Genomic DNA, 115343 nt, shown 5'->3' with positions numbered 1-115343 from the left:
AGCAGATAATGTTACGGCATGGTTAGTTCCAGGTTCTCACGTAGTGGAAGCCCAGATTAAAGAAGAAGGACTTTTGGATATTCTTACCGAAGCTGGTTTTGTATTACGTCAACCTGGTTGTTCCGCTTGTTTAGCAATGAATGACGACAAAGTTCCTGCGGGAAAATATGCTGTAAGTACGTCAAACAGAAACTTTGAAGGTCGTCAAGGTCCAGGTTCAAGAACATTATTGGCAAGTCCAATTATGGCTGCCGCTGCTGCAGTAACAGGAGTATTGACAGACCCAAGAGATTTGATGTAATTCAATCGCCATAACAATTTCAAATAGAAAAATAAAAAGTTTAGTGTTTCAAGATTCATTTTCCTTTAACAGAAAATCCGAAATCAAAAATCACTAATCATAAATCATAAATCAAATGGCATACGATAAATTTAATATCCTTACCAGTAGTGCAGTGCCACTACCAATAGAAAATGTGGATACCGATCAAATCATTCCTGCGCGTTTCTTGAAAGCAACTGAACGTGTTGGTTTTGGTGATAACCTTTTCCGTGATTGGAGATACAACGGAGATAATACTCCAAAAGCAGATTTCGTGCTAAATGACACAACTTACAGTGGAAAAATATTAGTAGGCGGAAAAAACTTTGGTTCAGGTTCTTCTAGAGAACATGCGGCTTGGGCAGTTTACGACTACGGCTTTCGTGCGGTTGTTTCAAGTTTTTTTGCCGATATTTTTAAAGGAAATTGCTTAAATATTGGTGTTTTACCAGTACAAGTGAGTCCTGAATTTGCTGAAACTATTTTCAATGCTATCGAAGCTGATCCAAAAACAGAATTAGAAATTAATCTTCCGGAACAAACCATTACGCTGAAAGCGACGGGTCAAAAAGAATCCTTTACTATCTCCGGGTACAAAAAAGACAATATGATTAATGGTTTCGATGATATTGATTATTTGCAAAACATCAAAGAAGAAATTGTTGGGTTTGCCAATAAGCTTCCTTACTAAAACTATTCTTAAAAATACACAGTTATTGAAGCTTGTCTTTTTAAGGCATAATTCAATAACTGTTTTTACTGTTTTATAAAAACAGGATTCCGATTCATAAAATCGAAACTGTTCTAGCATCAAATTTAAAATGAAAAAAAGAAAGATTGAAATAATGGATACGACACTTCGTGATGGTGAACAAACCTCAGGAGTATCATTTTCTGCTGCAGAAAAACTAACCATTGCCCAATTATTGTTGGAAGAATTAAATATTGATAGAATTGAAATTGCCTCGGCAAGAGTGAGCGAAGGAGAATTTCAGGGAGTAAAAGGCATTATGTCTTGGGCATCAGAAAAAGGATATAGTAACCGAATTGAAGTTTTAACTTTTGTCGACGGGGGGCTATCCATTGAATGGATGAAAAATACGGGTGGAAAAGTGCAGAATTTATTGACTAAAGGATCTTTGAATCATTTGACGCATCAGTTAAAAAAAACACCCGAACAACATTTTTCTGAAATTGCACAAACAATAGCTTTAGCCAAAGAAAACAACATAGAAACGAATGTCTATTTAGAAGATTGGAGTAATGGAATGCGTAATTCACCTGAATATGTATTCCAATATCTCGATTTTTTAACCAAACAGCCTGTAAAAAGAATATTATTACCGGATACTTTAGGGGTTCTTATACCAACAGAAACATTTGCATTTATATCAGCAATAACTAGTAAATACCCAGATATTCATTTTGACTTTCACGCCCACAATGATTATGATTTAAGCATTGCTAATGTGATGGAAGCTGTAAAAGCTGGTATCCATGGGCTTCATGTTACAGTGAACGGAATGGGAGAACGTGCTGGAAATGCACCTTTAGAAAGTACTGTTGCCGTAATAAATGACTTTTTACCGGAAATAGAAATCAGCGTAAAAGAATCTTCCTTATATTCTGTTAGCAAGTTGGTAGAGACTTTCACCGGATATAGAATCCCGGCTAATAAACCTATTGTCGGAGACAACGTATTTACACAAACAGCTGGTATTCATGCAGATGGCGACAACAAAAATAATTTATATTTTAATGATTTGCTTCCCGAGCGTTTTGGGAGAAAAAGAAAATATGCCCTTGGAAAAACATCTGGAAAAGCTAATATTGAAAAAAACCTTCAAGAATTAGGTCTTCAATTAAACCCTGAGGATTTAAAGTTAGTCACCCAAAGGATTATCGAATTAGGTGACAAAAAAGAAACCGTTACCAAAGAAGATTTGCCCTACATTATTTCTGATGTTTTGGACAGCCAAACCTATCAGGAAAAAATTATTGTTGAGTCATATATATTATCTCATGCAAAAGGCATGCGTCCATCAACTACTTTATCTTTAAAAATAGATGGTGAAATCATTGAAGAGCACGCACAAGGTGACGGACAATTTGATGCTTTTATGAATGCATTGGCAAAAATATACAAAAGCAAAAATTTAGAATTACCTAAATTAATCGATTACGCTGTACGAATCCCTCCGGGAAGTAGTTCTGATGCTTTATGTGAAACCATAATTACATGGATTAACAAAGGAAAAGAATTCAAAACAAGAGGATTAGACTCGGATCAAACAGTAGCTGCCATTATCGCAACACAAAAAATGCTAAATGTAATCCCCTCCCCTCCCGAAGCTTCGGGACTCCCCGAAGGGGAGGGAGACAAAACTGAAAAAGGGAAATAAAAAATTTATTATAAAAGAAACAAATAGTCAGAAACCCAACCCTTCAATATCCAGGCTCCCCCTCCTTTGGAGGGGGCCGGGGGGAGGAAAACACAATTAATATGAAATTTAATATCGCCCTTTTAGCCGGAGACGGAATTGGACCAGAGGTAATTAATGAAGCTGTAAAAGTTTCTGATGCTATTGCAAAAAAATTTAACCACGAAATCACTTGGACACCAGCTTTAACCGGAGCTTGTGCAATTGATGCCGTTGGAGTTCCTTATCCAGATGAAACACATGAAATATGTATGGCAGCTGATGCCGTTTTGTTTGGAGCTATCGGACATCCAAAATACGATAACGACCCAAAAGCAACCGTAAGGCCAGAGCAAGGATTATTATTGATGCGTAAAAAATTAGGCTTATTTGCCAATGTGCGACCTACGTTTACTTTCCCTTCTTTGATTGACAATTCGCCTTTGAAAAGAGAACGGATTGAAGGAACTGACTTGATTTTCCTAAGAGAACTTACTGGAGGAATTTACTTTGGAGAAAAAGGAAGAAAAGACGATGGCGAAACAGCTTATGACACATGCACTTACACCCGATCTGAAGTAAAGCGTTTAGCTAAAAAAGGTTTCGAACTTGCAATGACTCGTTCAAAAAAACTATGTTGTGTTGACAAAGCTAATGTATTGGAAACTTCCCGTTTGTGGAGAGAAACCGTACAAGAAATGGAAAAAGAGTATCCCGAAGTAACAGTAAGTTATGAATTTGTAGATGCTGTAGCGATGCGTTTAGTTCAATGGCCAAACTCTTACGATGTCTTGATTACTGAAAATTTATTTGGAGATATATTAACGGACGAAGCATCTGTTATATCAGGTTCTATGGGATTGATGCCATCTGCATCTGTAGGTGAACACACTTCATTGTACGAACCAATTCACGGATCGTATCCACAAGCGACAGGTTTAGATATTGCCAATCCATTAGCGACAGTATTATCTGCAGCAATGATGTTTGAAGATGCATTTGGATTAAAAGAAGAAGCAGAAGCTATTAGAACGGTGGTTAACAAATCATTGGAACAAGGAATTGTAACCGAGGATTTAGCTTCTAAAGACTCAAAAGCATACAAAACTAGTGAAGTGGGTGACTGGTTAGTTGCTAATCTTTAAATTTTAAAAATTTTGTTTAAAAATTGAGTAATAGCTAAAATTACAACCTGAAAAAACAACACTCACATTTAGCTATTACTCAGCTTTAAACAAAATAATAAACAACAAAAAAGGTGTCAATAAATTGACACCTTTTTTTATAGCTAGAAAAAAATATTAATATCCTCCTCTGTTTCCACCACCACGGTTTTCTCCACCACGGCTGTTTCCACCACCATAACCACCGCGTGAATCTCCACCACGACTGTTATTGTTAAAACTTCTTCTTTCGCCTTCTGGTTTTGGCTCAGATTTGTTTACAACGATTGCACGTCCTTGAACAGTTGCACCGTTCAATTCATCAATTGCTTTTTGAGCTTCATCATCATTTGGCATCTCAACAAAACCAAATCCTTTACTTCTTCCAGTAAATTTATCAGTAATAATTTTAACTGAATCAACTGCTCCGTAAGCCTCGAAAGACTCTCTTAAATCTGCTTCCTCAATACTGAATGGAAGACTTCCAACAAAAATATTCATATGTACTTATTTAAATAATAGAACAAATGTACATCTATTTTTTTCTAATACACTATATATTAGCTTATTTATGATTTTTATTTTTTTAAATGAAGATAAAAAATACTTAAAAGTAACATCCAGTACATTTTCAAGATTAAACTTTACCGTAATTCACTGAACAGATTACCTTACAGGCACTTTATAAAAAACACCTTGCTGAAAATTTACAACGTCACCTGCTAAAGGATTTTTGTAAGTGTTTTCTACATTAAATTTAAATGTGCCGCTAACCGTATTATTCGCAGCATCATATTCAGTTATTACAATTTGACCATCTCCAATACCAAAACCTGTAGAAAATGTTATTAATCCGCTAGGGTCGGACAACACATAAGTCGCAGTTCTGGAAGTACTAGTTCCTAAAAAATAACTTTTTTCAATATAAGAATCCAATTTAATGGTCAAAGTCTCGTTTCCGGTATACGCTTCAATAACCAAAGAACCGTTTGCAGCTTTAGTTGCCTTAGTCTCTATAGCCCTCCAAAAGACATTGTCTTTCATCCCTTGTAAAGAAGGATTATTGAATCGAACATCTTCTTGACACGAGATAAATGCGAAGACAACACTAATAATTAAGAGAAGTTTTTTCATAATAGATGTCATTAATCTACACAAAAGTAAATCATTTTAGATAGAAAATTTAAAAACAAAAACAAAAAACACACTCCTTTTTCTTCTAACCTATTATACCTCATTAAAACACCAACCTGATTTGTATTTATCAATAAAAAATGTATCTTTGCACCCTTAATTAATAGAGGTCGAGTACCTCAAAATTTAATCACAAGATTATGTCAGTAAAAATTAGATTACAAAGACACGGTAAAAAAGGAAAACCTTTTTACTGGGTTGTAGCAGCAGATGCTCGCTCAAAAAGAGATGGTAAATACTTAGAGAAAATCGGTACTTACAATCCAAACACAAACCCAGCAACTATCGATTTAAACATTGATAGCGCAGTAAAATGGTTGCACAATGGTGCTCAACCAACTGATACTGCTAGAGCAATTCTTTCTTACAAAGGAGCTTTATTGAAACATCACCTTGATGGTGGTATTCGTAAAGGAGCTTTAACTCAAGAACAAGCTGATGCAAAATTAGCAACTTGGTTAGAAGAAAAAACAGGAACAGTTGATGCTAAAAAAGAAGGTTTGACAAAAGCACAAGCTGATGTTAAAGCTAAAGCTTTCAAAGCAGAACAAGATGTAAACGCAAAACGTTTAGCTGCAGCTGCACAAGCTGAAGCAGATGCTATTGCTGCTGCAACTCCTGCTGTAGAAGAAGAAGTTGCTGAAGTTGAAGCTGAAGAAACTCCTGCTGCAGAAGAAAATAACGAAACAACTGAAGCATAATTTTACAAGGCGAAAATGCGTAAAGAAGATTGTTTCTACTTAGGTAAAATCGCTAAAAAATTTAGTTTCAAAGGGGAAGTTCTTGCCTATTTAGATACGGACGAACCTGAGTTATACGAAAACTTGGAATCAGTGTTTGTTGAATGCAACAAACACTTGGTTCCTTTTTTTATTGAAAATAGCTCCCTTCACAAAAACGATTTCCTTAGAATTCGTTTTGAAGACATGAATACCGAAGAAGATGCCGATGCTATTATAGGTAACGCCATTTATCTTCCTCTAAAAATGTTACCAAAACTTACCGGTAACAAATTCTACTTTCACGAAGTTATTGGTTTTGAAGTAGAAGACAAACGTCTAGGTGTTGTCGGGAAAATTCAATCCATAAATGACACTACCGCTCAGCCTCTTTTTGAAGTGCTAAATGGTGACGTTGAAATCCTTATCCCAATGATAGATCATTTCCTTGTAAAAATTGACCGTGAAAACAAGAAAGTTATCATGGATTTACCAGAAGGGCTTATTGAGATGTACCTTTAAGGTTAATTTGATTAATCGTTTATTTGGTTATTTGTTAAAAATCTAAAATCTTCATGTCTAAATTCCAATTCAAACAATTCTCCATTGAACAAGATCGTTGTGCCATGAAAATTGGAACAGATGGCGTATTGCTTGGTGCTTGGGCGCCAATAGAAAATCATCCTTTTAGCATTTTGGATATCGGTGCAGGAACCGGTGTTATTGCTTTGATGCTAGCACAAAGAACCAATGCAGAACAAATTGACGCTCTGGAAATCGACGAAGAAGCCTACGAACAATCCGTAGATAATTTCGAAAACTCCCCTTGGAGCGACCGTTTATTTTGTTTTCATGCCGGCTTGGACGAATTCATCGAAGAACCAGAAGACGAATACGATCTAATTGTATCGAATCCTCCTTTTTATACTGATGATTTTAAATCTGCAACGGAACAAAGAGATCTAGCTCGTTTTGCTGATGCGATGCCTTTTGAAGATTTGATTGAAGCGGCTGACTTGTTACTTTCGGAAAATGGAATATTCGCAGCAATCATTCCTTTCAAAGAAGAAGAAAATTTCTTGGCTCTAGCCAAAGAATATGAATTATATCCTTTAAAAATTACTAGGGTAAAAGGAACTCCAACTACTGAAACCAAACGCAGTTTATTGGCTTTAAGCCGAAATATAAAAGTTGATTTCCTTATTGATGAATTGATTATCGAAACCGCCAGACATATTTATACGCCCGAATACACTTCATTGACCAAAGATTTTTATTTGAAAATGTAAATTACATCACACTGATTGTGAATTTGATTTTTTTAAAACTATTCTTGAACTTTACGACTAAAAGCATTTTCTCATTAAAACAGCACTTTTTATTAAAATTAAAAAATATAACATTTTTTAATGCTTTTGTTATATTTCTTTATGTAAATTTGTTCTTTAAAAAATCCTCATCATGAAACCAGATTTATTTCAAGCTCCAGATTATTACAACCTTGACGATTTATTAACAGAAGAACACAAACTAGTGCGTGATTCTGCTCGTGCATGGGTAAAACGTGAAGTGTCTCCTATTATAGAAGAATACGCTCAAAAAGCGGAATTCCCAAAACAAATTATAAAAGGTTTGGGTGAAATTGGCGGATTTGGCCCTTACATTCCTGAGGAATATGGAGGAGCTGGTCTTGATCAAATATCTTATGGTTTAATCATGCAAGAAATTGAGCGTGGAGATTCTGGTGTACGTTCTACATCTTCTGTGCAATCTTCTTTGGTGATGTATCCAATTTGGAAATACGGGAACGAAGAACAACGCATGAAATATTTACCAAAACTGGCTACTGGCGAGTTTATGGGATGTTTCGGATTAACGGAACCTAACTACGGTTCTGATCCGGGAAGTATGATTACCAACTTTAAAGATATGGGCGACCATTACTTATTGAATGGTGCAAAGATGTGGATTTCAAATGCTCCGTTTGCAGATATCGCTATTGTTTGGGCAAAAAATGAAGAAGGACGAATTCACGGTTTAATCGTAGAACGCGGAATGGAAGGTTTTACAACTCCGGAAACACATAATAAATGGTCGCTTCGCGCGTCTTCAACTGGAGAGTTGATATTTGACAATGTTAAAGTGCCAAAAGAAAATTTATTACCGAACAAATCTGGATTGGGAGCGCCGCTAGGCTGTCTTGATTCAGCACGTTATGGTATTGCCTGGGGTGCTATTGGTGCTGCAATGGATTGTTATGACACCGCATTACGTTATGCCAAAGAAAGAATTCAATTTGACAAACCTATTGCAGGAACTCAATTACAACAGAAAAAATTAGCCGAAATGATTACCGAAATTACCAAAGCGCAATTGTTGACTTGGCGATTAGGAGTTTTAAGAAATGAAGGAAAAGCTACAACAGCTCAAATCTCTATGGCTAAAAGAAACAATGTAGATATGGCTATTCATATTGCTCGTGAAGCCAGACAAATGCTTGGAGGAATGGGAATTACTGGAGAATATTCGATTATGCGTCACATGATGAATTTAGAATCTGTGATTACTTACGAAGGAACTCACGATATTCACTTGCTAATTACAGGTATGGATATCACTGGAATTCCCGCATTTAAATAGTAATAAACAACTATTAAAGTATTTATAAAATTGATAGTAAAAGCTTCTTGGAAACAAGAAGCTTTTTTATATTTACATCAAAAAATACCACTATGAATATTGAAGCAATTAACAAGACGATTCAGCCCCAAAAAGAATCATTGTTACAACATTCCTTATATAAAAAAGTACAAACAATTGAGGATTTACATACTTTTTTAGAAAACCACGTTTTTGCAGTTTGGGATTTCATGTCTCTGTTAAAAGCATTACAAGCTAAATTAACCTGCACAACTACTCCCTGGTTTGCTACTGAAAACCCAGAAACAAGATATTTAATTAACGAAATTGTTTTGGCTGAAGAGACTGATCTAACTATGGACGGCCGCCATCAGAGTCATTACGAAATGTATATTGAAGCCATGAAAGCTTGTGGTGCCAATACTAATGGGATTGAACATTTTTTAGCTGGAGTCCACTCTCTTAACAATGTGTTTGTTGCCATTAAAAAAAGCAATTTACACCCAAACATTAAGGCCTTTTTAGACTTTACTTTCCGAGTAATTGACGAAGGAAAAACACACGAAATTGCAGCTGCATTTACTTTTGGCAGAGAAGATTTGATTCCAAGTATGTTTACTGCAATCTTGAAGAATTTTCAAGAAAACTTTCCGGAAACTGATTTAAGCAAATTAATTTATTACTTCGAAAGACATATCGAATTAGATGCTGACGAGCACGGTCCCATGGCGATGAAAATGATAACGGAACTTTGCGGAACTGACGCACAAAAATGGTCTGACGTAGAAGAAGTATCTATTTTAGCTTTAGAAAAAAGAATAGGCCTTTGGGATGCAATCGAAGAAACAATTATGATGAATGTTGAATTGGCATAAAACCGATACTACCAAATAAACGTAACTATTATTTAGAGATGACTCTTTCCAAATTTCAAAATAATGAAAAAAAAATTTCAAATAATAGTTGCGTTCCTTTTATTACTTTGTATTGCAAGTTGTAGCAGCGAAAATCCAATTCCTAAAACGACCTCTGCACCATCAGTTACAAATCCTACACCCCTAACCGTTCCACAAACACAAAATCAAACCTTTAGCTATTTAGCACTTGGTGACAGTTACACCATTGGTCAAAGTGTATGTGAAACCTGTAGATTTCCCGAACAACTAAAGAAAAACCTCAGTAATTTAAATCCAAATAATGCCTATCCACTAAAGCTTATAGCGCAAACGGGCTGGACCACCACCAACTTAATTTCGGCTATTGATTTGCAAAATCCAGCATCAGATTATGATTTGGTTACCTTATTAATTGGTGTAAACAATCAATATCAAAACAAGCCCTTTTCGGTATACGAGAAAGAGTTTCCTGAATTACTAACTAAAGCTATTGCTTTCGCAAAAGGTGATAAGGCGAATGTCATTGTGGTTTCTATTCCAGATTATGCCTATACGCCTTTTGGCCAAGGATCAGGAAATCAATCGCGGATTTCTATGGAAATTGATAAGTACAATGCTTTTGCCAAAAAATATTGCACAGATAACAATATTGAGTTTATAAACATTACCGATATCACCATACAAGGTTTAACGAATACTAATCTTGTAGCCCAAGATGGATTGCATCCTTCGGAACTAGCGTATTATCTATTTGTAGAACGGATTTTACCAAAAGCCGCTACAGCAATCCAAAAATAAAAGAACATTCCAATTATTAAAGAAGTATTCTTGCAATTACCCTTTTATACTGGTTTTTATATATCTTTATTTTTTTAAAATAAACAAATGTCTTCCCAAGAACGATTAACAAAAGCCTATAAAGAAGCTAAAAGAATTCCTTTTGATGATCAATCAAAGTTTATTCTATTTAGCGACTGCCACCGGAGCGACAATAGTTTTGCTGATGATTTTGCAAACAATAGAAACGTCTATTTTCATGCACTGAACCAGTATTACAATGATGGTTTTGAATATTGTGAGTTGGGTGACGGCGATGAATTATGGGAAAACATTTTCTTTAAAACCATTTTTGAAGCGCACAAAAACGTTTATCTTTTATTAAAGAAATTTCATGACTCCAACAGATACCATAAAATTTGGGGAAATCATGATATGGTTTTTCGGAATAAAGATCACGCAGAAAAAACCCTTTCAACATATATAAATAGCCAAAACGACCGAATCGAACCTTTATTTACCGGTATAAAATGTCACGAAGCCATAGTTTTAGTCCATCAGGAAACTAAACAAGAACTCTTTTTGACTCATGGACATCAAGCTGATTTCATGAATTATGTAGGCTGGAAAATCAATCGATTTATGGTTGCTGTATTATGGAAACCACTACAAATATGGGGAATCTCTGACCCAACAAGCCCTGCCAAAAATTATGTAGAACGCATAAAAGTTGAACTGCGTATAAAAAAATGGATTGAAAACAACGATAGAAAAATTACTATTGTAGGACATACGCACAGACCTAGTTTTTCGTATCCAAGTCAAAACTCAACACCTTATTTTAATGACGGAAGCTGCGTACACCCACGAAGCATTACCGGTATAGAGATTGCAAACGGAACCCTAACATTAATAAAATGGTACATTGACACCAGGGATAACGGTATTTTACAAATTGTAAGAGAAGTGCTTGATGGCCCCACTAATCTAAAAGATTACAAATAAAAAAAGCGTTCACCAAGATGAACGCTTTACTTTAATTTTCCGGAGCCAATTCCAGTTCTAATCCTTCGAGGCTTTCGGTGATCGGGATTTGACAACCCAATCGGCTGTTAGATTTTACGTAGAACGCTTCTGAGAGCATTGCTTCTTCATCATCGCCCATTTCTGGCAAGGGCACATCATTTAGCACATAACATTGGCAAGAAGCACACATGGCCATCCCGCCACAAGTTCCTTCTACAGGTAGTTCATAGGCTTTACATAATTCCATGATGTTCATGGCCATATCTGTGGGAGCCTGTAATTCATGCACTACTCCTTCTCTGTCTTTAATTTTTATTAATACATCCATAAATCAGTTGTAAATTATAAGTTATGAGTTGTGGGTTGTGGTTTTTTACGCGTGAGGGATAATAGCCAGCTACCGAAGTAGCGCGGATAGCCTGACCGTTTTAAGAAAAAAGGCATATACCCATTGTATTGAATAGCCTTTTTTCTTAAAAGGGACACGCCCTAAACATTTATAGGATATTTACAACAGTTTCTATTTGGGGAGCAAACTTTTTGATAGTGGTTTCTACACCTGCTCTCAATGTCATTTGGTTTACACTGCAACTGGTACATGCTCCTTCGAGACGCACTTTTACGTGTTTGTCGTCTTCGATGGAAATCAATGTGATGTCACCGCCATCAGAGTTCAAAAAAGGTCTGATTTCTTCCAGTGCTTTTTGAACTTCAATTGTTAATTCTTCTGTTGTCATTTTCTTTATTTAAAGATTGAAAGATTAGAAAATTGAAAGATTAAAAATCATTCAACGATTCTAATTTCTATTTTTTTACTGCTGAACAACCGGCCATAGTTGTAATTTTTACGGCTTCAGTAGCAGGTAAATTTTCATTTCTGCTTACTACTTCCTGTACGACATTTCTCGTAATTTCTTCAAAAACAGTTTCGATAATTGAACCTGTTTGCATCGCTGCAGGACGACCGTAATCTCCGGCTTCACGGATTGATTGTACAATTGGCACTTCTCCAAGGAATGGAACGTCTAAATCTTCTGCAAGATTTCTAGCTCCTTCTTTTCCAAAGATGTAATATTTATTTTCAGGTAATTCTTCGGGTGTGAAGTACGCCATGTTTTCAATAATTCCCAATACAGGGACATTTATTGCCTCAGACATGAACATGGAAACTCCTTTTTTAGCATCGGCCAAAGCTACTGCTTGCGGCGTGCTTACAATCACAACACCGGTAATAGGTAATGATTGCACGATTGAAAGGTGAATATCACCCGTTCCTGGTGGCAAATCGACTAACATGAAATCTAATTCTCCCCAATCTGCATCAAAAATCATTTGGTTTAATGCTTTAGAAGCCATTGGTCCTCTCCAGATTACCGCTTGACTTGGCGCCGTAAAAAACCCTATCGAAAGAATTTTTACTTCGTAACTTTCAACCGGTTTCATTTTTGATTTCCCATCAACCAGTATAGAAATTGGTTTTTCGCTTTCTACATCGAACATGATTGGCATTGATGGTCCGTAAATATCGGCATCAAGGATTCCTACTGAGAAACCCATTTTGGCCAATGATACTGCTAAATTTGCAGTTACAGTAGATTTTCCTACTCCTCCTTTACCAGAGGCAACTCCGATAATATTTTTTATTCCCGGTATTGATTTTCCTTTGATTTCTGGTTTGTCCGGAACCTCAACTTTACTATTGATTTTGATTTTAGCATCTGGAGACACTAATTCAAGAATTGTTTTTTTGATATCGTCTTCAGCACGTTTTTTAATGTGCATTGCCGGTGTGTGTAATACTAAATCTACTACTACCTCATCGCCAAAAGTAACTACATTAGCTATAGCACCACTCTCCACCATGTTTTTTCCTTCTCCAGCTATAGTAATCGTTTCTAAAGCTTTAAGAATTTCTTTTCTATCTAATTTCATTTTTAGTTAACTGTTTTCTATTGGCGTTTTACCGCCAGAATATTATCTTTATTTAAACTGATTTCAGATTGCAAAGATACTGTGAAAAGTTCTTATTATAAAGGTTTTGTATTGCATTTATTGATATGGGGATTGCTGGTGGTTATTAGCTGCTTTAACTATTACAATTTTCCAACAACACCTTATAGGCACTACCGGCATTGTCTTTTTGGTTAAATAAAAAAAACACCTTATTTAAATCTAAAAAACCCAAATTTATAATCTAAATTTATAAGAAAAAATTATGGGATTAAGTTTTCATTACAAGGGAGCACTTAAAAACCCGATTCTTTTAAAAAAAATGATCGAAGAGGTCGCTGACATTTCACAGGTACACCAATGGAAATTTCATGTCTTTGAAGAAGCTTTTCCAAACCAGACTTTTACACTTGATTCGTGCAATGACTCCGTTTATGGAATTTGTTTTAGCCCTCCCAATTGCGAGGTTGTTTGTTTGACTTTTACGTGTAGCGGAAAAATGTGTACTTTCTATAATTTTGAATCTTCAAAAGCTTCCTCGAATGAGTTAACCGAGAATTATTTGTCTGTAAAAACACAATTTGCCGGCCCTGAAATTCACAAACAACTAATCAACATCTTTGATTATTTAAACAAAAGATATTTTGAAAATTTTGATCTTACCGATGAAGGAAATTATTGGGAAACAAAAAACGACCAACTACTCGAGGATACATTTGAGAAATACACCAATTTAATAAATGGATTTGATAGTTTACTGGACAACATTCCGATTGGAGCACATGAAACCGTCGAAGAATATTTAATCCGAATCGCTGAAATAACTCATAAAAACAACAAAGGAAATAGGAATGACAATAAAGATTTGCAATGACTACTGAAAGCCGCGACTGATTACTGCTGCCTAACCTCCGGTTGCCAAAAGTGTTTCTCGAAATCCATTATCTGATTATCAACCACAACAATTCCCTCATTTTCCAGTAATTGCTGCATAAGGTTTGTTCCGTCAAAATGAAGTTTTCCGGTAAGCAACCCTTTTCTGTTCACAACCCGATGTGCCGGAACATCTTCCATATTATGGGAAGCGTTCATTGCCCACCCAACCATTCGTGCGGAACGGGCTGTTCCTAAAGCTTTGGCAATTGCACCATAAGAAGTGACTTTTCCGTAAGGAATTTGTCTGGCGATGGCATATACTCTTTCGAAAAAATTATCTTCGGACATGAATTTGAATCTAATAAAAAATGGTGACTATGATACTATCCTGAGCTTTAGAACTTCTAAATGCTTAGGTAATGTTTTATGATGTTGATCAAGGTTACAACTGCTATCAATCCAGTTATACTGCCAATAATGGTATTCATATTTCGCATCATATAATCCGCTTTGTTTTGTATTTTTCCGAAAAAAGTGATGTAGCAGTAGAAAACCAAAAAAGCTCCAAGCACAACCCCATTCACAAAAATAAAAACGAAAGAGGTATCGAAAGAAAACAAATTATACGAGGATAAGGTAATGCTTACCAAAACATAATAGGGAATAGGGAAGAAATTAAGTGCAGAAAGTAACATTCCAAGAAAAAAACGAGAACTTTTACTCTGCTTCTTTATTTTTCCTTTTATCTTCTTTGGTTTTTTGGCTATCAAAAGGAAATAAACGGTTAAGCCTGAGAAAACAACGCAACCAATTTCGCGCAATAAAAGAACCAAATCAGGGCGGTCATCAATAAATCTGGCAAAAAGTATTGCTAGATAGGCTTGAAAAAATATTATAATAATCGCCCCAAAAACAAACCATAATGCACTTTTTTTTCCTTCTTTCAAGTTCACTTTTGCCGCCGTCATATTGAGTAACCCCGGCGGAGTAATCCCTATAAAAGCGGTTATAAAACCGGAAACTAAAGATATAAGTAGATTCATAGGCTAGGTATCAGCATTCAAAAAAGAAAAACAATTCCAGTAAAACCGTACAACTATTCTTTAATTTTGAATCGAATATACGTAATTGCTTTGTTAACTTCCAAATATTGTTTTTCGTAAAAGGTCTGAAAAGCAGTTACTTCCTCTGGACTTCCTTCATTTACATAAACATTATGGTTAGCATACAAAACCTCGTGCCCTTCGCCATGAAGCAATCCAAGTGTATAACCATGCATGAATTCGCTGTCGGTTTTAAGGTTTACGACACCCTCTTTTTTAAGTACTTTTTTATACAATTGCAAAAACTCAGAATTGGTCATTCTGTGTTTTGTTCTTTTGTATTTTATTTGCGGATCTGGAAAAGTAATCCAAATTTCATCTACTTCATTTTCAGCAAAAATATGATTGATTAATTCGATTTGAGTTCGAATAAAGGCTACATTATGCAAACCTGTTTCAACAGCTGTTTTAGCACCGCGCCAAAAACGCGCTCCTTTGATATCAATCCCAACAAAATTTTTATTAGGATATCTTTCAGCAAGACCCACGGAATATTCTCCTTTTCCACACCCTAATTCCAACACCAATGGATTATCATTTTTGAAAAATTCAGCATTCCATTTCCCTTTAAGTGGAAATAAATCACCTACTACTTCTTCTCTTGTTGGTTGAAAAACGTTTTCGAATGTTTCGTTTTCCTTGAATCTCTTTAATTTATTTTTACTTCCCACTCTTTTACAAATATTTCGGCAAATTTAGGGAATTATATAAGACCGAAAGCGGATGCGAAGAAAAATTAAGCAAGACCTTTTTACTTGTGCATTTTTTTCAAAAGAGCTTCTTCTATTGGTGTTTTTATTTTCACCACTTCGTTTGTATTATCATTGGGAATAGTCATTGACAAAACATAGTGTTTTATTTTCCATTCATTTCCAATTTTCACCAAAACCCCAGAACCTCTGCATAATTTCATTTGAGTATTTAACAACTCATCAAACCAAGCCATTTCTCCCGTTTTATCAAAATAAATATGACGGTCTACTGCTGTAAAATTCCACGCTTTTCCTTTATCAAAAAAGGGTTTTGCCCAAACTTGAAAGTCCGTTTTATTCCAATTTTCTGTTGCATCAGTACCAATAAAAATTGCATCATCAGTCATTAAATTAAAATAATCATTAAAATTAGCTTCTGCTGCAGCTTTGTGCCAGGAATCTAGCGTGGTATTGATACTTTCTTTTGAAATTGTTTGATTCTCCATCATGCTTTTGCAACCTGATAAAGTGAGAACGACAAGAACAGCCAGTAATTTTTTCATGTGATTTAGGTATTTATTCATGGTTTTTATTCCATCTGATTTTTATTTTTCCATCAACGTCAACTGCTAATAAATGCAGTACAATTCCCTTATTTCGATTTTCAGCTCTTTCAAATTTATTCGTAATGAACTCATCCTTTTTTGGATTTCTCAGCGGAATGGTCATCGCTAAATTTGTTCCTCTGTTAAACGAATATACGCCGTTTACATCTAAATTTAAAACGTTGGAACTCACTTTCAAATCATTTACATCCACTAAATCGCCATTGATTTTAAAGTTTCCTGACAAATCCCTAAACACAATATTATTGACGTCTCTAAAAGGAAAAGCGAATTTTGCAATATTTGTGATCGGTTCAAAATTTACCAACGCGCCCTGACTCACATCAAATTTAGCAGCACCGAAAAGTGAATTTGTTTTTAATTGCCCTCCGGAAAGCAGCGTTCCTTTAAGCGATGCCGAAGCCGTTAAAAATCCATTTATGTTTTTGGGTTTAAAGGATTGAATCCCAAAATTATTCAGCGAAGTCAAGAAACGGGCAATATCTACCCGATTAATTTTTGCATTGGATTCCAGAAGGAAGTTATCTCCATTTGGAACCAATTCCCCATCAAAAGAAATAGTCCCACCGGAACTTTTCACCAAACCATTTTTTACCATTAATTTGTTGTTCAGCAATAAAATAGTGGCTTTGGCATTAGTCGCCTCTACTTTACTGTAAACCATTTTATCCGCTTTCAGATTTAACACCATCTGGCTTTTTTCAATAACGGAATACAATTCCTCCGAAAAATCATCTTTTTTATTCTTGGTTTTTGGAGCTTTTTTACCGGAACTGGTAAAAACACCCACAAACTGTTTCACATCCAGAAAGGGCGCATAAATATCCCAATTAACGATCATTTTTTCAGGATTTTCATAATACAAAGTCAGGAAATTATCGATTTTGCCTTCCATAAAAACCGTATTGCGACGGTCTTTAAAGTTAATTTTTTTAATCAGTAATGCTTGCTCGGTAAAATCAAGCTGAATGTCAGTTTTTACGAAAGTCAAATTCCGTGGACCATAATTTATCGTTGCATTTTTAACGGTTACATTTCCCGTAAACAAAGGTTTTTGTATTTTTAAATCCAAAATATCAAATTTGAAATCCAAATTCACTTTGGCCTGACCATCAGAAAAATGCATTAAATCTTTGTTGATTATTTCATTCAATTGGGAAACGGGAAAATCCGATCTAAAACTTCCTGCCGCCTTAGTTTTTTCAAAATTGGAAATAATTCCGATTGGGATTGTAAAAGGTATCGTTTTATATTTCCCGGAAAGATTCGTCAACGTAATCGTGGAATTTACATCATTACAGCCAGCGCCTTTTTTATATTGGTTGGTAAAACTGGCATCAAAACTACAGTCAGAAATTATTCCGTCCGGAATCTTGAGTTCATTATTTTTTATTTTTGTGGTCACCACAATTTCCGGATCGCCAGTTTCACTCATATCCCCAACAATGGTACAACCCACATTTATTGGCTTTTTCAAGTCAAATTGATTAATTCGGCGACTAATATTAGCGCTTAACAATGCCGAAGCGTCTTTCCATAAAATATTGGTCTTAATGGCAATGTCAAAAGGAGACTTGTTTTTGTCCAAACTAAAATGCGCGTTAATGTCGAAGAGCTCCTCTCCTATTTCGAGATTCTTTGTTGCGACACTGATCTGGTTTTTGGGTTTCGAAAAGTCAACTATCAAAACACCTTCAACGATTTTATTCTTTATGAAACTTCCTCTTTTGGTGTTGAAAGCCATGTTTTTGGCAAGCGTTTTCAAATATAATTTTGTGCGCCAATTATCATCGTCGAAATCTATTTTACTTCGTAAAGCCAGAACATCAAAATCAAATAACTTATTCCCCATTTGATTTTCGGAAATGAAATGCACTTGGTCTAAAATGATTTCATTGATGGAAGAAGTGGTAGAACTTTTCGATTTTTTGTTTTTTGGCTTAGGCCTAAAGATATTCGTATTTACAATTCCGTTTTTTCCTTTAAACAAATGCAAAGCGGCATTTTGAATTTCAATTTTGTCTATATTAATCTCATTAGAAAGCAACCCCAAAACATTGACGCGAACTTCTATTTGTTCAGCCTTGAGCAAGGTACGTTTATGGAATGACCACAAACTATCCTTTAATTCCACTTGGCTTAACGCCAAAGTCATATTGGGAAAACCCTTTAAAAACTTATAATTAATATCGCTAATATTGACTGTCCCGGAAATACTTTCGTTGATCTTAGCATTAATTTGGGTTACAATTTCTGTTTTGTGGTTTTTAAAATAAACAGATAAAACAGCCGAAGCTATTAACAAAAGCGCCACTATTCCCAGAAATAAAAAACCAATTCTTTTGATTATTTTTCTAAAATTTACGGTTTTAAAATAGGTTTTTGTGCTCTGCCAAAATTGATTCATGCGTATTCTTTTACGATTTAAAATAAAGGTAGCTAAAAACATCAGGTTATGGTACTAATAATACAAAAACTGGTTTGACTACTGGTTTTTTAGAGCACAAACTATCTTTTGCATTCCTGGTAATTCCTCCCGATTGAGTCGAGTTTTTAGACAGCAATTTTGTTGATTGCTATAAATTAATTCGAGTAAAATAGTAGGAATTGGGTTTTATTTTTTGATCTAGAACACTAATAAAACAGCGCGAACCCTTACAATCAGTATCATCTGCGATTTCCATTTTACTGTTGCCAACACGGTAGCACCGACGTATTTTCTATTTAAAATTATTCTTGTTTTTATGCTATACTAACAAAAGCGAGCAGCAGGAAGAATTTTACATATTTACTGCTATTTATTTCATAATTTTTGGATTTACATTATTTGATTAGATAAAAAATTTCAAATTCCTCAATAAATACAAAATATAAAATATTGACATACAAATACTTACATATAAAATATTTTTGAAGTACCTATAAAAAGTAAAGACAAAACGGAAAGCTCAAAAAATCGCACTTTTCAAAACTGATATTTCAATACTTGATTTGACGTATTTTTGTAGCACTCTAAATAAATTATTACGCTTTAAAGCCTAACCTATGAGAAAGTTACAATTCCCAATTATAATTATTGTTATGACATTTTTGTTCATAACTGTTTCCTGTAAAAAGCAGGACAAAAAAGAAGCAGAAGCAACTAAAGTTTCCCTTGAAACTCCTTTTGACAGTACCTTGGTAAAAACATTTTTTGTTAATCATCCAAAACTGCAAAAATACCAAGGCGATGTGGAGAAACTGTATCGCAAACATCAATTTCATTATGTTTGGTATGATGATAACGGAATTAATGATTTCGGTAATCTACTATATGACAAACTTAATAATCTGGAAGAAGAAGGCGTTCAAGTTGATGTTCCTTATAAAAACAAACTAGCCGATATTTACGAAGATGCGGATAACGACCAGAAACCAGATATTGATGCAGAATTGCTAAGTTCTTCTCTGTACTTTTTTTATGCTGACAAAGTATATCATGGAATACCTGCTAGTAAAACGACGGATCTTGGATGGTATCTTCCGAGAAAAAAACAATCGTATGTAAGTTATTTGGATTCGCTTTTAATTGAACCTAATTTGATCAATAAAGACGAAAAAGGGGTATTAAGCCAATATTATCTTCTTAAAGACGCTTTGCAAAACTACCGTGACATAGAGAAAAAAGGAGGATGGAAAACCATTGCCATAGATCCAAATGTAAAGTCGTATAAACCTGGAGACAATTCTAAAACAATAGCACAAATCAGACAGCGTTTATTTGTTACCGGAGATATTTCAAGAGATTCTAAAAGCACGGTTTATGACGATGCATTAGCTGACGGAATTTTGAAATACAAATTGAGAAGTGGCAACACTACCGATAAAATTATTTTGCCGGCACACATTAAAGACATGAATGTTTCTGTTGCGCAGCGCATAAAAACAATTACGGTCAACATGGAACGTTGTCGATGGATTTCCAATGACATCACAAAATCACCAGAATTCATAGTTGTAAATATTCCTGCTTATGAGCTAACTTATTTCAACAATGGAAAACCGGAGTTGCGTTCTAAAGTCGTAGTTGGAAAAGCCTTAAACAAAACGGTAGTTTTCAGTGCTGTAATGAAATTTATTGCCTTTAGTCCGTATTGGAATGTACCAACGAGTATTTTGAAAAAAGAGATACTTCCCGCGATTGAAGAAAACGAAAACTATTTAGCCGAACACAATATGGAATGGAATGGCAAAGATGTGAGACAAAAACCAGGAGGAGATAATTCTTTGGGTAAAGTGAAATTTTTGTTTCCAAATTCCAATAATATTTATTTGCACGATACGCCTTCAAAAAGCTTATTCAATAGTGAAGACAGGGCATTTAGCCATGGTTGCATCCGAGTTGCGAAACCAAAAGAACTAGCCAATATCATTTTGAAAAATGATCCAAACTGGACTCCGGAAAAGATTGATGCCGCAATGAACAGCGATACAGAAACCATGTATACATTAAAAAACAAAATCCCGGTTTATATTGGTTATTTTACCTCTTGGGTAGATGATAAAGGAATGATTCATTTCTATGAAGATATCTACAATAGAGACGAACGATTAGCTTCCTTGATATTTGCGAAATAATCATTCGATTCAATCAGTATAAAATAAGTATTCCACAAAAAAATGACATTATCTTTTTTAAGAGATAATGTCATTTTTTTTATGTCTTCCAAAAACGGATTCTTTAGTGTGCTTTCATTTTATCAAAAGTGGTTCCCAAAACTTTTTTCATCTTTTCTAACGAACCTTGAAAAGCTTTCTCCGTTGTATCAGCATGATTAGTGACTACTATAGGCTGCATATTTACGGCACGAACTTCTATAAGACATCGTTTGTCATTAATACCCGTTTTATCGCTATTTTCATCTCCCAGATGCACTTCAAGACGCGTGATTTTATCTTCAAAACGAGCCAGTACTTTTTCTAATTCGCTAGAAAAATAGGCTTCTAATCGTTCGTGTCCTTCAATATTTTTGTCTGTGTTGATTTGAATTTTCATATTTATTTTATGTTTAGTATTGATTCTCAAATTTAACCATCGTGCGGTAAAAACAATAATAATTAGTAAAACCTTGTGAAAACAAAAAGCCTATTTATAGCATAAATCTTAATAATCAGGCAATGGCAGCTCCTATTCATTTATTAATATATTCATAAAAGAGACAAACAATTAGGGTTATACGTTATCCTGAGAAAATATTTTTTTTACCTTTAGGTATATAATTGTACTATGAGAAAATATTTTTTATCCATCGTAGTAATTGTATGTGGAGTGTCAGTTACTACAATTTACCGTAACCGAAATGAGAATTTAACGGCTAAAGTATTTTCTATTGCCAAAAATATTCAGGAGTACACTTTTGGAAAACCCGAAATCACCGTCAACAAGGCCATAATCACTGACTTTTTTAAGAAATATCCCGAGATAAAAAAATACCAATATGATGTTACTGCTGTATACAAAAAACGGAATTACAAATCCATTTGGTACGAGGACAACCGAATAATTGATTTGGCCAGTATGTTATATGCCAAAGTAAATCAACTTGAAGAAGATGGTATTGACTCTAAATTTCCCTGTCAAGATAAAATTGAGGGAATATTCGACACAAAATCTTTAACAGCGAATCCCTCCGAAACCGATACTGAACTACTGCTGTCGTCTATGTACGTGTTTTACGCTAAAAAGGTATATTTCGGTATTGACAGCGAAAAAATCAGGGAAATTGGATGGTTTTTACCAAGGAAAAATCTCTCTTACGATGATCTCCTGGATTCAATGTTGGCTGATCCCAGTTTATTGAATCAGAACAATAAAAACATGTTTGGACAATATTACAAACTGCGTGACTTTTTAAAAACATACCGAGAAATTGAAAAAAAAGGCACTTGGAATCACATAGCCACCGATACTGCTGTAAAAATGTATAAACCCAATGATAGCTCAAAAACTATTGGACAAATCAGACAACGGCTTACGGTTACTGGAGATTTACAACAGGATTCTAAAAGTAATGTGTACGATAATGAATTAATGGCCGGCGTATTGAAATACAAAAAACGAAATGGCTATCAACCCAATTATCTCATTACCAATTGGCAAGTGCAACGAATGAATTTACCAATCCAGAAATACATTCAAGCGATTGCCGTAAACATGGAACGTTGCCGATGGATCGATCCTGAGTTGGCAAATTCCAATGAGGCCATCTTTATAAATATTCCTGCTTTTCAGCTACTTTATACCAAAAATGGTAAGAGAGAACTAGAATCCAGTTTATTGGTAGGCAAAAACATTTCTGAAACGGCAGTTTTTAGCAGTTATCTCACTTATATCGTTTTTAGTCCGTATTGGAATATTCCCCAAAGTATTGTTGAAAACGAATTATCATTGGCACTTTTTGGAGACAAAGACTATTTAGCTAAACATAATATGGAAGCCAGCAATGGGAAAGTGAGACAAAGACCCGGAGGAAAAAACCCGATGGGACTGGTAAAATTCATGTTTCCGAATCCAAATGATATTTATTTGCACGATACGCCATCCAAAAGTTTATTCGAATTCAATTATCGCGCTTTAAGCCACGGCTGCATCAATATGGACAAAGGTAAAGAATTAGCCCAATTGTTATTAAAAGATGATCCAGAATGGCCCGTAGAGCGTATAACTGATGCCATGAAAGGAGAGAAAGAAACGACTTATATGCTAAAAAATAAGATTCCCATTTACATAGGCTATTTTACCACTTGGGTAGACGACAAAGGAGATATTCATTTTTATGAGGATATTTACGATAAAGATGAAAAATTAGCTTCATTAATAGCTGAGGAATAAGTTTTAATGGGATGTCTATCCAAAATCATGCAAATCAACCTCTATTTAACGTCAATAATCTAGTTTACAGTATATTAAATTTTTTACATTTGTTTTTAATTATCTTTAATATCCTAAAAATTTAAAGATAAATACTATGAAACTCAAACTCTCCTTTTTTAGAATTCTTTTCTTATTATTATGTTGTATTCTGATTTTTGGTGCATTCACTAGAATTAAGTCAGACAAAAAATTAATATCTGGATTATCGCTCAAAAACATGGACACCTCGGTAAGGCCTGGTGACAATTTTGATGCCTATGTGAATGGTACTTGGGTCAAAAACACTAAGATACCGGCAGACAAACCCTCCTATGGTATTGGCTACATTGTACATGACAAATCACAGGAAGATGTAAAAGCCATCATCGAGAATGCAGCCAAAGGCGGTTTTGCCGATGGTTCCAATGAACAAAAAATTGGAGACTTTTATAGTACTTTTATGGATACTATAACCAGAGACCGATTAGGAATTGCGCCGCTGCTTCCGGAATTCAATAAAATTGACGCCATTTCCAATTATTCTGATCTGGCGAAATATTTTGGTTACGCTAATAAATCAGGGACAAACACCCCATTTGCAATCGGAGTTGTTGCAGATTTTAAAGATCCAACCAAATACATGCTTTATACCTGGCAAAGTGGTCTTGGACTGCCGGACAGAGAATACTATTTTCTTGAAGATACCAAATCTAAAGAAATACGCAAAAAATATGTAACCCACATCCAAAACATGTTGCAACTTGGAGGGGTAGCAAATCCCGCTGAACTCGCCCCAAAAATTATGGCTTTAGAAACTACTTTAGCTTCGCAACATATGAAAAAAGAGCAAACGCGCGATATGGTAAAGCTTTACAACAAGTATGAGATCAAAAATTTAAAGCAACTCATGCCTGATTTTGACTGGAGTTCCATGCTGAATAATGCGGGGATTATCAAGCAGCAAAACATTGTACTAACACAAATAGAATACATAAAATCGCTCAATACCATTATAAAAACCACACCATTGGACACTTGGAAAGGGTACCTAAAATGGAGTGCTGTTCATTCATCATCAATGTCTTTGAGTACAACTTTAGAGAATGAAAACTTCAATTTTTACGGGAAAACATTAGCGGGAATAGAGATACAAAAACCTTTATGGCGCAGAGGAGTAGAAAAGGTAAATGATAACCTTGGCGAGATTATTGGTAAAGTGTATGTTGAAAAACACTTCTCACCGGAAGCTAAAGGACAAGTAACAATCTTAGTTAAAAATCTTCTTAAGGCCTATGGCGAAAGCATTAAGCAATTAGATTGGATGAGTCCCGAAACCAAAAAACAAGCATTGGATAAATTATCTAAATTCACCATAAAAATTGGTTATCCGGATAAATGGAGAGATTATTCTACATTAAAAGTCGTAAAAGGAGACCTGTATGGAAACCTTCAAAAATCTACTGCCTTTGAATACAACAGACAAATAAATAAACTCGGAAAAGCTGTTGATCGCTCAGAATGGGGAATGACACCTCAAACCGTAAATGCATATTACAATCCCTTTTTAAACGAAATTGTATTTCCGGCTGCTATTTTGCAACCTCCTTTCTTTGATCCAAACGCAGAAGACGCCGTAAATTATGGTGGAATTGGCGCGGTAATAGGGCATGAAATTGGACATGGATTTGATGATATTGGAAGCACATTTGATGGTAATGGAGTCCTGCGCAACTGGTGGACAGCAAAAGATTTAGCAGCTTTCAAACAAAAAACGGGAGCATTAGTTACCCAATATAATGGTTTTAAAGTATTTCCTGACCTCAATGTAAATGGAGAATTTACGCAAGGGGAAAACATTGGTGACTTAGGAGGACTATCCATCGCTATAAAAGCGTACAAAATGAGTCTGAATGGTAAAAAATCGACCATTTTGGATGGTTTTACTGGAGAACAACGCATTTTCCTTGGCTGGGGTCAAAGCTGGCTAAATAAAAGTCGCGAGGAGGCTTTACGAAGCCAAGTGGCAAGCAACGAGCATTCGCCTTCAAAATTCAGGGTAAACGGCGTTGTACGTAATATTCCAGAATTCTACACGGCTTTCAATATAAAACCGACGGATTCGTTATACCTCGCTCCAGAGAAAAGAGTTAAAATCTGGTAAGCAAAATATCTAAAAAGAAGTTTTTTTAATTTCTTAAAAAGTTAAACACCAATTTCACTAATTTTCACGAATCAATTTGTGCAAATTCGTGAAATTCGTGTTTAGCAATCTACCCAATATTTGTATCCACACAGTTGCACTTTAAAGTCGAATTTTCAATTAAAAAATTGCAATTCAGCATTTTAGATTCTACTTTATCGTTTCATACCTTCTAAGCAATCGGCATTTTTTGTATATTTATGGTTGAAAGAAATAAAATCTGTTGACATGAAACGCATACTTGTCCTATTCTTTTTGTGCATTCCTTCCTATTTAGTATTGGCGCATTCCTATATCCTTAAAGCAAGTAAAACTGAATCTAAGTCTGCTGCTATTTCCTCTATTTACAAAAAGACAACTCCTTTCTTGAATGAACCTTTTGACAGCACATTAGTTACTCCTTTTTTTGCAAAATACCCAAAACTAAAATACTTGAAACCCGAAGTAGTCAAACTATACCGGAAACATAATTACCAATTTCTTTGGTATGACAGAGATGGTATGAATGAGTTTGCTGATTTATTGTACAGCAAAATCAATAATTTAGATCAGGAAGGACTGAAAATCCGTGTTCCATACAAGGATAAAATACAAACCATTTTTCAGGATGACGACAACAGGAAAGAATTTAACCTAGAGGTAGAACTGCTGATGTCCTCGTTGTATTTTTTCTATTTCAATAGAGTTTATAAGGGAGTAGAAATAGAGAAAACACAAGAATTGGGCTGGTATCTTCCCCGAAAAAAACAATCCTACGTCAATCGGTTAGACTCCTTGCTACAAGATCCCAGTTTAATCAACAAACGGGACAAAGATCTTTTGGGACAATATTATTTGTTGAAAGAAGCCTTACAAAAATATAGAAATATAGAAAATCAAGGAGTCTGGAGTCCCATTGTTTGGCCCAAAAAAATGAAATCGCTGAAACCCGGAGATACGGCTGATGTAATTTTGCAAATCAGAAACCGCCTTTATCTTACCGGTGATCTGAATGCTGACTCTAAAAAAAATTGGTACGACAACGAGCTTTTGGTCGGGGTGCTTCATTACAAGGAACGAAATGCTTTTACGGCTGATCCCGTACTACTACCCAAACACATCAAGGACATGAATATTTCGGTCAATGAGCGCATAAAGGCAATCATGACTAATATGGAACGCTGCCGTTGGATTTCTCCAAGTTTGACAAAAACACAGCAGTATATCATGGTCAATATTCCTTCCTTCAATCTTACCTATTTTAAAAACGGAAAACCCGCTCTGGAATCTAAAGTCGTTGTGGGCAAGTCACTTAATAGAACCGTGGTTTTTAGCGGCCAAATGAGTGAAATAATATTCAGTCCGTACTGGAATGTCCCTTCGAGTATTTTAAGAAAAGAGATTTTGCCGGCTATAGCCAAAAATGGAAACTATTTGGTGCAACACGATATGGAATGGGTTGGCAATAAAGTGCGACAGCGACCCGGCCCAGAAAACTCCCTTGGATTAGTTAAGTTCGTTTTCCCAAATTCCTTTTCCATTTATATGCATGATACGCCTGCAAAAACCTTGTTTGAAGAAGAACAAAGGGCTTTTAGTCATGGATGCGTTCGGGTGGGGCGCGCCAGAGATTTGGCCGTTGCCATTTTGAAAGACGACAAAAACTGGACTCCCGAAAAAATAGATGCCGCCATGAACCGAGGTGTAGAAAAGACCTATACCCTTAAAACTAAAATCCCGGTTTATATTGGCTATTTTACCGCTTGGGTCGATCGTGACGGAACAATTCATTTTTACAATGACATCTACGGCCATGATGGACGACTCTCTGAATTGTTGTTGACTGATTGATTTTAAGGAATGGTATTATCCAACGGACATTTTCGCAGATTCTTTCCAAAGATAATTTGGCATTGGCTCACTAAGTTCCCATTTAATACTCATAGGTTTTGAACCTTCTGTATCTTTAAAAATTCCTTCTCCAATAAAAACATAACCAAGTGTGTTTCCATTTTCGTCTTTTCCTTTTTCTCTCACAAAAAGTAATATTGTTTTATTTTGCTCTATATGATTTATATATGATAATCCTTTACTGGTTTTAGGTCCATAGGCATTATGAGATTGCCAATGAAATAAAGTTTCACTTATGGCATAATCATCATACATTGTTGTTGGAGAAAAATTCTCTTCTGATTTAATTAAATTAATAAAAAGGATTTCTGTGTTTAGCTTAACATTAAAGGCTGCTCCTTCTCTATTAGATGATTTTTTTTCAAAAGTACTGTCTCTAAAAGCTACCAATATTTGATCTCTTGTATAACGAGCATGTAACTTTAATGGTTGTTCGTAAGGCAATTCAATGTCGATTTCTTTAAAACCAATTTTATCAATTAATATCTCTAGAACTTCTATTATTTCATTAACGAGAATTTGATTTTTCCCTATTTGATTTATACTTTTTTCTAAAGAATCAAAACCTCCCGCACTTTGCCATACATCGTAATGCAACATCAACAACATGGCTTTTTGATTTTCATTGAAATCATTAATTCTAATATTAAAACCTTGTTTTGCAATCTTTAAAATGAAATTGAAATAACTCGTAGAATTGGTTGATAACCATTTATTACTAATAGCTGAATATATTTGCTTTTCATTTATGTTTTCAAAATCTTCAATTACTCCAGCTCTTTGACATAATCTTGACCAACTATCTTTTTTGTAAATAGTTTCAATTGAAATATGGTTTAACGCTATGAAATTATTTAATGTTAAAGGTAAATTAGTTTGATGTTGGAAATTTATAATTTTGGTTATTAGTTGATTTACATTTAAAGATGTCGCTTTTTTTATGTTCTCAAGAATAGTTTCTTTCGTCTTTTTCTCTAAAACTATGGAGCATCCCAATGGCAAATGCGGAAAATCATCTTCAATTTCTTTTTGTACCGAAGTTGTTGTTTTTCCAATTAACGCTCTAAACTTACTTTCAAAATCATATTCAGGTCTTGAATTTCCAACAAAATCTAAAACTGTTAAACAGTCTTTTCCTTCTGATAAGCGCAATCCACGTCCTAATTGTTGAAGAAAAACTGTCAAACTTTCTGTCGGTCTCAAAAACAAAACTGTATCAATTTCAGGAATATCAACACCTTCATTAAAAATATCAACAACAAATAAATAATTGAATTCTTTTTTCTTGAATTGTTCTCTAATTCGATCTCGCTCACTAGAATTTTTTGCCGTTAAACATTCTGCTTTTAATCCTGCTAAATTAAATTTTTCAGCCATAAAAGAGGCGTGTTCAATTGTCACACAAAATCCAATTGCTCGAACATCGTTTATATCATTTGTATATTTATTCAGGTTAGAAATTATTTCACCGACACGAACATTATTTTTAGTATATAAACTTGTCAATTCACTTGCTACATACTTTCCTTTCTCCCATTTTACATTGGTTAAATCTATACTATCAGTAATACCGAAATATTGAAAAGGACTTAATAATTTTTTATTTAATGCTTCTGGAAGTCTAATTTCAGCAGCTATACGATTACAGAAATCTTCTAATATGTTTTCATTATCCATTCTTTCAGGAGTTGCTGTCAATCCTAAAAGCACTTTTGGTCTAAAATAATTTATTATTGGTCTATAAGAAGAGGCCGAAATATGATGCACTTCATCAACAATTATAAAATCATAATATTCGGGAGTTAGAGTAATATCTTTTAATCTGTTATTTAAAGTTTGAACCGAAGCAAAAACATATTCATTAGAACTTGGTTCCATTCCATCAACCCATAAATCTCCAAAATTATTATCTTTTAAAACTCCTTGAAACGTGGCTTTTGCTTGTTGCAAAATTTCTTTTCTATGAGCCAAAAAAAGCAACTTTGATGATTTATTATTACTTCTAAAATTTTTATAATCAAATGCAGAAATAACTGTTTTTCCAGTTCCTGTAGCGGCAACTAAAAGATTCCTATATCTATTATGAACCGATCTTTCAACTTCTACCTTTTCAAGTATTTCATTTTGATAATGAAAAGGTTTTATATCAAAATACGATGTTGTAAAAGTATATTCCTTTGAAAACTTCCCTTGTTTTAAAGCTTCGACTAATTTTACAGAATGAATATTTTGATCATATAATTCAAATTCTGAATTTTGCCAGTATGCCTCGAATGTTTTCTTGAATTTATCAATAATATGCCCTACTTCTTTGGTTGTTACTTTTAAATTCCATTCTAAACCATCAGTTAAAGCAGAACGCGAAAAATTAGAGGAACCAATATACGCTGTATGAAAACCCGTATTTCTTTGAAACAAATAAGCTTTTGCATGTAATCTTTCATTACCTGTATTGTAGGAAACTTTCACCTCTGTATTTTCTAAAGAAGCTAAAAACTCTACCGCTTTAGCATCTGTTGCTCCAATGTAAGTAGTTGTAATTACTCTTAATTTCCCGCCTCTTTCTGTAAATTCTCTTAATTCACGCTCAAGAATTCGAATTCCTTTCCATTTGATAAAAGAAACTAATAAATCAATTCTATCTGAAGATAAAATCTCTTTTCTCAATTCGCTTTCAAGAGTTGCCCCTGAATTTCCACCTGTAAAAAGTTCACTGTGAATCAATCTTGTGTAAGGAGTAATTTCTTTTAAATGTAAATCCAAATCAGTGAAATGAGCATCCACTTTTGTAAAAACAGCTTTTAGAATTTCACCTTCCGTTTCTATTAGATCATCCTCAAACTCTTCTTTTCTTAACTCTTCTTTCAGAAATAAAATAATCTTATTAGCAATCTCTATTTGTGTTTCTACAACATCATCTCCCTTAATTAAAGTAAATGCATGTTTAATTGTTTTACCGATATGTTGCGATAATAATTGAGCGGCTTCAGCTTTGTCTATCGAAGTTTTCTTAACCTGAAAAGTATCTTTATCTAATTCGTTTATTTTATAGTTGATTAGCTTAGTAACTAATTCTTCATACAATCCTTGGTTCATAATTCAAGTTTTAAAAATTCTTCAACGATTGTCAAATCTGCTTCTGCCCAATCAAGACTTAACAATTCTTTTCTTTGTAATAATTTGTAATCTCTATGTTCAGTCAATTTAATTTCACCAAGAATATGTTTCGCTATAAAAGGAATTAAATTAATTTTAAAATTTCCATAATCATAAATGCTGTTTGACAATTTTCTTAGAACTTCAATTTCAATATTTATCTCTTCTTTTATTTCTCTTTTAATACAATCTATTTCACTTTCATTTTCTTCTAGCTTCCCTCCTGGAAATTCCCATTTTAATGGTAATTTCATTTTTTCACTACGTTGAGTAACTAAAATTTTATTTTCAATCACAATAATAGCACAAGTAACGTTTATAATGTTTGACATTTTTATGAATAATTATAAAGAGTAATATTTATTTTGTACGAAAGATAGTAAGATTTTATGGTTTCTGTACTCAATTTCATATTGCCTTTTAATTAATAAAAACTAACATTTATAAAAAAACGCTACTCTTTCGCAAACTAAAAATATTTTTAACCTTCAGTTAATTCCCTATTAATTGATTTCGAAATCTATTTCAAAATTTGAATCATGGAACTCCCCTTCAAGTGCTTCTAAAGAATATTTATGATTTTCATCAAAAATTATTTTTTCATTAATATCGAAGTAATAATAATACTTCCCTTTTTTGTAAATTAACCACGTACTAGTCAAAACTCATCTTCTTTTAGTGATTTCAAATCCACAAGTTTCCTTTTCATTAAGTTGTAGACCAATTTCTTCTATAGTCATAATTTTAAAAATTTAAATTAAATAAATCTATTTGCATTTTTATTTTCACAGAACGGCTTATTAGTCAGTTAAACTAAATATCCGATATCCAAAATTATAATTAATTAAACAATTGACCCGCCTACAATTGACCTCATTAATTTTTAGTTTTCAACTTGATTATATTTCTCCAAAAAACGCCGTTAGGTGTTTGATATTGGTAGAAATCACGAATCGATCACCAAGAATAAGTCCCGTAGGGACGGGACCTATAATCCCTACGGGATATTATTGTACGTATGTAATAATTTTCTACCAACATTGAATCCCATACGGGATAAAAAAATAAGTTGATTTTAGCTATTTATAATCGAATTCTGTTTTCGTTTTATTCCACAAAAAAACGCTACTCTTTCGAATAGCGTTTTTTTGAATTCTTGTTGGTTTATATTCGTGTTGTGATTGCTTCGTTCCTCGCAATGACAATCGTCCGAGGAATCTGATGCCCTAGCCCTGATAGCAGTGGAAATCCTTTTTCTAAACGCTGTCAGGGTTCAAAACCCTGACAGCGTTGAAAAAGATTGCAACGGATAGCAGGAAATAGCTCCTGAAAATAAATCTTATTCAGCTAACTTTTGCAATTCGGTTACGCCCATATTGTACAAGGTAAATGCCTGTATATCTACGTTTTCCTGAATGGTTGCCGCCACGGATTTTCCTGCGCCGTGTCCTGCATTGATGTCAATACGGATTAAAGTAGGATTAGGTCCGGTTTGTTTTTCCTATAATTCGGCAGCAAATTTGAAACTGTGTGCCGGCACTACTCTATCATCGTGATCGCCCGTTGTGACCATCGTGGCCGGATATTGGGTTCCTTGTTTTACATTATTCACCGGAGAATACCCCTTGATGTAGGCAAACATTTCCTTGCTGTCCTGTGACGTTCCGTAATCATACGACCAACCCGCTCCCGAAGTAAAGGTGTGGTAGCGCAACATATCCATCACTCCCACGGCCGGCAAGGCGACTTTCATCAAATCCGGGCGTTGCGTCATGGTTGCTCCCACTAGCAATCCGCCGTTTGAACCACCGCGAACGGCCAGAAAACTGGAAGAAGTATACTTTTGGGCAATAAGATATTCAGCCGCTGCGATGAAATCATCAAACACATTTTGCTTTTGCATTTTGGTTCCTGCATCGTGCCATTTTTTCCCGTACTCGCCACCACCACGCAAATTAGGAACGGCATAAACGCCTCCGTTTTCCATCCAAACGGCATTGGCAATACTGAAACTTGGCGTCAAGCTTACGTTGAAACCGCCATAACCATATAGCATTGTTGGATTTTTACCGTCCAGTTTCAGTCCTTTTTTATAGGTGATCATCATTGGGATTTTGGTTCCGTCTTTGGAAGTGTAAAAAACCTGTTTAGAAACGTAGTCTTCGCTTTTGAAATCTACTTTTGGTTTTTCATATACCGCCGATTTCCCGGATTTTGGTTCGAATGAATAAATAGTTCCCGGGCTGACATAATTAGTAAAAGAATAATAAAGGGTTTTTTCTTTTTTCTTTCCGCCAAAACCTCCTGCAGTTCCCAGCGCTGGCAACTGTATCTCGCGAATCATTTTTCCTGAATAATCATATTGTTTCACCACCGAAACGGCATCTTTCATATAATTAGCAAAAATGTAACCGCCACCAGTTGTTGGTGATAAAACATTCTCCGTTTCCGGGATGAAATCTTTCCAGTTTTCAGGTTTTGGGTTCTTGACATCCACCGTTACGATACGTTTGTTGGGCGCATTTAAGTCGGTTTCTATGAATAATTTTGTGCCTTCGTTATCGATGATGCTGTTGTCGCTCTTGAAGTTGTCTACTATACTCACAATAGGACTGTTGGCCGTGGTCAGGTCTTGGATATACAATTCGTTTCCGTAAGTCGAAGTCGAAGCGGTGATCACCAAATAATGATTGTCCTCTGTCACGCCTCCTCCCACATAGCGTCGTTTTTGGTCTGCGCCAAAGATGATTTGGTCTTGCTTTTGCGGTGTTCCTAACTTGTGGAAATAGAGTTTGTGTTGGTCCGTTTTAGCCGACAATTCACTTCCTTTTGGTTTGTCATAACTGGAATAGTAGAATCCTTCGTTTCCTTTCCAGGATACACCGCTGAATTTTACATCGACAATCGTGTCTTCGATTATTTTTTGGGTGATGGCATCCATGATAATCACTTTTCTCCAGTCGCTTCCGCCTTCTGAAATGGCATACGCAACTTTAGAACCATCTTTGGAAAAATCCAATCCGCCAAGCGAAGTGGTACCGTCTTTAGAAAAAGTATTGGGATCCAAGAAAATTGTTTCGGTTCCTTTGGCGTCTTTTCTATACAACACCGACTGGTTTTGCAAACCGTTGTTTTTGTAGTAATAGGTAAAATTTCCCTCGATGAAAGGAGCGCCTATTTTCTCGTAATTCCACAGTTTTTCCATTCTTGCTTTTAACACATCACGAAACGGAATCTGGGCTAAATAATCATAGGTTACTTTGTTTTGGGCTTTTACCCACGCGCCAGTTTCGGCAGATTTATCGTCTTCGAGCCAGCGGTACGGATCGGGAACTTTGGTGTCAAAATATAGATCAACGGTTTCGCCTTTATGGGTAACTGGGTATTTCATTGTAGTTGTTTTTTGGTTTTGGCCAAAACTTGTCATTGCGGCAGATAAAGCCATTAATAAAAAAGTGTTTTTCATTATTGTGGTTTTAGGTTGTAACAAAAATAGCAAAATAGTTAGTGTTCCTTATGTGAGGAATTCTTAAAAAAGAGTTAGTCGCGCGAAAGGTATTTTTATTACAGTTGTGACAACTTATTGCGAATTATACATTTTGGACATGCTGAGAAATAATAAACATATAAGTCATGTAAGTTTTTTTAAGTTCAAAAATAATTGAGGTGTGCAACAAAAAAATAATAAACCATATAAGGCATTTAAGGTCATATAAGTTTAAAAATAAATTGCACCAATTGGAATATAATTCTCAATTGACCTTATGTACTTAAATTTCAAAAAATAATAAACCAAATAAGATTTATAATAAACAGCACTAAAGCGCGAACATAATTCTTATATGACCTTAAATGCCTTATATGTTAAAAAAATAAGTGACCTATAAGTCGTAAAAGTTTAAAACGAAAACGCTACTCTTTCGAATAGCGTTTTATCATTTTTATGCTTTCGCAAAAGTGCTACAAATTAAAGTTCACCCCAAAAACTATGTTTCTTCCTATGTTAGGAATTCCATCATTCTTCAAACGGGAAAGATGCGCAATATAGCTTTTGTCCAATAAATTATTCCCGTTCAAATTAATATCGAAAGCCGTTTTACCGAATTTTACTTTTCCTCCAAAACCTAAGTTTACCAATATGTATTCATTCGATTTTGTTTCAAAACCACTCACATTATTTTGATTGAAAGTAGAGGAGAAATTCAAAGTGGCGAATCCATCTTCTAACCAATTTTTGATTTTAAATTCGGTTCTAATTGTGTTGTTCCAATTGTTAGCCGGAATCAAAGGCAGAAAATCTCCGTTCTGTTTCTTGCCGGTTACCGTTTCAAAACTGGTTTCAAAATGCAACCAATCCAATGGATGCGGGTGAAAATGCAGTCCTATTTCTCCACCGTACAATTTGGCATTATTCTGAATATAATCAAAAACAGCATTTTCATCAATCATTTCTCCTGTTGGTGAAGTGTAGATATAATTGTTGATGTGATTATAAAATCCATTGGCAAAAAATTCAAAATGGCTGTTTTTATATTCCAAATTCACATCGGTTTGTACGTTTTGCTCGGTTTTCAGGTCACTGTTTCCTCTTTCATAACGATTGGTTCCTTCGTGAACTCCATTGGAAGTTAATTCGGCTAAATTTGGCGCTCTAAACCCGGAAGCCACATTCAAACGCAATGTTAAATCCTCGGCCAGATTGGTTTTGTAACCTAAGGAAGCATTGAAACTGTCGAATGATTTATCAACAGCTTTAAAATATCCTTCCTCACCTGCAGTTCCGTGTTCTTGTGTGGTGATTTGTCTGTTATCGAAACGCAATCCACCTTGTAAAACATTCGATCCCCACTCATAATTTGCGGTTCCAAAAACACCAAAATCATTGGTTGTAGCATCCGGAATCAAATATTCTTCTCCAGAATTGGTGTTGGTTTGGTGCATTCCCTGAATTCCAAATATAGATTCGACTTTGCCTATTTTTGGCAAATGGTATTTCGCATCATAATTGAATGTTTTGAGTTTCATGTGTAAGCCAGCTACATTGCTGTCTACAAATTCACTTCGGTCATTGGCGATATAACCCAAATCAACATCCAGTTTCGATTTTTCGAAAAAGAAAACATTATTTAAACTCAACAAATGATTGAAAACGCCTTGTCTTGGATATCCTGTTTCTTTACTTGTCGTTTGGTCTGCAATGCCCTCTTCCGGGATTCCTAAATCGAGTTTGTTGTAATTGTAACGCAATACACTTGAGAACTTCGCATTGCTGTAGCCAATTCCTGTTTTGAAATCGGTTTCATTGTAACGGGTATTCGTTACTCGGTCGCCATTAGCAATTTTGTAATCGGAATGTGTATTGTAACTTCCTCGAGCAAGGAATTTCCAGTTATCAGTAGATGTTTTCAACCCCAAAGACGAATTACTACCCAAAGTATTTGAGAATAATTTTTGATTGAAATTAGCTTTGAAGGTATTGGCATCAGCAAATTTTTCGGGATTAAAATACAAAACGCCACCCAAAGCATCTGACCCATATAATAACGAAGCCGGTCCTTTGATAACCTCAACACTTTCAATTCCGGAATCGTTTAACCCCAACCCATGTTCATCACCAAACTGCTGGTTTTCCATTCGGACACCTTGTGAATATACTAAAACCCGATTCCCACTTAATCCACGAATTACTGGTTTCCCTATGGAAGTTCCGGTAGAAACCTGTGAAACTCCGGGAATAGTTGCCAGTCCTTCGATTAAGGTGGCGGTTCCTTTTCGTTGTAATTCTTTAATACTTTCATGCTCCACCTTCATCACATTTTGTGATTGTATTTTATTGAATGCAGTAGAAACGATTACCTCGTCCATTTGGAATATCGTTTCTTCGAGAATTACATCGAGTGTGTTTTCTTTTTGTAAACTGTTTATGGTTTTATTTTGTGTTCCAAATCCAACGAATGTAAAAGTCAATTTTAAGTTTCCATTAGGCAGATTAGTAAATGTGTATTTTCCGTTTTCATCCGTTGCAGTTCCTTTGTGCAATTCTGATGCATAGACCGAAACACCTTTTATGGGTTGATTATTTTTATCTGTTACTATTCCAGAAAGTGTGTTTTGCGCTTGAAGCATCGCCGAAAACCCCAAAAATAGGGTTATAATAAAATATTTCATTGAAAATGATTGTATTGTTCCTAGCCACATTCTTCTCTAAAATAAAGGAAGATGAGTCTGGAATTATTTAGTAAATAAAATAGAAATGATAGCTGTTGAAATAAATCAACAGAAGCTGAAACAATTCAGCTTAAGCTATTTACAGGGGGTCCGCGAAGGGAATACAAACTTCCGGAATACGAAAGAACCGTTTCCTCAGCACTAATAAAATAAGGTATTTCTCTATAAGTAGAATATAATTGATAGGAAAATTCTTTTGGGGAAATATAGCTGCCAAAAGTAAAATCACAAACATAACAATGATCAAAATTGTGATGCTGATGCGTTATCTCTTTCTGGGCGACATTGTATTTATGATGGCATTGCTTTTGGGAAAGTTGCTGCTCTAAATGGGTATAGGTATGAAAAGACTGAAACAGTATTGAGAACAATACCGCTACCGCCAAAGAAAGACTTATTATGAGCTTATTCTTTTTCATCCTCGTCAAAGGTATAAAACAATTTAAAAAAGTAACAACCTTTTTTTTACCATATAAGACATTTAAGGTAATATAAGTTTTTACAAACTAAAATCAAGAGCTTTTCTTAATTGAACTTACATCCCTTATATGTTTTAAAATTCAAGTTACAAAAGACACAAAAAGAAAACCATTTGTTCCGACAAATTACAGTGTCAAAAACAAATGGTTCTTAAAATTGAACTAAAATTAATTGTTATACCAATTTTGCTGCAATCAAATATTCAGCAATTTGTATCGTGTTTGTCGCTGCTCCTTTTCTCAAGTTATCCGCAACAATCCACATGTTCAATGTATTTGGCTGGCTTTCGTCACGACGAATTCTACCTACAAAAACATCGTCTTTTCCTTGCGCATACATTGGCATTGGATACATGTAAGTATCATTGTTGTCCTGAACTACAACCCCATCCGTATGATGTAAAATATTTTGAATATCCGAAACTTCGAAATCTTTGGTAAACTCAACATTTACCGCTTCACTGTGACCACCAACAATAGGCACACGAACAGCAGTTGCCGTCACAGCAATTGTTTTATCGCCCAAAATCTTTTGAGTTTCACGAACTAATTTCATCTCTTCTTTAGTGTAACCATTGTCTTCAAAAGAATCACATTGTGGAATTGCATTTCTATGAATTGGGTATTTATACGCCATTTCACCTTGGATTCCTGCATATTCATTTTCCAATTGTTGCACCGCTTTTACTCCTGTTCCAGTAATGGATTGATAGGTAGAAACAATGACACGTTTGATATTGTATTTTTTATGTAAAGGAGCTAAAACCAAAACCATTTGAATTGTAGAACAGTTTGGATTAGCAATAATTTTATCTTCTTTTGTCAATTCGCCAGCATTGATTTCCGGTACGATTAATTTTTTGGTTGGATCCATTCTCCAAGCCGATGAATTATCGATAACTGTTGTTCCTGCTGCTGCAAATTTTGGAGCCCATTCCAGCGAAGTTTCGCCACCTGCAGAAAACAAAGCAATATCAGCTTTCATATCTACTGCCGTTTGCAATCCTACCACCGCATATTTTTTTCCTTTGAATTCGATTTCTTTCCCAACTGATCTTTCAGAAGCTACAGGGATTAATTCTGTAACAGGAAAATTTCTTTCTGCTAATACTTTCAACATTACTTCGCCAACCATTCCAGTAGCGCCTACAACTGCTATTCTCATAGTATATTTTTATTATTTGGACAATCAATTTGAATTGCAAAAGTAAGTAATATTGAAATCAAAACAAGCGTGTTCACAAAAAATAACAAATTGTTATAATTATAACAACCTATGTATTTAGACTTGTAAGATCTGTGATTTGTCATTTTTAAACACAAAGAAAAACCGCCTCAATTAAGAAGCGGTTTAGTTAGAATATATAGTATAGCGGTATTATTTTTTTAATAAATCTCTAATTTGAGTAAGCAATTCCTCCTGAGTTGGACCCGCAGGTGCAGCAACGACAACCTCCTCCTTTTTCTTAGCTTTTTCAGCAGCTCTTAAAATAACAAAAATAAAGAAGGCTATAATAACGAAGTTAATGATTGCCTGAACTAAATTACCATAAGTAATTACAGCGGCTCCGGCTTTTTTTGCTGCAGCTAAATCAACATAACTATTGCCATCTAAAGTAACAAATTTTTGTGTAAAATCTATTCCACCTGTTATTAGTCCTACAATTGGCATGATAACATCATCGACCGCAGAACCTACGATTTTACCAAACGCAGCACCAATAACTACTGCAGTTGCCAAACTCAATACATCACCTTTCATTAAAGATGCTTTAAAATCGCCGAAAAATCCCATAATACATTAATTTAAGTTAAACTTGTTTTTACATCACGAACATAGTTAAAATTTTAACAAATCCATAAAAAATTTAATAAATTTTTAACTATTCTCTATAAAACACACGTTTTACCCGTTGAGATACACTTGTAAGAATTTCGTACGGTATTGTATTCAGTTTTTCAGCCAGATAATTTACGGTTGGATTTTCACCAAAAATAACTACGGTATCCCCTTCATTGCAAGCAACACCAGTAATATCTATCATCAACATGTCCATACAAACACTACCTATTATGGATGCTTTTTTATCTTTTATCGCAATATACCCGTTTCCATTCCCCCATGCTCTTGAAATACCATCAGCATAACCTATAGGAATCGTGGCGACTTTGGTTGGTTTTTCAGCAACAAATCGCCTACCATATCCCACACTATCCCCTGCAGGGATTGTACGTATTTGTGATATAATTGATTTTAAAGTTCCAACATTTTCCAGGTATTTTTGTTCTTCCGCATCATTTGAAATACCATAAAGACCAATTCCTAAACGAACCATATCAAATTGAGAAGCGGGAAAATTACTAATCCCTGAAGTATTTAAAATATGCCGAATGGGTTTTATTTGTAGTTCCACCATCAATTTTGAAGACAGTTTCTCAAATAAATTAATTTGTGATTCCGCAAAATCTTTATGGTTTTCATCATCACTTGTCGCCATGTGCGAAAGGATACTTTTTATCTCAACTGTTTTATTACCCCTTAATGTCTCAATCAAATCATCAATCGTATTGGCTTCAAAACCCAAACGATGCATCCCAGTATCAAGTTTGATGTGAATGGGAAAATTCTTCAATTTTTTTTGTTCTGCAATTTTAAGAAAGGCACGAAGCCCCTTTAAACTGTAAATTTCAGGTTCTAATTGATGTTGAATGATTGCAGAAAAGCTTGTGCTCTCCGGATTCAGCACCATAATAGGCAATTGAATTCCCAGATTTTTTAAAGAGATTCCTTCATCGGCGAAAGCGACACCCAAATAATCCACTTTGTGATGCTCCAGCAATTTAGCAATTTCAAATCCACCATTCCCATAACCAAAAGCCTTGACCATTACCATCATTTTGGTTGCTGGTTTCAACTTTGATTTAAAGAAATTTAAATTATGGCTTATCGCATTCAGGTTAATTTCAAGTACCGTCTCATGTGTCTTCTCTTCTAGTAAGGAAACAATTTCTTCAAATTGAAAAGTTCTGGCCCCTTTTATCAAAATAGTTTCATTGCTGAAGATTAAATCGTCAAAATCAGCAATGAAATCGGCTGTGTTTTTATAAGTAATGCAGTTTGTGAATTTATCTTTAAATGCCGAAATAGTTTCTCCAATACCTATTACGCGACTTATTCTGTTCGAAATAATAAGCTCTGCCACCTTCGAATACAATTCCTCATTCGACAAACCACTTTGAAAAATATCCGATAATATCACCGTTTTCTTTTGATATTGCTTTTGACTTTCGAGAAAATCCAATGCTATTTTTAGAGATTGAAAATCCGAACTATAACTGTCGTCTACTACACTGCAATTATTAATTCCGTTTTTGACTTTCAAACGCATTTCAACAGGATACAATAATTTCATTCTGTTTTGAATCGTAGTTACATCGTATTTGAAATACAACAAAACCATCAAACATGAGATTGCATTTTCGACAGAAGCCGCATCCTGAAAAGGAATTTGTATTTCAAAACTTTCCTCAACATGACGAATATGTAAAATTGTTTGATCTAATACAGGACTTTTAGTAATAAAAACATCAGCTGTTGAATCTTTGAAACTCCAGGAAAAAAGGCGTCTATTTTCGTACCTAAACAAATTAGCATCAACAATCTCACTCTTTTGATAAATAAGCACTTCCGAATCCTTGAACAACAGGAGTTTCTCACTTATCTTTTCGCCTAAGCTTCCAAAGCCTTCATCGTGCGCAGACCCTATATTTGTTAAGATTCCAATTGTTGGTTTAATGATTTTTTCCAGTTTTCCCATTTCTGAACCAGTCGAAATTCCCGCTTCAAAAATTCCAAGATTGTGTTGCTCATTTATAGCAAGCACTGATAATGGAACACCCACTTGTGAGTTGTAACTTTTAGGACTTCGTATGGCATTATAATCCGGACTAAGCAGAAAATTAAGCCATTCCTTCACAATTGTTTTACCGTTACTTCCGGTTAATCCAATCACTGGAAAATCAAAAAGACTGCGATAAAAGCTTGCAAATTGTTGTAAAGCCTCTAAAGTATTTTCGACAATCAGAAAATTAGCTTTTCCTGCACAATCGACAGGAATATGGGTAACCACAAAATTTTGTACTCCTTTTTCAATTAAATTTTCAATATATAAATGCGCATCATTATTAGCTCCGACCAATGCGAAGAATAAAGTCTGCGAACCATTTTGCAAAGAGCGACTATCAATAGAAACAGCGTCTATTGTTTTAATTTTATTACTATCTACAAATACAGCCTGCATTTGTGAAATTATATTTTGAATTTTTAGAATCATTAATTTAAAAAGCGAATGAAGCTCATTTAAGGATTTATACAAATTACCCCAAAAAAGAAACCAATAGTTTATTCCCCAATTATTTAATCAGTAACAATTATTGTTCTTTATGGTTCATCAAAAATAACACTTCTTTTGCCAATGAATACTTTGAAAACTGATAAATTATAATCAATTTACAATTATTAAGCACCAATTGGAATTATTTAAAAGTCTTTACAAAAAGTTAACTAACTCAAAAATAGAGCTTGCCTTTACAAAATTATTTATATTTGTTGACACCAATCAACATCACAACTCTTGAAAAAAATCCTCCCTATATTTTCTTATATTTTTCATCCGATATTCATCCCGGCAATGGCCACCCTGTTTTATCTTTTTTTCAACACCACTATATTTGGAACCGAAGAAAAATTATTTGTGTTTTTTCAAGTGACGATTATCACAGTAATTATTCCGCTACTATTTTTTCTAATATTAAGAGCTGTTGGTAAAATTGATTCTATTATGGTTGCTGAAGTAACGCAACGCAAAATACCATTGATTCTTCAATGTTTTTTAATCATTATATTGGTTCGAAAAAGCATTACTATACAACGATATCCTGAATTGCATTTCTTCTTCTTAGGAGCGTTGCTTAGTACTATTTTGGCTCTTTTATCATTATTTGGCAATATAAAAGCAAGTTTGCATATGATGGCAATAAGCGCACTGACCGTATTTGTAATTGCAATAAGCCTACATTTTCAATTTCAGAATACTTTTATCATTGCATTTTTAATACTCGCAAATGGCCTTGTTGCATCCTCTCGTATAGAAATGAACGCACATACTAACAAAGAATTAGTTATAGGGTTTATTTTAGGAAGTATTCCGCAGTTACTTTTATTATTTTTATGGCTATAATATATAAAAGATTATTCCAATATTTAAGGACTTCATAGCAATGGGCTGCCCTTCAATTTTAGCCGATTTAAATAAAGAATTCAAACCATAATAGGCATATACATTTATTGTATTATAACCCGTTGAAATATACGCTCCATAAAGAAGCTTATTAAAATCATTATTATTGGTTACAATGATTTTTCCCTGAGCATCTTCAAAAATGGATCTGTCAAGAATTAAATAACTCAACTTGAAGCCACCGTAAATCCTCCAAAACTTATGGCTTTCATAAGTCGATGTTCTCCATCTAAATTCTAGAGGTACCTCAACTAAAAGTTGTGAAAATTTATTTTTATTAAAACTGGTATCTGGATCAATAATCGAATAAGATGGCGCTTGATCTGATTTATAAACCGCCAGATTCTGATTATAATTATTATACGACAGCCCAATTCCAGCAGCTATTGCATGCGTTCTATTTTTGTTCGTAGGCATATCCCTTAAAAATCCAAGTGAAAATCCAGTAGACAATTTGCTTTGAGACAAACCGTCGGGTTTATTTGTTAAGGTATTATATGTAAATCCAAAATAGAATTGGTCCTCCCTGTACAATGAATCGATTTTTACTTTTGAAGCACCTTCTAAAGTTGTTATTTCCTGAGAAAAAACATTGAAAATATTTAGAAGAATAAAACAACTTACAAATAATATTGCGTTGCTATTTTTGTTTAACGATTGCTTCATGTGAGTCTTAAAATATATTTTTCGATTAAACTATTGTTTATCGTTGCACAAATATAAGATTTTGACACGTACCCGAAGCGTATTCCTGCGAAAAAACGCAGTTCCGAATTTCATTAAACTCTTTAAAATTCTGACTTATAATCAAATCAAAAAGTTATAAAAAACAACATCAACATTAAAGCAATCATTGACAAACTTGCGGTAGTAAAAAGAAATGCACCCATATACAAAAACATCCCTTCTTTTTTATTTTCTGTTTCCATCTTTTAAGTTTTTTAAATTTCTAAATTTCAGCCTTTTTTTAATAATTTATCAAACACTCGGTTTTTATGGGTTCTTCACTTAATTGTTTGAAGAATTTTCCAAATAATAATTTCGCTACAGTATGATTTTTAATCCTTACTTAAAATTACAAAACTGACGTTTATACTACAAATATAATCGATAAAATACACAAATATTTATTTTTAGTATTTATTATCTTACATAATTCACATATTTTGTTTAATTTTTAATACCACCAAAATCGTTTCAATGTAATAAGCACAGTCAAAACCAACACCACAGCAAAAAAGACGATAGTATGAATAAATTATTATTGCTCGAAAACAAAAATCAAGAAGACTAAAGAAAGCCATAGGTCCAAAAACTTACTTATCAGTGATGGGTTTCTGAAAAGAGAATGGAATCAACTGAACACATACAAATAGCTGTTATACATTCAAATAGGGCTAATTTCCGTCAACCCTCGAAGGACGCCTCACAAAGAAAATACTGCATGGAATTTCACGCCTGACCTTTTTTGCCTTATACGCTCAGACAAATAAAAAAGTTTGTAAAGCTATAAAACAAAAAATGCTTCCCTTTCAGGAAGCATTAATTTCTCAGCAGAGAGGATGGGATTCGAACCCACGATGCAGTTACCCACATACTAGCTTTCCAGGCTAGCTCCTTCAACCACTCGGACACCTCTCTATTTATTTGGTCTGCAAAGAACACGAAAAAAAATGAGTTAGAAAAGTAAAATCTAATTATTATACCATTTCTCCTCGTAAAGATGTTTCGAAAATCTTTTTGAAATCATTCGACGCAATTTTTTGACCCAGCAAATACATTAATTTCGTGATTGCTGCTTCAGTGGTAATGTCTTTTCCAGAAATAACACCAATTTCTTTCATAGAAGTACTTGTTTCATATTGACCCATACTCACACTTCCGGCGGAACATTGCGTAACATTAATGACATGCAGGCCTTTATTAATGGCTTCTTTCAAAAGGTTGATAAACCAATCTTCTGTAGGAGCGTTTCCGGCTCCATAAGTCTCTAAAATGACTCCTTTAAGATTCGGAATATCAAAAATGGCAGCCAAAACAACTTCGCTAATTCCCGGAAACATTTTAATAATAGCCACATTGTTATCTAACGCCTTATGCACTTTCAAATGTAAATCAGTTTTTAAAGGCAAAAACAATTCTGAATTCAGTGTTAGATGCACGCCAGACTCTACTAAATGAGGATAATTTGGTGATGTGAATGCGTTGAAATGTTCCGCATTTATCTTTGTGGTTCTATTCCCTCTGTATAATTTATATTCAAAGTACAGACCTACTTCACTAATAACTGGTTTTCCATTTTCACGCAAAGAAGCAATTTGAATAGCAGTTATCAGATTCTCTTTTGCATCAGTACGTAAATCGCCAATAGGCAATTGGGATCCGGTAAAAATAACTGGTTTAGACAAATTTTCCAGCATAAAGCTTAAAGCAGATGCTGAATAAGACATCGTATCAGATCCATGTAATACTACAAACCCATCAAATGAAGTATAATTATCAGCAATGATTATTGCAATATTTGCCCATTTTTCAGGATTCATATTGGACGAATCAATAGGATTCTCAAAAGAAATAGTTTCTATCTCACAGTCCAATTGTTTCAATTCCGGAATTCTTTGCAACAACTTACTGAAATTAAAAGCCCTAAGCGCACCGGTCTCAAAATCTTTTTTCATACCAATAGTCCCACCGGTATAAATCAAAAGTATTTTGGATTTAGACAACATCATGATATTTTAATGTATTCACAACGGGATTAGCATACATGGCAAGAAAACCTTCCAACGCAACTGGATTATCATGATCAATTCTCATTTCTAATCGGCGCTCAAAAAGTAATTTCTCGCTCTCCGTATATAAGTGCGAATAGGTATTGGATTTATTCACTATATCGTAAGCGATGAAATTTGTAGGCCATAATTTATAATTACTCAATATTGCATCGTCAATAACTTGAGCTAAAGCTTGTATCTGCTTGTTAGTGTTGTCATTTTCAGCTGTGATTTTATCAATTTCAGTATCTAAAACTTTACCTACATGAATATGAATTCTCTTTTTTTGTCCCATAGCACCACTAAGAATGGTCATGAAATCCTCATTTTTTTCCTTAATATAAATTTCGTTGTTGGCTTCTGCCATCAATTGAGGCATTTTCAACGCATCAGTAGGGTCATATTCATATGAAATAGATACTGGAACTATTTTTATTTTTTTGAAATAATCCATCAAATTCTTCTCGTCAGAACCCATCCCTAACATTTTTAAAACGCCTGGATTAGTCACATCATTTCCATCTTTTGTTCTTCCTTCTCGCTGTGCAATCCAAACGGAACGATTTTCATGAAGTAATAAATTCCCAATATATTCTGCTAGTAATTTGGAGCTTTGGAGCATTTCTCTAGGAGTCAGACCTCGTAATACCAGAAAATTACGATTCAGTTTCGCTAACGTACTTAAAAAAGCCTTTTTAACTAAATTATCTCCAATTGCCGAAGCCGTCATTCCTAAACCATGCTCAAATAATGCTGTATTCAATAAGGTTGTATCCAAAAGAATATCTCGATGATTCGAAATAAACAAATAGGAAGTATTTTTTTCCAAATTTTCAAAACCAGAAGTCGTCAAACCCTCAGAGCTTTTCTCTAATACTTTTTGAACGGAATGATAGATGAAATTACATTGAAAATCACGTATAGAATGCGTTTTCTTGAGTTGTTCTTTCCAAACTTCGTCTTCCACATCAGGGAAAGTAAAGTTCATTAATGCCTTCATCATCGGATGATGTATCACATTGTGAAGAGCCTCGTTTACTTCGGAATCGTAAAATGGCCGAATAGCGTCAAATTTTTGCATTTTGGTTCTCAATTTTTGTGTGGGCAAATGAACAAAAAAAATATTAAAATAATGTAACTTCTTCTTTAAATACCAAAAATAGCTTTAGAATTCTCAGTTGTTACCCTCGCAATTTCATTTGCCGAAAGACTATAAATCATAGCCAATTTATCTACGACATTAATTAAATAACTACTCTCATTGCGCTTTCCGCGAAAGGGAATTGGGGCCAAATAAGGAGAATCCGTTTCCAGAACGATGTGTTTTAAATCTATTTGATGTAAGAATTGATCAATTTTTCCATTTTTGAATGTTACAACGCCACCTATACCAAGCTTCATATTATAGGAAATCGCTTTTAAGGCTTGTTCGTAAGTCCCTGTAAAGCAATGAAAAATCCCAAAGAGATCATCCGATTTCTCATCTTCCAAAATATTAAATATTTCATCGAAAGCTTCTCGACAATGAATGACAATAGGTAATTTATAGTGTTTTGCCAATCGTATTTGAGTTCTGAAAGCAATTTGCTGTTCTTGCAAATGGGTTTTATCCCAATACAAATCAATCCCAATTTCACCTATCGCATAGAATTTTCTTTTCTTCAATTCATTTTCCACATGCTGTAATTCTTCCAGATAATTCTCTTTTACGTAGGTTGGGTGTAAACCCATCATCAAGAAAACATTGTCAGGATAATTTTCCTCTAATTCGTACATCGCTTTCGTACATGTTGAATCTATAGCGGGAATAAAGAACCGTGAAACTCCAACATTTATAGCACGTTGTATCATTTCGCTACGGTCTTGATCGAATTCCTCGCTGTAAAGGTGCGTATGCGTGTCGGTAATTATTATGGTTGTTTCCAAGTGTAAAGTTTAAGGATACAAATTTACAAGATTAAAACTAGTCGAAAAAGTTGTTTCATAAAGATTCTCAAAGAAAAATAGGATTCTCAAACTTCCTTCAAAAATTCATAAAAACTCCATGTATCTTTGTGCAACACAAATTAAAATTCTGAAATAAATTCAGCATAAATGAAAAACCTCCACGATATTCTTAAAAAAGAAAATTATAAAAAAGTAAAATTCAAAATTACCAAAACACAACATCTTCTAATAAAAGCTAAAATCAATGGAGTCATGGGGAACTTTATCCTCGACACGGGAGCTTCAAACAGTTGTGTAGGATTTGAAAGTGTTGACCTGTTTTTATTGGAAGCAAAAAAATCAAAGACGAAAGCTTCCGGTGCCGGAGCAAACGGAATGTTTACGCAACTTGCTACAAGAAATCAACTGCAACTTGGCTCGTGGAAAAATTTGGATTTTAATCTCATTATTTTTGATTTATCTCACGTAAACGAAGCATTAATACAGCACAAATCAAAACCTGTACACGGAATCATTGGTGCCGATGTGTTAATGAAAGGAAGAGCGATTGTAGATTACTTTAATCATTATTTGTATTTAATGAAATGAAAAATAAGTACAAAAAAAAGAGAGCATTAGATATCTAATACTCTCCAATTCTACTACAAACCCAACTAACTTATTCTTTGATAATTTTACTACTATTTACTTTTCCATCAATATTTGTTTTTACGATATACACTCCTTTTTGAAGTTCATTCGTTTGCAAAATAGTTGAATTGCTTTTTGGGCTTTTTACCAAAACCTCTTGACCCAAAAGATTATAAACAGATACTTTTTCAATTGTACTATTTGCCTCAATTGTTAAATAATTAGTAACCGGATTAGGATACATTCTAACTTTTGCTGTTTCAAAATTGGCAACACTTAAATTTGTAGCCACTTTGCTGAAAAAGACATTGTCAATATAAACGGTTCCTGCCGGCGCTCCCGAAAATACTAATTGAGCAATATGTCCTCTAGTGGTCAAACCTGTAAACTCAGACAATGGAATGTCGTAACTATTCCAACCTGATAATGTTGGCGTACGTGTAACTTCAAATTCTACGTCATCACCTCCTTGATAAACTCCATTTGCACCAAAATCAACTAGTTTAATTCTAAAAGTTGTTAAATCTGGTGTCCATACATCAATATGAAAATACAACATTGGCGTCGCGTCTATTGTACCAGTAACATCCACTCCAAAATAATTCAAATTATCATATTTTTTAGTATCATTCCCTGCAACTTGCAACTCAGTTAAATTACTACCTGCTGACCAATCCGTTCTCCAAGTTGTAATAGGAACATTGGTATACGCATTACTAAATAACGAAATAACATTTGATTGAGCCGTTGGTGGTGTAGGAGCAGCCACTGTAGGAGCAGTCGCAACAACAACTGCAGCAGTTTTATTAAAATAGACATTGTCAATATAGACAGTTCCTGCTGGTGCTCCTGAAAACACTAATTGAGCAATATGTCCTCTAGTCGTCAATCCTGTAAACTCAGACAATGGAATGTCGTAACTATTCCAACCTGATAATGTCGGCGTACGTGTAACTTCAAATTCCGTATCATCACCCCCTTGATAAACTCCATTTGCACCAAAATCAACTAGTTTAATTCTGAAAGCAGTTAAATCTGGTGTCCATACATCAATATGAAAATACAACATTGGCGTCGCGTCTATTGTACCGGTAACATCCACTCCAAAATAATTCAAATTGTCATATTTTTTAGTATCATTCCCTGCAACTTGCAACTCCGTTAAATTACTGCCAGCTGACCAATCCGTTCTCCAAGTTGTAATAGGAACATTAGTATACGCATTACTAAACAAAGATATAACATCTGCTACTGGTTTCGTAGGCGTTGGAGCAGCAACCGTTGGGACAGTCGCAACAACAACTGCAGCAGTTTTATTAAAATAAACATTGTCAATATAGACAGTTCCTGCTGGTGCTCCTGAAAACACTAATTGGGCAATATGTCCTCTAGTAGTCAAACCTGTAAACTCAGACAATGGAATGTCGTAACTATTCCAACCTGATAATGTCGGCGTACGCGTAACCTCAAATTCCTTATCATCACCCCCTTTATAAACTCCATTTGCACCAAAATCAACTAGTTTAATTCTGAAAGCTGTTAAATCTGGCGTCCAAACATCAATATGAAAATACAACATTGGCGTCGCGTCTATTGTACCATTAACATCCACTCCAAAATAATTCAAATTATCATATTTTTTAGTGTCATTCCCTGCAACTTGCAACTCCGTTAAATTACTGCCCGCTGACCAATCTGTTCTCCAAGTTGTAATAGGAACATTAGTATAAGCATTACTAAACAAAGATATAACATCTGCTACTGGTTTCGTAGGAGTTGGCGCAGCAACCGTTGGGACACTTGCTACTACAGGAGCATCGACTTTTGCAGAAAATCTAATATTATCAACATAACATACATGATCAGCCGTTCTTGTTGTTCCTTCTGGGATAAAATCTGGAAATACAATTATTTGATCAATCCCTGTTGAGACTCCTTCCCCTATTTTTCCGGCAAAATTGAACGTCAACTCTTCCCATTCGTTTATTTTAGTATTAGTAACTGTTATCTCTCCTGTTGAACCTCCGTCAGGACGCGCGAACTTGATTCCCACTTTACTAATAACATCCTTATACACCATCATTTTAACAGTGCTATTCGTAGCATCTAAGGTAAAAGTCCCAATACCGTTCACACCTGAAGCGTGCGCTGTTTCAAAACCTGTATACCAAGCACCCGCAACCAAAGCCGTAAATTTAGCAGCTACATTTGAGGCGTTAATCCCTGTTTTATTAGGATTTGGAGCTAATAATGAAGCCGTTGAACCTCCCGATGGATTATCAAAAGAAGTCAAGGTCCATGAAGAACCATACTCACCTGATTCAAACGTAACTGGTGCATAAGGAGCCGCTGGAGGAGGAATAACTACCGCCGTTTTGTTAAAATAAACATTGTCTATATATATCGTTCCAGAAGTTCCAGAAAAAACAAACTGTGCAATATGCGCTTTTGTAGTTAATCCTGTAAATTCTGAAAGGGGAATTTCTAAGCTATTCCAACCACTTAATGCTAATGTACGAGTCACTTCAAATTCTTTATCGTCTCCCCCCAAGTAAGCACCATCGGCACCAAAATCTACTATTTTGATTTTGAACGTAGTGACGTTTGGTGTCCAAACATCAACATGAAAATTAAGCATTGTAGATGCGTCTATTTTACTGGCTTCAGTAATTACTCCAAAGTAACTTAGATCTGTATATTTTTTAGTGTCATTGCCGGCAACTTGAATATCAGATAAAACATTGCCTGATTGTCCCCAATCTGCTCTCCAACTATCTACAGTGACATTAGTATATGCATTGCTAAATAACGAAATAACATCTGCTGCCGGTTTGGTAGGAGTTGATGCGGCGACCGTTGGGACAGTAGCTGCTGGTTTAGCTGAAAAAGTAACATTATCAAAATAACTGGTAGTTTCAGTTGTTCTTGCATTGAAATCTAAAAAGAATATCATTTGATCAATGTTGATGGTCTCATTTAATCCAATCTTTCCTGAAAAATCAAAAGTTAATTCCTCCCATTCGTTAATTTTAGTGTTTGGCACTTTGATTTCAGGCTGAGCACCACCATTCGCTATTGCAAATTTGATAGCTACATCACTTATAACAGTCTTGTAAACCATTATTTTTATAATACTGTTGGAAGCACTTAATGTAAAAGTTCCAATACCATTTGCGCCCGAAGTGTGGGCGGTCTCAAATCCGGCATATGGAGCAGCACCCGATGCGGTTGTTCCTGCGATAAATTTACCTACTGTGGCTGAGGTGTTAATTCCGCCCGGAAATGGATTTGAAACTTTTGAATATCCAGCACCACTTCCATTTTCAAAAGTGGCAAGTGTCCACGTAGAACCAAACTGTCCTGTTTCGAACGTTATAGGTGCATTTTGCGAATATCCTACAATCGAGATTAGTAGCAAAATGAATAAAGTAATTTTTTTCATGATTTTGAGTTATTGGTTGTTCTCAAATTTATGAATGTATTGCATTACACCTTTAAATCAGCAGTGTGTAAAAACTATACAGGTTTAAAAAGAAATTATTTATTCACAAGCAGTTGTAAACACTAGTATCACTGACACTTAACTTTATTTCCCTAAAGTTTAAAAAATGCATTTGAATCTTTTTGTTTTCTGAATGTTGTGGTGATGTATTGGTATATTCTTATTTTAAATTATTATTTTTTACACTAATCATAATTTTTTTTATAATAAAAAGACGTACCCGTAAAAAAAATACAAATATATTACACATTTGTAACCTGGTTTTTTTAAGATATAATAAAAAATCCCGACTTGTAAAACAAGGCGGGATTGGCATTCTTTATTTGTCATGTGACAAAGTTATAGTATTACAATTCTAATGCTTTTTTAGGATTGTTATCCATCAATAATTCCAATGGATTTTCTAAAGCTTCTTTCACCGCTACCAAGAAACCAACAGACTCACGCCCATCAATAATTCTGTGGTCATATGATAAAGCCACATACATCATTGGGTGAATTTCCACTTTACCATTTACAGCAATTGGGCGCTCAATAATGTTGTGCATTCCTAGAATTCCAGATTGTGGAGGATTGATAATTGGAGTAGATAACATACTTCCAAAAACACCACCGTTAGTAATCGTGAACGTTCCACCAGTCATATCATCAACTGTGATTTGTCCATCACGTGCTTTGATAGCTAATCTCTTGATATCAGATTCAACACCGCGGAAAGTCAAGTTCTCTGCATTACGAACAACAGGAACCATTAGTCCTTTTGGTCCTGAAACTGCAATAGAGATATCACAAAAATCGAAAGCAATCTTATGATCACCATCCATCATTGAGTTAACATCTGGGAATAATTTTAATGCTCTAGTTACTGCTTTAGTAAAGAAAGACATATAACCCAAACCAATGCCACCATGTTTCGCTTTGAATGCATCTTTATATTCATTACGCAAAGTATTGATAGGCGTCATGTTTACTTCATTGAAAGTAGTCAACATCGCTGTTTCATTTTTAGCAGCAACCAATCTTTCTGCTACTTTACGACGTAACATCGATAATTTAGTTCTTTCTGTTCCACGAGATCCTCCAGTAGGAGTTCCCATAGATGGGACAGCATTTACGGCATCATCTTTAGTGATTCTTCCGTCTTTTCCTGTTCCTGTAACTGAAGCAGGAGCTATATTTTTTTCGTCTAATATTTTTCTTGCTGCTGGAGATGGAGTTCCTGAAGCATAAGTCGCTGTTGGAGCTGCTGCTACTGGAGCCGCTTTTGGTGCTTCCGCTTTAACTTCTGCTTTTGGTCCCGAAGTTTCGGGATCAACTGTTTTTGCAACTTCAGCCGCTGCCGCATCTCCTGATGGTTTAGCTGCATCTGTATCAATAAGACATACAACTGCACCAACTGCAACTGCGTCACCTTCTTCTGCTTTTAATGTAATAATTCCGCTTGCTTCTGCAGGCAATTCTAGTGTTGCTTTATCAGAATCAACCTCAGCAATTGCTTGGTCTTTCTCTACATAATCTCCGTCTTTCACTAACCATGTTGCAATTTCAACTTCTTTGATTGATTCCCCCGGTGATGGGACTTTCATTTCTAAAATCATGTTCTACTATTTTAAATTATGAATTTTAAATTTTAAATTGTTTTGACAACAACCTATGTTTATTATATACTTATTCATTTTAGCCCCGATTGCAGTGAAAATCCTTTTTGTCTCTTTTTTGAGACAAAAAGATTGTAACGGAAAGCGGGAAACAGCTCCTGAAAATTAATTAAATAAATTTTTATCAAAAACCATTCGTATCGCATCGGCCTGACGGCGTTTTGCACGAGTGTAACTTCCTGCCGCTGGTGCTGCATAGGCTTTTAGCGAAGCCAATCTCCATTTTACTAAATTGAAATTCATCAACATAAAACTGTAAGCTCCCATGTTTTTTGGCTCTTCCTGTGCCCAAACATAATCATCGGCGTTTGGATATTTAGCAATAATGTCTTTTAATTGTTCAACTGGCAACGGGAATAGTTGTTCGATTCTAACTACAGCAACATCTGTACGACCATTGATTTCTCTTTCGGCAGTAATGTCGTAATAGAATTTACCGGTACAGAAAACCAATGTTTTAACCTCCGCTTTATTGACCGTTTCATCATCGAATGTTTCCTGAAAACTACCGTTTGCAAATTCTTCAATAGTAGAAACTACTCTTGGATCACGCAACAAACTCTTTGGGGTAAACACAATAAGTGGTTTACGGAAAGTTGTCTTCATCTGTCTTCTCAACAAGTGGAAGAAGTTGGCTGGCGTGGTACAATCAGCAACAAACATATTTTGTCTGGCGCAAAGTTGTAAATAACGCTCCATTCTTGCAGATGAATGCTCCGCTCCCTGTCCTTCATATCCATGAGGTAATAATAAGACGATTCCATTTTGATTGTTCCATTTATCCTCTCCACAAGAAATGTATTGGTCAATCATAATTTGGGCTCCATTGCTGAAATCTCCAAATTGTGCTTCCCAAATAGTCAATGTATTTGGGTTTGTTAAGGCATAGCCATAATCAAAACCTAAAACACCGTATTCCGATAAAAGGGAATTGAAAATATTGAAATTTCCTTTTTTACCTTCCAAATTATTGATCAAAATTACTTCTTCTTCAGAATCTTCGACCTTTACCACGGCATGACGATGAGAAAAAGTACCTCTTTCTACGTCTTGCCCAGAAATACGTATATCATATCCTTCCTGCAACAACGATCCATAAGCTAAATGTTCGGCCATAGCCCAATCCAACTTATTGATTTCGAAAAACATTGTTTTTCTATCGTTTATTAATTTTTGGATTTTACTGATGAATTTCTTGTCTGAAGGCAAATTACTGACTGCATTTGCTACTTCTGTAAGTCTTTCTTCAGGATAAGAAGTATCCACTTTTAAAAGCATTTGAACATCTGTAACTTGTTCGAAACCTTTCCATTCATTTTTCATAAATGGCGTGATAATCGTCAAGTTCTTTTTACGGGATGCTTCAAGATTTACTTCAAGATTTGACTTGTATTCTTTTTCTAATCCATTGACATACGTTGCATCGATCACTCCTTCTGACAAGAGTTTCTCTGCATAAATATCCCTAGGATTTTGATGTTTTGCAATAATTTTATACAATACCGGTTGCGTGAAACGAGGTTCATCACCTTCATTGTGTCCGTATTTTCTATATCCTAATAAATCGATGAATACATCACGACCAAATTGCATTCTGAAATCTAAAGCAAACGACATAGCATGTACTACCGCTTCAGCATCATCCGCATTAACGTGTAATACCGGCGAAAGCGTTACTTTGGCAACATCAGTACAATAGGTTGATGAACGAGCATCCAAATAATTAGTGGTAAAACCAACCTGATTGTTGATTACAATGTGAATTGTACCCCCCGTTTTGTACCCATCCAATTGCGCCATTTGCACAATTTCATAAAGAATTCCCTGACCAGCGATTGCTGCATCTCCGTGAACGGCGATTGGCAATACTTTAGAGAAATCGTTAGGGAAATATTTATCTTGTTTCGCTCTGGTAATTCCTTCAATTACGGCACCTACTGTTTCAAGATGCGAAGGATTTGGAGCCAAATTAATATTTATATTTTTACCTGATCGGGTTACTTTTTCAGCCGTTAGCCCTAAGTGGTACTTTACGTCACCATCAAAATATTCCTTATCATAGTCTTTTCCGTCAAATTCTCCAAAAATGTCTTGAGTAGATTTACCAAAAATATTGGCTAACACATTCAAACGACCACGGTGTGCCATTCCCATCACAAATTGCTCTACTCCTTGGTCTGCTGCTTTTTCAATTAAAGCATCCAGTGCGGGAATAATAGTTTCTCCACCTTCCAGTGAAAATCGTTTTTGTCCTACATATTTAGTATGCAAGAAGTTCTCAAAAGAGACTGCTTCATTTAATTTTTCAAGAATATTTTTCTTTTCATCAACAGAAAAACTGGGTTGGTTATCATTTTTCCCTAATTTTTTCTGGATCCATTCCACCACTTCCGGTTTACGAATGTACATATACTCCACCCCAATATGCTGACAATAAATAGTGTCAAGGTGCACTATAATTTCCTGAAGCGTACAAGGTTGAATACCGATAACTTTAGCCGCATCAAAAACCGTGTTTAAATCGGCTGTAGAAAGATTAAAGTTAACTATATCTAATGTAGGTGATGATGTTCTTCTGTCTCTTACGGGGTTTGTTTTAGTAAACAAATGTCCGCGAGATCGATAACCATCAATCAATTTAAGTACGTTAAATTCTTTTTGAAGTTTTTCGGACACATGAACACTTTCCATATTCCCTGAAGCAACATTTGCTATGTAGGTTACAGGATTCTCATCATTATAAGTTGTCATCCCAAAGTCGAAACCTTGAAAAAAACTTCTCCAACTTGGCTCTACGCTATCTGGATTCTCTAAATATTGATCGTATAATTGTGCAAAAAACTCGGTGTGTGCTGCGTTTAAAAATGAAAACCTATCCATATTGTTAGTGTCTGTACTTTTTTGTTAAATAGTTTGACAAAAGTACAATAATCCAGTATATCTAAATCTATTTTTTACCTACTTTTACGTAAAGATTTGTTAAAATAACCAACGAAATATGAAAAAAACATGCCTTTTACCCATTTTAAAACCAATTCTGATTTTTTCGCTACTCTTGTCTTCCGGATTTTTATTGGCGCAACAACAAACGACATCGCTTAAAACTCAAAGTGATTTCTGGAGAAAAGTACAATTTGGCGGAGGCATTGGGTTAAGTTTTGGTTCTGGATATACGGATATTTCAATAGCACCAAGTGCTATTTACAATTTCAACCAGTATTTAGCCCTAGGAATTGGCGCTCAGTACACCTATGTCAAGCAAAAAGATTATTACGCATCAAACTTATATGGCGCAAGTATCATTGCTTTGTTTAATCCAATCGACGAAATCCAACTTTCGGCAGAAATAGAAGAATTGAGAGTTAACGTTAATTTGATTGGTTCTAATAGTAGTTCTCAAGACTATTGGAACACCGGTTTATTTCTTGGTGCCGGTTACAGAACCGGCAATGTGACTATTGGCGCTCGTTATAATGTTCTAAACGATAATAACAATGTTTACGGTAATGCCTTTATGCCATTTGTAAGGGTGTACTTTTAATTTAGCATCATGAAAAAGACCCTACAATTATTCTGTATTTTATTTATAAGTTCCTGTTTTGCACAAAATAACATTTTACAATCCGGTCCTATGGTTGGTTATTGCGAAATGAAAGAAGCAGTTATTTGGTTACAAACCAATAAAGAAGCAACAGTCCAAGTAGCATATTTCACAGTTGATAACCCCTCTAAGATATTCTACTCCGATAATTACACGTCTTCACGAGATGTCGGATATACGTACCATATTATTTTAGACCAATTACAACCTGGCAAAAAATACTTGTACAACATTTTTATAAATAATAAAAAAATCAACTTGCCCTATGAAACTTCATTTTCCTCAAAAAAATTATGGCAATGGCGAGAGGACGCACCTGATTTCACGATAGCATTTGGCAGTTGCATGTACATCAATGAAACTGAATTTGACAGACCCGGAAAGCCTTATGGAAGCGGCTATTCAATTTTTGAAACCATTGCTAAAAAAAATCCGGACATCATGATTTGGGGCGGAGATAATTCCTATTTAAGAGAAGCCGATTGGGACAGTAAAACTGGTATTTATCATAGAAATACCCATTCGAGATCAATCAAGGAAATTCAGCCTTTGTTAGCAAAAACTCAAAATTTTGCAATTTGGGATGATCATGATTTTGGTCCTGATGACAGTGACCGCAGTTTTTACAACAAACATATTACTCAAAAAGCATTTAAGGATTTTTGGGGAAATAAAAGTTACGGAATAAGTCCTGATCAAAATGAAGGTGTTTTTTCAACTTTCAATTGGGGGGATGCACAGTTTTTTCTAATTGACGATCGCTTTTTCAGATCTCCGGACAATAGAATTACCGGCGAAAGAACAATGATTGGAACGACACAATTCGAATGGCTTATTGATGCTTTAAGTTCATCAGTCGCGAGTTTTAAAATAATAGTAATTGGTAGCCAAGTTATAAATGCCGTTCCGGACACCGAAAATTATGGCCGCTTTCCTTTAGAAAAAGAAAAACTGCTGAAGGAAATCACGGACAATAAAATAAAAGGAGTCTTTTTTCTAACTGGCGACAGACATTTTGCCGAAATGTCAATGCTTCTCCGTGAAAATACTTATCCTATTTACGATTGGACGGTTTCGCCATTGACTGCAGGAATTGTTTCCAAAAAAGTATTAACGGAAGACAATAAATACAAAGTTGCGGGAAGTGCGTTTGTACAGAATAATTTTGGAACAATTTCTTTTTCCGGCTCCAAAGAAAACAGACAGATCAAGCTTACTTTATTTGATATAAACGGAAACGAATTATGGAATAAAATAATATTGAAAAAAGAGCTGCAGTAATTAGTATTTATTTCTAAACCAAACTTTTTGCCATTCCCTTTTTAGAATTAAAAAAGAAACTTGTTCAGAAAGGACTACTAAATCTGATCCGTCCAGTTGTTTTATTTGCTCTTCAGAAACATCAATAATGTATAGCAGATTAAGATATTCGGCAAATTTATACTGTATGAGTCTGTAGATCTTTTCGTGTAATTGCAGTTTCAATTCAGCAGGAGAAATGCTCATGGGAAAATCAATTGCTTCATTAGCGAGATTAAAATCCTTATTCATTTGTTCAATTAACTTTAGGTACAAGGCTTCTTTTTCAGCTTCCGAAATAAGCAAATCAATGTTTTGTGGCGCTACGAACATTTTATTTTAAATTTTAGATTAACGAATTCAGATTTTAGATTTGGCAACAATTTAAATTATATTTTAGGATCATATTTTTTATAGAACTCGAAGTAAAACTTCAGAAATTAAAAATTGTCACTCTAAAATCTAAACTTTTCGTCCCATTAAATTTTCCCCAAAAGTTCTCAATATTGATTTTTTATCATCGTCAATATTCATTTTCTCTATTATTTCAAATGCCTTAAACGTAAATTCCTGAATAGCATCCTGAGTAGCTTTTGAAGCACCTGAACTATTAAATATTTCTTTTACGGAACTAATTTTATCTGAATTGTCATACAGTTGCTCAGCAAATAAACTTGTTAATTGCTGCGCTTCTTTTTTTTCCGAAAACGCTAAAGCTTTTAAATACAAATAGGTTTTCTTGTTTTCAATAATATCACCACCGACTTGTTTTCCAAAGGTTTCAGGATCACCAAAAGCGTCCAGATAATCATCTTGCAACTGAAAAGCCAAACCTAAATTTAATCCAAAATCATAAATTAAATTCGCATTTTCTTTGGAGGTTTCAGCAATAATAGCCCCCATTTTCATCGCTGCGGCCACTAGAACTGCTGTTTTGTATTCAATCATTTTCAGATAATCTGGAATTGTAACATCATTCCTAACTTCAAAATCCACATCCCATTGTTGTCCTTCGCAAACCTGAAGCGCTGTTTTACTGAACAATTTGGCTAGTTTCCGGAATATTTTAGGTTGGTATTTTTCGAAATACTGATAGGCCAGAATAAGCATGGCATCACCTGATAAAATCCCGGTATTTATATTCCATTTTTCATGAACCGTTGCCTGTCCTCTTCGCAAGGGAGCATCATCCATAATATCGTCATGAACCAATGAGAAATTATGGAAAACTTCAACAGCTAATGCTGCAGGTAATGCTTTTTTGTAGTCAGCATCAAAAATTTCAGCCGTCATCAACGTAAGTACAGGACGTATTCTTTTCCCCCCTAAATCTAATATATAATGAATGGGTTCATATAGATTTTTTGGTTCTTTGATTTCATATTGTGATTGCAAATAATCTGAAATGAATTCCTGATACTGATGAATGCTATGCATAAAAATTAATTTTTGGCTAATTTACAGTATTCACAAGAGATTACAAACTGCGTTCCTTAAGGAAATGTTAAATAAACAGAAATACAATGGAAACTTCTTTGGTATTCAAAGTTTCCGTATTACATTTGCACACGAAATTTTAACATTTCAATTACACAAAATAACCTCTCCAATTATTATGAAAACAAAATGGACAATTGATTCAAGCCAATCAGATGTTATGATCAAAAACAGACACTCCATAATTGCCTATTTGGATGGTACAATCAATAAATTCGAAGGTCACGTCGATATTCAAGATAACGAACTTGAAGATGCTTCGATCGAATTTGCTTTAGATATAAACAATACAGATACAAAACTAGAACAAATAGATACGCACTTACGACTGAATGATTTTTTTGACACCAATGAATATCCTGTGATCAGCTTTAAATCGACGTCATTTCAAAAAGTAAACAAGAATATTAACTTTTTGAAAGGAAACCTAACGATTAAAAATATTACTAAAGTAATTGAACTAGACGCAGAATTCATTGGAATTAATACTACCAATGGCATCGAAAAGGCAGCTTTTGAAATTATAGGAAAAATAAATCGTAAAGATTTTGGCTTAAAGTATAATTCTTTTACCCAAACTGGAGGTTTAGCAATTGGACAAGACATTAAATTAATTGCCAATTTAGAATTCACGGCTTAAAAAACAAGTTTACTTAAATGTTAATTTTATGTAAACATTAAGGAAACTATTTTAGTTTCTAAAGTTTCCTTATTACATTTGCACTCTAATTTAACCATTCAAATAGTGTATTTGAATAAATTAAAAAACTGAAACATCCTACCCTAAGGGATAGCATAAAGAAATGAAAGATAAAATTATATCAAAAGCAAGCGACATGTTTTTAAAACTAGGTTTTAAGAGCATTACCATGGATGATATTGCAGGAGAAATGTGCATTTCTAAAAAAACGATTTACAAGTATTTTTGCAATAAAGAAATACTTATTGAAGAAAGTACAGAAGCAATCCATAAAGAAATTCATGAAATTATTGACACCATCATTAAGAAAGACCACAATGCAATTGAGGAGAATTTTGAGATTAGGAAGATGTTCAAAGAAATGTTTAAATCATCTGACACCTCCCCTATCTATCAGTTGAAAAAACATTACCCAGAAATATATGAAAAGGTAATGTTGAGAGAAATCAATGAATGCAATTCTGCTTTTGAACAAAATATTAGAAAAGGAATCCAACAAGGCCTATATCGAGAAAACATCAATATAGATAGTTATATCCAATTTTATTACCAGCTAGTATTTAACATTAAAGCAAATATTGTTTCTGAAAAAGAAGGACAAAAAATAGAACTTGAAATATTAGAATACCACACTCGAGCAATGGCAACACCAAAAGGATTACTTGAACTTGAAAAAAATTTACTAAACTATACTATATAATGAAAAAACTAATCTTAATCACATTCTTGATTTTTGCTATTACTGCGAAATCACAAGAAGCAAAATCGCTAACACTAAAAGAGGCGATTACTTATGCTTTAGAAAATAAAGCAGATGCAAAAAAAGCGAAACTAAAAGTAGAAAACAGCGAATACCAAATCCAAGAAGTTCGCTCTAGAGCATTGCCCCAAATTTCAGCTAATGGAGGATTAACGTACAATCCTATCCTTCAAACGACATTTCTTGATGCCGGTTCTTTCGGTGGCGAGAAAGGAAAAACAATTGAAGCTAATTTTGGACAAAAATGGAGTTCAACAGCTGGTTTATCATTGACTCAAACCCTTTTTGACCAATCAGTCTTTACCGGTTTAAAAGCAGCAAAATCTACTAGAGAATTCTACCAAATAAACGATCAATTAACAGAAGAGCAAGTAATTGAAAGAGTAGCAAACAACTACTATCAAGTCTATGTTCAAAGACAAAAGTTAAATGTTCTGGACAATAATTATGTTAACACGAACAAAGTAAAAGACATCATTAAAGGACAATTTGACAATGGTTTGGCTAAAAAAATAGATTTAGACAGGATTTTAGTAAAAATATCTAACATCAATACGCAACGTCAGCAAGTTTTGAACGCAGTTCAGCTCCAGGAAAACGCATTGAAATTTTATATTGGAATGCCAATTCAAACAAAAATAATCATTCCTCAAACGGAGTTTCAGGTAACGCCACAGGCTATTTCTGAAATCCCAAATACGGAAAATAGAACGGAGTATTTACTTTTGAAAAAACAAGAACAACTGTTAACGTATCAGAAGAAGGCAGATCAAGCGGCGTATTATCCTACTCTTAACCTATCTGCCGGTTACAACTATATAGGTCAAGGCCCTAAACTACCTTGGGGAGCAAAACCATCCGATGGGGTTTACTGGTCGGATTTCTCTTCGATTGGTTTAAATCTAAAAGTGCCTATTTTTTCCGGATTTTCAACACGAGCCAAAGTGAGACAGGCGGACGTTAATTTAAGATCAATTAAAGAAGATTTAAACGACACTAAATTAGGACTTGATTTAGCTTACGAAAATGCAAAAATTCAAATTGACAATAGCATCATTACCATTGGAAACCAAAAAACAAATGCACAATTAGCTCAGGATGTTTTGAGTAACACAAGAAATAACTACATCCAAGGATTAGCTTCTTTAACTGATTTATTGGATGCTGAAAATTCATTAACCGAGGCACAAAATAACTATACATCTGCAATATTAGATTACAAACTGGCAGAAATACAATTAATCAAATCAAAAGGAGAATTAAGAACACTAATAAACAACTAACAAAATGAAAAAAAATATAATAACCATAGGATTAATCGTAGCCGCTTTAGCAATTATCTCTTATACTTTAATGAATAATAAAAAGGAAAACGAAGCAAAAACTGCTATTGTAGCGGAGAAAAATGCCAGTGTTTCTGTTAAAGTCGGAACTGTTAAAACCGAAGAAGTTTCACTTGATTTCTCGGCGAATGGTAATTTTGAACCTTTACAGGAATTAAAATTTTCAGCCGAAAAACCAGGCAGAGTGGTACGTGTTCTTGTGAAAGAAGGAGACAATGTAAGAATTGGACAAACTTTGGCAATTATTAGAAGTGAGCAAATTTCATCTGACTTACAGACTGCCCAAGCTTCGTACCAAAATGCACAAGCGGATTACAGTCGTTTTGAGAACGCTTACAAAACCGGTGGAGTTACAAAACAACAATTAGATCAAGCTAAACTAGGTCTAGTTACTTCAAAATCCAGATTACAACAAGCTAAGGTTAATATTGGCGACACTAACATCAAAGCAACAATTAACGGAATTGTAAATAAAAGATACATCGAGCCAGGTTCAGTTCTTGGAGCTGCAACACAAATGTTTGATATCGTAAATGTTTCAAAACTAAAACTGAAAGTTACCGTAAACGAAAGTCAGGTAGCGAGTTTGAAATTAGGCAATACGGTACAAGTTAGTGCCAGCGTTTATCCTGACACAAAATTTTCAGGGAGAATTACTTTCATCGCTCCAAAAGCAGATACAAGTTTAAACTTCCCGGTAGAAATAGAAATTGCTAATAACTCATCCAATGATTTAAAAGCTGGAATGTACGGAACCGCTGAATTTGCATCAAACCAACAAAAACAATCATTAATGGTAGTTCCTAGAAATGCATTTGTAGGAAGCGTTAGCAGTAACCAAATTTTTGTTGCAGAAAACGGTGTCGCTAAACTAAAAACTGTTGCGGCAGGAAGAATCCTTGGTGATAAAGTAGAAATTATAAGCGGGCTTTCTGATGGAGAAACGGTAATTATTACAGGTCAAATCAATCTTCAAGACGGATCTAAAGTGGATATTATAAAATAATTGGTTAACGGTTAATGGTTAATTGTAAAGGATTGACCTCAAAAACTACATGAACCATTAACAATTAATAATCAACAATCAAAATATATGAAATTAGCAGAAATATCCATAAAACGTCCTTCATTAGTAATTGTGTTGTTCACGATTCTAATCCTTGGTGGACTATTCAGTTATAGCCAATTGGGCTATGAATTGATTCCTAAATTTGAACAAAACGTAATTACAATTGCTACCATTTATCCAGGAGCTTCGCCAAGTGAGGTTGAAAATACGGTGACTAAAAAAGTGGAAGATGCAGTAGCATCATTGGAAAACATAAAAAAAATCGACTCTCGTTCCTACGAAAGTTTATCAACCGTATCAATTACTTTAAATACAAAAGCTAAAGTGGATATTTCGTTGAACGATGCCCAACGAAAAATAAATGCCATAATTAGTGATTTACCAGATAACGCCAAAACACCGTCGTTAAGCAAATTCTCATTGAGTGATTTACCCATAATGACTATTGGTGCCAATGGTAAAATGGATGAAGTAGAATTTTATGACTTAATTGACAAAAAAATTGCTCCTGTTTTATCCCGTGTGACCGGTGTGGCTCAGGTAAACATCATTGGCGGACAAGAAAGAGAAATTCAAGTCAGTCTTGATGCCGTTAAAATGCAGGGTTACGGACTTTCTGTTCCGCAAGTGCAACAGGTAATCTTGTCTTCGAATCTGGATTTCCCAACAGGAAATATTCAGACTCGGGAACAAAAAATCCTGATTCGTTTAGCCGGAAAATATAAAAATGTTGAAGAATTAAAAAACTTAATAGTTTCCTCTAAAAATGGCGTACAAGTTCGTTTAGCTGATATTGCTGATGTTCAGGATGCTCAAAAAACAGCGGAGAAAATAGCCCGTATTGATAGAAAAAGCGCCATCATTTTACAAATTGTTAAACAATCAGATGCCAATGCAGTTGCCGTTAGTGAGCAAGTTCTAAAAACAATTACCAAACTAGAAAATGATTATAAAGCCAATAGTGTAAAATTGAATGTAGCTAATGACAGCACAGTTTTCACATTGGAAGCGGCTGATTCTGTAATTCATGATTTATTGATTGCGGTATTTCTTGTGGCATTTGTAATGTTATTTTTCTTGCACAGTGTCAGAAACTCATTGATTGTAATGGTTTCTATCCCAGCCTCTTTAATCTCAACTTTCATTGGGTTTTACTACCTTGGATATACACTGAATCTAATGAGTTTGCTAGGACTATCCCTGGTTGTAGGTATTCTTGTGGATGATGCGATTGTAGTTTTGGAAAATATTTACAGGCATATGGAAATGGGTAAAAACCGTGTTCGTGCCGCATACGAAGGAACTGCAGAAATTGGTGGGACGGTAACCTCGATTACCTTAGTAATTGTTGTGGTGTTTTTACCAATAGCCATGAGCACCGGACTAGTTTCCAATATCATTACTCAGTTTTGTGTTACCGTTATTATTTCAACATTATTCTCTTTATTAGCTTCGTTCACCATAATCCCTTGGTTGTCTTCCCGTTTTGGAAAATTAGAACATATTGAAGGTAAAAATATATTCGGAAGAATAATCCTTGGATTCGAAAAACAATTAACACGTTTTACCAACTGGATTTCAGGTTTACTGGAATGGTGTCTGAATCATTATAAAACAACTCTATTAGTTGTACTTGTACTGTTTTTTGGATCTGTTGCGCTTGTTCCTGCTGGATTCATTGGTGGAGAGTTTTTTGCCCATTCCGATAGTGGGGAGTTTTTAGTTCAAATAGAATTGCCTAAAGATGCTTCATTGGAACAAAGTAACTTCATGACTCAAAAAGCAGAAGCTTATTTGAATACGCAAGAATATATCAAAAGTTTGATTACTAAAGTTGGTCAAACCAGTGAAGGTATGGGTTCGTCTCAGGCTACAGCATACAAAGCCGAGATTGATGTGAAAATGATTGATCAAAAAGACCGATCGGATGATGCATCTGTTTATGCCGCAAAAATGAAACGTCAGTTGGAAAAAATATTGGTTGGAGCCAAAGTAAAAACGACTCCGGTAGGTATTTTAGGAACCGCAGAGGATGCACCGATAGCATTGATTGTTACAGGTTCCAGTTTAGACAACGCTATGATTTTTGCGAAAGCAGCCGAAGCAGAATTGAATAAAATTCCTGGAGCAACCGGTGTGAAATTATCAGTAGAATCTGGAAATCCTGAAATTAATGTTCAGGTTGACAGAGATAAAATGGCTGCGCTTGGTTTATCTCTACAAACAGTAGGTTTAACGATGCAAACGGCTTACAGCGGAAATACGGACGGAAAATTCAGAGCCGGAGAATATGAGTATGACATTAACATTAAATACAGCAGTTTCGACAGAAAAAGCATAGATGATGTGAGTAATCTTCTTTTTATAAATGAAAGAGGAGAACAAATTAAATTGTCGCAATTTGCAACCGTAAAAGAAGGTTCTGGTCCAAGCCAATTAGAAAGAAGAGACAAGACAGCCTCTGTAACCGTAAAAGGACAAACTGTAGGAGTACCAGTTGGAACTGTAGTTGCCCAACTTGAAGCAAAATTAACTACGATGAAAAAACCGGTAGGTGTAAATTACATCTGGGGCGGTGATCAGGAAAATCAAAGCGAAGGTTTTGGAACTTTAGGTTTTGCTTTACTAGCAGCTATTATCTTGGTTTACTTAGTAATGGTGGGATTGTATGATAGTTTTGTTCACCCGTTTGTAGTATTATTTGCTATTCCGCTTTCGTTTATCGGAGCCTTATTAGCCTTGGCTTTGACTAATAATACGTTGAATATATTTACGATTCTTGGGGTTATTATGTTAATTGGTCTGGTTTGTAAAAATGCAATTATGTTAGTCGATTACACCAATCAGCGAAGAGCTGCAGGTGAAACCATAAGAAAGGCATTAATTCAAGCGAATCACGCACGTCTTCGTCCAATTTTGATGACAACTATTGCGATGGCATTTGGTATGTTCCCAATTGCATTAGCATCTGGAGCTGGTGCCGAATGGAAAAATGGATTGGCATGGGTAATTATTGGTGGATTAATCAGCTCATTATTCCTAACCTTGATTATTGTTCCTGTGATTTATGAAATCATGGAGAAATTAATTTACAAATTTACAAAAGGAGAAAAAACAGATTACGAAGCTGAAATGGTAGCTGATTACGACCAGAAGGAATTGAGTGAAGATGGATTTAATCCAAAACATACTTCATAAAACAATTTATATTAAAATCACAAGAACCTGTTCATTAATTTGAACAGGTTTTTTTTGTTTCTATTCTAAACCGGAACAACTATTTTAGACCTTCTGCATACTGTATTTAGCTTTACTTAAAGACAACTAAAAATTAACTAATTAAAAATAGGTATTGGTTTAGTATTTCTACTTTTTTCTTAGTCCATAATTTAGCAGAAATTAAAAAAACACATTCTACAAAGAAGGAATTAAACTTAAAAAAAACTTAAATATTGGCTACTTAAAAATTTTATCATCTTTTTTTAAACCCACAAACAAATGATTTACTGCGTGTTAATAAATAAAAGGCAACTCTTCGCACAACAACACTGAAACTTGATTCAAAACTTTGGCATGCTACTTGAATATACCTAATCAAATAAGTAAAAAAAGCGAAAGCCGAAAAGCTCAAGAGTAGGCAAAACACTAATAACATATATTATGAAAAAAATTACCTTTTTAGTAGCTAGTATCTTCCTTATTGGAGGTGGTGTAGCGAATGCAACAGAGAAAAATAGTTTTTCTCATGAGAGAAGATCGCCTGTTGATTTTAGAAACGCTGAACCAATTGTGTTCACAGAAAGAGGAGTTGAGTTCTTCGTGTTTCCTGACGGACAATTTGATTTTAATACACGCCCATCAACTGGAGGCCGAGACATGTATTATAAAGCTGCAAGGACTAGTGCCGTAAATAGAACGTATGGTGCTCCGTCGAATTTTAGAAATGAAAATTATGGCGTAAAAGTAGAACACGATAATTTTGGACGTGTGAGACGTATTGGAAACGTATTTATCAACTACGATGCGAATGATAGAATTAAAAGAGTTGGTTCCGTATACATGAGTTACAATCGCTATGCATTAGAACAAGTAGGTGGATTGCAAATTATCTACAACCGTCGTGGTCAAATTATTGATATGGTTGGAAGTGTGAAAGGACGTCGCTCTTATGAAAATAATGTTGGCAATTACGAACCTACTTATGGTGGTAACCAAAATAACAATGATAATGACGACTGCGATGATGATCATGGAAATAATCAAAATTCAGACGATCAAAATCAATACTATTTTAAAAACGGTGGGACAAAAGCACAAAAAGAAGAAACTAAAGTAGTAGGAAGTGTAGAAATCAGAATTGATAAAAGACGTTAGTTAGGTTTAAATGGTTTGTTAGAAAAACCCGTTGATATTCGTATCAGCGGGTTTTTCGTATAAAGATAAACACCTATTTTTAGTTACAACCATCAATTCCACAACTTTCTCCATCAGTAGTATTCAACAAAGTTGGCTTTATTTCAAATTTGCCTTCTTGCCATACTTTTTCCAAAGTTTCCAAAAATGCAGAAGCAGGCTGAGCACCGGAAATCGCATATTTATTATCTAAAACAAAAAATGGAACTCCCTGAACACCGATAGCATTTGCCTCTTCTTGGTCTTTTTGCACTTCAGTGCCATAAGCATCAGAATTTAATACCTGAGCGACACTTTCTACATCCAGTCCTACTTCAATTCCAAGTTTGCTCAAAGTATCGAGATTATTAATATCCTTTCCTTCGGTTAAATAGGCTTTGAACAATAATTCTTCTAAATCATTTGCCAGATTATACTTTTTAGCCAAATGCAACAAGCGATGCGCGTTAAAAGAATTAGCCAGAACAGCTTTTTCAAAATGAAAGTCCAGCCCTGCCGCCTTTGCATTTTGGGTCATATTATCGAGCATATTTTGAGCCCAATCATTATCCTTTCTATATTTTTCTGCCAAATGTTCTACCATATTGTCCTCAGGAGAGGCGATAAAACTGGCATCCAGTTGGTAACTTTTCCATTCAATTTCGACAGCTTCTTTATGTTCGAAATTTTGTAAAGCTTCTTCAATTCTTCTTTTTCCTATATAACAAAACGGACACATGATGTCCGACCAAATTTGCACTTTTAATTTATTATCCATCTTAATTCTTTTAATTGAAATTCAATTCTATTATGCAAAATTAATCAATTCCGTTTTGAGCTCTTTGGGCTTTAGTATTTTATTATATATACCCGAATAGTAAATATTTATTTGAATCCAGCAAATTCTTTTAGAACCAAAAAAACCATCAAAATTGCTCTTGATGGTTTCCTATAAATTTTTAAAACTTTGGCTTATGCCAATAAATCCAAAACTAAGGAAGGGAACAAACCTAAAACTAAATTCAAAACAATAGCGACAACTGCTACCGCATAAATAACAACGGGCGTCCCTTTTCGCTCTTCGTTTGGTTCTTTGGTATACATCGCCAAAATCAATTTGAAGTAGTAACCAACACTTATAATAGAATTCACAACTGCTACAATCACTAAAGCCAAATAACCCGCTTGAATCGTTTGGTTAAACAAAACCAACTTAGCAAAGAAACCAGCAAAAATTGGAATACCAGCCATAGAAAGCAATGCTGCCGTAAGAATAGCTGCTAACAATGGATTCGTTTTTCCCAGTCCGTGGAAATTAGTAATATCTTCGTTATTTCTGTTTTTACAAACGTATAAAATCACACTAAAAGCAGCGATACCAGATAAAGAATAGGCTGAAGCATAATACAACAAACTACCCGCTGATGTAGAGAAACTCAATAGAGTCATCAACATAAATCCCGCATGAGAAACACCTGAAAAAGCAAGCATACGTTTCACATTAGTTTGTCTCAAAGCCATAATGTTACCTACAGTCATCGAAGCCATCGAGATGACAACTACAACCATTTTGTATGACTCAGAAATATCAGCATTCATAACAGATAATAATTTGTATAAAGTAGCCATAGCAACAACTTTTGCTAAAGTACTCATCAATGCTGTAGTCAATGCTGGAGAACCTTCATAAACGTCCGGCGCCCAAAAATGGAAAGGGACAGCTGCAACTTTGAACAACATTCCTATTGTCAACAATACAATTCCGATAGGAAACCAAATAGGCAATTCTGCAGATTGTGATAAAGCACTGATTTCGGAAACATCAAAACTTCCCATCGCTCCGTAAATTAAACAGATACCAAACAAAATAATTCCCGAGGCGAAAGATCCCATAAGGAAATACTTCATTCCCGCCTCGTTACTTTTTAAATTCATACGGTCACTCGCCGCAAGAATGTACAGTGATATTGATAATACTTCGATTCCTAAAAAGAACATCGCTAAGTTTCCAAAAGATACCATTGCAACAGCTCCTGCCAATAAGAATACTTTTATGGCAATAAAATCTGATATTTTTGATTGGTGATTTTCGTAAAAATTATGTCCTAAAGCCACTAAGAAAATGGTAAGTACGATAAACAAACTAGAAAATGTAGTTGAAAATTTACTTACAACAATCATATTGTTATAGTAACTTTCTGCTGAATTAAATTCAGATATAGTTAAACCAAGAACACCTAACAATCCAATGATTGTTATAGGCACGATGGCTTTTCTTAAATTAAAAATTTCAAATAAAAGGCATAAAACACCTAATCCTATTATAGCTATTAATGTATTCATTGTTTTATTTGACTAGTTAATTCTATTAATTTGAGTTAAAATTTCTTGAAGACTTGGTGTGATCAAATCTATAATTGGTTTTGGATACATTCCAAAAAAGAATAAAACGGCAATTATTATCACCAAGGTTGCTCCTTCATTGAAAGTTACATCTGCAAATATTTTTGTATTGGTTTCACCTAACATGGCATGTTGAAACATTTTCAACATATAATACGCTCCCAAAATAATAGTTGTTCCTCCTAAAATAGCAAACCAAATATTTATTTGAGAAAGGCTGTATAAAACGGTGAATTCTCCAACAAAGTTAAAAGTAGAAGGCAAAGCTACCGAAGCCAGAACTAAGATTAAAAACATCGAAGTGAATTTTGGCGTTTGTGAACGAATACCACCCATTTCAGCAATTGCTCTAGTTTCATATCTTCTGAAAATAATCTCAGCAACATAAAACAAACCAACAACTACAAAACCGTGAGCGATCATTTGCAAAACGGCTCCACGCAATCCGTCTAATGTTAATGTGTATGTTCCGGCTGCAATTAAACCAACGTGAGCTAAAGAAGAATAGGCTAATAATTTCTTTAAATCTTTTTGTTTCAAGGCAACGATAGATCCGTAAATCACACCTGCTATTCCTAAACCTATGAATATATACATGTATTCTTTAGCTGCCAATGGCGCCAATGGCAATTGCCAACGAATAACGCTATACAATCCCATTTTTAACATGATACCAGATAAAAGCATAGTTCCAACAGTTGGTGCTTTTTGGTAAACATTCGCCTGCCAAGTATGAAAAGGAATTAATGGAATTTTAATGGCATATGCCAAGAAAAAAGCTAAGAATATCCACAACTGTTCCGTTGCAGTTAAATTCAATTTGTATAAGTCTTCCAATAAAAAACTTCCCGCTTTTTGATACATATAAACAAAAGCCACCAACATAAATAATGACCCCGCAAGTGTGTAGATAAAGAATTTAACTACTGCTTTTTTACGTTCTTCTGCATCTCCGTTACCCCAAATCAATGCGATGAAGTAAATAGGGATTAAAGATAATTCCCAAAAAATGTAATACAATAAACCGTCTGATGCCAAGAATGTTCCTGCCATTGCAAATGACATAAACAAGATTAATGCATAAAAGGATTTTGAATTTTTATAGTCATTCCCAAAAGAAGAGAAAATAATAATTGGTGTCAATACAGTTGTCAACAAAAGCATCGCCATCGATAATCCGTCTGCTTTTAGAGCAAAAGAAATATTAGGTTGCGTAATCCACTGGTTAATGAAACTGATGTTTTCACCTAAATTATAGTGATTTAATAATACAATAGAACAGCCTGCAGCAGCCAGACCAAAGAAGAAAGCCACTTTTGAAGCTAATTTATCGCCTGCAAGAAAAGTTGCAAACGCACCAACTAAAAGTATAATTAATATTAGAGATACATTCATAGTATAAGATTATTGAGCTAAAAATAAATAAGAAACAATGGCACAAAGCCCCAATACGAAAACGAGTAGATAAAGACCGATACTTCCGTTTTGAATTTTCTTCCCTTGAAAACTTATTTCATTGGTTACTTTTCCGAGACCAAAAACCAAAGATGATAAAGCCGTTTCAATAGTATCTCTAAAGAAAAGTGACAAAACATTAATTGGTTTTACAAAAATAGCATCATAGATTTCATCTACATAATATTTGTTGTAAAGTACTTTTGAAAAGCCCGTAATTTCAGAATCTTCAGTCGGAACTGTATTTTGTTTGATGTATTTGGCGTAAGCAAGACCAATTCCCACTAATCCACCCACAACCGCAATAGCCATAAGCATATATTCCGTAGTTCCTAAATGGTGTTCTGCGCTAGCTAATTTTGGTAAAATTGGAGTCAAATATTCATTCAACCAACTGTGTCCTGGTAAACTAATCAAACCACCTATTGTTGCCAATATCGCTAAAACGATTAAAGGAAATGTGATTAATGACGGACTTTCATGTAAATGATGTTTTTGTTCTTCTGTTCCTCTGAACTCTTGGAAGAAAGTTAAAAACATTAATCTAAACATATAGAAAGCAGTCATGATAGAAGCAACCGAAGCCACAACCCATAACGGAATATTATGATGGAAAGCCACTAACAATATTTCATCTTTCGAGAAAAATCCTGAGAATAATGGAACTCCAGAAATTGCTAATGAAGCGATAAGCATTGTTATAAAAGTAATTGGCATCGCTTTTTTCAAACCGCCCATTTTGCGCATATCTTGTTCTCCATGCAAAGCATGAATTACAGAACCCGAACCCAAGAATAAACAAGCTTTGAAGAAAGCATGAGTGATTACATGGAAAACAGCAACTTCATAAGCGCCTAAACCTAGAGCTAAGAACATCAATCCCAATTGAGAAACGGTAGAATAAGCCAATACTTTTTTGATGTCGTTTTGAACCAATCCAATTGTTGCGGCTACCAAGGCAGTAACTGCTCCAACAACTGCGATTATAGATTGAACATCTGGAGTCAAATCAAACAAGAAATTTAATCTTGTAATCATGAAAATACCTGCCGTTACCATCGTAGCTGCGTGAATTAACGCAGAAACTGGTGTTGGTCCAGCCATTGCATCAGGCAACCACGTATATAATGGAATTTGTGCTGATTTTCCACATGCCCCAATGAATAAAGCGAAAGCTGCAGCAGAAAGCCAATACATATTAAGATCAGTTGCACCGGCGATAGCCGTTTTTAAAGTAGCATAATCTAAAGTCGAGAATAAATGTCCAAGAATAAAGATTCCGATTAACAATCCTAAATCTCCAATACGGTTCATGATGAATGCTTTCTTTGCCGCATCATTGTACTCTTGGTTTTTATACCAAAATCCAATTAACAGATACGAACAAAGACCAACGCCTTCCCAACCGATGAACATTACTAATAAGTTACTTCCTATTACCAATGTGATCATGAAAAATACGAACAGATTCAAATAAGCAAAAAAGGTATGCATTTTCTCATCGTCATGCATATAGCTGATTGAATACAAATGAATCAAAGATCCAATCCCGGTTACGAAAAGCAACCACAAAATTGATAATTGGTCTAAAAGAAAACCGAAGCTTACTTTGAAATTACTAATTTGAATCCAATCAAATAAATCAATATTGATCGCTTGTTTGGTTTGGTTTATTTGTAAGAAAAAGTAAATTGTAACAGCAAAAGAAACCGCAACAGAAAGGGTTCCGATAATTTCAGACAGCGATTTCCCTAAAGTTTTTCCGAAGAAAACATTTATTAGAAATCCTAAAAAGGGTGCAAATAATAAGACTAAAGCTAAATTGGTATCCATTGAAATTTATCCTTTTAAGTTTTTTAGATTATCGATAGTAATTGAGCCTAAATTTCTAAATATAGAAACTAATATTGCCAATCCCACCGCAACTTCTGCAGCGGCAACAGCCATCGAGAAAAACACAAAAACCTGTCCTTGGGCATCCTGATGATAAGTAGAAAACGCCACGAACAAAAGATTTACTGCATTCAGCATTATTTCGATTGACATAAATACGATAATGGCATTTCGTCTATATAACACTCCAAAAACGCCAATACAAAAAAGTATTACGCTAAGGAATATATAGTTTTCAATACCAATTTGGTTTAAAATATTGTTCATATTACTTTTCTAATTTTTCTTTTTTAGACAATAAAACAGTACCGATCATAGCAACCAAAAGCAATATAGAAGCAAATTCAAAAGGAACCATATATTCATTTAGGAGTATTTTACCCAATACTTTTATCGATTGGTAATCTTCGCCAGTCGAAGTGTATTCTCCAACAATAGGTTTTGAGTTGATGAAAATGGTTATTAAAACCAAACAGATCAAACAGAAAGAAACAATTGCGCCCAGTCTTGTAATCCTAGGTCTGTATACCTCTCTTTGTTCATTTAAATTCATCAGCATGATAGTGAACAAAAACAAAATCATAATCGCTCCAGAATAAACAATAATGTGAACTATTGCCAAAAATTGCGCATTCAATAACAGATAATGACCTGCAATCGAGAAAAAACAAATCACTAAATAAATAGCACTGTGTATTGGATTTTTACTAAAAATCGTCAAAAATGCAGTTGACAAAGTTATAGCTGATAATACACAAAATAGAATAAGTACTGTAGACATTAGTTAGCGTTTTTAAGTTGAGCATTTTGCATTGTGATATCTAAAGGCATCACCAATTTATCTTTTCCAAAAATAAAATCTTCTCTTTCATAACTGGAAGGAACCAATACTTTAGAAGTAGTCAAATAAATGGCGTCTTTCGGGCAAGCTTCTTCACACAAACCACAGAAAATACAACGCAACATATTGATTTCATAAATCGATGCATATTTTTCTTCTCTGTACAAATGTTTTTCATCCGCTCTGCGCTCTTCCGCTTTCATAGTGATTGCTTCTGCAGGACAAGATAACGCACATAAACCACAGGCTGTACAGTTCTCACGACCTTGTTCATCGCGTTTCAACTGGTGTTGACCACGATAAACCGGACTCATTTCACGCACTTGCTCCGGATATTGAATCGTTACTTTTCTGGTGAACAAATGCTGAATCGTAATTATCAAACCTTTGACAATCGCGATAAGATACATTCTTTCCCAAAAAGTCATCTCCTTGTTAGAGACTTGCTTTTTTCTTCCCGATAAGGATATACTTTCTATTGACATTTTTTATTTTTATTTGAAGCTTAATCCTGCTATTCGTTTCAATCTTTATTGTTTTAAAAAAAACAATAAAGGATTTTTACTGCTATCAGGGCTAGGGCTTTTCGGTACTAATTAAAATCCTAAATAAGCAGCAATATCTGCTCGCAAAATCACGATTCCGGTGATTATGATATTAATGATTGATAATGGAATTAATATTCTCCAACCCAAATGCATCAATTGATCGTATCTGAATCTTGGAATAGTCCAACGAACCCACATATAGAAAAATATGAATCCACACAATTTGATAAACAAAGCACCAAATCCTAAAACATTGGCAATATTTACGCCCCAATTTTCAACAACCCAACTCATTCCAGGATAATTATATCCTCCAAAGAATAAAACAGCTAAAATCGTAGAGGAAATAAACATATTCGCATATTCAGCAAATAAATAGAATCCCATTTTCATTGATGAATATTCCGTGTGATATCCTCCGATCAATTCACTTTCGCATTCCGCTAAGTCAAAAGGAGTTCTGTTCGTTTCTGCAAATGCACATATTAAAAATATAATAAACGATAAAGGTTGGTAAAACACATTCCAATTCATTCCTGCTTGTTGCGCCGAAATCTCTCTTAAACTCAACGTGCCTGTCATCATCAACAAAGCAATCATAGAAAGTCCCATCGCAACTTCATAAGATACCATTTGCGAAGCAGCACGAACGGCGCCCATCAAAGAGAACTTATTATTAGATGCCCAACCACCAATCATGATTCCGTAAACACCCACTGAAACAACTCCAAAAAAGTATAACAATCCAATGTTTAAATCCGTAGCCTGTAATAAAATATCTCTTCCAAACAAATGCAATTTGTCTCCCCAAGGAATTACGGCACTAGTCATTAATGCAGTGCTCATTGCTATTGCCGGACCTACAAAAAACAAAAATCTGTTTGGTGTATTGGGTTCAAATTCTTCTTTCGAGAATAATTTCAAACCATCGGCAAGCGGTTGAAATAATCCAAAAGGACCCGCTCTGTTTGGTCCAACACGGTCTTGAAGCCAAGCGGCAACTTTACGTTCTGCCCAAGTGGAATACATTGCCATCAACATTGTCAAAGCAAAAACTGCAACAATAATTACACTTTTTTCAATTATAATAGTACTATCCATTATTGCCCAAACTTTTTTGATTTATAATATCTTCTTCGGTCAATGGAATTTCGGCCATGCTTATTTTCTTACGGTCTTCCTCTCTACCTAAAAGAATATGCTCTTCGGTAGCGATTTCAACTTTTTCTAATTTTCTGTTGTATTTATTTTGATTGATAACAGAATCTTTTTCGAATGCTCTCGGTCCTTCAATTGTCCAATCTGAAATTTCTTTGTGATCAAAACGACATCCATTACAAATAAATTCATCTACTTCATGGTACTCATCTTTTCTTCCGGTAACACGTTGGATTTCGTCACCAAACATCCAAACTGTAGTTTTTCCAGAACAAGTAGGGCAATTTCTGTGTGCATTATAAGGCTTGCTGAACCAAACTCTAGATTTAAATCTAAACGTTTTGTCTGTTAAAGCTCCAACCGGACATACATCAATCATATTTCCAGAGAACTCATTATCGATAGCTTTAGAAATACAAGTAGAAATATTAGAATGATCTCCTCTGTCCATTACTCCGTGAACACGATCGTCAGTCAATTGATCCGCGACCATAACGCAACGGTAGCAAAGTATGCAACGATTCATGTGTAATTGAATATTATCCCCAATATTTTCAGGCTCAAATGTCCTTTTTTCTTCTATGAAACGAGTTTGTGATTTCCCGTGTTCAAAGCTTAAATTTTGTAAATCACATTCACCAGCTTGGTCACAAACAGGACAATCTAGTGGGTGATTAATCAATAAAAACTCCGTTACTGATTTTCTGGCTTCGGTTACTCTCTCAGAAGATTTACTGTTCACTTCCATTCCGTCCATACAACCAGTTACACAAGACGCCATTAATTTTGGCATTGGTCTTGGGTCAGCTTCACTTCCTTTTGCAACTTCCACTAAACAACAACGGCATTTTCCACCACTTCCTTTTAGTTTAGAATAATAGCACATCGCAGGGGGAACTACTTCTCCACCTATCATACGTGCTGCTTGTAGGATTGTTGTTCCTGGTTCTACTTCTATTGACTGTCCGTCTATTGTTACTTTCATTTTCTGAAATTCTTGACTTTATACGATTACTTTAGAAACTAAATGCTTTACCTTTTCAAAAGGCTCAGCAACAAAATGATCTCTATTTTTTATTTTTTCCGGGAAACGAATATGGTATTCAAATTCATCTCTAAAGTGACGAATTGCTGCTGCCACTGGCCAAGCTGCCGCATCACCTAATGGACAAATTGTGTTTCCTTCAATTTTACTTTGAATGCTCAACAACAAATCAATATCTTCTTCACGACCGTGACCATTTTCTATTCGGTGTAATACTTTTTCCATCCATCCCGTACCTTCACGACAAGGTGAACACTGTCCACAGCTTTCATGGTGGTAAAAACGAGAGAAATTCCAAGTATTACGAACGATACAAGACGTATCATTATAAACGATAAATCCACCTGATCCTAACATAGAACCAGTTGCAAATCCACCGTCACTTAACGATTCGTATGACATCAAACGATCTTCACCGTTTGCCGTTTTATAAATTAAATGTGCAGGTAAAACAGGAACAGAACTTCCTCCCGGTACAAAAGCTTTCAAAGGTCTGTCAGAACTCATTCCGCCTAAGTATTCATCAGAATTCATGAATTCGTAAACACTTAAACCCAATTCAATTTCGTAAACGCCCGGGTTTTTAATATGCCCAGAAGCCGAAATTAATTTGGTTCCTGTAGAACGACCAATACCAATTTTAGCATATTCCGCCCCTGTATTATTAATAATCCAAGGCACAGCGGCAATTGTTTCTACGTTATTTACAACCGTTGGATTTGCCCAAAGTCCTGAAATAGCAGGAAAGGGTGGTTTGATACGAGGATTTCCTCTTTTTCCTTCCAATGATTCAATCAATGCAGTTTCTTCACCACAAATGTAAGCTCCGGCACCACAATGAACATAAAGTTCTAAATCATACCCTGAACCTAATATATTTTTACCCAAAAATCCAGCAGCTTTTGCTTCGTTAATGGCTCTCTCTAATATTTTATACACCCACATATATTCTCCACGAATGTAGATGTAGGATAGGTTTGCACCCAAAGCATAACTGGAAGTAATCATTCCTTCGATCAATAAATGAGGAATAAATTCCATCAAATAACGGTCTTTGAAAGTTCCCGGCTCAGATTCATCCGCATTACAAACTAAATGTCTTGGTTTTCCTGATTTTTTATCAATAAAACTCCATTTCATTCCTGCTGGGAAACCTGCTCCACCACGACCACGCAATCCCGAAGTTTTTACTTCTTCGACCACTTCGTCCGGTGTTAATGTTTTTAAGGCTTTTTCTACTGAAGCATAACCACCGTTTTGACGGTATACTTCGTACGTTTTAATTCCTGGAATATTTATTTTGTCTAATAATATTTTTTGTGACATATTATTTATCGTGTAATATTATTGTATCGTTTTTGCAATCATCAATTAACTGGTCGATTTTTGCTGCCGTCAAATGTTCTTTGTAAAAATCGCCTAATTGCATCATTGGAGCGTAACCACAAGCACCTAAACATTCAACTCCTCTAACTTCAAACAGACCGTCTGGAGTAGGCTCACCTACTTTTACACCTAGTTTTTCACAAGTATAATCCATTAAATCCTCTACTCCATTCAAACAACAAGGAGAAGTTTGACAAAATTCAAACATGTATTTTCCAACTGGTCTTTGGTTGTACATCGTATAAAACGAAACTACTTCATAAACTTCAATTGGCTTAATCAAAAGGATTTCGGCTACTTTATTCATTAATTCAATACTCAACCAATTCTCGTGAGCATCTTGAACTTCATGTAAAACAGGCAATAAAGCCGATTTTCTTTTGTCTTCAGGATAATGACTGATTAGTTCATTGATGCGAGTCATCAATGCTTCAGTCATATTTATTTCTTGTTTGTGATACGTACGTTCCATTTTTTATTATTTCAAATTTTGAATCCTAAATTTTAAATGTTTTTTGACTTCCATTCCTAATTTACAATTCATCATTTATAATTTTATTAAGCGTCTAATTCTCCGGCAATAACATTTAAACTTGACAAAATAACAATTGCATCCGATAGTAATGAACCTTTAATCATTTCTGGATACGCTTGATAGTAAATAAAACAAGGTCTGCGGAAATGTAATCTATATGGAGTTCGACTTCCGTCAGTAACCAAGTAAAAGCCTAGTTCTCCATTTCCACCTTCAACAGGATGATATATTTCGGCAACTGGAACAGGAACTTCTCCCATCACAATTTTGAAATGGTAAATCAACGATTCCATACTCGTGTAAACATCTTCTTTTGGTGGAAGATAATAATCAGGTACATCAGCATGAAAGTCATTCCCTTCCGGCATTTTTTCTAATGCTTGACGAATAATACTCAAACTCTCCCAAACTTCTGCGTTACGAACACAAAAACGATCGTAAGTATCTCCAGATTTTCCAACAGGAATAATAAAATCAAAATCCTCGTAAGAAGAATACGGTTGCGCTACACGAACATCATAATCAACTCCTGCAGCACGTAAATTTGGACCTGTAAACCCATAAGCCATAGCTTGTTCAGCTGTTATCGCTCCTACATTTACCGTTCTGTCAATAAAAATTCTATTTCTTTCGAATAAGTTTTCAAATTCTTTCCAGGCAGCTGGAAAATCTGCTAAAAACACATCTAATTTTCTAAAAGCTTCCGGTGACCAATCTCTTTCGAAACCACCAATTCTTCCCATATTAGTAGTCAAACGAGCACCACAAATTTCTTCGTAGATTTCGTAAACTTTTTCTCTAAATTGGAACACATATAAAAATCCAGTATAGGCTCCAGTATCCACACCAAGGATTGAATTACAGATAATGTGATCCGTGATTCTCGCCAATTCCATAACGATAACTCTTAAATACTGTGCTCTTTTAGGAACTTCAATATCCAACAATTTTTCTAATGTCATCCACCAACCCATATTATTTATAGGAGATGAACAATAGTTCATTCTATCAGTAAGAGGAGTGATTTGATAAAAAGGACGATTTTCAGCGATTTTTTCGAAAGCTCTGTGAATGTAACCAATAGTTGGTTCCGCTTCCAGAATTCTTTCTCCATCCATCAACAAAATATTTTGAAAAATACCGTGTGTAGCTGGATGCGTAGGCCCTAAATTAAGAATTGAAAGCTCGCTTCCATCTTCGTTTAGTTGCTCTTTTATTCTTTTAGCATATCTATGCTCTGGTGGTAATAATAGTTCTGACATTTATTTAATGTGAAAAATTATAATAGTTTTTTTTTAATAATTGTCTGTCGTTCTTCCAAAGAAACGGTCATCTTTGTCCGTTCTTCCGCTATCTTCCATTGGAAATTCCTTTCGCATTGGAAATGAAATCATTTCATCCATATTCAAAATACGTTTCAATTGTGGATGTCCAATAAAATCTATACCGTAGAAATCAAATGTTTCTCTTTCCATCCAGTTTGAACTTAAGAAAATATTAGAGATTGTTCTAATTTTAGGGTTTTCACCATCAATAAACGCCTTGATTCTTATACGCTTGTTCTCATACCAATTATGCAAATGGTAAACAACCGCAAATTGCCTGTTTACTTCATTATCAGGATAGTGAACTCCACATAAATCGGTTAAAAAATGAAAACGTAATTCTGGATCATTTTTCAAAAAAAGGATTACCGCAGTGATTTGATCTGCTGCTACCTCAAATGAAAATATGTCTTTTTCTTGATTGTAATGAGAAACATTCTCTCCAAATGTTTCCGTTAGTTTATCTTGAATTTGTATCGTTTCTAAAGCCATTATTTATTTGATATTATAAGAAGCTAATAATTCTTGGTATTCAGGAGAACTTCTTCTTCTTACAGATTCATTTCTTACTAGTTCTTGCAGTTTCATTACACCATCAACTATTTGTTCTGGTCTTGGAGGACAACCCGGAACATAAACATCTACCGGAATTACTTTATCAATCCCTTGCAAAACGGAATACGTGTCAAAAATCCCACCTGAACAAGCACAAGCTCCAACAGCAATAACCCAACGAGGTTCAGACATTTGCTCATAAACTTGACGTAAAATTGGCGCCATTTTTTTTGAAATCGTTCCCATTACCATTAACATATCAGCTTGACGCGGAGAAAAACTCACACGCTCAGAACCAAAACGTGCCAAATCGTAATGCGAAGCCATTGTTGCCATAAACTCTATTCCACAACAAGATGTTGCAAAAGGCAATGGCCATAGTGAATTAGCGCGAGCCATTCCCACAACATCATTCAGTTTTGTAGCGAAGAAACCTTCCCCAACAACCCCTTCTGGCGGCTCAACCATTTTTATATTTGAATCACTCATCTTTGTAAAATTATGAATTATGAATTATGAACTCTAAGTTCATAATTTAAAATTTAAAAACATTCTTTTAAATACTTTAGAAACTGAAATTTTTACAATTCGTAATTTCTAATTCGTAATTAATTTTTATTCCCACTCTAAAGCTTTCTTTTTGATAATGTAGAAAAAACCTACCAAAAGCAAAAGCATAAAAATTACCATTTTAACCATTCCTTCCATTCCCAATTCCTTGAAATTGATTGCCCATGGGTAAAGAAAAATCACCTCAACATCAAACAAAACAAACAATATGGCAACTAGAAAATATTTTACTGAAAAGGGAATTCTTGCGTTACCTACAGATTCGATACCGCATTCGAAGTTTTTATCTTTGATTTCAGACGATCTTTTAGGACCTAATTTTCCAGAAATCAATATGGTACCAACAACAAATCCTACAGCTAAAATGAACTGCATTAAAATTGGGATATAATTTAATTGATCGGATTGCATATAACGTGTATTTATGAATGAGAATAAGCCACAAAGATAGGTTTCAAGTATTTAAAACACAAGTTTAAAACAATTTTTAGTTTAAACGAAAATACTATAACCAACTAATTTTTATTGATTCCAAATAAGAGCAAGTCTTTTCAATTTTTTCAACAAGTCTTTTCCATACAAACAAAAAAAACGTTTCGAAATAAATCGAAACGTTTTTAAACATTCTTAACAAAAAAATAAATTTTTTTGCTTAGATAACTGCTACTTTCGCAGCAACTTTTCCTTTTCTTCCTTCTTCTTCTTCATAGCTAACTCTGTCACCTTCGCGCAATTCTTCCGCGTTGATTCCTGATGCATGAACAAAAATGTCTTTTCCTGTTTCTTCGTCTGTAATGAATCCGTAACCTTTAGACTCATTGAAAAATTTAACTGTACCTGTACGCATTGTAATTGTAATAATAATTTATAATGAAGCAAATGTAATATTTAATATAATACGAAATGCTATCTTATGTTTTTATTTTGTAAAAATATTGATATTCAACGTTTTCTAACAATTTTAACCGACAAACTACACAATATCTAATTTGATATGCAGCTCTTTTAACTGCGATTCGTCAATTACAGATGGCGCATCAATCATAACATCCCTTCCAGAATTGTTTTTTGGGAAAGCAATAAAATCCCGAATTGTTTCCTGACCACCAAGAATAGCTACCAATCGATCCAATCCAAACGCTAATCCTCCGTGAGGGGGAGCGCCAAACTGGAATGCATCCATTAAGAATCCGAACTGTGCTTTAGCTTCCTCTTCTGTGAAACCTAAATATTTAAACATTAATTGTTGTGTCGCTTTATCATGAATACGAATTGAACCACCTCCAATTTCATTTCCGTTCAAAACCATATCATATGCATTGGCGCGAACTTTCCCAGGATTAGTTTCTAATAAATGCATGTCCTCTGGCTTTGGAGAAGTAAAAGGATGATGCATTGCATGATAACGCCCACTCTCTTCATCAAATTCCAATAAAGGAAAATCAACAACCCAAAGCGGAGCAAATTCCGTTGGTTTTCTTAAACCTAATCGTGTTGCCAATTCCATACGTAACGCACTTAACTGAGAACGGGTTTTATCAGCCGGTCCCGAAAGAACAAAAATCATATCTCCAGATTGTGCTCCGGTAGTTTTTGCCCAATTGCTTAAATCAGACTGATCATAAAATTTATCAACTGATGATTTATACGTTCCGTCATCGTTACATTTTACATAGACCATTCCTGACGCACCTACTTGAGGACGCTTCACCCAGTCAATTAATCCGTCAATCTCTTTACGAGTATAATTTCCAGCTCCAGGAACAGCAATTCCCACCACTAATTCCGCTGCATTGAAAACAGGGAAATCCTTGCTTTTTGCCACTTCATTCAACTCACCGAATTCCATTCCGAAACGGATATCCGGTTTGTCATTTCCATATGTTTTCATAGCATGTTCGTAGGTCATTCGAGGGAATTTCTCTACTTCAATACCTTTTATTTCTTTTAGCAAATGTCTTGTCAACCCTTCAAAAATATTTAATATATCTTCTTGTTCCACGAAAGCCATTTCGCAATCTATTTGTGTAAACTCTGGTTGTCTGTCTGCACGCAAATCCTCATCACGGAAACATTTCACAATTTGGAAATATTTATCCATTCCCCCCACCATCAATAATTGTTTGAAAGTTTGCGGTGATTGTGGCAAGGCATAGAACTGTCCTTCATTCATTCGAGAAGGAACAACAAAATCTCTGGCTCCTTCGGGTGTAGATTTGATTAAATATGGCGTTTCCACTTCACAGAAATCCAAATCAGAAAGATATTTTCTAACTTCCATAGCTACTTTATGACGAAACAACAAGTTGTTCTTCACTGGATTTCTACGAATATCCAGGTAACGGTATTTCATTCGGATATCTTCACCACCATCCGTTTCATCTTCAATCGTGAAAGGAGGTGTTAAAGCTGCATTGAGGATTGTTAGTTCAGTAACTAAAATTTCAATATCACCCGTAGTCATATTTTTATTCTTGGCTTCACGCTCAATAACAGTTCCTTTTACCTGAATTACAAATTCACGCCCTAAGGTTTTAGCCAATTCGAAAACTGATTTTTCAGAACGGCCTTCGTCAAATATCAATTGTGTAATTCCATATCGGTCACGCAAATCAACCCAATTCATAAATCCTTTATCGCGAGATTTTTGAACCCAACCGGCAAGCGTAACTTCTGTATTAATATGTGAGGCGTTTAGTTCACCACAATTATGACTTCTGTACATGATTTAAATTTTAGACTGCAAAAGTAAACACAAAAATCAAATTAATTCAGAAAACTATACAAGTAGATGGAATTTAAAATGAAAAAAAATGTTAATGTTCAAAATTTTTATAAGTAATTTCTTTATATTTGAAAGGCTTTAATTAGAAACCAATTAATTATGAAGAAATTACTCTTTACTGCACTTGTGTTAATCAGTACTTTAACTGGCACGGCTCAAAAAAACAAGTATATGACGTTTCAAGGCGAAATAGCCAATAAGAACGGAGACGCCGTTTATATTACTGACAGCAAAAACAAATTGATTAAAAAAATTCAGGTCAGCAGTGAAGGTGTATTCAAAGACACATTGAACGTTGTTCCTGGAAGATATGGCTTATCTGACGGCAATGAATTTACGATAGTGTATTTGAAAAACGGATTTGATTTAGCCTTAAAAATGGACACTAAGATGTTTGACGAATCTATAACATACACTGGAAAAGGTGCTCTAGAAAATAATTTTTTAGCTAAGAATTCCTTATTTGAAGAGCAAACCGATATGGGCAAATTACTTGCTGCCCCTGAAGTTGATTTTTTGAAAGGATTGGACAAGAAAAAAACAGACGATTTAAAACGTTTAGAAAACACAAAGTTAGACCCTGTTTTTATTGATTTTCAGAAGAAAAGCATTGATGAAAATTACAAAGGAGTTGTTAGCTATTACAAGATGAACTATGAATCTAATTTAGCCAAAAGCAAATTGCTAAACACTATGTCTCCATCTTTTAATTATGATAATTACGCTGGAGGAAAAACAAAATTAGAGGATTTTAAAGGGAAGTATGTTTATATTGATGTTTGGGCAACTTGGTGTGGTCCTTGTCGTGCCGAAATTCCTTTTTTGAAAAAAATAGAAGAAAAATACCATGGCAAAAATATTTCGTTTGTAAGCATCTCCGTTGATGTACAAAAAGATGTAGAGAAATGGAAAACTTTAATAAAAGACAAAGAATTGGGCGGTGTACAGCTTTTTGCAGATAACAACTGGAATTCTCAGTTCATTAAAGACTATGGAATAAACAGTATTCCCAGATTTATTTTGATTGATCCTACAGGAAAAATCGTAAATGCTGATGCATCAAGGCCTTCTTCTGCGGAATTACAGGTTCAATTAGATGCCCTTTTGAATTAATCAAGAAATTTTAAACCAGCAAAGTCAGTGCGTAAACACTGGCTTTTTTTATGTTTTTTAATTTTCCAATGTTAAGCTTTTGTCTAATGTTACTAAATTGTTATGTAAATGTGTTTTAAATGTAAAATATTATTTAATTTTGAATAACAAATTTATAACACATTAAAAACTAACGATATGAAAAATTACATAATTTTAGCAGCAGTATTGTTCTCCGGGATCATTTTTGCACAAGAAGTAAAACCTGTATTGGAACCTTTTGGAAAAAAACTTAAAGCAACTTACTTTTTTGAAAACGGTCAAGTACAACAAGAAGGTTTTTTTCAAAACGGAAAATTAGAAGGAACTTGGGTTTCTTATGACGAGAAAGGAAACAAAACTTCTTCTGGCGAATATAAAAAAGGAGTTAAAACCGGAAAATGGTTTTTTTGGTCTCAAAACAATGACAATGCGTTTACAAATTTAAATGAAGTTGATTATTCTAATAACAGAATAGCTTCCGTTAAAAATTGGAAACGAGAAGCAATAGTTAATAGAGACTAAAAGAAGTCAACTACACGCATGCAGAAAATACAGCCTTACATAAATAGTACCTATAAATACTATTCGAAAAAAATTGGAACCATTAAGATATTAAGACGTAAAAAACTTAATTTCTTAGTGGTTTTATTACGAAGTGACTTCTTGAATTGTAGAAGTCAAAAAAAAAAAAAATCGAGAACAATTGTGATTTGATTATCAGGAATTCTTTGTGATTTAAAGCAGTAAACATAGCTTTACGAAAAACCTCTAAATGAATAATTAAAAACAGCCTCTATTGCGCTTTAATAATTTACAATACAGCAAATTAAAAAAATCATTACAGATACTTAAATTGTAAGAATTTTAAATTAAATTTAGCTAATCTTAATCTAAGTAAAATGCAAAATTTTGAAGAAACTAAAACATTATTTAATAATTCCTCTTTATTTTATATTATAAGCACTGATATGGATGGTAAATATTCATTTATAAATGAACATTATGCTAAACAATTTTCACATGTAGATACCACCTTAGTTGGAAAGCCTTATTATATCACAATGCACCCTGATGATAGGAATACTTGTATCGAAGTTTCTACTAAATGTTTTGAGAATCCGACTAAATTATTTCCGGCGACAATCAGAAAACACGATGGAGAGGGTGGCTATGTTTATACTCAATGGGAGTATAAAGCAATGCTTGATGATAAAAAAAATCCTGCTGGAATATTCTGTTTAGGATATAATATAACAAAGTATGTTGGGGAAGAATTACAATTGCAAAAGGCAAATGAAAAGATTGAACAAAATAGTAATACCCTGAAAAACATAATTTTTCAACAATCACATCTTGTTCGCGCCCCATTAAGCAATATAATTGGCCTCACCAGTATTTTAGACAAAACATTATTAGATAGTAATACAAGTAACATTTGTGACATGATATTAGAAAGCTCTCGGCAACTTGATGAAATTATTAAAAGTATTGTAACTAATGCTAGAACCTAAATTAATATCTAGATAATTTTCCATCGTAGAGAAATTGTAACTTAATCATATATAGGTGAAAAGAAACAATTTTTATACTTGTTTAAAAAAGTCGGGCAATCACTAACGAAAAAAGCCCGTAACACTTGATAAATCAAGAAATTACGGACTTTAATGTACCCGGAGCCGGAGTCGAACCGGCACGGTTTCCCACAGGTGTTTGAGACCAGCGCGTCTACCAATTCCGCCATCCGGGCTTAGCTAGACATGAAATAACGAAAGTTATCTCAACGCAATAAAAGATGTGATTGTGTTTAAATCAACCATCAATTCCTTTAACACGGTGCAAATGTAAAAAATAATATTAAATGTTCAACTAAAAATACTTAATTTTTTCCTTTCAGAGTTGAATAAATTTTATAAATTTGCACCTCGTTAAAAACACAACACACAACTAACTACACCCGAGGCAAATACAAACATAAGGCTTTAAATAAAAGACAAAGCCAAACTGTATGGAGCGCATCGGAATAAAAACAACAAATTAAATGTCACACCTAGAACCAGAAGCTAAAATTTTTGCTTGTTCACAAAGTGTATATCTTGCTGAGAAAATAGCAGAGCAATACGGAATCCCATTAGGGAAAATCACCATGTCAAAATACAGCGACGGTGAATTTCAACCTTCTTATGAAGAATCTATCAGAGGATTACGTGTTTTTATCGTTTGTTCGACTTTTCCAACGGCAGATAATCTAATGGAATTATTACTGATGATTGATGCCGCAAAGCGCGCTTCGGCAAGACACATCACCGCAGTAATTCCTTATTTTGGATGGGCAAGACAAGACAGAAAAGATAAGCCAAGAGTTCCGATAGGAGCTAAATTAGTGGCTAAATTATTAGAAAGTGCTGGTGCAACAAGAGTAATGACTATGGATTTGCACGCAGATCAAATTCAAGGATTCTTTGAAAAACCAGTTGATCACCTTTTTGCATCGACAATATTTTTGCCATATGTGAAGAGTTTAGGATTAGACAATTTAACAATTGCTTCTCCTGACATGGGTGGTTCTAAAAGAGCTTACGCCTATTCTAAATTTTTAGAATCTGACGTAGTTATATGTTACAAACAAAGAAAAGAAGCCAACATTATCGACACCATGGAATTGATTGGTGAAGTAAAAGGTAAAAATGTAATCTTAGTAGATGACATGATTGATACCGGAGGCACTTTGGCGAAAGCAGCTGATTTAATGATGGAAAAAGGAGCATTGAGCGTAAGAGCGATTTGTACTCATGCCATTTTATCTGGTAGTGCTTACGAAAAAATAGAGAATTCTAAATTATTAGAATTAATCGTTACCGATTCTATTCCATTAAAGAAAGAATCAAACAAAATAAGAGTGTTGAGTTGTGCGCCACTTTTTGCTGAAGTTATGCACATGGTACATCATAACAATTCCATTAGTGGAAAGTTCATAATGTAACCCCAAACAAGTAATATTATTTAATAACTATATTTTTTTTACAATGAAATCGATTACAATTAAAGGATCAGAAAGAGAAAGCGTGGGTAAAGTTGCGACTAAAGCCCTACGTAATGCTGGATTGGTTCCTTGCGTATTATACGGAGGAAATCAGGCAGTTCATTTCTCAGCAGAAGTTATGGCTTTCAAAAACTTGGTTTACACTCCAAACGCTCACACAGTTGAGATCGATCTTGGAAAAGGAAAATCATTTAACGCTATTTTACAAGATATTCAGGTTCACCCGGTATCTGACAAGATTTTACACATTGACTTCTTTCAATTATTTGATGACAAAGAAATCACTATGGAAGTTCCTGTAAAAGTAGTTGGAACATCTAAAGGAGTTCTTGCTGGTGGTGTTTTACGTTTGAACACTCGTAAACTTAAAGTAAAAGCTTTACCAAAAAATCTTCCAGATTTTATTGAAGCTGATATTACTCCACTTGAAATGGGGAACAAATTGTACGTTACTAAGTTAGTTAACGAAAACTACAAATTGATCCACCCAGACAACACTGTTGTTGCTCAAGTAAGAATCTCTCGTGCAGCTATGAAAGCAGCTCAAGAAGCAGCAAAAGCAGCGAAAGCTCCTGCAAAAGGAAAGAAAAAATAATATTTTTTCAATCATTCAAGAAAGCATCAGTTGTAAAACTGGTGCTTTTTTTTTGCTTTATATTTTGTTATATCGAGAAACAAGCAATCTCATTATTCTATTTTAAATTATTAGGAGCACAACTACCCATTTTCACAACAACTCTACTCCTGCTGTCCGTTGTATCCACGCCAAAAAGCGTGGGATGCCACTTCCATCAGGGCTATTCAGAACTATTTTGCTCTCAATAACGATTTTTAAAAAATCTAATAGTCCAATATTCTAATTAAGTTTACTTTTGCAGCATGATAAAATGGATTTCAACTATATTCTCGTCAACAAAAAAAGAGAACAATACAGATTGTACGAAACCAGAGGTTCACGAACACCAAAAAAACAATATAGAAAGCGTGAGTAATAAATTTTTAATAGTAGGACTAGGCAACATTGGCGCCGAATATGTAAACACTCGTCACAACATCGGATTTAAAATCGTGGATTTCCTAGCCAGAAAAGAAGGAATCTCTTTCGAAACCGTAAAACTTGGCGCATTGGCCGGATATAAATTCAAAGGAAGAACCTTTCTACTTTTGAAACCCAATACCTATATGAATTTGAGCGGGAAAGCAGTGCAATATTGGATGGATAAGGAGAAAATTCCTTTGGAAAATATTCTGGTAATTACCGATGATTTAAACCTTTCATTCGGAACCATTCGCATCCGACAAAAAGGAAGCGATGGCGGACATAACGGATTAAAAAATATCAATCTTGTACTTAATACGCAGAACTACGCAAGATTCCGTTTTGGCATCAGCGACGAATTCAAAAAAGGAAAACAAGTTGATTATGTCCTGGGAGACTGGGATGATGCTGAAAAAACGGCACTTCCGGAGCGACTGGAAGTAGCTTCCGAAATCATAAAATCATTTGGAACTGCCGGACTGGAAAATACCATGACCGCATTCAACGGAAAATAAAAAAGGGAAACGTTTTGCTAACGTTTCCCTTTTTTAGTAAATTATATTTTGATTATTCGATCACAATCTTTCTGACATCTTTTCTATTTCCGTCAATAACCGTCAATAAATAAACCCCCGGTTGGGCATTTTTCAGTTGAATATTTTCATTGAAATTCGACTTGTTTTTAAATTGATTTTCAAATAGTTTTCTTCCCAACAAATCATGGACTAATACCTTTACACCATTAGATGAATTACTTGTAAACTGGATGTTAAAATTCCCTTTGTTTGGATTTGGATACAAAACAAAATCATTAATTTCAAATTCAGGTGCAGCAAGTGTAAACGATTGTGTACAAATCGTAATAGTGGCCGAATCTACTTTCCCTGTATCATTAACATCAGCATCACTAGCTCTAAATGTCCATAAACCTTGTTTACTTTGACCATTAAAAACAGATAAAGGATCAAAAGGAGCTACTGTTTGAGCCGTCGTTGTCCCACAAGCAAGCGCACCTCCTGCATCGTCGTAATTCAACACCAAACTACTATTAGACGCACCACAACTTCTGTCGAACAATTTTACAACAGTACCTTGTGGACTCACCACTTCTAATTGCACATCTGATAAATATTTATGGGAAAAACTAACATCAAAATTCACATCGACTATTGTTTCTGTTGAAGCTGGAACATTTAATGTTTTAGAGATACTCGAAGCGTCTGGTATATTAAAAGGAGTTGCAAAAGCATAAGTAGTACAAGAAGAAGTGACAGAATATCCTATTGCAAAAGCTTTACTATTTACAGCATAGTATATATTTGCTGTTGGTTCTATTAAAATTCTACAATTTGTAGCTGCAACATTGGGAACAGTAATGGTTTCTGAACCATCATTTGGCGTATTACTTACTAAAATTGTAGAAAAGGTCAAACCACCATCAGTAGATAGTTTGATATTCACATTTGTTGATCCGGCTAAACCATTAGAATCATTCACACTCCATGTTATTGTTTGTGAAGATCCTTTAGCCCAACTTAAATCGTCTGTGTTTTGTGATGTTACAGCAAATGGACCAACTGTTCCACTTACATTTACTATCATCTCATCAGTATTCGTTTGTGCTGTACCCTGTGCAGCATTATCCCTGCCTGTTAAAGTAAAATGTAGTGTTCTGGCAACAGAAGCTACAGATTCCCATGCTGAGGTCAATCGATTAGATAAAACTGAATTATATGCAGGCATGTATCTAACCTTTGAGCTACTAGGATAAATTGATCTAAAAAGAGGCCCTTCTGTTTTTGTGGAAACAGCAAAACTATCCGCCCCGCCTTGCGCTATAGCAGTATCATTTTGCTCCCAACAATAGGAAAGAGTATCACCATTGATATCAGAACCAGTCCCGGTCAATATAAAAGCGGTACCATTAGGTATTGTAAAATCTAAACCAGCGCTAATTATTGGCGGACTGTTACTTAGTAAAGTACTAACAGGACACGTTTTTAAAGCAAGATTACCTTGTATTTGTTTAATGCTTGCGTAGGCAAAATAATCATCTGAATTAGCTTGAACATCGTAACTAACGGTAATTCCTGCATAACCCATAACAGTAGAACCGCTTCCAGGCTCGACATTTACCCCAGTTCTTTCAGCACTGTCAAATGAAAAGGTGTGGTTAGCGCCTAATTGATGCCCCATTTCATGTGCCACAAAATCAATATCAAACGTATCTCCTTCTGGTATTGCATCACTAGGTGATGTAAACGCGCTTCCTTTTCCAATACTATAAACTGGAGTGGAATCAGTATTTCTTAATGGATCACAAACGCAACCTATACACCCTGCATTCCCTCCTCCTCCTGACGCTCCAAATAAATGACCAATATCATAATTCGATCCTCCAATAACACTAGTTAAGGTAGTTTGTAGTTCATTATTCCAAGTCCCGGGACAATCATCATTAGCACTGGTGCAACCCGCAATCGTTTTTAATCCAGTAGCCGCATCTGAATATGGATCAGTGGCAGAATCCGTATATATTACATCCGTATCATTTGCAATAATAACCAACTGCACCGCTAAATCTTTATTAAATATCCCATTTACCCTAACCATAGTCGCATTCATAGCTGCCAAAGCATCCGCTTTTGTACCAAACGAATTTCCTTTAATTGTCCTGTGATAAAAAGCATACTCGCCCGTACAAGACAAGGCCAATCGCAAAGTTTTAAAAACTCTATTATTAGCTGCAATTTTACCGGTTGCATTCAATAATTTTTTATTTAAAGCCAAATCCTCCGTTTTACAACTAAAAGGCAGATTCCCTTTTTCTCTATTTTTAGAATCAAAAAGGATGTAAATATTCTTGTCTTGAGCATAAGGCTCAATGAACTCAGAACCTTCATCGGCCCTTAAAATCATAGTTTGAATTCCTTTTGGTGACATACTAAAATTTATAGATGCCTTTTTATCCGTAATTCCAATCCCCGCATAAGATCTAATATCTGGATATTGAGCCTGCAATTGAGGTTCGAAATTTGAAGATTCCCAAACTGAAAACTGTTCTAATTTCCCATTTTTATTTGGAATTAAGATTTCAACTCTATTTAATTTGGATGTTTTATTTCCTAGGGAAAGCAACGATTGCCTCAAAACCACGTCATCAAATTTAAAAAACAAAGCTTCCGCTGGATCCATCGCTATATTCTTTCTATCCGAAACAGTATTATTGTCCAGATTAACTCTCGTCCAAGGAGAATTATTTTGCGCATTCATAGTTGAATTACAAACAACAAGTATAAAGAATAGTATAATTTTTTTCATGGGTGGAATTAATTAATGTTCAAAATTAAATCATTTATGTTAATGTTGAAGTTCATTGTCCATTATTTTGAACAAAATAATAAATTTCGTGCCTTGATTTATTAATTTTCTTTGAAAAATGGAATCTATCTGCAAAAATCTGTCGAAAATCAATTACTCAAACAGTTACATTTAATCTAGATAGTATAAATTTGCACCATTATAAAACATTTGCTTTGAAGATTTTTCATTCTATAAACGATTTCAGTTCCGCAAAAAAGACTATCCTTACTTTAGGCACCTTTGACGGAGTTCATATTGGTCACAAAAAAATTCTGGAAAGGGTTATACAAAAAACAAAAAACGAAGACTACGAAAGTTTAGTCCTTACTTTTTTCCCTCATCCCAGAATGGTTTTACAGAAACATTCTGATATAAAATTACTGAATACTATAGATGAAAAAATACTTTTACTAGAGAAAAATGGCATTGATAATCTGGTTATTCATCCTTTTGACGAGACTTTTTCCAGATTAACCGCTGAAGAGTTTGTGAAAACCGTCCTTGTAGACCGATTTCATATTCAAAAAATAATTATAGGTCACGACCATCGATTTGGCAGAAATCGCACGGCTAACATTGATGATCTTATTGCTTTTGGAAAAGAATATGATTTTGAGGTAGAACAAATATCCGTTCAGGAAATAAATGATATTTCGGTAAGTTCAACCAAAATTAGAAAGGCATTATTCGAAGGTAACATGGATTTGGCAAATAAATATTTAGGGTACGAATATTTCCTAACTGGTACTGTAGTCAAAGGAAAACAATTGGGAAGAACAATAAACTTCCCTACTGCTAACTTACAAATCGAAGAAAACTACAAACTAATTCCACAAAACGGAGTTTACATTGTAAAAAGTATTATCAATCAAAAGACTGTTTTTGGCATGATGAATATTGGATTGAATCCCACTGTTGTCGGTGAGAATCAGACCATAGAAATCCATTACTTTGATTTCGACGCCGATTTATACGACCAAAAAATAAGTACCTCCATTTTACACAGAATTCGCTCTGAGCAAAAATTCGAATCAGTATCCTTTTTAAAAGCGCAACTGGAAAAAGATGCATCAACTGCAAAAGCTTACCTAAACAAACTTTAGTTTTCGTAGCAATTCTTTTTAAACTATTTTATAAAATATTGGCATATTTTCTGTAAATTTGATAAGCAATGTATTGTTTCTCAATGAGATCTTTTTTTAATTCTTTAAAAACTAATCGTATGAATCTGCCAAAAGAAATTTCAAATGGATTAATTATCTTCATCGGAATCGGTGCTTATTTTCTATTAATGGAAGTTTTGGGCCTTGCCGATCTGATTTACTTACGTTTATTTAATGTTTTATTCGTTTTTTACGGAACCAATAGAACTTTAAAAACCAATTTCATGGAAGGGAAAGTCATCTTGGTTCCTAATGCTGTCGCAGCCCTTCTCACTTCCTTTACAGGTGTATTTCTAAGTATCTTAGGACTTATTGCTTATAGTTATGCGCAAGGTGGTGATGCATTTGTAAAATCATTGTCAAAAACTTTTTTATTTGGGGGAAACCCATCAGTAATGACGTATTCCATTTCTTTACTCTTTGAAGGAATAGTGTCTGCTGTGATAGTTACGTTTATCCTGCTGCTCATCTGGGAAACCCGTTACGCTTCAGACAAGCATTAAATTTAATTTAGAAGTCGCTTTTTTGTATTTACAAAAAAAAATACCATTTCTATTTTCGAAACCATTTAAAAAAAAACAGCACTATGAAATTATCAAAAGAACTATTAAACGGAAGTATTATTTTTATCGGAATTGGAATTTTTTTTCTATTAATGAATGTTTTAGGCCTTGCTGATTTGTTCTATTTACGATTATTGAACGTCCTCTTTATTTTTTATGGAGTCAACAGAACTATAGAAATGAACATCTCCGAAGGCAAGAAAGAATTTGTCCCTAATGCCGTCTCGGCCATGATAACATCCCTTATTGCCATTTTCTTAAGCATAATAGGCTTAGTGATATACAGTTACTCAAAAGGTGGCGACGCTTACGTACAATCGTTATCAAAAACCTTTTTGTTTGGCGGGAACCCGTCCGTAACCACCTACTCCATTTGCCTTCTATTTGAAGGAATGGCATCATCCGTAATTGTTACTATGTTATTAATGTTATATTGGAACAACCGTCTTTCAACTGATTAACCATTGCGTTTCAGATTCCCTTCACATGGCTATTTAAAAACTATTAAATTGCTTCTTTAGAACAATTTGATTACTTTTGGCGCATCAAAAAATTGTATCGATGAGCATTACAAAACATAACTGGACGAAAGACGAGATTATCGCAATATATAATAAACCTATGATGGATTTGCTTTTTGAAGCAGCTTCTATACATAGAGAACATCACGATCCTAATGTCGTTCAAGTATCTACTTTATTATCTATAAAAACAGGCGGATGCCCGGAAGACTGTGGCTATTGTCCACAAGCGGCACGATATCACACTGATGTCGAAGGCAATGACTTAATGTCCGTTAGTCAAGTTAAAGCACAAGCTTTGCGAGCAAAATCAAGCGGCTCATCACGTGTATGTATGGGAGCAGCCTGGAGAAACGTAAAAGATGGCCCAGAATTTGACCAAGTCCTTGAGATGGTTCGCACGATTAATAAACTAGACATGGAAGTCTGTTGTACACTTGGAATGATCACTGAAAACCAAGCACATCGTTTAGCAGAAGCTGGATTATATGCTTACAACCATAATTTAGACACTTCAGAAGAATATTACAAAGAAGTAATTTCAACCCGTGGATTTGAAGACCGCTTGCAAACCATCGAGAATGTTCGTAAAACCAACGTTACGGTTTGTAGTGGTGGTATCATTGGAATGGGAGAAAGCATTGAAGACAGAGCCGGAATGCTAGTGGCTCTATCTACCTTGAACCCTCAGCCAGAATCAGTGCCAATAAATGCACTAGTCGCTGTTGAAGGAACTCCAATGGAAGAAGAAAAACCAGTGGAAATATGGGAAATGATACGAATGGTAGCAACCACTAGAATCATCATGCCGGAAACACAAGTACGTTTGTCAGCAGGAAGAATGAATATGAGTCGTGAAGGTCAAGCTATGTGTTTCTTTGCAGGTGCTAACTCGATCTTTGCAGGTGATAAATTACTGACGACCCCAAATCCCGATGTAAATGAAGATATGAAAATGTTTGAAATGTTGGGTTTGAATCCGCAAAAAGCATTTACTAAAGTTTCTCAACCTCAAACTGTTGAGGCTGTAGACTCTCAATTTACACCGTTAGGTGAAAAGCCAAAATGGTCAAGACCAGGACACACAATCGAGAGAAATCTTGAAGCATCCAAAAAGGAAAGTTAATGTAAAATATTATCACAGATATTTCATTTACCTTTGCATAAAGCTTTATTAATTTTGCTCCTAGTTTACACTAGGAGTTTTTTTTTAATTTAAATATTTTAGTATGCCATTACAACTGACTGAAATTGAACGTGTAAAAACCATTTCAAAAGAAGATTTTTATACCAATTTTGTAAAAAAACAAAAACCTGTTGTAGTAGAGCGGCTAACATCTGATTGGCCTGCTTATGAAAAATGGAGTTTAGAATATATCAAAGAGATCGCTGGCGATAAAATTGTTCCGTTATATGACGACCGCCCCGTTTCGTACAAAGATGGATTTAATGAGGCACACGCAAACATGAAGATGTCTGATTATATTGATCTTCTTAATTCAAAACCTACTAACTTCCGGATTTTTCTATATAATTTAATGCAAGAAGTGCCTTTGTTAAAAAAGGACTTCCATTGGCCTAACCTAGGATTACGGCTTGTCAAACAACTTCCTATGTTATTCTTTGGAGGTGAAAATTCGAGAGTTTTTATGCATTATGACATCGACTATTCGAATATTTTACATTTTCATTTCCATGGAAAAAAGCGATGTGTTTTATTTGCGCCAGATCAAACACCCTATTTATACAAAGTTCCTTTCTCTCTAATCTCAAGAGAAGATATTGATTTTGACAATCCTGATTTTGACAAATTTCCTGCTTTGAAGCAAGCCAAAGGTTATGCTACTGAATTAAAACACGGTGAAATGCTCTATATGCCAGAAGGATACTGGCATTATATGAAATATCAAACGCCAGGCTTTTCTATGAGCTTAAGAGCTTTTCCCATAAGCATTATTAAATTATCAAAAGCGGCTTATAATGTATTTATCATGCGACATATTGATAATTTCATAAAAAAAAGAAAAGGCCAAAAATGGATTGATTACAAAAATGAAAAAGCTTTAAGCACGACAAATAAGAATTTTAGCTGAGTACTATTTTAATCTAAGAAAATCTAAAAAATCCCATTCCTATTAACAGAATGGGATCTAATAATATTTTAAATTACTTTTTTTAATTTAATAAATCACTTTTTTAGTAACGACATTGCCGTCTGCCAGCGTTACTTTAACTAGTACCGTTTGCTTATTTAAAGCAATGTTTGAAGTTTGGAATTCATTATTATCTATTGCCACTTTATCGAACACTTTTCTACCAAGTAAATCAAAAACAGTCACTCGTTTTATATTTTCAAATGCTGATTTTATTTTTAATTCAGTTCTGTCTTTCGTTATTAAAACATTTTTGTTATTTAAATCAAAGGTTTCATTTCCAAGAGTTTTGTCAGTAAAACGCAATACAAAACGGTCATTAAAAGTACCTGCTGCCGACGTATAATCATAAGCTTTTGATTTTATGTCATGAACTATGTTCAGTAATTTGTCTTCCAGATAGATATTTTGATCATCAAGGAACAATCCATCCATATGATCGATGGCGATTGTAGCATTTCCTGCAAGGTCTATAGCATATCCTAAAGGAACAATATCTGTGTCAACAAATTCCGTTCTCGCCTGGATGGCTAGTTTAGCAGTTCCTAGAAGACTATACAATGCAAAGGGAGAGGCGTCATTAAAAACCAAACCATCATATCCAGGATCATAATTATTTGTAGCGTTTGCTATATACCCCACTAATGATTGGCTCCCTTTCGAAGAATTGGTTAAATTAAGCCAGATTCTATTCTTTAACTCTAAATCCTGTTGTTTTTTTAACACTGAAGTACTTTTATAGAAATTTGTGTTTGTGTTTGCAACATCTCTCATGGAGTTATCGAAAACGATGTTCCCCGGAGCATCTACCTCTACAAAAAAACCTTGTCCTGAAGCAATATTTTTCGTGGGTGCATTATTATTTCCTGTTCCACTGCTCGCTTGAAGTGTGCCAACACCACCGGCTTTTGTATAAGTAGCATAATCAACGTCATCATAATCGTTACCATTTACCCTATGATTATGTGTCCAAAAATACAATGTTCCTGAAATGGTTTTGGTACCGGTTCCAGTAGTAATATTAGCATCGATGAAATCGTCTGCATCTATCGCAGAAGGATATGGGTTCCCTACGAGACGTTCTCCAGTACCTATATCTGGCCCTGATATTCGTATAGTTACGGGAATAGTAATTGTGCCATTATTAGGAATTCCTGTGAACTTAAACGAAGTGTCAACCGCAGGAGTAACGGTACCAGAACCTTCGGGAGAACGAATAGCATAACCAATTCCTGGAGCAAATACGGTAGTAGCAGCATTAACATTTGCCCAATCATTGTTGTAATCAAAATACTTATCGCTTTGAGTGTTTGGCGAAAACTCTTTCAATGTTTGCGTTCCACTTGTTGATGAAGACCAATAAATAAAATCATCCAGAAGAATTGGAGCGGAATTCCTTTTCACATTTATATTACCAATATTTGCATTTGTTATACCAGTCTGTACTAAACTCGCATTATTTTCAAGAGTTAAAGTGCCAGGCGCTGTCACAGTCAGTGCATTGCTGACTAATAAAGAAAAGGAATCAGACACCTTTACCGACCCATTGGTTACCGTGAGTGAATTATTGACAGCAGTGTTATTCCCAAAGCTATAATCACCACTTAAACCTGAAAATAAAAGATTATAATAGGTTCCAACCGCAACATTTTGTACTCCTCCGTTGTACTCGACAGTTCCTGAAGGAAAGGGCTTACCATTAGACAATCCAGAAAAACGGACTGTCCCTTCCATTGCTGCTAATTCGGTATAAGACAAATTACCTGCACCCATATCTAATATGGTTCCTGTGTCACTTAAATCTAAACTGGCTGTATTTAAATCAAACCCATTCATCTTAAAGGTTTGCGTACCTCCGTTATCAATACCTAATTGATTTCCAATACTAATATTTCCTGAAGCAGTTTGTGTACCAGAAGTATTTCCTAAAACAAGAGAAGGCGAAGCGTTGTAGATTCCGCCAACTATGGTTTGTCCACCCGTCAAATTACTGTAGATTACTGAGCTAGTCCAAGTTTCACCGGAAGGTAAGGGAGCGGCAGAAGTACTAGTTGTTTTAAGTTGACCAAGACCTGAATTAGTAAAAGAACCGCTGCCACCTAGAGCAAAAGTTGCCATGTCCAGTACTGCCATGTCGGCAATATTTAGATTATTATTGACTGTAAATCCAGCCGTCGCGGTCAAACTTGCGACCGTATTTGAATTTGTCAAATTAAAAAATATAATAGAGGAGGAACCTCCAATTTCTTGTGACCCAATTCCATTAAAATTTATTGTACTGGTATTAGCATTAAAGGTTCCCGAATTTGTAAAATTCCCCCCTAGTAATACATTGGATGTATTGGCATTAAAAGTACCGCTATTATTCCAATTACCGCTAATAGACATTATACTACTACCTGCATTAAAAGTTCCGCTATTATTCCAGTTTCCTCCAACTGTTATGGGACTATTTAATCCAGCTACGGATAAAAAAGCACCATTACCAATTATAACATTACGACACGCTGTTGCTGTATTTATTACCGGTTGATTGGTTAGATTAGTTATGATAATATCAGTTGCAGCGGTTGGTTTTACTCCCCCACACCAGTTACCAGCATTATTCCAATCAGTATCAATAGTACCGAGCCACGTCCCAGCTAAACAGGATGAAAGAATATTTAAGATTCCCGTAGTTGTCGTCCCAAATCTTGTAGCATTTTTATTGGCTGCTGGTGAACCCGTCCCTCCCCAGGATCCTGCAGAAGATTGGGTAATACCGTCAAATGTTAAACTTTGTGATGAAGAAGTAGAAATATTTGGAAATAATGCAACTGCGGTACCGTTTATTGACAAATTCCCTACTACGGTAGTTGCAGCTAAAAAAGTTTTATTCACCGATGAAACTGTCCCGCTAAGAACCAGATTACCGTAATTTCTCGCTGTTACCGTTTGAATAGCACCACTATACTCAACGGTGCTGGTTGGCTCTACCGTAAATGTAGTAAAACCAGTAGGAAATGTGCTTGTTCCGCTTAGTTTTAATGTACCACCCGACACAATCGATAAAGTTGACCCTCCTGTTATAGTAAATCCACCATTATCTAAGATTGCACCGTTATTGATTGTCAATGGTGCAGATGTAAATGTTTTATTACCAGTAGAGGTTATTGTTCCTGTATTAGCAATAATAACTCCGCCAGTTGCAGTAAATGGAGTCTTCCATTCCAATCCTGCATTACGAGCACCTGCTGTGTTATATCTTAAAGTGGCAGCTGTTCCATAGGTTGGTGCAATAGAAATTGTAGCACTTCCTTCCATAGAAAGAATACCGTTAATAGTGGGTGCAGTACCAAAGGTTTTCCCTACTGCCCCAGAAAGAGTAAGATTATTATAATTAACAACCGCACCAGCCTGCGTAACCGTATTATTATAATACTCGACAGTCCCTGTACCAGCACTAAAAATCCCACCAGTTCCAGAAATATTAGATCCAATTCTCAAAATGCTTGACCCACAATCCAGTGTACCATTTGTTCTAGTCCATACTCCAGAAAACGTATGCGATAATCCTGACCCAAGATTAAGATTCCCACCACTCCCATTTATGGTTAACCCACCAGCAACAACACTACTAGTAAGTGTAGCTATTCCACCGGTCTTTAACATACTAACTACACCTGTCGTGGTAAAACCTTGAATCATTTGACTTGCCGTTCCAATAAATTGAACCTTTGCCGTACCTAAAGCAACAGCGCCAGAATTGCTGTAGTTACCGGCCAGTATCAATCCTCCTGTAGTTCCTGCAGCTGTAAAAGTAATATTTCCTGTATTGTTAAAGTTCCCCCCTACGCTTAACAATCCAGTTGTTGAATAAGTAAGAGTTCCCGAATTTGTAAAATTCCCAGTAACGGTCAAAAAACCTGTAGTTCCTTTTATAGTAGCGCTGTTTGTATACGCGTCATTTAGCGTAAGAGTTCTAGTTGCAATATTTAGAGTTGATACAGGACTAATAACCAGCGGAATAGAGGTATTAAAAATTTTATTAGAATTTAATGCTATTGTTCCTGTATTAATTATATTGACCCCTCCGGTTGCGATAAACGGAGTAATCCATTCTAAAGTAGCTGTTGTTGTTGCAGCTGTTCTATTGTATCTTAATGTTGCAGCTGGACCATAAGTAGGAGCTGTAGTTCCTACTATTGCTGTTCCCTCCATAGAAAGAATCCCGTTTATAGTTGGTGAGACAGTAAATGCCTTAGTTCCGGATCCAGCCAATATCAAGTTGTTAAAAGTAGACGCCGTTACAAGGGTTTGCCCGGCTCCCCCAAATTTTACTGTTCCTGTACCTGCACTAAAATTAGCTCCTGAACCATTCCATGCCGTTGTGCTAGTTACATTTACATTTAGCGTACTTGAACCTCCGTTCAACAATCCATTTGTTAAGGACACAATACCTGTAAAAACATGTGTTAATCCAGCTCCAAGATTTAATATTCCTCCAGATCCGTTTAGTGTTAATGCTGCACCATTAACATTTCCAACGAAAGTTGCTGTGCCTAAAGATTTCGACATAGTAACCGAACCCGTTGTTGTAAATGCTTGAATGGTTTGATTAGCTGATCCAGTAAACTGAACCTTTGCAGAGAGTAGAGTAACGGTCCCAGTATTGCTGTAGTTCCCTCCTAAATTTAATCCTCCCGCTGCAGAAAACGAAAAATTCCCTGAATTGTTAAAATTTCCCACCGTAACTGTCAAGCTTCCCGTCGATAAAGTAAAAGCACCCGTATTGGTGAAATTTCCAGTGAGAGCAACAATGCCCGTACCTCCTGTAAATGTTCCTCCGCTATTAACAAAATCTCCAGTAATTGTTAGTGTGAATCCGGTAATTTTCAAGATAGCGCCAGAATTGATTGTAAGGTTTGCAACACTTGCACTAGCCGCCACCGAAACACTACCGACTCCTGTCGTAGCAATTATCACATTATCGCCAGCACTTGGAGCAATTCCCCCTACCCATGTAGCTCCGGTTGCCCATGTTCCACCAGCAGCTGTACTTGTAATTGTACCAGCATTTGCAAATGAAACAAAGAAAAACAACGTTAAAACAAAAAAGACATTTCTTGTATTTACACGAAAGACATTCTCAAAAAAGCAAAAAGCAGTTAGAAATTGGGTATTCTCTTGATTATATTTCGGTATAATAGGACTTGAATGTGTTTTCGATCGAAAAAAAATCAGAAAATTACTCAAAAATAAAGAAAATTGGGGCAAATGTTTCTTAATCATATTTTTGGTTGAATTTGTATATATCTTCACATATTGTGGTATTTTACTGAAAGATATCTTAACAAAATCATAAAAAAATAGAATATAAAAAAAATTTAATCGTTTAAGTGCATAAAAATCCGTTTAAATACATAATCACGGTTTAAATACCTAATTTACAAAAGAAGAATTTTGAAATACTTGCTGTTTTTTTAGTAAATTACTTTCCTTGTCACTATTTGACCATTGATTAACTTAATTTTAATCAATAAAACTTGCTGATTCGATATTATAGTAGAAATTGTTACTTCATTTGCATCTACCTTACCGTTTTTATAAATTGATTTTCCTAATAAATCGTAAACCTGAACATTCTCTATTTTTTCTGAATAAGAATTAATTTTAAAAATTTTGTTCCTTACAGAAACCAAAACGGTATTATTTAACGTCTCAAAACTTTCGTTTGCTAAAGTTTTATTACTATATTTTAATACAAAACGATCATTAAAAGTCCCTGCCCCAGTGTTAAAATTATAAACCGCACCTTTAAGGTTCTTCACTGACTTGGTAATTTTATCTTCAAGAAATACATCTTTTCCCACTAATAACCCATCTGTTTGAGCGATAGCAATAGTAAAATCCCCGGCAATAGTAGTTTTATAACCTATAGGAACCTCATCATCCACATCAAAAGGTAAAGCTCTGCCTTGAATTACCAGATTTTTATCTTGGTTAACACTATAAAAATCTACAAATTCATTTCCATCAAAAGTTTCGCCATCATACCCATTATCATATTCATTTGTAGCTCCTGTAATATAACCTACTAAAGTTTGTTTGAAAGCACCTTGACTGTTATATAAATTGAGCCAAACTCTATCTTTTTCAAGGAAACTGTTTACTTCCGCTTTTGAATTGTTAAGTTTAAAAAACTGAGAATTATCCAGTATTACACCAGCAGTACTTAATCTCATACTATTGTTATAAGCAACAATTCCTCCAGCAGGCTTAATCCCTGCGAAAAAAGCTTGTCCTGAAGCGATTTTACCGTTTGGCACGCTATTATTTATACCCGCCGCTGGCGTCCCAATTCCTGTAGCAGCTCCGCCTGTCAAGTTATACGTAGCATAATCATCTGAAGTGTAAGCATATGCTCCTGACCCAAGATTTGCTAAACCCGCTCCAATATTTGTATTGTGTGTCCAAAAATATAAAGTCCCTTCTAAAGCAGTAGTCATATTCGAAATTAAAAACAAATCTGCATTAAGAGCCGAGGGGTAAGGATTTCCTAAAAGAGCCGAGGCTTCCAGTGCTGCAGCTGTTGGAGGAATAGTTACTGTAACAGCACCATTATTTGGAATTCCTTTAAAAGGCGCTTGATAAAAATTTGGAGGAGCCGGAGCAACATAGGTTTGAGGCCCTCGAATAATATAACCAATCCCATTAATCATATTGTTATTTGGGTTTTCTTGGTACCAATCATTCGCAGCAAGATTAAAAGAGTAAAACTTATCTAAAGATGTATTAGGAGAAACATCAATTAATTTCTGTGCAGAGACAGGACTGCTCCAATAGGTATAATCAAAATTATCTATTTGCGTTGTTGTTGTTCTTTTATACGTTATAATTCCTGTATTTACAGCAGCATCATTGATTTGAACAAGACTAGAGCCATCTTCAAAAGTTAATGATCCATTAACACTTAGTTTATCCTGAATTTTTACTACAACACCTGTAAGCACTTTTATATTCACACCCGTGCTAACCGTACATGAACACAAATCTACATTAGCAGAAAGGTTTCCAGAAGTAGTATAAATCCCAATTTTTGTTAAATCGGGTACGGAGCTCCACGATGTACCATTGTAAGTTGTTGTAACCACAGGGTTTATCATAGTACTAGTAGATGTTCCCGAAGGACATGCCCCGCTGGAAACCGTAAAGGTATAAGATGTATTTGCAGTCAACCCTCCTACAATTGTATTATCTATTCCTGAGCCCGTAAGACCTGTTAACCCAGCGGTAGCTGGATTTGGAATAATAGTCCAAGAACCAGTTGCCGGCAACCCTGTTAATTGAACACTTCCTGTCGATGTGATGCAATCAGGCTGTTTTTTGAGAATTACTATTGGTACTGTTGGTATACCTGTTACAGTTAAATTCGAAGTTACTGAATTGGAGCAGGCATTTGCCGAAGTTACTTTCGCAGAGTAAATAATAGTAGCCGTTGGCTTCGCATAAACCGTAGCTAAATTATTTCCTAGATAGGGCGTAGTTGCTAAAGCATCCGTAAATAAATTGGTTATTGGAGACCAAGCGACAGTTGGAGCAGCTGTCGTAAATCTCATATTAGGTCTTTGAGCTTCAGTATAGCTAATCGTAGATGATCCACATCCATCCGTATTATCCACTCTATAGGTCAAAGAGCTATTAAATGTGGTAGTTGAATACTTACTTTGCGCATTTACGGTGTATTTATTCCCGGAGTTTTTATCATCATTCGTGTGACAAATTTGAATAACAATATTAGAAATACCATCCCAAACAAATGATGTTGTGAAATTGTGTGTATTAGCTCCGTTTACCGGTTGGTAATTGGTAGGTCCAAAAACGGTCGTCAAACCATTTTCCCATGTAGTAATAGAGGATTGGGGTGTATTTCCCATACTAATTGTATATGCTGTATGAATTCCAGAAGTTCCAAGAGTAGTGACATCAAATGTTAGGCTATTAATCACAGAGCCATTCCCAAGGCCAGAGCTCGTTAATTCGCTGGCTAAAATCAAATATTGTTGTTTTACGTTTTCATACCACGCACCATAAGGAGCAGGATAATCGGTAGCTGTATCAGCATTAGCAGTATTGGTTAACGTTCCAGTCCCTATAATTGCAGTAACTGAAGCGGCAGTTGTGGCAGAAAGCACTTGTACAGTATTAGCACAGAGACTTGCTACTGTTGGTGAAACTGTAATAGTTGGTACTGCATTTACTACCAGAGAACTTCCACTAGTTCCTTTACCATACACATTTGAAACTTTCACTATTCCACTTGTATTTCCTGACAAAAGAATTGCTGTAATACTTGTTGATGAATTCACTGTGTATGAAGCAACAGCCAAATTATTAATCGAAACTCCAGTTGCTCCAGCAAAATTAGTACCTGCTATATTTATTGATTCGCCTGGGCAAACTGTAGTTGGATTAAAACTTGTAATTGTTGGGATTGGATATCCTTTCAACGTTGCATTATCAATAATAAAAGTTCTATCTACTTTATTTGCTTTATCAAGCTTTGTTATTTCTATTAATACTTCAGCTGCATTATCAGAAGTTATTGGAAAGGTAACGGTCGTAAGCGTATTGTTTACTGTGGTTGGCGTAAAAGCCCCTAATACTGTATCCCAATTCACTCCACCATCAGAGCTTACTTTTACCAAAAATGTGCCAATATCAATATTACTAGTTCTATTACAAAATGAAAAAGTCATAGCACCAAATCCTGTGGTATTTGCAGTAAATCGATAATAATCCCCTGTATTCCAATTGGAACCAGTAACCATATACGTTCCTTGACAAGGAGATGCATTTGTATAAGACGGTGAAGCCACTCCAGATAAACCGAAGGCTGGACTTCCAATAACATTATCAATATTCGGGATTGCTGTTCCTGTATTACTCTCAAAATCAAACTGAAAAAGGGTAGTTTGACTAAAAGAAACAGATGATATTAAAACAAAAAAAATAAGAAAAAGTTTCCCTTTAAATAAAGAAAGTAAAGTTTTATTCATGTGGTATTATTTATTTGAAGATATTTTACTACAATCTTCTTTAAATAGGAGCGTCTTCATTTTTTATCTTATCCCAATTAATCAGAAAAAAAAATTAAAGATATTTTTTGGCCCTTTAAAAAAATTAGTGCTCATATATTTACAAAAACAACATAAAACAGCATTCAAACAAAATTTAGTCGTTTAAATACCAATTTATCCGTTTAAACGCAGTTTTTAATGAATTTTAATTTTTGAAGTAGAAGTTAAATGCAAAAATCCCGTCTGTTTTAAGCAAGACGGGATTTTTGTATTTATATTTTTTAATGAATTTCAATAAACAATCTTTTTTGTGACCGTTTGTCCATTTTGTAAAATAATTTTAGCAAGTAAAACTTGATGATTCGATACCAAATTAGAAATATGATATTCATTCGCATTTACATTAGTTTTTTGAAAAATCAATCTTCCTAATAAATCATAAACCTGAACTTTATTTATTACTTCCTCCGACGAATTAATTTTTATATGCTTATCCTTATTAGAAACTACAACTGCACTGTTCAATCTCTCAACACTATAGGTTCCTAAAGATTTGCTACCACTTTTAAATCGTAATACAAAACGATCATTAAAAGTACCTGCTTCAGAACTAAAAACATAAGGTGCTGTTTTAATATCGTGAATAACACCTAGAACTAAATCCTCCAGATAAACACCTTGCCCTTTTTCAAACATTCCATCAACATGATCAATACTGATTACAGTGTTACCTGCAACATTTACAACATAACCAAGGGGAATAGTATCGGTATCATCAAATGGTAGTGCTTTTGCCTGAATTGCCAACATACGTTCTCCGATCAAACTATAAATCGAATGCTGATCACCGTCAAAAGACACCCCATCAACTCCTGAGTCATACTCATTTGTGGCCATAGATGAATAGCCCATTAAGGCCTGACTAAAATTCCTTGAATTATTGGTTAAATTAAGCCAAACTCTATGAGACTCTGATGAAGCGGTTTTTTTAGTTGTTGTTTTATAAAAGTTAGCGTTATTGGCAGCACCTCTCATAGCATTATTAAATGTTACGTTTCCTGTAGCATCCACTTCTACAAAAAATCCTTGACCTGAAGCAATATATTTTACTGGAGTACCACTGTTGCCAGTTCCTGACATTGCAGAACCTGTTCCTGTCCCTCCAAATTTAGTATACGTTGCATAATCCGTAGCTAAATAATCATTGCCGATTAAGGTATGATTGTGTGTCCAGAAATATAGTGTACCAGTTATTGTTTTATTAATTGTTCCGGAAACAGTAATGTTTGCATCAATAAAAGCATCCGCATCAAGTGCAGATGGAAATGGATTTCCCACTAAACGAAGCCCTTCTTCATATCCTGAAGCATCTTTTCGCGAAGTCACTGGAACTGCTATAGTACCATTATTAGGAATTCCCGTAAAATGGAAAGACACAACTGCCGCAACACTAGAACTTATTCCTTCGGGAGCACGAATAGAATAGCCAATTCCAGGTGAAAATGTACTTGAGGTATTTACACTTGACCAATCATTATCAAAAATAAAGAATTTGTCTCCTTGAGTATACGGAGAGAAATCTAATAAAGTCTGCGTTCCGCTTGTTGGGGAAGACCAATACGTGTAATCATCATTAATAATTGGAGTTGAATTTCTTTTATAAATTACAGTACCCGTATTAATTCCAGATCCAGTATTAGTTTGAATTAAACTTGCGCTATTTTCGAAGGTTAATGATCCTCCAACGACTTTAAGTTCATTAGTTAATGACAAGGTATGTCCTGAATTGATAACAACTGCTCCTGAATTTATCTGACAAGAACAACCCGAGACATCACCAGAAGAAAGATAATTTCCATTAAAAACGATGTTTTCTGATATGGTTGGTAATGTGCCGTTTGACCAAACAGAACCATCCCAAATATTAGTGGCGCTTTTTACTGTTGCGCTTGTAGCTGGAGAATTACATCCACCACTGTTTTTTATGATTACCTTGTAGATTCCAGCTGCCAATCCTGATTTACTATTACCGGCTTGAAAAGTTGAACCATTATCAAAACTGTATGTATCCGTTGCGCTCTGAACAGTCACACTTACTGTACCTGTAGGAGTTGAACAGCTTGGCTGTGTAATTACCGTTGCGGGAGTTAACAATAAAGGCAGAAAAGTCAATGCTCTAGTTCGTGAATCACTACTTGCATTACAATCCGCTCCTGATGATCGAAATGTGATATAAACACGATATTCCGCAGTTTCAGCAGGCGTACCGTTAATTATATTTAACGTTGCTGTAGTTGCCCCTGAATAATGAGTGCCATCTACAACGTCATTCCATACGCCAGAACTAACTGATTTCTTCCATTTGTATGAAACTACATTTGATGGATACGATGTTGTTACGGTATAAAAATGATTTGAGCCATAGCACATGGTTACTGTTGTACCAGAAGTAATGTCTAATATTTCATTAACGGATAGTGTAGCAAGACTCGAACTAACATCACATGTCCCATTAGAAACAACAACCTGAAATTGCGTGCCGTTAGGGAATTGGGTACTTCCGATATTCGAAATACTAATTGTACTTGTCGCTGAATTGCTTACATTAGATGTTGCCGCAGTAATAGTAGTAAAGCTAGGATCTGCCGGTTTTTTATATTTCCAGGAATAAGTCAATCCGGTACCCGTTGCAACCACACTAAAATTAACGCTACGCTTCTCACAATCCAATTGATTTATTGGCTGCGTTATAATTGTTGGCGAAGTACTAACTGTCAGGAAACCATAATTCCCTTTTTCAGTACAACCTGCTGCTGTAATTCTAGCTCTAAACTTATAATTATTCATTCCTGCGGTAATGTTGTTAACGGCAAGATTTGCAGTATTCACACCTGAATAAAAAGTGTTATTTGACAAATCACTCCAACCCGAACCCATATTAACCTCCCACTGATAAGAAGGTGAACTTCCGGATGTTGTCACTGTAAATATTGCGGTGGCACCGATACAGGCAGAAATATTAGTTGTTCCTGTTATAGTAAAAGAACAATTAGTTCCGTAAATAACTTCATTCATAAAACTCAACAAAGTAGAGTCTGTAGGTATTGTTCCCGCTGGTTTCTCAGTTGCATCTCCTGTAACTGTGACTGTAGCATTCGGATTAACAGGATAAACAATTCCAGTACCACTACCACCGATAACCCCGGACACATTTCCGCCAACTATTATATTTCCATTATTTTGCAAAATTGTACTAGCAGTAACCAAATTACCTGCTATTACAACAGTACTTTTCCAAAAATTAGCAGTACCCTGATTTATAAAATCCCCATAAACTTTGATTATTGCACTGTCACTATTCCCTGTACCAGCATTAAATCTTGCTCCACTATCAACAGTAACATTTCCATAAATTGTTAATGTCTTCCCATCATTTATAGTCAATATTCCTGTTCCTAAAACACTCAAATTATTCACAAATGCATTTACAACATCATTCATCGTAACTGTTACTGTCTGTCCAGATGAAATTATTACGTCATCCGATCCACCTGGTATTGTTCCTCCTGACCAATTTGCAGCAACATTCCAATTGCCAGAACCTGAGTACGTTTTAGTCGCACCATAACCAAAAGTATGAATCAAGACTATAAAAAGAGTAAAAAGTAGTTTTCTAATCATATTATTTGTTTTTTATACTTAAATTACTTTTAATATGTTTTTTCAAAGAGAAAAAACTTACATTAAAATTTAAAATAAAAAAAACAATATCAAAAAACACAATAAAATCGACAACAAGCATATTTATCTGTTAAACACCTATTTTATAAAACATTAAGTTAATTAAAATTTAAATATCTACGCTTTTCTGTCAATCGGAGCCTAATAAAAAATTGTCATGATAATCTCAGTTAGTTCATAATTTTACGTGTAAGAATTGCTCCATTTTGCAATGTAATTTTAATCAATAAAGCTTGATGATTTGTTACCAAGCTCGATGCAACGAAATCAGTAGCATGAATATTCCCCTTTTGATATATCGATTTTCCCAATAAATCATAAATCTGAACTTTATCGATTCTCTCATCTGAGGAATTAATTGATATTTGTTTATTTTTATTTGAAACCATGACTACATTTTCAGATTTCTCAAAACTCGGAGTTCCTAAAGTTTTATTTGTATAACGTAATACAAAACGGTCATTGAAAGTCCCGGATTCAGTGTTGAAATTATAAGACGATTGATTTAAATTATGGATAATATTCAACAACTTGTCTTCAATAAATATATTTTGGTTGGCAAAAAGACCATCTTTTTGATTAATAGCGATTGCAAAAGTCCCTTTAATAGTAGTTTTATAGCCTAGAGGAACGTTATCTGTTTCTTCAAATGGTAAAGATCTTCCTTGAATAACTAATTTTTTGTCCTGATTAAGACTATAAAAATCTACAAACTGATTTCCGTCAAAAGTCTCTCCGTCATATCTACCATCATAATCGTTTGTAGCTCCTGTAACATAGCCTACTAAAGTTTGCTTAAAGGCCCCTTGGCTATTAGAAAAGCCTAGCCATATTCTATTTTTTTCGATCGAACTACTTGATTTTGATGCAATCTTAAAAAACTGAGAATTATTTCCCAATGAGCCATTCACTCGCATGTCATTATTGAAGACAATTTCATTAGGACCTGTAATCGTTTCTTTGCTTGAAGCAAAAAACCCCTGTCCTGCAGCAATGACACCATTGGGTATTGCACCAAAACTCGCCGCAACCCCTCCTTTTGGATATGGTACGCCATCCGTTCCTACTCCCCCTGTCAAGTTATAAGAAGCATAATCGTCTGAAGTATAAGCGTAAGCACCTGAGCCTAGATTAACTGAACTCACACCAATGTTAGTATTATGCGTCCAGAAATAAAGAGTACCATCCAAAACACCAGCATTATCTATTAGAAATTTATCTGCGTTTAAAGCTGAGGGATATGGATTCCCAATCAGATATGACTTATATTGATATATACCTGTTATTGCATAATGTCCATTATTGGGCACTCCTTTAAATGTAGCCAGAAATAGTGACGGCGGCGACGGTGGCGAAGTATATTCAGGACCTCGTATGATATAACCTTTACCAATGGACATGATGGTAGCCGGTGATTCTTGTTTCCAATCTTCTGAACTAGCTGTTACTTCGTAAGAAAAATACTTATCGGCTAGAGTATTAGGTGACAAATTAGACAATATTTGAGGATAGACAGGCGATGACCAATACGTATAATCGGTATTACGAATTACAGTATTTGTCATTCTTTCATATTTTATGGCACCCGCATTATTATTGGAACTCACATTATTTATTTGTACTAAACTGGCAGAGCTGTTTAAAGGGCTATCTAAGTCGCATTTGAATATCAAATTTCCTCCGCTAACCGTAACCTCATTTGTTACTGTCAAGGTATGTGTTGAATTAATGATTACATTCCCGGTTGTTACCAAGCACGAACAACCCGTTAAATCAGAAGTGGAAGAGAAATTCCCGGAAAATATTATTTTTTTATTTACATCCGGCAAGCCATTTGTCCAACTAACTCCATTCCAAGTTGTTGCCGAATTATAATCTATAATGGATATAGATGCAGTTGATGCAGACGAGCAGCCGTTCGAATTAGTTACGGTATAAAAATATGGATTCCCAGCTACTGTCAATCCGTTTATTGTAAAACTTGTTCCTGAACCAGAAATATTTCCAGGATTTATTACCCAGTTACCAGTTGGCAAATTGTTTAAAGTAACACTTCCTGTGGGGTTATTACAATCAATATTAGTTATCGCAAACGTGGATGTTACCGGCAATGAACTAACTGTAACAACAGTAGCCAATGATGACAAACTCGAACATCCGCTTGCATTAGTAATTTTTACAGAATAACTCCCTGCTATTGTTGGACTGATACTTGCTGTTGTAGCTCCTGTAGACCATAAGTAACTTGTCCCTGCGCTCGAGGTTAAGGTCACCGATCCTCCAACACAAAAATTCACTGAACCGCTAGCTGTTATAGTTGGAATAGTTGGCAAAGCATTTACCGTCACAGCTGTTGATATTCCTCCAGTTGTAGCCGCTACACATGTTGCAGCGTCTTTTCTTCGAACCCAATATGATACACTACTACTTGGAGTAACAGTAATCGATACTGCTGAAGCGCCTGCAATCACATTACTTCCAATGGTTAAACCCGTACCCCATTCGTAGGCACCATAGGTTCCTAATAATCCACCAACAGCAGTTAATGTTGTGCTGGAGCCACTACAAACAGAGAGTATCCCCGTAATTGATGTTGGAGCCGTTGATGCTTTTGCAACGTTTAAAGTCGCTACGGATGATTTAGTTGAGCAACCAGCTCCGTTCTGAATTACCGCTCTATAGGAAGTATTGGATGTTAAATTTACTGCTGTTAAAGTAGTTGTTGCATTTGCTATTGTTGTGCCTATGGTAGTAAAATTGTCTAATGAGGATTCCCAGTTTACAACAGTTCCAGTATGCCCAGTCAAAGTAAGCACTGTACTATTAATCCCCGAACATACTGTAGAAGATACGGGACTTACTGAACCTCCAACACTATTTAAATATAAAAACCCATAGTTACTTTTTATTGTACAAGTACCTTTTGTTATTTTAACTCTGTATCTATTACTACTTGAACCAAACATTGCTGCAGTAAGATTAGAAATAGTCAGTGTGCCAGTTGTTGCTCCCGAATAATTCACACTATTTTTCACACCATCTACTACAGTACTCCATGTTGAAGTTGCATTAGAAAATTCTTCCCAAAGATAGCTGTCCGGAGTCACACTAGGTATTGCAGTATAGACTGCAGTTCCCCCTATGGAAGCGCAACTATTTATTGGCTGAGTAATTGAAAAAGTGGAACAACCGGAATCATATATTACCGTATTGACTAAGGTAATCAAAGTTGAACCCTCAGCGGGCGGTACTGCAGTACCAGGAGGAACATTAGTATCAATTGATGTGGGTGTGATTGTTACCGTTGCATTGGGGTTAACTGCATATATTTGTCCAGCTCCTGAGCCACCTGTAGTATCAAATGAACCAATAATATTTCCGCCAACAACGATATTCCCTTGTTTTTGAAGAGATGAAGTTAAGGGACTGATTAAATCACCCCCGATAACAACGTCACTTTTCCAGAAATCTGTTGCTCCATTGTTATAATAACTCCAATAAACAACAAGAATAGCATATCCAGCGGCTACAGGCATCTTAAACGATCCTGTTGAATTAACAGTGAAGTCATTATAAACCGTTAGCCGCATACCATCATTGATTGTTAAAATCCCCGAAATACTAACTGTTTTAGCAAATGAATTTACAGATATATTCACTGTTGTACCTGACGGAATTACAACATCATGAGCAGCGGATGGCACTAAATTTAAGGACCAATTAGAAGCAGTATTCCAATCACCATTTGATCCTGTGTAGGTATTTGTAGTTTGAGCAGAGATTCCAAATTGAACAAAAACTAAAAAAAATGAGAAAAGTAGGTTCTTAATCATAGGTTTTGGGATTTGGAAATTATTAAATAGCATTTGCCATCTATTGTGAATAAATCGGACAACAACATAAAAAGAAATCTCAAGTTTATTAAACCATATTTAAATTAAACTCAAATTGAAACACTTTTGATTTCATACTAAAGTTGATCATAAAAAACAACTAAAAAACACACAAGTCGCTGAAATGCAAATTAGTATAGTTAGATTGCAAGTTGATGTCGTTTTAATTTACTATTTATTTTTAAAAGATAAAAAGAACAAAAGCGCTCTAGGATTCAACTCATGAGATTCTAAAGGCAACTCTAATACATTATTTTATTACTAACAGTTTGCCCATTGCTCAATAGAATTTTAATAAGTAAAGCTTGATGACTCGATACTAAATTCTGAATAACGAATTCTTTAGCGCTTACATTAGTTTTTTGATATATCGATCTTCCTAATAAATCATAAACTTCCACTTTATCAATCATTTCAACTGATGATGTTATATTGATCAGCTTATTTGTATTTGAAACCACAACTGCATTTTCTGTTTTTTTGAATTTTTCAGTTCCCAGCGTTTTATTTGTATAGCGCAATACAAAACGATCGTCAAAAGTTCCCGATTCTGTTGTAAAATTATATGGAGATTCTTTTAAATTATGAATTAACCCTAACAGTTTATCTTCAATAAAGACCTCATTATCATTAGTACTAAATACGCCCTCTTTCGAATCTATATCAATATTGAAATTTCCCGCTACAGCGCTAAAAAAACCTAAACGCACCTGATCATTTTCCTTAAATGATTCTCTGCCTTGAATTTTGTACGCAGTGTCATTTATTAAAGAATAAAAATTTATATAATTACCTCCATCGTTTAACAGACCGTCATAGCCATTATCGAAGTCATTTGTAGAATTCTCAAAATAACCAATGAGCTGTTGACTGAACATCCCATCCTTATTTTCTAAATTTAACCAAAGACGGTCTTTAATTTCCGCTTTATCTTTAACAGGCATAGTTTTGAAAAACTGCGTGTTTGGCGCTGCTATTGCTGAACCAACCCGCATAGCATTGTTAAAAATTAAATTAACATTATTATTTTGGGCTTCAACAAAAAAACCTTGGCATGAAGCTATATTTCCAAGTGGTATTGAATTTACAGCTGCATTAGTACTTCCTGTTGTAGAAACCGTTGCTGATGTTGCCGTGCCTCCCGTTAGGTTAAACATTGCGTAATCTGATTGTGAAAAATTTTGAGCATCTGGACCAAGGTTTAACTCTCCGCCTAAATTCGCTTTATGTGTCCAAAAATATAAGGTAGCATCAATGTTTGTAATATTTGCATTTATGAATTTAATCGCATCAATAGCACAAGGATACGGATTGCCGACTAGATTCCAATCATCATCGGTAATGACACCCGGAGTTAATGCAATTGGCGTATTTATAATACCGCTGTTTAATTTATTAGCAGTTACATTGGCAGTAAAAACCACAGATTCGACTGCGGGATATGAACTTAACCA

Annotated in this window: 87 protein-coding genes, 2 tRNA genes and 1 pseudogene (2 of these 90 cut by a window edge); 37 read left to right on the top strand and 53 right to left on the bottom strand. The window is 34.9% G+C overall.

Going from position 1 to position 115343, the window contains the following annotated elements:
• From leuC to leuB, 4 genes are all read left to right on the top strand, one after another.
• A protein-coding gene (gene leuC / locus BUC23_RS03010) for a 3-isopropylmalate dehydratase large subunit (protein ID WP_073205211.1) crosses the window boundary here: on the top strand, positions 1-301 show its end. It extends 1094 nt beyond the left edge of the window; 301 of the gene's 1395 nt are visible here — the last part of the coding sequence; the start codon falls outside the window, past its left edge; its stop codon occupies positions 299-301.
• Positions 302-416: 115 nt separating this feature from the next.
• Positions 417-1013 (top strand): 3-isopropylmalate dehydratase small subunit, encoded by a 597-nt coding sequence (gene leuD, locus BUC23_RS03005; protein ID WP_073205207.1) that lies wholly within the window; start codon positions 417-419, stop codon positions 1011-1013.
• 130 nt (positions 1014-1143) lie between these two features.
• Positions 1144-2724, top strand: coding sequence for an alpha-isopropylmalate synthase regulatory domain-containing protein (locus BUC23_RS03000; protein ID WP_073205204.1), 1581 nt, complete (start codon positions 1144-1146; stop codon positions 2722-2724).
• Positions 2725-2825: 101 nt separating this feature from the next.
• Complete coding sequence (gene leuB / locus BUC23_RS02995) at positions 2826-3887, top strand: 3-isopropylmalate dehydrogenase (protein WP_073205202.1); 1062 nt, start codon at positions 2826-2828, stop codon at positions 3885-3887.
• 156 nt (positions 3888-4043) lie between these two features.
• Here the strand turns inward: leuB and BUC23_RS02990 are convergent, their stop codons facing one another.
• Entirely contained in the window at positions 4044-4406 is a 363-nt protein-coding gene (locus tag BUC23_RS02990) for an RNA recognition motif domain-containing protein (RefSeq protein ID WP_066079550.1), read from the bottom strand.
• Between the two features lie 165 nt (positions 4407-4571).
• A complete protein-coding gene (locus tag BUC23_RS02985) occupies positions 4572-5039 on the bottom strand; it encodes a DUF6252 domain-containing protein (RefSeq protein WP_073205199.1) in 468 nt (155 codons plus the stop codon).
• A gap of 200 nt (positions 5040-5239) precedes the next feature.
• On the opposite strand from BUC23_RS02985, the gene BUC23_RS02980 reads away from it, so the two are divergent.
• The 7 genes from BUC23_RS02980 (at position 5240) to BUC23_RS02950 (ending at position 11136) form a co-directional block, all read left to right on the top strand.
• Entirely contained in the window at positions 5240-5800 is a 561-nt protein-coding gene (locus BUC23_RS02980; protein WP_073205197.1) for a 30S ribosomal protein S16, read from the top strand.
• A gap of 15 nt (positions 5801-5815) precedes the next feature.
• Positions 5816-6340: a ribosome maturation factor RimM gene (gene rimM / locus BUC23_RS02975; protein ID WP_073205194.1), complete on the top strand. Its 525-nt coding sequence runs from the start codon at positions 5816-5818 to the stop codon at positions 6338-6340.
• 53 nt (positions 6341-6393) lie between these two features.
• Positions 6394-7107, top strand: a complete 714-nt coding sequence (locus tag BUC23_RS02970; protein ID WP_073205191.1) for a tRNA1(Val) (adenine(37)-N6)-methyltransferase — start codon at positions 6394-6396, stop codon at positions 7105-7107.
• 172 nt (positions 7108-7279) lie between these two features.
• Positions 7280-8458 (top strand): acyl-CoA dehydrogenase family protein, encoded by a 1179-nt coding sequence (locus tag BUC23_RS02965; protein WP_073205187.1) that lies wholly within the window; start codon positions 7280-7282, stop codon positions 8456-8458.
• A gap of 92 nt (positions 8459-8550) precedes the next feature.
• On the top strand, positions 8551-9333 hold the full coding sequence (locus BUC23_RS02960; RefSeq protein WP_073205184.1) for a DUF3050 domain-containing protein: 783 nt from the start codon (positions 8551-8553) through the stop codon (positions 9331-9333).
• 63 nt (positions 9334-9396) lie between these two features.
• On the top strand, positions 9397-10152 hold the full coding sequence (locus BUC23_RS02955) for an SGNH/GDSL hydrolase family protein (protein ID WP_073205180.1): 756 nt from the start codon (positions 9397-9399) through the stop codon (positions 10150-10152).
• An 87-nt stretch (positions 10153-10239) separates the two neighbouring features.
• A complete protein-coding gene (locus BUC23_RS02950) occupies positions 10240-11136 on the top strand; it encodes a metallophosphoesterase family protein (RefSeq protein WP_073205177.1) in 897 nt (298 codons plus the stop codon).
• A gap of 31 nt (positions 11137-11167) precedes the next feature.
• On the opposite strand, the gene BUC23_RS02945 is transcribed toward BUC23_RS02950, so the two are convergent.
• The 3 genes from BUC23_RS02945 to BUC23_RS02935 all read right to left on the bottom strand — a co-directional run bounded on the left by BUC23_RS02945 (position 11168) and on the right by BUC23_RS02935 (position 13089).
• Complete coding sequence (locus tag BUC23_RS02945) at positions 11168-11485, bottom strand: 2Fe-2S iron-sulfur cluster-binding family protein (RefSeq protein ID WP_073205174.1); 318 nt, start codon at positions 11483-11485, stop codon at positions 11168-11170.
• A 169-nt stretch (positions 11486-11654) separates the two neighbouring features.
• Entirely contained in the window at positions 11655-11894 is a 240-nt protein-coding gene (locus tag BUC23_RS02940; RefSeq protein ID WP_073205171.1) for a NifU family protein, read from the bottom strand.
• 67 nt (positions 11895-11961) lie between these two features.
• Positions 11962-13089 carry an Mrp/NBP35 family ATP-binding protein gene (locus BUC23_RS02935; RefSeq protein ID WP_073205167.1) on the bottom strand — a complete coding sequence of 376 codons (1128 nt, stop codon included), beginning with the start codon at positions 13087-13089 and terminating at the stop codon, positions 11962-11964.
• Between the two features lie 340 nt (positions 13090-13429).
• On the opposite strand from BUC23_RS02935, the gene BUC23_RS02930 reads away from it, so the two are divergent.
• Positions 13430-13981 (top strand): hypothetical protein, encoded by a 552-nt coding sequence (locus BUC23_RS02930; RefSeq protein WP_139259760.1) that lies wholly within the window; start codon positions 13430-13432, stop codon positions 13979-13981.
• Between the two features lie 20 nt (positions 13982-14001).
• Here BUC23_RS02930 and BUC23_RS02925 read toward each other — a convergent pair whose 3' ends face one another.
• The 5 genes from BUC23_RS02925 to BUC23_RS02905 all read right to left on the bottom strand — a co-directional run bounded on the left by BUC23_RS02925 (position 14002) and on the right by BUC23_RS02905 (position 18811).
• Positions 14002-14331 carry an MGMT family protein gene (locus tag BUC23_RS02925; RefSeq protein WP_073205161.1) on the bottom strand — a complete coding sequence of 110 codons (330 nt, stop codon included), beginning with the start codon at positions 14329-14331 and terminating at the stop codon, positions 14002-14004.
• A 56-nt stretch (positions 14332-14387) separates the two neighbouring features.
• Positions 14388-15026, bottom strand: a complete 639-nt coding sequence (locus tag BUC23_RS02920; protein ID WP_073205159.1) for a LysE family transporter — start codon at positions 15024-15026, stop codon at positions 14388-14390.
• Between the two features lie 53 nt (positions 15027-15079).
• The gene (gene trmB, locus BUC23_RS02915; protein WP_073205156.1) at positions 15080-15757 is read right to left on the bottom strand and encodes a tRNA (guanosine(46)-N7)-methyltransferase TrmB; all 678 of its coding nucleotides are present in this window, start codon (positions 15755-15757) and stop codon (positions 15080-15082) included.
• Between the two features lie 80 nt (positions 15758-15837).
• Positions 15838-16341 (bottom strand): nuclear transport factor 2 family protein, encoded by a 504-nt coding sequence (locus BUC23_RS02910; RefSeq protein WP_073205808.1) that lies wholly within the window; start codon positions 16339-16341, stop codon positions 15838-15840.
• A gap of 13 nt (positions 16342-16354) precedes the next feature.
• Positions 16355-18811 carry an AsmA family protein gene (locus tag BUC23_RS02905; protein ID WP_073205805.1) on the bottom strand — a complete coding sequence of 819 codons (2457 nt, stop codon included), beginning with the start codon at positions 18809-18811 and terminating at the stop codon, positions 16355-16357.
• A gap of 638 nt (positions 18812-19449) precedes the next feature.
• On the opposite strand from BUC23_RS02905, the gene BUC23_RS02900 reads away from it, so the two are divergent.
• Positions 19450-21021, top strand: coding sequence for a L,D-transpeptidase family protein (locus tag BUC23_RS02900; protein WP_073205152.1), 1572 nt, complete (start codon positions 19450-19452; stop codon positions 21019-21021).
• Between the two features lie 103 nt (positions 21022-21124).
• On the opposite strand, the gene BUC23_RS02895 is transcribed toward BUC23_RS02900, so the two are convergent.
• The gene (locus BUC23_RS02895) at positions 21125-21439 is read right to left on the bottom strand and encodes an HPF/RaiA family ribosome-associated protein (protein WP_073205148.1); all 315 of its coding nucleotides are present in this window, start codon (positions 21437-21439) and stop codon (positions 21125-21127) included.
• 231 nt (positions 21440-21670) lie between these two features.
• Between BUC23_RS02895 and BUC23_RS02890 the strand changes: the two genes are divergently transcribed.
• The 3 genes from BUC23_RS02890 to BUC23_RS02880 all read left to right on the top strand — a co-directional run bounded on the left by BUC23_RS02890 (position 21671) and on the right by BUC23_RS02880 (position 27326).
• On the top strand, positions 21671-23275 hold the full coding sequence (locus BUC23_RS02890) for a L,D-transpeptidase family protein (RefSeq protein WP_073205145.1): 1605 nt from the start codon (positions 21671-21673) through the stop codon (positions 23273-23275).
• A gap of 136 nt (positions 23276-23411) precedes the next feature.
• Positions 23412-25457, top strand: a complete 2046-nt coding sequence (locus BUC23_RS02885; RefSeq protein WP_073205141.1) for a M13 family metallopeptidase — start codon at positions 23412-23414, stop codon at positions 25455-25457.
• Between the two features lie 267 nt (positions 25458-25724).
• Positions 25725-27326: a L,D-transpeptidase family protein gene (locus BUC23_RS02880; protein WP_073205137.1), complete on the top strand. Its 1602-nt coding sequence runs from the start codon at positions 25725-25727 to the stop codon at positions 27324-27326.
• A gap of 15 nt (positions 27327-27341) precedes the next feature.
• On the opposite strand, the gene BUC23_RS02875 is transcribed toward BUC23_RS02880, so the two are convergent.
• The 8 genes and pseudogenes from BUC23_RS02875 to BUC23_RS02840 form a co-directional block, all read right to left on the bottom strand.
• Complete coding sequence (locus BUC23_RS02875; protein ID WP_073205134.1) at positions 27342-30482, bottom strand: DEAD/DEAH box helicase; 3141 nt, start codon at positions 30480-30482, stop codon at positions 27342-27344.
• Complete coding sequence (locus tag BUC23_RS02870; protein ID WP_244153762.1) at positions 30479-30874, bottom strand: (deoxy)nucleoside triphosphate pyrophosphohydrolase; 396 nt, start codon at positions 30872-30874, stop codon at positions 30479-30481. Before BUC23_RS02870 ends, BUC23_RS02875 begins: the two co-directional genes overlap by 4 nt.
• A gap of 1007 nt (positions 30875-31881) precedes the next feature.
• Positions 31882-33987 (bottom strand): annotated as a pseudogene (locus BUC23_RS02865) (prolyl oligopeptidase family serine peptidase).
• A 515-nt stretch (positions 33988-34502) separates the two neighbouring features.
• The gene (locus tag BUC23_RS02860) at positions 34503-36710 is read right to left on the bottom strand and encodes a TonB-dependent receptor (protein WP_073205132.1); all 2208 of its coding nucleotides are present in this window, start codon (positions 36708-36710) and stop codon (positions 34503-34505) included.
• Between the two features lie 125 nt (positions 36711-36835).
• Positions 36836-37189, bottom strand: a complete 354-nt coding sequence (locus BUC23_RS02855; RefSeq protein WP_073205129.1) for a hypothetical protein — start codon at positions 37187-37189, stop codon at positions 36836-36838.
• Between the two features lie 235 nt (positions 37190-37424).
• The gene (locus BUC23_RS02850; RefSeq protein ID WP_073205126.1) at positions 37425-38414 is read right to left on the bottom strand and encodes an aspartate-semialdehyde dehydrogenase; all 990 of its coding nucleotides are present in this window, start codon (positions 38412-38414) and stop codon (positions 37425-37427) included.
• Positions 38415-38627: 213 nt separating this feature from the next.
• Positions 38628-39044, bottom strand: coding sequence for a large conductance mechanosensitive channel protein MscL (mscL, locus tag BUC23_RS02845; RefSeq protein ID WP_073205122.1), 417 nt, complete (start codon positions 39042-39044; stop codon positions 38628-38630).
• An 88-nt stretch (positions 39045-39132) separates the two neighbouring features.
• Positions 39133-41583: a bifunctional UDP-N-acetylmuramoyl-tripeptide:D-alanyl-D-alanine ligase/alanine racemase gene (locus BUC23_RS02840; RefSeq protein ID WP_073205119.1), complete on the bottom strand. Its 2451-nt coding sequence runs from the start codon at positions 41581-41583 to the stop codon at positions 39133-39135.
• Between the two features lie 300 nt (positions 41584-41883).
• On the opposite strand from BUC23_RS02840, the gene BUC23_RS02835 reads away from it, so the two are divergent.
• On the top strand, positions 41884-42489 hold the full coding sequence (locus BUC23_RS02835; protein ID WP_073205115.1) for a hypothetical protein: 606 nt from the start codon (positions 41884-41886) through the stop codon (positions 42487-42489).
• Here the strand turns inward: BUC23_RS02835 and BUC23_RS02830 are convergent.
• From BUC23_RS02830 to BUC23_RS02810, 5 genes are all read right to left on the bottom strand, one after another.
• Positions 42484-43215 (bottom strand): porin family protein, encoded by a 732-nt coding sequence (locus BUC23_RS02830; RefSeq protein WP_073205112.1) that lies wholly within the window; start codon positions 43213-43215, stop codon positions 42484-42486. The two genes, BUC23_RS02835 and BUC23_RS02830, sit on opposite strands and share 6 nt — an antisense overlap.
• An 888-nt stretch (positions 43216-44103) precedes the next feature.
• Positions 44104-44190 (bottom strand) — tRNA-Ser (locus tag BUC23_RS02825).
• Positions 44191-44249: 59 nt separating this feature from the next.
• Positions 44250-45278, bottom strand: coding sequence for an asparaginase (locus BUC23_RS02820; protein WP_073205110.1), 1029 nt, complete (start codon positions 45276-45278; stop codon positions 44250-44252).
• Complete coding sequence (locus BUC23_RS02815; RefSeq protein ID WP_073205107.1) at positions 45268-46404, bottom strand: 1-acyl-sn-glycerol-3-phosphate acyltransferase; 1137 nt, start codon at positions 46402-46404, stop codon at positions 45268-45270. The genes BUC23_RS02820 and BUC23_RS02815 overlap by 11 nt, the downstream gene beginning before the upstream one ends.
• Before the next feature lie 65 nt (positions 46405-46469).
• On the bottom strand, positions 46470-47237 hold the full coding sequence (locus BUC23_RS02810) for a TatD family hydrolase (protein WP_208609302.1): 768 nt from the start codon (positions 47235-47237) through the stop codon (positions 46470-46472).
• A 180-nt stretch (positions 47238-47417) separates the two neighbouring features.
• Between BUC23_RS02810 and BUC23_RS02805 the strand changes: the two genes are divergently transcribed.
• Positions 47418-47858, top strand: a complete 441-nt coding sequence (locus BUC23_RS02805) for a retropepsin-like aspartic protease (RefSeq protein WP_073205100.1) — start codon at positions 47418-47420, stop codon at positions 47856-47858.
• 70 nt (positions 47859-47928) lie between these two features.
• On the opposite strand, the gene BUC23_RS02800 is transcribed toward BUC23_RS02805, so the two are convergent.
• From BUC23_RS02800 to BUC23_RS02790, 3 genes are all read right to left on the bottom strand, one after another.
• Positions 47929-51342 (bottom strand): T9SS type A sorting domain-containing protein, encoded by a 3414-nt coding sequence (locus tag BUC23_RS02800; RefSeq protein ID WP_073205097.1) that lies wholly within the window; start codon positions 51340-51342, stop codon positions 47929-47931.
• 407 nt (positions 51343-51749) lie between these two features.
• Positions 51750-53000 carry a 2-oxoglutarate dehydrogenase complex dihydrolipoyllysine-residue succinyltransferase gene (odhB, locus tag BUC23_RS02795; RefSeq protein WP_073205094.1) on the bottom strand — a complete coding sequence of 417 codons (1251 nt, stop codon included), beginning with the start codon at positions 52998-53000 and terminating at the stop codon, positions 51750-51752.
• A 165-nt stretch (positions 53001-53165) separates the two neighbouring features.
• Positions 53166-55940: a 2-oxoglutarate dehydrogenase E1 component gene (locus tag BUC23_RS02790; RefSeq protein WP_073205091.1), complete on the bottom strand. Its 2775-nt coding sequence runs from the start codon at positions 55938-55940 to the stop codon at positions 53166-53168.
• A gap of 118 nt (positions 55941-56058) precedes the next feature.
• Between BUC23_RS02790 and BUC23_RS02785 the strand changes: the two genes are divergently transcribed.
• Both BUC23_RS02785 and BUC23_RS02780 read left to right on the top strand, forming a co-directional pair.
• Positions 56059-56601, top strand: coding sequence for a hypothetical protein (locus BUC23_RS02785; RefSeq protein WP_073205088.1), 543 nt, complete (start codon positions 56059-56061; stop codon positions 56599-56601).
• Between the two features lie 9 nt (positions 56602-56610).
• Entirely contained in the window at positions 56611-57942 is a 1332-nt protein-coding gene (locus BUC23_RS02780; RefSeq protein ID WP_073205086.1) for an alkaline phosphatase D family protein, read from the top strand.
• Here BUC23_RS02780 and BUC23_RS02775 read toward each other — a convergent pair whose 3' ends face one another.
• Positions 57943-58293, bottom strand: coding sequence for a hypothetical protein (locus BUC23_RS02775; protein ID WP_073205085.1), 351 nt, complete (start codon positions 58291-58293; stop codon positions 57943-57945). It abuts the gene before it with no gap.
• A gap of 129 nt (positions 58294-58422) precedes the next feature.
• The gene (locus BUC23_RS02770; RefSeq protein ID WP_073205083.1) at positions 58423-59397 is read right to left on the bottom strand and encodes a polyprenyl synthetase family protein; all 975 of its coding nucleotides are present in this window, start codon (positions 59395-59397) and stop codon (positions 58423-58425) included.
• Between the two features lie 178 nt (positions 59398-59575).
• Here BUC23_RS02770 and BUC23_RS02765 point away from each other — a divergent pair, with 178 nt between their 5' ends.
• The 6 genes from BUC23_RS02765 (at position 59576) to BUC23_RS02740 (ending at position 67703) form a co-directional block, all read left to right on the top strand.
• Positions 59576-60097, top strand: a complete 522-nt coding sequence (locus BUC23_RS02765; protein ID WP_073205799.1) for a YceI family protein — start codon at positions 59576-59578, stop codon at positions 60095-60097.
• 163 nt (positions 60098-60260) lie between these two features.
• Positions 60261-60857 (top strand): TetR/AcrR family transcriptional regulator, encoded by a 597-nt coding sequence (locus BUC23_RS02760; RefSeq protein ID WP_073205081.1) that lies wholly within the window; start codon positions 60261-60263, stop codon positions 60855-60857.
• On the top strand, positions 60857-62200 hold the full coding sequence (locus BUC23_RS02755; RefSeq protein WP_073205077.1) for a TolC family protein: 1344 nt from the start codon (positions 60857-60859) through the stop codon (positions 62198-62200). The genes BUC23_RS02760 and BUC23_RS02755 overlap by 1 nt, the downstream gene beginning before the upstream one ends.
• 4 nt (positions 62201-62204) lie before the next feature.
• Positions 62205-63266, top strand: a complete 1062-nt coding sequence (locus BUC23_RS02750; protein ID WP_073205074.1) for an efflux RND transporter periplasmic adaptor subunit — start codon at positions 62205-62207, stop codon at positions 63264-63266.
• A gap of 87 nt (positions 63267-63353) precedes the next feature.
• Positions 63354-66527: an efflux RND transporter permease subunit gene (locus BUC23_RS02745; protein ID WP_073205072.1), complete on the top strand. Its 3174-nt coding sequence runs from the start codon at positions 63354-63356 to the stop codon at positions 66525-66527.
• A 462-nt stretch (positions 66528-66989) separates the two neighbouring features.
• Complete coding sequence (locus BUC23_RS02740; RefSeq protein ID WP_073205069.1) at positions 66990-67703, top strand: hypothetical protein; 714 nt, start codon at positions 66990-66992, stop codon at positions 67701-67703.
• Between the two features lie 79 nt (positions 67704-67782).
• Here the strand turns inward: BUC23_RS02740 and BUC23_RS02735 are convergent, their stop codons facing one another.
• The 17 genes from BUC23_RS02735 to aspS form a co-directional block, all read right to left on the bottom strand.
• The gene (locus tag BUC23_RS02735; RefSeq protein WP_073205066.1) at positions 67783-68499 is read right to left on the bottom strand and encodes a DsbA family oxidoreductase; all 717 of its coding nucleotides are present in this window, start codon (positions 68497-68499) and stop codon (positions 67783-67785) included.
• Between the two features lie 194 nt (positions 68500-68693).
• On the bottom strand, positions 68694-70064 hold the full coding sequence (locus tag BUC23_RS02730) for an NADH-quinone oxidoreductase subunit N (protein WP_073205063.1): 1371 nt from the start codon (positions 70062-70064) through the stop codon (positions 68694-68696).
• 12 nt (positions 70065-70076) lie between these two features.
• Complete coding sequence (locus BUC23_RS02725; RefSeq protein WP_073205060.1) at positions 70077-71519, bottom strand: complex I subunit 4 family protein; 1443 nt, start codon at positions 71517-71519, stop codon at positions 70077-70079.
• A 9-nt stretch (positions 71520-71528) separates the two neighbouring features.
• Positions 71529-73412 carry an NADH-quinone oxidoreductase subunit L gene (nuoL, locus tag BUC23_RS02720; protein WP_073205056.1) on the bottom strand — a complete coding sequence of 628 codons (1884 nt, stop codon included), beginning with the start codon at positions 73410-73412 and terminating at the stop codon, positions 71529-71531.
• A gap of 6 nt (positions 73413-73418) precedes the next feature.
• Positions 73419-73739, bottom strand: a complete 321-nt coding sequence (nuoK, locus tag BUC23_RS02715; protein WP_073205053.1) for an NADH-quinone oxidoreductase subunit NuoK — start codon at positions 73737-73739, stop codon at positions 73419-73421.
• A gap of 1 nt (position 73740) precedes the next feature.
• On the bottom strand, positions 73741-74253 hold the full coding sequence (locus tag BUC23_RS02710) for an NADH-quinone oxidoreductase subunit J family protein (RefSeq protein WP_073205050.1): 513 nt from the start codon (positions 74251-74253) through the stop codon (positions 73741-73743).
• Complete coding sequence (locus BUC23_RS02705; protein WP_073205047.1) at positions 74253-74798, bottom strand: NuoI/complex I 23 kDa subunit family protein; 546 nt, start codon at positions 74796-74798, stop codon at positions 74253-74255. Before BUC23_RS02705 ends, BUC23_RS02710 begins: the two co-directional genes overlap by 1 nt.
• A 111-nt stretch (positions 74799-74909) precedes the next feature.
• Entirely contained in the window at positions 74910-75962 is a 1053-nt protein-coding gene (nuoH, locus tag BUC23_RS02700) for an NADH-quinone oxidoreductase subunit NuoH (protein WP_073205044.1), read from the bottom strand.
• Positions 75955-77004 carry an NADH-quinone oxidoreductase subunit G gene (locus tag BUC23_RS02695; protein WP_073205040.1) on the bottom strand — a complete coding sequence of 350 codons (1050 nt, stop codon included), beginning with the start codon at positions 77002-77004 and terminating at the stop codon, positions 75955-75957. The genes nuoH and BUC23_RS02695 overlap by 8 nt, the downstream gene beginning before the upstream one ends.
• An 18-nt stretch (positions 77005-77022) precedes the next feature.
• The gene (nuoF, locus tag BUC23_RS02690; RefSeq protein WP_073205037.1) at positions 77023-78390 is read right to left on the bottom strand and encodes an NADH-quinone oxidoreductase subunit NuoF; all 1368 of its coding nucleotides are present in this window, start codon (positions 78388-78390) and stop codon (positions 77023-77025) included.
• 1 nt (position 78391) lies between these two features.
• A complete protein-coding gene (locus BUC23_RS02685) occupies positions 78392-78922 on the bottom strand; it encodes a complex I 24 kDa subunit family protein (RefSeq protein WP_073205034.1) in 531 nt (176 codons plus the stop codon).
• 86 nt (positions 78923-79008) lie between these two features.
• The gene (locus tag BUC23_RS02680) at positions 79009-80247 is read right to left on the bottom strand and encodes an NADH-quinone oxidoreductase subunit D (RefSeq protein WP_073205031.1); all 1239 of its coding nucleotides are present in this window, start codon (positions 80245-80247) and stop codon (positions 79009-79011) included.
• Between the two features lie 33 nt (positions 80248-80280).
• Complete coding sequence (locus tag BUC23_RS02675) at positions 80281-80802, bottom strand: NADH-quinone oxidoreductase subunit C (protein WP_073205028.1); 522 nt, start codon at positions 80800-80802, stop codon at positions 80281-80283.
• Between the two features lie 3 nt (positions 80803-80805).
• Positions 80806-81354 carry an NADH-quinone oxidoreductase subunit B gene (locus BUC23_RS02670; protein WP_073205026.1) on the bottom strand — a complete coding sequence of 183 codons (549 nt, stop codon included), beginning with the start codon at positions 81352-81354 and terminating at the stop codon, positions 80806-80808.
• Positions 81355-81480: 126 nt separating this feature from the next.
• Positions 81481-81846 carry an NADH-quinone oxidoreductase subunit A gene (locus BUC23_RS02665; protein ID WP_073205023.1) on the bottom strand — a complete coding sequence of 122 codons (366 nt, stop codon included), beginning with the start codon at positions 81844-81846 and terminating at the stop codon, positions 81481-81483.
• A gap of 241 nt (positions 81847-82087) precedes the next feature.
• A complete protein-coding gene (locus tag BUC23_RS02660) occupies positions 82088-82282 on the bottom strand; it encodes a cold-shock protein (RefSeq protein WP_007137066.1) in 195 nt (64 codons plus the stop codon).
• A 126-nt stretch (positions 82283-82408) separates the two neighbouring features.
• Entirely contained in the window at positions 82409-84160 is a 1752-nt protein-coding gene (aspS, locus tag BUC23_RS02655) for an aspartate--tRNA ligase (RefSeq protein WP_073205020.1), read from the bottom strand.
• Positions 84161-84319: 159 nt separating this feature from the next.
• On the opposite strand from aspS, the gene BUC23_RS02650 reads away from it, so the two are divergent.
• From BUC23_RS02650 to BUC23_RS02640, 3 genes are all read left to right on the top strand, one after another.
• Positions 84320-85333, top strand: coding sequence for a TlpA family protein disulfide reductase (locus BUC23_RS02650; RefSeq protein WP_073205017.1), 1014 nt, complete (start codon positions 84320-84322; stop codon positions 85331-85333).
• Positions 85334-85510: 177 nt separating this feature from the next.
• Positions 85511-85876, top strand: coding sequence for a toxin-antitoxin system YwqK family antitoxin (locus BUC23_RS02645; RefSeq protein ID WP_073205014.1), 366 nt, complete (start codon positions 85511-85513; stop codon positions 85874-85876).
• Between the two features lie 377 nt (positions 85877-86253).
• Complete coding sequence (locus BUC23_RS02640; protein ID WP_073205010.1) at positions 86254-86865, top strand: PAS domain-containing protein; 612 nt, start codon at positions 86254-86256, stop codon at positions 86863-86865.
• Between the two features lie 156 nt (positions 86866-87021).
• Here BUC23_RS02640 and BUC23_RS02635 read toward each other — a convergent pair.
• Positions 87022-87101: transfer RNA gene (locus BUC23_RS02635), tRNA-Leu, on the bottom strand.
• A gap of 291 nt (positions 87102-87392) precedes the next feature.
• On the opposite strand from BUC23_RS02635, the gene BUC23_RS02630 reads away from it, so the two are divergent.
• The 3 genes from BUC23_RS02630 (at position 87393) to pth (ending at position 89948) form a co-directional block, all read left to right on the top strand.
• Positions 87393-88334, top strand: coding sequence for a ribose-phosphate pyrophosphokinase (locus BUC23_RS02630; protein ID WP_073205007.1), 942 nt, complete (start codon positions 87393-87395; stop codon positions 88332-88334).
• Between the two features lie 43 nt (positions 88335-88377).
• Positions 88378-88989 (top strand): 50S ribosomal protein L25/general stress protein Ctc, encoded by a 612-nt coding sequence (locus BUC23_RS02625; RefSeq protein WP_073205004.1) that lies wholly within the window; start codon positions 88378-88380, stop codon positions 88987-88989.
• A gap of 284 nt (positions 88990-89273) precedes the next feature.
• A complete protein-coding gene (pth, locus tag BUC23_RS02620; protein WP_073205001.1) occupies positions 89274-89948 on the top strand; it encodes an aminoacyl-tRNA hydrolase in 675 nt (224 codons plus the stop codon).
• 52 nt (positions 89949-90000) lie between these two features.
• Here the strand turns inward: pth and BUC23_RS02615 are convergent, their stop codons facing one another.
• Positions 90001-92754, bottom strand: coding sequence for a zinc-dependent metalloprotease (locus tag BUC23_RS02615; RefSeq protein WP_073204998.1), 2754 nt, complete (start codon positions 92752-92754; stop codon positions 90001-90003).
• A 215-nt stretch (positions 92755-92969) separates the two neighbouring features.
• Between BUC23_RS02615 and BUC23_RS02610 the strand changes: the two genes are divergently transcribed.
• From BUC23_RS02610 to BUC23_RS02590, 5 genes are all read left to right on the top strand, one after another.
• Positions 92970-93899 (top strand): bifunctional riboflavin kinase/FAD synthetase, encoded by a 930-nt coding sequence (locus tag BUC23_RS02610; RefSeq protein WP_073204994.1) that lies wholly within the window; start codon positions 92970-92972, stop codon positions 93897-93899.
• Positions 93900-94018: 119 nt separating this feature from the next.
• Positions 94019-94462 (top strand): hypothetical protein, encoded by a 444-nt coding sequence (locus BUC23_RS02605; RefSeq protein WP_073205796.1) that lies wholly within the window; start codon positions 94019-94021, stop codon positions 94460-94462.
• 83 nt (positions 94463-94545) lie between these two features.
• Complete coding sequence (locus BUC23_RS02600) at positions 94546-94983, top strand: hypothetical protein (RefSeq protein WP_073204991.1); 438 nt, start codon at positions 94546-94548, stop codon at positions 94981-94983.
• A gap of 100 nt (positions 94984-95083) precedes the next feature.
• Positions 95084-96169 carry a biotin synthase BioB gene (gene bioB / locus BUC23_RS02595; RefSeq protein WP_073204988.1) on the top strand — a complete coding sequence of 362 codons (1086 nt, stop codon included), beginning with the start codon at positions 95084-95086 and terminating at the stop codon, positions 96167-96169.
• 103 nt (positions 96170-96272) lie between these two features.
• Positions 96273-97136: a cupin-like domain-containing protein gene (locus BUC23_RS02590; RefSeq protein ID WP_073204984.1), complete on the top strand. Its 864-nt coding sequence runs from the start codon at positions 96273-96275 to the stop codon at positions 97134-97136.
• Positions 97137-97223: 87 nt separating this feature from the next.
• Here the strand turns inward: BUC23_RS02590 and BUC23_RS02585 are convergent, their stop codons facing one another.
• The 5 genes from BUC23_RS02585 to BUC23_RS02560 form a co-directional block, all read right to left on the bottom strand.
• Positions 97224-102278: a T9SS sorting signal type C domain-containing protein gene (locus BUC23_RS02585; RefSeq protein ID WP_167365549.1), complete on the bottom strand. Its 5055-nt coding sequence runs from the start codon at positions 102276-102278 to the stop codon at positions 97224-97226.
• A gap of 380 nt (positions 102279-102658) precedes the next feature.
• On the bottom strand, positions 102659-106234 hold the full coding sequence (locus BUC23_RS17170; RefSeq protein ID WP_084538289.1) for a T9SS sorting signal type C domain-containing protein: 3576 nt from the start codon (positions 106232-106234) through the stop codon (positions 102659-102661).
• A gap of 312 nt (positions 106235-106546) precedes the next feature.
• Positions 106547-109936 (bottom strand): T9SS sorting signal type C domain-containing protein, encoded by a 3390-nt coding sequence (locus BUC23_RS02570; RefSeq protein ID WP_073204975.1) that lies wholly within the window; start codon positions 109934-109936, stop codon positions 106547-106549.
• A gap of 230 nt (positions 109937-110166) precedes the next feature.
• The gene (locus BUC23_RS17165) at positions 110167-113829 is read right to left on the bottom strand and encodes a T9SS sorting signal type C domain-containing protein (protein ID WP_167365548.1); all 3663 of its coding nucleotides are present in this window, start codon (positions 113827-113829) and stop codon (positions 110167-110169) included.
• Positions 113830-114131: 302 nt separating this feature from the next.
• Positions 114132-115343: the final stretch of a T9SS sorting signal type C domain-containing protein gene (locus BUC23_RS02560; RefSeq protein ID WP_073204971.1), read on the bottom strand. The gene runs 1611 nt beyond the window's last position; the window shows 1212 of its 2823 coding nt (coding positions 1612-2823); its start codon lies beyond the right edge, outside the window; its stop codon occupies positions 114132-114134.

This window comes from Flavobacterium xinjiangense (assembly GCF_900142885.1).
Lineage (GTDB): Bacteria > Bacteroidota > Bacteroidia > Flavobacteriales > Flavobacteriaceae > Flavobacterium > Flavobacterium xinjiangense.
The sequence above is the reverse complement of the archived record's forward strand: the minus strand, read 5'-3'. Positions and strand labels throughout refer to the sequence as shown.

Coding starts and splice junctions, on each gene's coding strand:
- BUC23_RS02965 (WP_073205187.1), top strand. CDS start 7,280: ATGAAACCAGATTTATTTCAAGCTCCAGATTATTACAACCTTGACGAT.
- BUC23_RS02775 (WP_073205085.1), bottom strand. CDS start 58,293: ATGTTCGTAGCGCCACAAAACATTGATTTGCTTATTTCGGAAGCTGAA.
- leuD (WP_073205207.1), top strand. CDS start 417: ATGGCATACGATAAATTTAATATCCTTACCAGTAGTGCAGTGCCACTA.
- BUC23_RS02850 (WP_073205126.1), bottom strand. CDS start 38,414: ATGAGAATAGCAGTTGTAGGCGCTACTGGAATGGTTGGCGAAGTAATG.
- nuoK (WP_073205053.1), bottom strand. CDS start 73,739: ATGAACAATATTTTAAACCAAATTGGTATTGAAAACTATATATTCCTT.
- BUC23_RS02900 (WP_073205152.1), top strand. CDS start 19,450: ATGAGAAAGTTACAATTCCCAATTATAATTATTGTTATGACATTTTTG.
- BUC23_RS02685 (WP_073205034.1), bottom strand. CDS start 78,922: ATGGAACGTACGTATCACAAACAAGAAATAAATATGACTGAAGCATTG.
- aspS (WP_073205020.1), bottom strand. CDS start 84,160: ATGTACAGAAGTCATAATTGTGGTGAACTAAACGCCTCACATATTAAT.
- BUC23_RS02785 (WP_073205088.1), top strand. CDS start 56,059: ATGAAAAAAACATGCCTTTTACCCATTTTAAAACCAATTCTGATTTTT.
- pth (WP_073205001.1), top strand. CDS start 89,274: ATGATAAAATGGATTTCAACTATATTCTCGTCAACAAAAAAAGAGAAC.
- mscL (WP_073205122.1), bottom strand. CDS start 39,044: ATGGGATTTTTCGGCGATTTTAAAGCATCTTTAATGAAAGGTGATGTA.
- BUC23_RS02875 (WP_073205134.1), bottom strand. CDS start 30,482: ATGAACCAAGGATTGTATGAAGAATTAGTTACTAAGCTAATCAACTAT.
- leuB (WP_073205202.1), top strand. CDS start 2,826: ATGAAATTTAATATCGCCCTTTTAGCCGGAGACGGAATTGGACCAGAG.
- BUC23_RS02790 (WP_073205091.1), bottom strand. CDS start 55,940: ATGGATAGGTTTTCATTTTTAAACGCAGCACACACCGAGTTTTTTGCA.
- BUC23_RS02955 (WP_073205180.1), top strand. CDS start 9,397: ATGAAAAAAAAATTTCAAATAATAGTTGCGTTCCTTTTATTACTTTGT.
- BUC23_RS02895 (WP_073205148.1), bottom strand. CDS start 21,439: ATGAAAATTCAAATCAACACAGACAAAAATATTGAAGGACACGAACGA.
- BUC23_RS02945 (WP_073205174.1), bottom strand. CDS start 11,485: ATGGATGTATTAATAAAAATTAAAGACAGAGAAGGAGTAGTGCATGAA.
- BUC23_RS02705 (WP_073205047.1), bottom strand. CDS start 74,798: ATGTCAATAGAAAGTATATCCTTATCGGGAAGAAAAAAGCAAGTCTCT.
- BUC23_RS02730 (WP_073205063.1), bottom strand. CDS start 70,064: ATGAATACATTAATAGCTATAATAGGATTAGGTGTTTTATGCCTTTTA.
- BUC23_RS02710 (WP_073205050.1), bottom strand. CDS start 74,253: ATGTCTACAGTACTTATTCTATTTTGTGTATTATCAGCTATAACTTTG.
- BUC23_RS02645 (WP_073205014.1), top strand. CDS start 85,511: ATGAAAAATTACATAATTTTAGCAGCAGTATTGTTCTCCGGGATCATT.
- BUC23_RS02765 (WP_073205799.1), top strand. CDS start 59,576: ATGAAAACAAAATGGACAATTGATTCAAGCCAATCAGATGTTATGATC.
- BUC23_RS02600 (WP_073204991.1), top strand. CDS start 94,546: ATGAAATTATCAAAAGAACTATTAAACGGAAGTATTATTTTTATCGGA.
- BUC23_RS02885 (WP_073205141.1), top strand. CDS start 23,412: ATGAAACTCAAACTCTCCTTTTTTAGAATTCTTTTCTTATTATTATGT.
- BUC23_RS02920 (WP_073205159.1), bottom strand. CDS start 15,026: ATGAATCTACTTATATCTTTAGTTTCCGGTTTTATAACCGCTTTTATA.
- BUC23_RS02830 (WP_073205112.1), bottom strand. CDS start 43,215: ATGAAGCAATCGTTAAACAAAAATAGCAACGCAATATTATTTGTAAGT.
- BUC23_RS02570 (WP_073204975.1), bottom strand. CDS start 109,936: ATGATTAGAAAACTACTTTTTACTCTTTTTATAGTCTTGATTCATACT.
- BUC23_RS02665 (WP_073205023.1), bottom strand. CDS start 81,846: ATGCAATCCGATCAATTAAATTATATCCCAATTTTAATGCAGTTCATT.
- BUC23_RS02680 (WP_073205031.1), bottom strand. CDS start 80,247: ATGTCAGAACTATTATTACCACCAGAGCATAGATATGCTAAAAGAATA.
- BUC23_RS02930 (WP_139259760.1), top strand. CDS start 13,430: ATGATCGAAGAGGTCGCTGACATTTCACAGGTACACCAATGGAAATTT.
- BUC23_RS02650 (WP_073205017.1), top strand. CDS start 84,320: ATGAAGAAATTACTCTTTACTGCACTTGTGTTAATCAGTACTTTAACT.
- BUC23_RS02615 (WP_073204998.1), bottom strand. CDS start 92,754: ATGAAAAAAATTATACTATTCTTTATACTTGTTGTTTGTAATTCAACT.
- nuoL (WP_073205056.1), bottom strand. CDS start 73,412: ATGGATACCAATTTAGCTTTAGTCTTATTATTTGCACCCTTTTTAGGA.
- BUC23_RS02950 (WP_073205177.1), top strand. CDS start 10,240: ATGTCTTCCCAAGAACGATTAACAAAAGCCTATAAAGAAGCTAAAAGA.
- BUC23_RS02925 (WP_073205161.1), bottom strand. CDS start 14,331: ATGTCCGAAGATAATTTTTTCGAAAGAGTATATGCCATCGCCAGACAA.
- BUC23_RS02755 (WP_073205077.1), top strand. CDS start 60,857: ATGAAAAAACTAATCTTAATCACATTCTTGATTTTTGCTATTACTGCG.
- BUC23_RS02935 (WP_073205167.1), bottom strand. CDS start 13,089: ATGAAATTAGATAGAAAAGAAATTCTTAAAGCTTTAGAAACGATTACT.
- nuoF (WP_073205037.1), bottom strand. CDS start 78,390: ATGTCACAAAAAATATTATTAGACAAAATAAATATTCCAGGAATTAAA.
- BUC23_RS02745 (WP_073205072.1), top strand. CDS start 63,354: ATGAAATTAGCAGAAATATCCATAAAACGTCCTTCATTAGTAATTGTG.
- BUC23_RS02675 (WP_073205028.1), bottom strand. CDS start 80,802: ATGGCTTTAGAAACGATACAAATTCAAGATAAACTAACGGAAACATTT.
- BUC23_RS02750 (WP_073205074.1), top strand. CDS start 62,205: ATGAAAAAAAATATAATAACCATAGGATTAATCGTAGCCGCTTTAGCA.
- BUC23_RS02670 (WP_073205026.1), bottom strand. CDS start 81,354: ATGAGTGATTCAAATATAAAAATGGTTGAGCCGCCAGAAGGGGTTGTT.
- bioB (WP_073204988.1), top strand. CDS start 95,084: ATGAGCATTACAAAACATAACTGGACGAAAGACGAGATTATCGCAATA.
- odhB (WP_073205094.1), bottom strand. CDS start 53,000: ATGATTTTAGAAATGAAAGTCCCATCACCGGGGGAATCAATCAAAGAA.
- BUC23_RS02870 (WP_244153762.1), bottom strand. CDS start 30,874: ATGTCAAACATTATAAACGTTACTTGTGCTATTATTGTGATTGAAAAT.
- BUC23_RS02770 (WP_073205083.1), bottom strand. CDS start 59,397: ATGCATAGCATTCATCAGTATCAGGAATTCATTTCAGATTATTTGCAA.
- BUC23_RS02840 (WP_073205119.1), bottom strand. CDS start 41,583: ATGATTCTAAAAATTCAAAATATAATTTCACAAATGCAGGCTGTATTT.
- BUC23_RS03000 (WP_073205204.1), top strand. CDS start 1,144: ATGAAAAAAAGAAAGATTGAAATAATGGATACGACACTTCGTGATGGT.
- BUC23_RS02910 (WP_073205808.1), bottom strand. CDS start 16,341: ATGAAAAAATTACTGGCTGTTCTTGTCGTTCTCACTTTATCAGGTTGC.
- BUC23_RS02940 (WP_073205171.1), bottom strand. CDS start 11,894: ATGACAACAGAAGAATTAACAATTGAAGTTCAAAAAGCACTGGAAGAA.
- BUC23_RS02630 (WP_073205007.1), top strand. CDS start 87,393: ATGTCACACCTAGAACCAGAAGCTAAAATTTTTGCTTGTTCACAAAGT.
- BUC23_RS02660 (WP_007137066.1), bottom strand. CDS start 82,282: ATGCGTACAGGTACAGTTAAATTTTTCAATGAGTCTAAAGGTTACGGA.
- BUC23_RS02695 (WP_073205040.1), bottom strand. CDS start 77,004: ATGAAAGTAACAATAGACGGACAGTCAATAGAAGTAGAACCAGGAACA.
- BUC23_RS17170 (WP_084538289.1), bottom strand. CDS start 106,234: ATGAATAAAACTTTACTTTCTTTATTTAAAGGGAAACTTTTTCTTATT.
- BUC23_RS02855 (WP_073205129.1), bottom strand. CDS start 37,189: ATGAAAAAGAATAAGCTCATAATAAGTCTTTCTTTGGCGGTAGCGGTA.
- BUC23_RS02725 (WP_073205060.1), bottom strand. CDS start 71,519: ATGAATGTATCTCTAATATTAATTATACTTTTAGTTGGTGCGTTTGCA.
- BUC23_RS02905 (WP_073205805.1), bottom strand. CDS start 18,811: ATGAATCAATTTTGGCAGAGCACAAAAACCTATTTTAAAACCGTAAAT.
- BUC23_RS02605 (WP_073205796.1), top strand. CDS start 94,019: ATGAATCTGCCAAAAGAAATTTCAAATGGATTAATTATCTTCATCGGA.
- BUC23_RS02985 (WP_073205199.1), bottom strand. CDS start 5,039: ATGAAAAAACTTCTCTTAATTATTAGTGTTGTCTTCGCATTTATCTCG.
- BUC23_RS02735 (WP_073205066.1), bottom strand. CDS start 68,499: ATGGATAATAAATTAAAAGTGCAAATTTGGTCGGACATCATGTGTCCG.
- BUC23_RS02800 (WP_073205097.1), bottom strand. CDS start 51,342: ATGAAAAAAATTACTTTATTCATTTTGCTACTAATCTCGATTGTAGGA.
- BUC23_RS17165 (WP_167365548.1), bottom strand. CDS start 113,829: ATGATTAAGAACCTACTTTTCTCATTTTTTTTAGTTTTTGTTCAATTT.
- BUC23_RS02740 (WP_073205069.1), top strand. CDS start 66,990: ATGAAAAAAATTACCTTTTTAGTAGCTAGTATCTTCCTTATTGGAGGT.
- BUC23_RS02820 (WP_073205110.1), bottom strand. CDS start 45,278: ATGTTGTCTAAATCCAAAATACTTTTGATTTATACCGGTGGGACTATT.
- BUC23_RS02880 (WP_073205137.1), top strand. CDS start 25,725: ATGAAACGCATACTTGTCCTATTCTTTTTGTGCATTCCTTCCTATTTA.
- BUC23_RS02625 (WP_073205004.1), top strand. CDS start 88,378: ATGAAATCGATTACAATTAAAGGATCAGAAAGAGAAAGCGTGGGTAAA.
- nuoH (WP_073205044.1), bottom strand. CDS start 75,962: ATGGATAGTACTATTATAATTGAAAAAAGTGTAATTATTGTTGCAGTT.
- BUC23_RS02990 (WP_066079550.1), bottom strand. CDS start 4,406: ATGAATATTTTTGTTGGAAGTCTTCCATTCAGTATTGAGGAAGCAGAT.
- BUC23_RS02890 (WP_073205145.1), top strand. CDS start 21,671: ATGAGAAAATATTTTTTATCCATCGTAGTAATTGTATGTGGAGTGTCA.
- BUC23_RS02780 (WP_073205086.1), top strand. CDS start 56,611: ATGAAAAAGACCCTACAATTATTCTGTATTTTATTTATAAGTTCCTGT.
- rimM (WP_073205194.1), top strand. CDS start 5,816: ATGCGTAAAGAAGATTGTTTCTACTTAGGTAAAATCGCTAAAAAATTT.
- BUC23_RS02815 (WP_073205107.1), bottom strand. CDS start 46,404: ATGCAAAAATTTGACGCTATTCGGCCATTTTACGATTCCGAAGTAAAC.
- BUC23_RS02805 (WP_073205100.1), top strand. CDS start 47,418: ATGAAAAACCTCCACGATATTCTTAAAAAAGAAAATTATAAAAAAGTA.
- BUC23_RS02860 (WP_073205132.1), bottom strand. CDS start 36,710: ATGAAATATTTTATTATAACCCTATTTTTGGGGTTTTCGGCGATGCTT.
- BUC23_RS02970 (WP_073205191.1), top strand. CDS start 6,394: ATGTCTAAATTCCAATTCAAACAATTCTCCATTGAACAAGATCGTTGT.
- BUC23_RS02960 (WP_073205184.1), top strand. CDS start 8,551: ATGAATATTGAAGCAATTAACAAGACGATTCAGCCCCAAAAAGAATCA.
- BUC23_RS02590 (WP_073204984.1), top strand. CDS start 96,273: ATGCCATTACAACTGACTGAAATTGAACGTGTAAAAACCATTTCAAAA.
- BUC23_RS02760 (WP_073205081.1), top strand. CDS start 60,261: ATGAAAGATAAAATTATATCAAAAGCAAGCGACATGTTTTTAAAACTA.
- BUC23_RS02980 (WP_073205197.1), top strand. CDS start 5,240: ATGTCAGTAAAAATTAGATTACAAAGACACGGTAAAAAAGGAAAACCT.
- BUC23_RS02640 (WP_073205010.1), top strand. CDS start 86,254: ATGCAAAATTTTGAAGAAACTAAAACATTATTTAATAATTCCTCTTTA.